General features: G+C 59.4%; 107 protein-coding genes, 2 tRNA genes and 1 other RNA gene (2 of these 110 cut by a window edge). 75 read left to right on the forward strand and 35 right to left on the reverse strand.

Going from position 1 to position 113,580, the window contains the following annotated elements:
• The 4 genes from POI8812_RS16265 to POI8812_RS16280 all read left to right on the forward strand — a co-directional run.
• A protein-coding gene (locus POI8812_RS16265) for an aspartate aminotransferase family protein (RefSeq protein ID WP_108783650.1) crosses the window boundary here: on the forward strand, nucleotides 1–783 show its 3' portion. 543 nt of this gene lie to the left of the window's left edge; the window shows 783 of its 1,326 coding nt (coding positions 544–1,326); the start codon falls outside the window, past its left edge; it ends in the stop codon at nucleotides 781–783.
• Between the two features lie 14 nt (nucleotides 784–797).
• Nucleotides 798–1,583 carry a beta-keto acid cleavage family enzyme gene (locus POI8812_RS16270; RefSeq protein WP_245895445.1) on the forward strand — a complete coding sequence of 262 codons (786 nt, stop codon included), beginning with the start codon at nucleotides 798–800 and terminating at the stop codon, nucleotides 1,581–1,583.
• Nucleotides 1,584–1,598: 15 nt separating this feature from the next.
• On the forward strand, nucleotides 1,599–2,546 hold the full coding sequence (locus tag POI8812_RS16275; protein WP_245895446.1) for an NAD(P)H-binding protein: 948 nt from the start codon (nucleotides 1,599–1,601) through the stop codon (nucleotides 2,544–2,546).
• Between the two features lie 227 nt (nucleotides 2,547–2,773).
• Entirely contained in the window at nucleotides 2,774–4,990 is a 2,217-nt protein-coding gene (locus POI8812_RS16280) for an NADP-dependent isocitrate dehydrogenase (protein ID WP_108783652.1), read from the forward strand.
• A 118-nt stretch (nucleotides 4,991–5,108) separates the two neighbouring features.
• On the opposite strand, the gene POI8812_RS16285 is transcribed toward POI8812_RS16280, so the two are convergent.
• Both POI8812_RS16285 and POI8812_RS16290 read right to left on the reverse strand, forming a co-directional pair.
• A tRNA-Ala gene (locus POI8812_RS16285) sits at nucleotides 5,109–5,184 on the reverse strand.
• A 72-nt stretch (nucleotides 5,185–5,256) separates the two neighbouring features.
• A complete protein-coding gene (locus POI8812_RS16290; RefSeq protein WP_108783796.1) occupies nucleotides 5,257–5,586 on the reverse strand; it encodes an FYDLN acid domain-containing protein in 330 nt (109 codons plus the stop codon).
• Nucleotides 5,587–5,765: 179 nt separating this feature from the next.
• On the opposite strand from POI8812_RS16290, the gene POI8812_RS16295 reads away from it, so the two are divergent.
• Together POI8812_RS16295 and POI8812_RS16300 are read left to right on the forward strand one after the other, a co-directional pair.
• A complete protein-coding gene (locus POI8812_RS16295; RefSeq protein ID WP_108783653.1) occupies nucleotides 5,766–7,007 on the forward strand; it encodes a polyhydroxyalkanoate depolymerase in 1,242 nt (413 codons plus the stop codon).
• Nucleotides 7,000–7,683 (forward strand): M48 family metallopeptidase, encoded by a 684-nt coding sequence (locus tag POI8812_RS16300; protein ID WP_162844988.1) that lies wholly within the window; start codon nucleotides 7,000–7,002, stop codon nucleotides 7,681–7,683. The genes POI8812_RS16295 and POI8812_RS16300 overlap by 8 nt, the downstream gene beginning before the upstream one ends.
• Here POI8812_RS16300 and POI8812_RS16305 read toward each other — a convergent pair.
• From POI8812_RS16305 to POI8812_RS16315, 3 genes are read right to left on the reverse strand one after another with little or no spacing between them, the layout of a single operon-like run.
• The gene (locus POI8812_RS16305; RefSeq protein WP_108783655.1) at nucleotides 7,680–8,519 is read right to left on the reverse strand and encodes a C40 family peptidase; all 840 of its coding nucleotides are present in this window, start codon (nucleotides 8,517–8,519) and stop codon (nucleotides 7,680–7,682) included. The genes POI8812_RS16300 and POI8812_RS16305 overlap by 4 nt on opposite strands.
• Nucleotides 8,516–9,874 (reverse strand): leucyl aminopeptidase family protein, encoded by a 1,359-nt coding sequence (locus POI8812_RS16310; RefSeq protein ID WP_108783656.1) that lies wholly within the window; start codon nucleotides 9,872–9,874, stop codon nucleotides 8,516–8,518. Before POI8812_RS16310 ends, POI8812_RS16305 begins: the two co-directional genes overlap by 4 nt.
• Before the next feature lie 60 nt (nucleotides 9,875–9,934).
• The gene (locus tag POI8812_RS16315) at nucleotides 9,935–10,318 is read right to left on the reverse strand and encodes a hypothetical protein (RefSeq protein ID WP_108783657.1); all 384 of its coding nucleotides are present in this window, start codon (nucleotides 10,316–10,318) and stop codon (nucleotides 9,935–9,937) included.
• A gap of 137 nt (nucleotides 10,319–10,455) precedes the next feature.
• Here POI8812_RS16315 and POI8812_RS16320 point away from each other — a divergent pair, with 137 nt between their 5' ends.
• Entirely contained in the window at nucleotides 10,456–11,109 is a 654-nt protein-coding gene (locus tag POI8812_RS16320) for a carbonic anhydrase (RefSeq protein ID WP_108783658.1), read from the forward strand.
• A 33-nt stretch (nucleotides 11,110–11,142) separates the two neighbouring features.
• Here the strand turns inward: POI8812_RS16320 and POI8812_RS16325 are convergent, their stop codons facing one another.
• The 3 genes from POI8812_RS16325 to POI8812_RS16335 all read right to left on the reverse strand — a co-directional run bounded on the left by POI8812_RS16325 (nucleotide 11,143) and on the right by POI8812_RS16335 (nucleotide 13,816).
• Nucleotides 11,143–12,024 (reverse strand): hypothetical protein, encoded by an 882-nt coding sequence (locus tag POI8812_RS16325; protein ID WP_146186187.1) that lies wholly within the window; start codon nucleotides 12,022–12,024, stop codon nucleotides 11,143–11,145.
• 79 nt (nucleotides 12,025–12,103) lie between these two features.
• Nucleotides 12,104–13,126 (reverse strand): aspartate-semialdehyde dehydrogenase, encoded by a 1,023-nt coding sequence (locus POI8812_RS16330; protein ID WP_108783660.1) that lies wholly within the window; start codon nucleotides 13,124–13,126, stop codon nucleotides 12,104–12,106.
• Between the two features lie 81 nt (nucleotides 13,127–13,207).
• Complete coding sequence (locus POI8812_RS16335) at nucleotides 13,208–13,816, reverse strand: GNAT family N-acetyltransferase (protein ID WP_108783661.1); 609 nt, start codon at nucleotides 13,814–13,816, stop codon at nucleotides 13,208–13,210.
• A 165-nt stretch (nucleotides 13,817–13,981) separates the two neighbouring features.
• Here POI8812_RS16335 and POI8812_RS16340 point away from each other — a divergent pair, with 165 nt between their 5' ends.
• Nucleotides 13,982–14,383, forward strand: a complete 402-nt coding sequence (locus POI8812_RS16340; protein ID WP_306438849.1) for a hypothetical protein — start codon at nucleotides 13,982–13,984, stop codon at nucleotides 14,381–14,383.
• Nucleotides 14,384–14,440: 57 nt separating this feature from the next.
• Nucleotides 14,441–15,163 (forward strand): Crp/Fnr family transcriptional regulator, encoded by a 723-nt coding sequence (locus POI8812_RS16345; protein ID WP_108783663.1) that lies wholly within the window; start codon nucleotides 14,441–14,443, stop codon nucleotides 15,161–15,163.
• On the opposite strand, the gene hemN is transcribed toward POI8812_RS16345, so the two are convergent.
• Together hemN and POI8812_RS16355 are read right to left on the reverse strand one after the other, a co-directional pair.
• A complete protein-coding gene (gene hemN, locus POI8812_RS16350; protein WP_108783664.1) occupies nucleotides 15,164–16,516 on the reverse strand; it encodes an oxygen-independent coproporphyrinogen III oxidase in 1,353 nt (450 codons plus the stop codon).
• Between the two features lies 1 nt (nucleotide 16,517).
• Nucleotides 16,518–16,970, reverse strand: a complete 453-nt coding sequence (locus tag POI8812_RS16355; protein WP_108783665.1) for a hemerythrin domain-containing protein — start codon at nucleotides 16,968–16,970, stop codon at nucleotides 16,518–16,520.
• Between the two features lie 137 nt (nucleotides 16,971–17,107).
• On the opposite strand from POI8812_RS16355, the gene ccoN reads away from it, so the two are divergent.
• The 8 genes from ccoN (at nucleotide 17,108) to ccoS (ending at nucleotide 25,197) form a co-directional block, all read left to right on the forward strand.
• The gene (gene ccoN, locus POI8812_RS16360) at nucleotides 17,108–18,727 is read left to right on the forward strand and encodes a cytochrome-c oxidase, cbb3-type subunit I (protein WP_108783666.1); all 1,620 of its coding nucleotides are present in this window, start codon (nucleotides 17,108–17,110) and stop codon (nucleotides 18,725–18,727) included.
• A gap of 13 nt (nucleotides 18,728–18,740) precedes the next feature.
• The gene (gene ccoO, locus POI8812_RS16365) at nucleotides 18,741–19,493 is read left to right on the forward strand and encodes a cytochrome-c oxidase, cbb3-type subunit II (RefSeq protein ID WP_108783667.1); all 753 of its coding nucleotides are present in this window, start codon (nucleotides 18,741–18,743) and stop codon (nucleotides 19,491–19,493) included.
• Nucleotides 19,494–19,504: 11 nt separating this feature from the next.
• Nucleotides 19,505–19,678 (forward strand): cbb3-type cytochrome c oxidase subunit 3, encoded by a 174-nt coding sequence (locus tag POI8812_RS16370; RefSeq protein WP_108783668.1) that lies wholly within the window; start codon nucleotides 19,505–19,507, stop codon nucleotides 19,676–19,678.
• A complete protein-coding gene (ccoP, locus tag POI8812_RS16375; protein WP_108783669.1) occupies nucleotides 19,671–20,546 on the forward strand; it encodes a cytochrome-c oxidase, cbb3-type subunit III in 876 nt (291 codons plus the stop codon). The genes POI8812_RS16370 and ccoP overlap by 8 nt, the downstream gene beginning before the upstream one ends.
• Nucleotides 20,547–20,722: 176 nt before the next feature.
• Nucleotides 20,723–22,288 (forward strand): cytochrome c oxidase accessory protein CcoG, encoded by a 1,566-nt coding sequence (gene ccoG, locus POI8812_RS16380; RefSeq protein ID WP_108783797.1) that lies wholly within the window; start codon nucleotides 20,723–20,725, stop codon nucleotides 22,286–22,288.
• 13 nt (nucleotides 22,289–22,301) lie between these two features.
• Nucleotides 22,302–22,790, forward strand: a complete 489-nt coding sequence (locus tag POI8812_RS16385; protein ID WP_108783670.1) for a FixH family protein — start codon at nucleotides 22,302–22,304, stop codon at nucleotides 22,788–22,790.
• 5 nt (nucleotides 22,791–22,795) lie between these two features.
• A complete protein-coding gene (locus tag POI8812_RS16390; RefSeq protein ID WP_162844989.1) occupies nucleotides 22,796–25,057 on the forward strand; it encodes a heavy metal translocating P-type ATPase in 2,262 nt (753 codons plus the stop codon).
• Complete coding sequence (ccoS, locus tag POI8812_RS16395) at nucleotides 25,054–25,197, forward strand: cbb3-type cytochrome oxidase assembly protein CcoS (RefSeq protein WP_108783672.1); 144 nt, start codon at nucleotides 25,054–25,056, stop codon at nucleotides 25,195–25,197. Before POI8812_RS16390 ends, ccoS begins: the two co-directional genes overlap by 4 nt.
• On the opposite strand, the gene POI8812_RS16400 is transcribed toward ccoS, so the two are convergent.
• Nucleotides 25,192–26,622 (reverse strand): aldehyde dehydrogenase family protein, encoded by a 1,431-nt coding sequence (locus POI8812_RS16400; RefSeq protein ID WP_108783673.1) that lies wholly within the window; start codon nucleotides 26,620–26,622, stop codon nucleotides 25,192–25,194. The genes ccoS and POI8812_RS16400 overlap by 6 nt on opposite strands.
• Before the next feature lie 128 nt (nucleotides 26,623–26,750).
• Here POI8812_RS16400 and POI8812_RS16405 point away from each other — a divergent pair, with 128 nt between their 5' ends.
• Nucleotides 26,751–28,391 carry a sulfatase-like hydrolase/transferase gene (locus POI8812_RS16405; protein ID WP_108783798.1) on the forward strand — a complete coding sequence of 547 codons (1,641 nt, stop codon included), beginning with the start codon at nucleotides 26,751–26,753 and terminating at the stop codon, nucleotides 28,389–28,391.
• A gap of 14 nt (nucleotides 28,392–28,405) precedes the next feature.
• Here POI8812_RS16405 and POI8812_RS16410 read toward each other — a convergent pair whose 3' ends face one another.
• Nucleotides 28,406–29,032 (reverse strand): class I SAM-dependent methyltransferase, encoded by a 627-nt coding sequence (locus POI8812_RS16410; RefSeq protein WP_108783674.1) that lies wholly within the window; start codon nucleotides 29,030–29,032, stop codon nucleotides 28,406–28,408.
• A 100-nt stretch (nucleotides 29,033–29,132) separates the two neighbouring features.
• On the opposite strand from POI8812_RS16410, the gene POI8812_RS16415 reads away from it, so the two are divergent.
• Nucleotides 29,133–30,047: a LysR family transcriptional regulator gene (locus POI8812_RS16415; RefSeq protein ID WP_108783675.1), complete on the forward strand. Its 915-nt coding sequence runs from the start codon at nucleotides 29,133–29,135 to the stop codon at nucleotides 30,045–30,047.
• A gap of 75 nt (nucleotides 30,048–30,122) precedes the next feature.
• The gene (locus tag POI8812_RS16420) at nucleotides 30,123–31,127 is read left to right on the forward strand and encodes a LacI family DNA-binding transcriptional regulator (RefSeq protein ID WP_108783676.1); all 1,005 of its coding nucleotides are present in this window, start codon (nucleotides 30,123–30,125) and stop codon (nucleotides 31,125–31,127) included.
• Between the two features lie 4 nt (nucleotides 31,128–31,131).
• Here the strand turns inward: POI8812_RS16420 and POI8812_RS16425 are convergent, their stop codons facing one another.
• From POI8812_RS16425 to POI8812_RS16435, 3 genes are all read right to left on the reverse strand, one after another.
• Entirely contained in the window at nucleotides 31,132–33,510 is a 2,379-nt protein-coding gene (locus POI8812_RS16425; protein ID WP_306438850.1) for a heavy metal translocating P-type ATPase, read from the reverse strand.
• 68 nt (nucleotides 33,511–33,578) lie between these two features.
• Nucleotides 33,579–34,667 carry a DUF2855 family protein gene (locus POI8812_RS16430; RefSeq protein WP_108783678.1) on the reverse strand — a complete coding sequence of 363 codons (1,089 nt, stop codon included), beginning with the start codon at nucleotides 34,665–34,667 and terminating at the stop codon, nucleotides 33,579–33,581.
• The gene (locus tag POI8812_RS16435) at nucleotides 34,660–36,078 is read right to left on the reverse strand and encodes an NAD(P)-binding protein (RefSeq protein WP_211310419.1); all 1,419 of its coding nucleotides are present in this window, start codon (nucleotides 36,076–36,078) and stop codon (nucleotides 34,660–34,662) included. The genes POI8812_RS16430 and POI8812_RS16435 overlap by 8 nt, the downstream gene beginning before the upstream one ends.
• 127 nt (nucleotides 36,079–36,205) lie before the next feature.
• Here POI8812_RS16435 and POI8812_RS16440 point away from each other — a divergent pair, with 127 nt between their 5' ends.
• The 12 genes from POI8812_RS16440 (at nucleotide 36,206) to POI8812_RS16495 (ending at nucleotide 51,344) form a co-directional block, all read left to right on the forward strand.
• A complete protein-coding gene (locus tag POI8812_RS16440) occupies nucleotides 36,206–37,771 on the forward strand; it encodes a cellulose biosynthesis cyclic di-GMP-binding regulatory protein BcsB (protein ID WP_108783679.1) in 1,566 nt (521 codons plus the stop codon).
• Nucleotides 37,772–37,774: 3 nt separating this feature from the next.
• Nucleotides 37,775–39,610: a glycosyltransferase family 2 protein gene (locus POI8812_RS16445; protein ID WP_108783680.1), complete on the forward strand. Its 1,836-nt coding sequence runs from the start codon at nucleotides 37,775–37,777 to the stop codon at nucleotides 39,608–39,610.
• 70 nt (nucleotides 39,611–39,680) lie between these two features.
• Nucleotides 39,681–40,052, forward strand: an RNA gene (gene rnpB, locus POI8812_RS16450) — RNase P RNA component class A.
• Between the two features lie 417 nt (nucleotides 40,053–40,469).
• On the forward strand, nucleotides 40,470–41,027 hold the full coding sequence (locus POI8812_RS16455) for a division/cell wall cluster transcriptional repressor MraZ (protein WP_108783681.1): 558 nt from the start codon (nucleotides 40,470–40,472) through the stop codon (nucleotides 41,025–41,027).
• Nucleotides 41,020–42,018 carry a 16S rRNA (cytosine(1402)-N(4))-methyltransferase RsmH gene (gene rsmH / locus POI8812_RS16460; RefSeq protein WP_108783682.1) on the forward strand — a complete coding sequence of 333 codons (999 nt, stop codon included), beginning with the start codon at nucleotides 41,020–41,022 and terminating at the stop codon, nucleotides 42,016–42,018. The genes POI8812_RS16455 and rsmH overlap by 8 nt, the downstream gene beginning before the upstream one ends.
• Nucleotides 42,018–42,410 (forward strand): cell division protein FtsL, encoded by a 393-nt coding sequence (ftsL, locus tag POI8812_RS16465; protein WP_108783683.1) that lies wholly within the window; start codon nucleotides 42,018–42,020, stop codon nucleotides 42,408–42,410. Before rsmH ends, ftsL begins: the two co-directional genes overlap by 1 nt.
• The gene (locus POI8812_RS16470; protein ID WP_108783684.1) at nucleotides 42,407–44,191 is read left to right on the forward strand and encodes a peptidoglycan D,D-transpeptidase FtsI family protein; all 1,785 of its coding nucleotides are present in this window, start codon (nucleotides 42,407–42,409) and stop codon (nucleotides 44,189–44,191) included. Before ftsL ends, POI8812_RS16470 begins: the two co-directional genes overlap by 4 nt.
• Nucleotides 44,192–44,232: 41 nt before the next feature.
• A complete protein-coding gene (locus POI8812_RS16475; protein WP_108783685.1) occupies nucleotides 44,233–45,738 on the forward strand; it encodes a UDP-N-acetylmuramoyl-L-alanyl-D-glutamate--2,6-diaminopimelate ligase in 1,506 nt (501 codons plus the stop codon).
• Nucleotides 45,735–47,198, forward strand: a complete 1,464-nt coding sequence (locus POI8812_RS16480; RefSeq protein WP_108783686.1) for a UDP-N-acetylmuramoyl-tripeptide--D-alanyl-D-alanine ligase — start codon at nucleotides 45,735–45,737, stop codon at nucleotides 47,196–47,198. The genes POI8812_RS16475 and POI8812_RS16480 overlap by 4 nt, the downstream gene beginning before the upstream one ends.
• On the forward strand, nucleotides 47,198–48,283 hold the full coding sequence (gene mraY / locus POI8812_RS16485) for a phospho-N-acetylmuramoyl-pentapeptide-transferase (RefSeq protein WP_108783687.1): 1,086 nt from the start codon (nucleotides 47,198–47,200) through the stop codon (nucleotides 48,281–48,283). The genes POI8812_RS16480 and mraY overlap by 1 nt, the downstream gene beginning before the upstream one ends.
• 49 nt (nucleotides 48,284–48,332) lie before the next feature.
• Entirely contained in the window at nucleotides 48,333–49,733 is a 1,401-nt protein-coding gene (gene murD / locus POI8812_RS16490) for a UDP-N-acetylmuramoyl-L-alanine--D-glutamate ligase (protein ID WP_108783688.1), read from the forward strand.
• 132 nt (nucleotides 49,734–49,865) lie between these two features.
• Complete coding sequence (locus POI8812_RS16495; RefSeq protein WP_108783689.1) at nucleotides 49,866–51,344, forward strand: Do family serine endopeptidase; 1,479 nt, start codon at nucleotides 49,866–49,868, stop codon at nucleotides 51,342–51,344.
• A gap of 55 nt (nucleotides 51,345–51,399) precedes the next feature.
• On the opposite strand, the gene POI8812_RS16500 is transcribed toward POI8812_RS16495, so the two are convergent.
• A complete protein-coding gene (locus POI8812_RS16500; RefSeq protein ID WP_108783690.1) occupies nucleotides 51,400–52,188 on the reverse strand; it encodes a calcium-binding protein in 789 nt (262 codons plus the stop codon).
• A 219-nt stretch (nucleotides 52,189–52,407) separates the two neighbouring features.
• On the opposite strand from POI8812_RS16500, the gene POI8812_RS16505 reads away from it, so the two are divergent.
• The gene (locus tag POI8812_RS16505) at nucleotides 52,408–52,731 is read left to right on the forward strand and encodes a 2Fe-2S iron-sulfur cluster-binding protein (RefSeq protein WP_108783691.1); all 324 of its coding nucleotides are present in this window, start codon (nucleotides 52,408–52,410) and stop codon (nucleotides 52,729–52,731) included.
• Nucleotides 52,731–53,426, forward strand: coding sequence for an FG-GAP repeat domain-containing protein (locus tag POI8812_RS16510; protein ID WP_108783692.1), 696 nt, complete (start codon nucleotides 52,731–52,733; stop codon nucleotides 53,424–53,426). The genes POI8812_RS16505 and POI8812_RS16510 overlap by 1 nt, the downstream gene beginning before the upstream one ends.
• Here POI8812_RS16510 and purD read toward each other — a convergent pair.
• Nucleotides 53,423–54,682 (reverse strand): phosphoribosylamine--glycine ligase, encoded by a 1,260-nt coding sequence (gene purD / locus POI8812_RS16515; RefSeq protein ID WP_108783693.1) that lies wholly within the window; start codon nucleotides 54,680–54,682, stop codon nucleotides 53,423–53,425. The genes POI8812_RS16510 and purD overlap by 4 nt on opposite strands.
• A gap of 194 nt (nucleotides 54,683–54,876) precedes the next feature.
• Here purD and gpmI point away from each other — a divergent pair, with 194 nt between their 5' ends.
• Genes gpmI through POI8812_RS16535 form a run of 4 tightly spaced genes read left to right on the forward strand, consistent with a single transcriptional unit; the run spans nucleotide 54,877 to nucleotide 59,381 of the window.
• Entirely contained in the window at nucleotides 54,877–56,397 is a 1,521-nt protein-coding gene (gpmI, locus tag POI8812_RS16520; RefSeq protein WP_108783694.1) for a 2,3-bisphosphoglycerate-independent phosphoglycerate mutase, read from the forward strand.
• Nucleotides 56,394–57,527, forward strand: coding sequence for a murein hydrolase activator EnvC family protein (locus POI8812_RS16525; RefSeq protein ID WP_108783695.1), 1,134 nt, complete (start codon nucleotides 56,394–56,396; stop codon nucleotides 57,525–57,527). Before gpmI ends, POI8812_RS16525 begins: the two co-directional genes overlap by 4 nt.
• A 37-nt stretch (nucleotides 57,528–57,564) precedes the next feature.
• A complete protein-coding gene (locus POI8812_RS16530) occupies nucleotides 57,565–58,884 on the forward strand; it encodes a S41 family peptidase (RefSeq protein ID WP_108783696.1) in 1,320 nt (439 codons plus the stop codon).
• Nucleotides 58,881–59,381, forward strand: coding sequence for an RNA pyrophosphohydrolase (locus POI8812_RS16535; RefSeq protein ID WP_281258580.1), 501 nt, complete (start codon nucleotides 58,881–58,883; stop codon nucleotides 59,379–59,381). Before POI8812_RS16530 ends, POI8812_RS16535 begins: the two co-directional genes overlap by 4 nt.
• Nucleotides 59,382–59,387: 6 nt before the next feature.
• Here POI8812_RS16535 and POI8812_RS16540 read toward each other — a convergent pair whose 3' ends face one another.
• Nucleotides 59,388–59,906 (reverse strand): hypothetical protein, encoded by a 519-nt coding sequence (locus POI8812_RS16540; RefSeq protein ID WP_146186188.1) that lies wholly within the window; start codon nucleotides 59,904–59,906, stop codon nucleotides 59,388–59,390.
• Nucleotides 59,903–60,481: a DUF1285 domain-containing protein gene (locus POI8812_RS16545; RefSeq protein WP_108783801.1), complete on the reverse strand. Its 579-nt coding sequence runs from the start codon at nucleotides 60,479–60,481 to the stop codon at nucleotides 59,903–59,905. The genes POI8812_RS16540 and POI8812_RS16545 overlap by 4 nt, the downstream gene beginning before the upstream one ends.
• Nucleotides 60,482–60,579: 98 nt before the next feature.
• Between POI8812_RS16545 and POI8812_RS16550 the strand changes: the two genes are divergently transcribed.
• From POI8812_RS16550 to POI8812_RS16565, 4 genes are read left to right on the forward strand one after another with little or no spacing between them, the layout of a single operon-like run.
• On the forward strand, nucleotides 60,580–61,590 hold the full coding sequence (locus tag POI8812_RS16550) for an AAA family ATPase (protein WP_108783698.1): 1,011 nt from the start codon (nucleotides 60,580–60,582) through the stop codon (nucleotides 61,588–61,590).
• Nucleotides 61,587–62,456: a DUF58 domain-containing protein gene (locus POI8812_RS16555; protein ID WP_108783699.1), complete on the forward strand. Its 870-nt coding sequence runs from the start codon at nucleotides 61,587–61,589 to the stop codon at nucleotides 62,454–62,456. The genes POI8812_RS16550 and POI8812_RS16555 overlap by 4 nt, the downstream gene beginning before the upstream one ends.
• Nucleotides 62,453–65,215, forward strand: a complete 2,763-nt coding sequence (locus tag POI8812_RS16560) for a DUF4159 domain-containing protein (RefSeq protein WP_108783700.1) — start codon at nucleotides 62,453–62,455, stop codon at nucleotides 65,213–65,215. Before POI8812_RS16555 ends, POI8812_RS16560 begins: the two co-directional genes overlap by 4 nt.
• A complete protein-coding gene (locus POI8812_RS16565; RefSeq protein WP_108783701.1) occupies nucleotides 65,212–67,311 on the forward strand; it encodes a hypothetical protein in 2,100 nt (699 codons plus the stop codon). The genes POI8812_RS16560 and POI8812_RS16565 overlap by 4 nt, the downstream gene beginning before the upstream one ends.
• A 3-nt stretch (nucleotides 67,312–67,314) precedes the next feature.
• On the opposite strand, the gene POI8812_RS16570 is transcribed toward POI8812_RS16565, so the two are convergent.
• A complete protein-coding gene (locus tag POI8812_RS16570) occupies nucleotides 67,315–68,013 on the reverse strand; it encodes a DUF599 domain-containing protein (protein WP_108783702.1) in 699 nt (232 codons plus the stop codon).
• Between the two features lie 137 nt (nucleotides 68,014–68,150).
• On the opposite strand from POI8812_RS16570, the gene POI8812_RS16575 reads away from it, so the two are divergent.
• The 5 genes from POI8812_RS16575 to POI8812_RS16595 all read left to right on the forward strand — a co-directional run bounded on the left by POI8812_RS16575 (nucleotide 68,151) and on the right by POI8812_RS16595 (nucleotide 73,593).
• A complete protein-coding gene (locus tag POI8812_RS16575) occupies nucleotides 68,151–69,581 on the forward strand; it encodes an FAD-linked oxidase C-terminal domain-containing protein (protein ID WP_108783703.1) in 1,431 nt (476 codons plus the stop codon).
• On the forward strand, nucleotides 69,578–70,726 hold the full coding sequence (gene glcE, locus POI8812_RS16580; protein WP_245895448.1) for a glycolate oxidase subunit GlcE: 1,149 nt from the start codon (nucleotides 69,578–69,580) through the stop codon (nucleotides 70,724–70,726). Before POI8812_RS16575 ends, glcE begins: the two co-directional genes overlap by 4 nt.
• Nucleotides 70,727–70,807: 81 nt before the next feature.
• Nucleotides 70,808–72,100, forward strand: a complete 1,293-nt coding sequence (glcF, locus tag POI8812_RS16585) for a glycolate oxidase subunit GlcF (RefSeq protein ID WP_108783704.1) — start codon at nucleotides 70,808–70,810, stop codon at nucleotides 72,098–72,100.
• Nucleotides 72,101–72,199: 99 nt separating this feature from the next.
• Nucleotides 72,200–72,985 carry a trypsin-like serine peptidase gene (locus POI8812_RS16590; protein ID WP_108783705.1) on the forward strand — a complete coding sequence of 262 codons (786 nt, stop codon included), beginning with the start codon at nucleotides 72,200–72,202 and terminating at the stop codon, nucleotides 72,983–72,985.
• Nucleotides 72,986–73,143: 158 nt separating this feature from the next.
• Nucleotides 73,144–73,593: an Hsp20 family protein gene (locus POI8812_RS16595; protein WP_108783706.1), complete on the forward strand. Its 450-nt coding sequence runs from the start codon at nucleotides 73,144–73,146 to the stop codon at nucleotides 73,591–73,593.
• A 68-nt stretch (nucleotides 73,594–73,661) separates the two neighbouring features.
• On the opposite strand, the gene POI8812_RS17740 is transcribed toward POI8812_RS16595, so the two are convergent.
• Nucleotides 73,662–73,832 (reverse strand): hypothetical protein, encoded by a 171-nt coding sequence (locus tag POI8812_RS17740; protein ID WP_162844990.1) that lies wholly within the window; start codon nucleotides 73,830–73,832, stop codon nucleotides 73,662–73,664.
• 218 nt (nucleotides 73,833–74,050) lie between these two features.
• Here POI8812_RS17740 and POI8812_RS16600 point away from each other — a divergent pair, with 218 nt between their 5' ends.
• The 13 genes from POI8812_RS16600 (at nucleotide 74,051) to POI8812_RS16660 (ending at nucleotide 87,095) form a co-directional block, all read left to right on the forward strand.
• Entirely contained in the window at nucleotides 74,051–76,021 is a 1,971-nt protein-coding gene (locus POI8812_RS16600; protein WP_370739588.1) for an AMP-binding protein, read from the forward strand.
• Nucleotides 76,018–76,248: a hypothetical protein gene (locus POI8812_RS16605; RefSeq protein WP_108783707.1), complete on the forward strand. Its 231-nt coding sequence runs from the start codon at nucleotides 76,018–76,020 to the stop codon at nucleotides 76,246–76,248. The genes POI8812_RS16600 and POI8812_RS16605 overlap by 4 nt, the downstream gene beginning before the upstream one ends.
• A 73-nt stretch (nucleotides 76,249–76,321) precedes the next feature.
• The gene (locus POI8812_RS16610; protein WP_108783708.1) at nucleotides 76,322–77,143 is read left to right on the forward strand and encodes an ABC transporter ATP-binding protein; all 822 of its coding nucleotides are present in this window, start codon (nucleotides 76,322–76,324) and stop codon (nucleotides 77,141–77,143) included.
• Nucleotides 77,136–77,633 carry a hypothetical protein gene (locus POI8812_RS16615; protein ID WP_108783709.1) on the forward strand — a complete coding sequence of 166 codons (498 nt, stop codon included), beginning with the start codon at nucleotides 77,136–77,138 and terminating at the stop codon, nucleotides 77,631–77,633. The genes POI8812_RS16610 and POI8812_RS16615 overlap by 8 nt, the downstream gene beginning before the upstream one ends.
• Nucleotides 77,633–78,637, forward strand: coding sequence for a branched-chain amino acid ABC transporter permease (locus tag POI8812_RS16620; RefSeq protein ID WP_108783710.1), 1,005 nt, complete (start codon nucleotides 77,633–77,635; stop codon nucleotides 78,635–78,637). The genes POI8812_RS16615 and POI8812_RS16620 overlap by 1 nt, the downstream gene beginning before the upstream one ends.
• Nucleotides 78,638–78,755: 118 nt before the next feature.
• The gene (locus POI8812_RS16625) at nucleotides 78,756–79,832 is read left to right on the forward strand and encodes a branched-chain amino acid ABC transporter permease (RefSeq protein ID WP_108783711.1); all 1,077 of its coding nucleotides are present in this window, start codon (nucleotides 78,756–78,758) and stop codon (nucleotides 79,830–79,832) included.
• A 96-nt stretch (nucleotides 79,833–79,928) separates the two neighbouring features.
• A complete protein-coding gene (locus tag POI8812_RS16630) occupies nucleotides 79,929–81,320 on the forward strand; it encodes an ABC transporter substrate-binding protein (protein ID WP_108783712.1) in 1,392 nt (463 codons plus the stop codon).
• Nucleotides 81,321–81,386: 66 nt separating this feature from the next.
• Nucleotides 81,387–82,205, forward strand: a complete 819-nt coding sequence (locus tag POI8812_RS16635) for an ABC transporter ATP-binding protein (RefSeq protein ID WP_108783713.1) — start codon at nucleotides 81,387–81,389, stop codon at nucleotides 82,203–82,205.
• Between the two features lie 75 nt (nucleotides 82,206–82,280).
• The gene (locus POI8812_RS16640) at nucleotides 82,281–83,564 is read left to right on the forward strand and encodes an ABC transporter substrate-binding protein (protein WP_108783714.1); all 1,284 of its coding nucleotides are present in this window, start codon (nucleotides 82,281–82,283) and stop codon (nucleotides 83,562–83,564) included.
• Nucleotides 83,564–83,890: a DUF6958 family protein gene (locus POI8812_RS16645; RefSeq protein WP_108783715.1), complete on the forward strand. Its 327-nt coding sequence runs from the start codon at nucleotides 83,564–83,566 to the stop codon at nucleotides 83,888–83,890. Before POI8812_RS16640 ends, POI8812_RS16645 begins: the two co-directional genes overlap by 1 nt.
• A 21-nt stretch (nucleotides 83,891–83,911) precedes the next feature.
• Complete coding sequence (locus POI8812_RS16650) at nucleotides 83,912–84,160, forward strand: hypothetical protein (RefSeq protein ID WP_108783716.1); 249 nt, start codon at nucleotides 83,912–83,914, stop codon at nucleotides 84,158–84,160.
• Nucleotides 84,161–84,228: 68 nt separating this feature from the next.
• Entirely contained in the window at nucleotides 84,229–85,449 is a 1,221-nt protein-coding gene (locus tag POI8812_RS16655) for a phenylacetate--CoA ligase family protein (RefSeq protein ID WP_108783717.1), read from the forward strand.
• A gap of 104 nt (nucleotides 85,450–85,553) precedes the next feature.
• A complete protein-coding gene (locus POI8812_RS16660; protein WP_108783718.1) occupies nucleotides 85,554–87,095 on the forward strand; it encodes a peptidoglycan-binding domain-containing protein in 1,542 nt (513 codons plus the stop codon).
• A 130-nt stretch (nucleotides 87,096–87,225) separates the two neighbouring features.
• Here the strand turns inward: POI8812_RS16660 and ykgO are convergent, their stop codons facing one another.
• Together ykgO and POI8812_RS16670 are read right to left on the reverse strand one after the other, a co-directional pair.
• A complete protein-coding gene (gene ykgO / locus POI8812_RS16665; protein WP_024810264.1) occupies nucleotides 87,226–87,351 on the reverse strand; it encodes a type B 50S ribosomal protein L36 in 126 nt (41 codons plus the stop codon).
• Nucleotides 87,352–87,433: 82 nt separating this feature from the next.
• Nucleotides 87,434–87,508: transfer RNA gene (locus POI8812_RS16670), tRNA-Val, on the reverse strand.
• 329 nt (nucleotides 87,509–87,837) lie between these two features.
• Between POI8812_RS16670 and POI8812_RS16675 the strand changes: the two genes are divergently transcribed.
• Nucleotides 87,838–89,268, forward strand: coding sequence for a Glu/Leu/Phe/Val family dehydrogenase (locus tag POI8812_RS16675; RefSeq protein WP_108783719.1), 1,431 nt, complete (start codon nucleotides 87,838–87,840; stop codon nucleotides 89,266–89,268).
• Between the two features lie 53 nt (nucleotides 89,269–89,321).
• Here the strand turns inward: POI8812_RS16675 and POI8812_RS16680 are convergent, their stop codons facing one another.
• Nucleotides 89,322–89,801: a hypothetical protein gene (locus POI8812_RS16680; RefSeq protein ID WP_146186189.1), complete on the reverse strand. Its 480-nt coding sequence runs from the start codon at nucleotides 89,799–89,801 to the stop codon at nucleotides 89,322–89,324.
• Nucleotides 89,802–89,932: 131 nt separating this feature from the next.
• Here POI8812_RS16680 and POI8812_RS16685 point away from each other — a divergent pair, with 131 nt between their 5' ends.
• Complete coding sequence (locus tag POI8812_RS16685) at nucleotides 89,933–90,514, forward strand: hypothetical protein (protein ID WP_108783721.1); 582 nt, start codon at nucleotides 89,933–89,935, stop codon at nucleotides 90,512–90,514.
• Between the two features lie 3 nt (nucleotides 90,515–90,517).
• Here the strand turns inward: POI8812_RS16685 and POI8812_RS16690 are convergent, their stop codons facing one another.
• The 3 genes from POI8812_RS16690 to POI8812_RS16700 all read right to left on the reverse strand — a co-directional run bounded on the left by POI8812_RS16690 (nucleotide 90,518) and on the right by POI8812_RS16700 (nucleotide 93,648).
• Complete coding sequence (locus POI8812_RS16690; RefSeq protein ID WP_108783722.1) at nucleotides 90,518–91,738, reverse strand: mandelate racemase/muconate lactonizing enzyme family protein; 1,221 nt, start codon at nucleotides 91,736–91,738, stop codon at nucleotides 90,518–90,520.
• Between the two features lie 223 nt (nucleotides 91,739–91,961).
• Complete coding sequence (locus POI8812_RS16695) at nucleotides 91,962–92,894, reverse strand: pirin family protein (protein ID WP_108783723.1); 933 nt, start codon at nucleotides 92,892–92,894, stop codon at nucleotides 91,962–91,964.
• 94 nt (nucleotides 92,895–92,988) lie between these two features.
• Nucleotides 92,989–93,648 carry an ArsR/SmtB family transcription factor gene (locus POI8812_RS16700; protein ID WP_108783804.1) on the reverse strand — a complete coding sequence of 220 codons (660 nt, stop codon included), beginning with the start codon at nucleotides 93,646–93,648 and terminating at the stop codon, nucleotides 92,989–92,991.
• Between the two features lie 110 nt (nucleotides 93,649–93,758).
• Here POI8812_RS16700 and POI8812_RS16705 point away from each other — a divergent pair, with 110 nt between their 5' ends.
• Complete coding sequence (locus tag POI8812_RS16705) at nucleotides 93,759–94,070, forward strand: NIPSNAP family protein (RefSeq protein WP_108783724.1); 312 nt, start codon at nucleotides 93,759–93,761, stop codon at nucleotides 94,068–94,070.
• Nucleotides 94,067–94,411: an antibiotic biosynthesis monooxygenase family protein gene (locus POI8812_RS16710; RefSeq protein WP_108783725.1), complete on the forward strand. Its 345-nt coding sequence runs from the start codon at nucleotides 94,067–94,069 to the stop codon at nucleotides 94,409–94,411. Before POI8812_RS16705 ends, POI8812_RS16710 begins: the two co-directional genes overlap by 4 nt.
• A 21-nt stretch (nucleotides 94,412–94,432) precedes the next feature.
• Here POI8812_RS16710 and POI8812_RS16715 read toward each other — a convergent pair whose 3' ends face one another.
• From POI8812_RS16715 to POI8812_RS16725, 3 genes are all read right to left on the reverse strand, one after another.
• Complete coding sequence (locus POI8812_RS16715) at nucleotides 94,433–95,503, reverse strand: agmatine deiminase family protein (protein WP_108783726.1); 1,071 nt, start codon at nucleotides 95,501–95,503, stop codon at nucleotides 94,433–94,435.
• Between the two features lie 122 nt (nucleotides 95,504–95,625).
• A complete protein-coding gene (gene yghU, locus POI8812_RS16720) occupies nucleotides 95,626–96,459 on the reverse strand; it encodes a glutathione-dependent disulfide-bond oxidoreductase (protein WP_108783727.1) in 834 nt (277 codons plus the stop codon).
• Nucleotides 96,460–96,530: 71 nt separating this feature from the next.
• The gene (locus POI8812_RS16725) at nucleotides 96,531–96,995 is read right to left on the reverse strand and encodes an Lrp/AsnC family transcriptional regulator (RefSeq protein WP_108783728.1); all 465 of its coding nucleotides are present in this window, start codon (nucleotides 96,993–96,995) and stop codon (nucleotides 96,531–96,533) included.
• Nucleotides 96,996–97,091: 96 nt separating this feature from the next.
• Here POI8812_RS16725 and phhA point away from each other — a divergent pair, with 96 nt between their 5' ends.
• The gene (phhA, locus tag POI8812_RS16730; RefSeq protein ID WP_108783729.1) at nucleotides 97,092–97,967 is read left to right on the forward strand and encodes a phenylalanine 4-monooxygenase; all 876 of its coding nucleotides are present in this window, start codon (nucleotides 97,092–97,094) and stop codon (nucleotides 97,965–97,967) included.
• Nucleotides 97,968–98,044: 77 nt separating this feature from the next.
• On the opposite strand, the gene POI8812_RS16735 is transcribed toward phhA, so the two are convergent.
• The 3 genes from POI8812_RS16735 to POI8812_RS16745 form a co-directional block, all read right to left on the reverse strand.
• Nucleotides 98,045–100,462 (reverse strand): GcvT family protein, encoded by a 2,418-nt coding sequence (locus tag POI8812_RS16735; protein WP_108783730.1) that lies wholly within the window; start codon nucleotides 100,460–100,462, stop codon nucleotides 98,045–98,047.
• A gap of 208 nt (nucleotides 100,463–100,670) precedes the next feature.
• Nucleotides 100,671–102,227 (reverse strand): trimethylamine methyltransferase family protein, encoded by a 1,557-nt coding sequence (locus POI8812_RS16740; RefSeq protein WP_108783731.1) that lies wholly within the window; start codon nucleotides 102,225–102,227, stop codon nucleotides 100,671–100,673.
• 108 nt (nucleotides 102,228–102,335) lie between these two features.
• Nucleotides 102,336–103,022: an HAD family hydrolase gene (locus tag POI8812_RS16745; protein ID WP_108783732.1), complete on the reverse strand. Its 687-nt coding sequence runs from the start codon at nucleotides 103,020–103,022 to the stop codon at nucleotides 102,336–102,338.
• 42 nt (nucleotides 103,023–103,064) lie between these two features.
• Between POI8812_RS16745 and POI8812_RS16750 the strand changes: the two genes are divergently transcribed.
• The 3 genes from POI8812_RS16750 to POI8812_RS16760 all read left to right on the forward strand — a co-directional run bounded on the left by POI8812_RS16750 (nucleotide 103,065) and on the right by POI8812_RS16760 (nucleotide 105,142).
• The gene (locus POI8812_RS16750; RefSeq protein ID WP_108783733.1) at nucleotides 103,065–103,496 is read left to right on the forward strand and encodes an acyl-CoA thioesterase; all 432 of its coding nucleotides are present in this window, start codon (nucleotides 103,065–103,067) and stop codon (nucleotides 103,494–103,496) included.
• A gap of 80 nt (nucleotides 103,497–103,576) precedes the next feature.
• Entirely contained in the window at nucleotides 103,577–104,029 is a 453-nt protein-coding gene (locus POI8812_RS16755) for a MarR family winged helix-turn-helix transcriptional regulator (protein ID WP_162844991.1), read from the forward strand.
• A gap of 60 nt (nucleotides 104,030–104,089) precedes the next feature.
• Nucleotides 104,090–105,142 (forward strand): T6SS phospholipase effector Tle1-like catalytic domain-containing protein, encoded by a 1,053-nt coding sequence (locus tag POI8812_RS16760; protein WP_108783735.1) that lies wholly within the window; start codon nucleotides 104,090–104,092, stop codon nucleotides 105,140–105,142.
• Between the two features lie 24 nt (nucleotides 105,143–105,166).
• Here POI8812_RS16760 and POI8812_RS16765 read toward each other — a convergent pair whose 3' ends face one another.
• Both POI8812_RS16765 and cobO read right to left on the reverse strand, forming a co-directional pair.
• Nucleotides 105,167–105,757 (reverse strand): cobalamin biosynthesis protein CobQ, encoded by a 591-nt coding sequence (locus POI8812_RS16765; RefSeq protein ID WP_108783736.1) that lies wholly within the window; start codon nucleotides 105,755–105,757, stop codon nucleotides 105,167–105,169.
• Complete coding sequence (gene cobO, locus POI8812_RS16770) at nucleotides 105,754–106,353, reverse strand: cob(I)yrinic acid a,c-diamide adenosyltransferase (RefSeq protein ID WP_108783737.1); 600 nt, start codon at nucleotides 106,351–106,353, stop codon at nucleotides 105,754–105,756. Before cobO ends, POI8812_RS16765 begins: the two co-directional genes overlap by 4 nt.
• A 42-nt stretch (nucleotides 106,354–106,395) precedes the next feature.
• On the opposite strand from cobO, the gene POI8812_RS16775 reads away from it, so the two are divergent.
• The 7 genes from POI8812_RS16775 to xseA all read left to right on the forward strand — a co-directional run.
• Nucleotides 106,396–107,838, forward strand: a complete 1,443-nt coding sequence (locus POI8812_RS16775) for a cobyric acid synthase (RefSeq protein WP_108783738.1) — start codon at nucleotides 106,396–106,398, stop codon at nucleotides 107,836–107,838.
• A 25-nt stretch (nucleotides 107,839–107,863) separates the two neighbouring features.
• Nucleotides 107,864–108,097, forward strand: a complete 234-nt coding sequence (locus POI8812_RS16780; RefSeq protein WP_108783739.1) for a WGR domain-containing protein — start codon at nucleotides 107,864–107,866, stop codon at nucleotides 108,095–108,097.
• Nucleotides 108,098–108,199: 102 nt separating this feature from the next.
• A complete protein-coding gene (rpiA, locus tag POI8812_RS16785) occupies nucleotides 108,200–108,985 on the forward strand; it encodes a ribose-5-phosphate isomerase RpiA (protein WP_108783740.1) in 786 nt (261 codons plus the stop codon).
• Nucleotides 108,986–109,077: 92 nt separating this feature from the next.
• Entirely contained in the window at nucleotides 109,078–110,430 is a 1,353-nt protein-coding gene (gor, locus tag POI8812_RS16790; RefSeq protein ID WP_108783741.1) for a glutathione-disulfide reductase, read from the forward strand.
• 70 nt (nucleotides 110,431–110,500) lie between these two features.
• The gene (gene hflK, locus POI8812_RS16795; protein ID WP_108783742.1) at nucleotides 110,501–111,694 is read left to right on the forward strand and encodes an FtsH protease activity modulator HflK; all 1,194 of its coding nucleotides are present in this window, start codon (nucleotides 110,501–110,503) and stop codon (nucleotides 111,692–111,694) included.
• Nucleotides 111,694–112,656, forward strand: a complete 963-nt coding sequence (gene hflC / locus POI8812_RS16800; protein ID WP_108783743.1) for a protease modulator HflC — start codon at nucleotides 111,694–111,696, stop codon at nucleotides 112,654–112,656. Before hflK ends, hflC begins: the two co-directional genes overlap by 1 nt.
• Nucleotides 112,657–112,776: 120 nt before the next feature.
• Nucleotides 112,777–113,580 carry the 5' portion of an exodeoxyribonuclease VII large subunit gene (gene xseA / locus POI8812_RS16805; protein ID WP_108783805.1) on the forward strand. The gene runs 753 nt beyond the window's last position, so 804 of the gene's 1,557 nt are visible here — the first part of the coding sequence; its start codon is at nucleotides 112,777–112,779; its stop codon lies beyond the right edge, outside the window.

Below are 113,580 nucleotides of genomic sequence, written 5' to 3' on the forward strand. Positions count from 1 at the left end.
CAGCGCGCGGCAAATGCACTGGAAGATGAAATCCAGCGCCTTGGGCCGGACAGCGTGATGGCCTTTATTGCCGAGCCGGTTGTTGGGGCGACGGCCGGGGCGGTTCCGGCGGTGGAAAGCTATTTCAAACGTATCCGCGAAATCTGCGACAAGTACGGCGTCCTTCTGATCCTTGATGAGGTCATGTGCGGTATGGGGCGCACGGGCACGCTCTTTGCGTGTGAGCAGGATGGGATATCGCCTGACATCGTCACGATCGCCAAGGGTCTTGGCGCGGGGTATATGCCAATTGGGGCGATGTTGTGCTCTGACACGATCTATGACGCAATCGCAAATGGCTCCGGCAGTTTTCAGCACGGTCATACCTATCATGGACATCCCCTTGCGGCGGCGGCGGGTGCTGCCGTGCTCAAAGCCATTCTGGACCGCGACCTGCTGACCCGTGTGAAGGCGCAAGGCGCACTGTTGGCAGAGATGCTGGACTCACGCTTTGGGCAGCATCCGCACATTGGCGATCTGCGGGGCCGTGGCCTGTTTCGCGGGATTGAACTGGTCGCGGATCGCGCAGACAAAACCTGCTTCGATCCCGCCCGCAAGATTCATCTGAAAGTAAAGGCGGCAGCCATGCAGGAGGGCCTGATCTGCTATCCGGCGGGTGGTACGGTCGATGGCAAGCATGGGGATCACGTCTTGCTCGCGCCTCCGTATATCATCAGCGACGATGAGCTTGAGATGCTTGTCACGCGTCTTGGCCGCGCCATCGACACGGCAATCGCGCAGTGACAGGTGGCCTTCAAATGCTGCCGCGGATCATGGTCGCCCCCAACGGCGCGCGACGGGGAAAGGCAGATCATCCGGCCTTGCCCATTAGTGTCAGTGAGACGGTGAATACGGCCGCGCGCTGTCATGCTGCCGGGGCGGATGCGTTGCATGCCCATGTGCGTGACGCGGATGGGGCGCATGTTCTGGATGCAGGGCTCTATCGCGAGTTGCTTGCCGAGATGGATCGCGCGGTGCCGTCGATGCCGGTCCAAATTACAACCGAGGCGGTGGGCCGATACTCACCGCAGCAACAGCGCAGGCTTGTCTGGGATGTCGAACCCGAAGGCGTGTCGGTCGCTCTGCGGGAAATGTGGCCAGAGGATGGGCGAGATGCCGAGGCTGCGACGTTTTACAATGATGCGTCGGTTGCCGGGATAGCCGTCCAGCATATCCTCTATTCGCCAGATGATGTCGCGCGATTGGCAGATTTCGTGTCGAGAGGCTGGATCGCCAAGCCTGCGCAACTGCTCTTTGTTTTGGGGCGCTACAATCCGCCGCGCTTGGGACATCCGAATGATCTTGGCGCTTTTCGGGCGGCGCTGGGCCCACTTGCCGATTGCCAGTGGGCTGTCTGCGCATTTGGGCGGAATGAGCAGGCCTGTCTGCTTGAGGCCGCCGGAAATGGTGGCTGCATGCGCATTGGCTTTGAGAATAATATCGAGTTGGGTGATGGCCGCCCTTCGATCTCGAATGATGATCAGGTTCGCCGACTTATGCGCGCATTGGAAGATTTGAAACCGGTGGCGTCCCTCCCATCCTAGGCTATGGTTCGCCTGATGAAGGCGCGCGACAAATCCATTCTGCTGCTAGGAGCAACCGGTACGATCGGCGCTGCTGTTCATGCGGCTTTGATTGACGAGGGCTATGTAGTCGTCGCCCCCACCCGAAGACCGGTCACGCTGGCCGGTGCGGTTCAAATCGATCATTCCCAGGCTGCATTTGAGCGACTGATGACTGAACATGATGTTGGCGCCGTCATCTCTTGCGTCGCGTCGCGCAACGGCTTGCCCAAAGATGCCTGGGCTATTGACTACGGTTTGAACAGCACGGCGTTGAAGGCAGCGGTTGCCTGCAACCTTTCCCAATTTGTGATGTTGTCAGCGATCTGCGTTCAGAAACCGGTTTTGGAGTTTCAGAAAGCGAAGTTGGCCTTCGAAGTGGAACTTCGGTTGGCCCCACTGATTTGGAGCATCATCCGCCCCACGGCCTTCTTTAAGTCATTGTCGGGCCAGATGAGGCGGTTGCAGAACGGCAAGCCATTTCTGCTGTTTGGCAATGGCGCTCTGACCAAGTGCAAGCCGATCAGTGACAGGGATCTGGCGCGCTTCATTGTACGGGCTCTCTCTGATCCTGAAATGAACAATCGAGTATTGCCGATCGGTGGGCCGGGGCCTGCAATATCGCCGCGGCAGCAAGGAGATTTGTTGTTCGAGGCGACTGGCGCGACGCCTCGGTTCAAGAGATTGCCAGTCGGCTTCCTGTCGACCATTATTGGTGTGCTCGGCATTTTGGGAATGGTCCTGCCGCGCCTGCGTGAGAAGGCCGAACTGGCGCGCATAGGTCGCTATTATGCGACAGAGTCGATGCTGCTCTGGGATGCAAAGGCGCAGCAATATGATGCTGATGCCACCGCTGAATTTGGGCAGGACACACTTGCGGAGCACTATGCCGCACTTGCCGCAGGTGAGCGCGAGGATGACCGTGGAGCACATGTGGTTTTCTGACGGAAACGGGCGAAACGCGCATATCGGTGGATAAATTCACAAACGGTACACCTTTGCATTCCGAAAGCCGGAATTGGACTCGACTAAATGCCCGACAGGTTTTATCGCCTATGGCATCCAAGACCTGCCCGGGTTTCGCATGGCTTAGTATCGGGCAGGCCGTAGGCACATTGATGTGGCTTATGTGAATCGAACCGGACCAGCGCAAACAAAGGCGAAGTGAGCTCATGAGCGATACGACCCAGCAGACCGTCATCTATACCGTCACCGATGAAGCGCCCCAATTGGCGGCTGCATCCCTTCTTCCGATCATCCGACGCTTTGCGCGCGAAATCGGCATCGATATGGCGGAGCGCGACATTTCGCTCGCCGGACGGATTCTGGCGGTCTTTCCTGAGTACCTGGACGCAGACAAGGTGCAGTCCGACGATCTGGCCCGCCTCGGTGAATTGGTGACGACGGCTGACGCGAACGTCATCAAGCTTCCCAACATCTCCGCCTCTGTGCCGCAGCTGGTCGCCGCAGTCCGTGAACTTCAGGACAACGGCTTTGCAATTCCGGACTACCCCGAAGCGCCTAGCTCGGACGAAGAGCGCGACATCCGTTCCCGCTATGACAGTGTGAAGGGATCGGCCGTGAACCCGGTGCTGCGCGAAGGCAATTCCGACCGCCGCGCGCCCGCTGCTGTAAAGGCCTATGCTCAGGCCAATCCGCATTCGATGGGTAAATGGACCGCTGACAGCAAGACGCGTGTTAGCACGATGTCGGGTGGTGACTTCCGCTCGAACGAGCGATCGGTCACGCTCGAAGCGGACGACACGCTTTCAATCATCCACGAAGGTGCGGGTGGCGCAACGACACTGAAGGACGGGCTTGCCCTGCCTGCGGGCACGATTGTCGATGCGACATTCATGTCCCGTAATGCGCTTCTGAGCTTTCTGAGCGATGCAATTGAAACGACAGCGCAGGATGGCACGCTATTTTCCCTTCACATGAAGGCGACGATGATGAAGGTCTCGGACCCCATCATCTTTGGTCATGCGGTCCGCGCCTATCTCGCACCGGTCTTTGAAGCGCATGGGCAGGCTCTTTCAGAGGCCGGTGTGAACCCGAATGCGGGTCTTGGCACGATGCTCGACCAGATTGCCGAGATGCCCAACGGCGATGCGATCCGATCGGAGATCGACGGGCTGCTGGCTGAGCGTCCGCCGCTTTACATGGTGAACTCTGATAAAGGTATCACCAACCTGCACGTTCCCTCAGATGTCATCATTGATGCGTCTATGCCCGCGGTTCTGCGCGCAGGCGGTAAGGGCTGGGGCCCCGATGGCAATGAAGCCGATACCAACTGCGTAATTCCGGACAGCTCCTACGCGCCGGTTTATGCAGAGGCGGTGAACTTCTTTAAGGAAAACGGTGCGCTCGACCCGACTACAGCCGGGACGGTTCAGAACATTGGCTTGATGGCGAAGAAGGCTGAGGAGTACGGCTCCCACCCGACTACATTCGAAATTCCCGCTGCGGGAACGGTGAAGGTTGTGGATGCGGCGGGCACTGTCCTGATCTCGCACGACGTTGAAGCGGGAGACATCTGGCGCATGGCGACCACGCGTCGCGAGGCTGTTGTGAACTGGGTTGAGCTGACGCTCGCACGGCAGGCACTGACCGGCTACAAGACGGTCTTCTGGTTGGACAAGACGCGCGCGCACGACGCGGAACTTCTCAAGATGATCACGCCGCAGCTTGAAGCCGCAGGTGCTCTTGAAAAGGTCTCGATCATGGCCCCGGCAGAGGCCACACGTGATGCGTTCAAGACGATCTTTGCGGGTGAGAACACCATTGCCGTCACCGGTAACGTTCTGCGCGATTACCTGACAGACCTCTATCCGATCCTTGAAGTCGGCACTTCGGCCAAGATGCTGTCCGTCGTAAAGCTGATGAATGGCGGCGGTCTGTTCGAAACCGGTGCGGGCGGGTCGGCGCCCAAGCATGTTCAGCAGTTGGTGGAGCAGAATCACCTCCGCTGGGACTCCCTGGGTGAGTTCTGCGCCCTGGCGGAAAGCCTGCGCTTTGTGGGTGAAACTCAAGGCGAGGCGAAGGCGCTGGTTCTGGGTAACACCGCGGACGCGGCGATCACCAAGCTCTTGGCCGAAGGCAAATCTCCGGGTCGCAAGGTGGGGCAGGACGACAATCGCGATAGCCACTTCCACTTTGCCCTCTATTGGGCGGAAGCACTTGCTGCTCAGACAGACTCCGCGGAGTTGGCAGAGGCATTCGCGCCCCTTGCATCTGATCTGGCCAGCAAGGCAGATACGATTCGTGCGGAGCTGAAGGCCGGGCGTGGAGAGGCTGTCGATCTTGGCGGCTACTACTTCACCGATTTCGGCAAAGTGGCCGCCGTGATGCGCCCATCCGCGACACTGAACGCTCTGATCGACGCTTGATCAGAGCCAACCCATTGCGAGAGGCCATCGACATTCGTCGGTGGCCTTTTTCGTTGCGCAGTGCAGGTGACCACGACGCATTCTCGGGCAAGCCCAAGCACTACAATCTAAGGGGAAATGGTGGAGCCTAGGGGAGTCGAACCCCTGACCTCTTGCATGCCATGCAAGCGCTCTCCCAACTGAGCTAAGGCCCCGGTGTCTTTCGAAGACAGCGGACGTTTAATCCGCCCGCTGCCAGTGTTCAAGCGCAAAAAGCGCAGAGACGATCAGCTGTCGTCTTTGTCGTCGTCAGAGGACGCATCTGCGATCTCTTCAATGTCGACGGTATCATCATCATCGTCATCCAGCACGTCATCGGCCAGATCATCATCATCGTCGAGCACGTCATCATCCGTGTCCACGGCTGCCGCCTCTGCCTCTTTTGCCTTCTTGGCTGCGGCATCGGTTCGCGCATTGCGCGCCTTGGTCAACGTGAAGACACTCAGCTCATGCTCTGCACCACATGCGGGGCAGGTCGTTGGGTCGTTGTCGAGGTCATAGAAACGCGTTGCGCAAGCTGGGCAAAGCCGCTTCGTGCCCCATTCCGGATTGGGCATTCTCAACCCCTTTGTAATGAAGTCAGAAAAGGTGTCGCCAAGTGCCATAGCACGGGCGCGATGTCAAAGGGCAGATCACGGTTTGGCCATATGGTCGCCATAACGGTGGGGTTTGTGTTGCGTTGCGGCGATTTTCCGCGCACTTTCGCACTCGCAACGAAAAATAACGGGGACAAAACATGCTGTATCACGCGTATGAGTTCACGCATGCGGCCATCGGGCCAATGCGTCAGGCGGCCCGTATGGGCCAGGATATGCTGACCTCTCCGTTCAATCCTGCGGCTGGAACCTATCAGGCGCGTGCCACCGCTGCCGCATTTGAAATGTTCATCAATGCGACTCGCCGCTATGGCAAGCCGTCCTTTGATCTGCCAACGACCGAGATTGATGGCGCGACCATCGCAATCGAGGAGGAGGTGGTTTGGTCGAAGCCGTTCTGTCAGCTTTTGCACTTCAAGAAGGTGGACGGACCCAAGGGGCAGCCGAAAGTTCTGATCGTGGCCCCGATGTCTGGGCATTTCGCGACGCTTCTGCGCGGGACGGTTAAGCAGATGTTGCCAGGGCACGACGTGTACATCACCGATTGGGTTGATGCGCGCGATGTGCCGCTCAGCGATGGCCGTTTCGATCTGGACGACTATTCTGACTATGTCGTCGAAATGTGTGAGCATCTTGCCCTGGATGGGGAGCGGCCTGCGGTTCTGGCGGTCTGCCAGCCCGGTGTGCCGGTACTGGTCGCGGCTTCACTGATGGCCGAAGACAACAACCCTGCGCGTCCGGCATCCATCACGCTCATGGGCTCACCGATTGATGTGTCCTGCAATCCCAAGCAGCCGAATGAGCTTGCAACAAACCGTCCGCTGAGCTGGTTCGAGAACAATGTCGTCGTCAGCGTGCCTTGGCCCAACAAGGGGTTCCTGCGGCGTGTCTATCCCGGCTTCCTGCAGCTATCCGGCTTCATGTCTATGAATCTGGATCGTCATGTCGATGCCCACGTCCGGCAGTTCCAGGATCTGATCAAAGGTGATGGAGACTCGGCCGAACAGCATCGGACCTTCTATGACGAATATCTCGCCGTGATGGACCTGACGAAAGAGTTCTATCTTCAGACCATTGAACGCGTCTTCCAAAAGCGTCTGCTGGCGATCGGGAAGTACATCTATCGTGATCGGCGTGTTGATCCCTCTAAGATTACTGACATTGCCTTGATGACAATCGAAGGTGAGAAGGACGACATTACCGGACTTGGCCAGACCGAGGCGGCCCATCGCCTGACACCGGCGTTGCCTGACGAGAAGCGCGTGCATTTCGTGCAGGAGAAGGTGGGTCACTACGGCGTCTTTAACGGTTCACGCTGGCGCAGTTCCATCCAGCCGCGCGTGGCTGAGTTCGTTGAAAAACACCGGGTGCGGGTTGGCTGATACTATCGCGATCGGCGATCCTCTGATTACGGTCAAGGTTCGTCGTACGCGCAATGCAAAGCGCCTCACATTACGCGTTCCGTCGATTGGAGGCGAACCCGTGCTGACCGCGCCTTTGCATGTGCGTGAGCATCTTTTGACGGACTTTCTGGAAGAGCGGACGGATTGGCTTCAGCAGGCCATGGAGCGCATTCCGCAGCCGCGCGGAATTCGTGATGGGATGGTGCTGCCGGTCGATGGCCAGGATATGAGGGTCGCGCTCACCCGCCGCCGCGGCATCCGCGTCGAGGGGCAATGCCTAGAACTGCCACAGTCGCGCCCTGGTCCTGCGGCGTTGGGGTGGCTTAAAACGGTTGCCCGTGATCGGATCATCACCTTGGCAGATCACTACGCCCGCAGGGTGGGCCGTCCGCATACCGGGCTCACCTTGCGGGATCCACGCTCTCGCTGGGGGAGTTGTTCCAGTGATGGGCGGCTAATGCTGAGCTGGAGGCTTATTCTCGCGCCGCCCGCCGTTTGCGACTATGTCGTGGCCCACGAAGCCGCGCATTTGATCGAGATGAACCACGGGCAGGATTTTTGGCGCCTGACAGAAGAACTCTGCCCGGACTGGCGCAGCCATCGGGATTGGTTGCGCACCAATGGCAGCGAATTGCACCAATGGCGGTTTGACTAGAGGCGTTTGATCGAGGTGATGGGACCGCCATCTTGGGCCATGATCCGATCCCGGGCCAGATCGAGCCTCTCAATCGTCACGGCCATGGCGAACGCGTTCGCATGCAACATGCGAACATCATCCAGCATGATCCCGACATGGCCTTTCCAGAAAATCAGATCGCCACGTTCTCTCGGGCTGGTTTGGTTAACTTCAACACCAAGCTCTGCTTCCTGCATATCGCTGTCGCGGGGACAGCGCTTTCGTGCGGCGTGTAATGCTGTCTGCACCAATGCAGAGCAGTCTAGACCGAGGCTTGATTTGCCGCCCCATAGGTATGGCACGCCGAGGAAGCGCTCCGCAGTCCCAACCCAGTCTGGTTCGTCCAAGTCCGGTTCGAGATGCCGCCCATATACAAATCCACCGCTTGCCAGCTCTAGCCACTTCCCCTCCTGTCCGGTCACCGCGACCTCCGCAAGAAAGGGAAGGGCGTCAAATGCACGGCATTTCAATTCGGGTTCCGGGTAGACATGCGTGAAATTGGCCTTCACGCGATGGGTCGCCTCCTCCGGTTTTTCAAGCGCGAAGCGCGGCGTCCAGCCGACATAGCCGTCCCGTTCAGCCTGTCCCCAGGCCAGTCCGGTCGCATCGTCCACATCGTAAACGGTGAAAATCTCACCCAACATCATCTGCGACGTAAGGGAGCCCTCAGGATCGGGTGTTCCGGTCACCGGAACCACGGATGTGCCAACCTGCATGCGGCGACCATCAACGAAACGGTCACTTTTCACGGTTCCCTCAAGATGGCGCGCCGCCAGATCGCGTCTGTAAGGGTGCAGGCGGGGATCAAGTGTCATGAATACCGCTCCTCAATGACGGCGAGCATCGCTCTGATCCCCTGATGCGCTCCACCTTTTGGGCGGGCTGGCTTCGCACTTGGGGTCCAGCCGTACAGATCGAAATGGGCAAAGCTTCCTGCGTCTTCCACGAACCGTCGTAGAAAAAGTGCAGCGGTGATTGCCCCGGCAAATCCGCCCTTGGGCGCATTGTCGAGGTCGGCAATACCCGGCTCAATCATCGCCTCATAGGGATCCCAGAATGGCATTCGCCAGAGGGGATCGGCCGACTGCGCACTCGCATGACCCAGCTGTGTCGCCAATTCCTCATCATCGGTAAAGAACGGGGGCAAGTCAGGCCCTAGGGCGACACGGGCCGCACCTGTCAGGGTCGCAAGGCAAAGCAGCAGATCGGGTGCTTCCTCATCAGCGAGGGCCAAGGCATCGGCCAGAACAAGCCGCCCTTCCGCATCTGTATTGTTGATTTCAACGCTTAGGCCCTTGCGGCTCGTCAGAATGTCCTGGGGGCGGAACGCATTGCCACTGACACTATTTTCGACCGCCGGGATCAAAAGCCTCAGCCGAACTGGCAGATTGAGTGCCATGATCATCTTAGCAAGGCCGATCGCGTTTGCCGCTCCGCCCATGTCTTTCTTCATCAGACCCATGGAGCCTGCGGGCTTTAAATTCAGGCCGCCTGTGTCGAAGCAGACACCCTTTCCAACCAACGTGACCTTTGCAGCGTCCTCGGCCCCCCATCGAAGATCAATCAGACGCGGAGCATCGTCAGACGCACGACCAACCGCATGGATCATGGGGTAATTTTCTGTGAGAAGTGCATCCCCGACAACCGTCGTGATCTCTGCACCGTGGTCCGCGGCAAGCTGCGTGACCGCTGCTTCCAATTGGCTCGGACCCATATCAGCGGCTGGGGTGTCGATCAGCGATTGTGTCAGCAGCGCGCCATCTACGATTGCAGAGAGACGGGGGGCGTTCTCAAGATCAACCAGTGTTGCAGTCGGCGCGCTTTGCGTGCGGTAGCGGTCAAAACGGTAGGCCGCCAAACCCCATCCGAGTATTTCCGTATCGTGGTCAAAATCTTCAGGGTGCAGGCCAATCGCGTAGTTCCCGTCTGGCAGAGCGCTGGAATGGGCTGCCAGATGAAATCGGCCACGCATCCGTGCGCTTCCAGTCCCCCAGCCAATCAAAACGCCGTTAATCTGGCCCGTATCGTCAGCCAGGATCAGTCTTTGGCCCAGTGCACCGGTGAACCCGTTTGCGCCGGCCCAAGACACATCACGCGCGACCGCAGCGTCACGCCACGCTTCGAAATCGTCGGGTTGCAAAATATGAAGCGGTATCGGCGTCTCTGTCATGGGGCCCTCGACTAGTGCATCGACGTGAACCTAGTGACTTGACCGATACATGTCACCCGGTCAGACGCCGTCGCCCCCAAGCCGTACAAGCGAGAACAGGGACTCTTCACCCAAGCGGATAAGGCGGGACCCCACGGCATGTGCTGCCGTCAAATCTTCTTGACCCAAAACCTCGATCAGATCAGAGGCGACCATACCCATGCGGATCAGCCCGATGCGGGCAGACAGGCCAATCAGAGAAACCGTGTAATCATGCGCAGACTTCAGGTCTTCGCGTCCCAATGCGCCTTCGAGCTTCGCCAACTTCTCGGTGATCTGGAAGATCGTCTCCTCTACGTACTCGCGACACCGCACGGTTCCAAGGCTGCGCTCCAGCCCCATGACCGCGGTTGTATCTACGAGCGCAGAGTTCCGCGCCGTAATCTGGATCGTTGGATCCGACATACCCATACTCCTAAACTGTCTTTGACCATACCCGATTGTGCGGCTTTTGTCAGCATGTTGTCGAAACGCGCATTCGGATTGAAAGGTTGCATGGCACCGGCTATTTCTGGCGACCAGAGTTAACGAATGGGGACAGGATGCACAGGGTTCGACCGCTTCCAACCTACCTTGCCAAACGTCTGGATCGCTGGCGTGCGACAACGTTTTCAGAGAACAAGGAATGGTTCTCTCACCTGGCTGCACATGGCCAGCATCCACGGGCGATGTTCATCTCGTGCTGTGACAGCCGAGTTGATCCGGTCGCGATGTTCGAAGGGGAGCCGGGGGACTTTTTCCTGGTGCGTAACGTCGCAAATCTTGTGCCTCGTTATGCCCCGGATGAGGAAATGCACGGGACATCCGCCGCGATTGAATATGCAGTCACGGTTCTGGGCGTCAGCCATATCGTCGTCATGGGCCATTCAGGTTGCGGCGGCGTTGCCGCGTGCCTCGACAAATGTGAGGGCAATGCCCCCGCGCTGACCGATCCGAAAAGCTTCATCGGACGCTGGATGGATGTTCTGAAACCCGGCTATGAGCGGATCAAGGATCAGGGCAAGACCCGTGAAGATCGGATCGACCTGCTTGAGAAAGAAGGGGTCAAGGTGTCGATTCAGAATCTGCTGAGCTTCCCCTTCGTCGCCGAAGCTGTCGAGGAAAAGCGGCTTAGCCTTCATGGGCTGTGGACGAATATTGGTTCGGGCGAGATGGTCATGTATGACGGAGATGGTCAGGCTTTCCGGGAAGTGTGAGATCCGGTCACCAGCCCGACCGTGGCAACCTGTCTATTCGTAGTTTGTGCCTGTCCAGCTTAGCACATGCGCACCGGCATTTGACCACGCTATCAAATCCCGCCACCCTGCTGTTTCGCTGGCGCCGACCTCCAGATTGCCTTGGGCCGTCGCCTCGCCAACCAGCAGGGCTTGGCCATCAGTTATCGTAAAGATCCAGGCCATGCACCCGGACCCGTCACATAGTTCGGGTGCGACGCCCTGAAGGACCACTTCCGGTACGTCATCTGCATTCAGGCTGGTCAGTGAGGCTTCGACCGCCGCGGGGGGCACGGCGCGAAGCTCTGACAGGGCCTGAAGCGCCAGCACTGCCTCGCCGTTCGGACCTGCGGATCCTGTTGCAAGCCCTACAAACCCGGATGCGTCAGGCTGCCAGCCGTCGGCGCTGGGCAATTCGAAGACTTCGCCGTAGATCAGTCCGTCAAGCGCATCACGCCACATGGTGCCGTCATATTTGTGGACGATTTCCGGCTGACCCGCTTCCCAGAAGATCAGGTCTGCACGACCCATCGATGTCGAGCCTGCAACGCGCATTTCGCCTGTGCCTGCCAAGACGACTTCCCAGAGTTGAGCGCGTTCTTCCAAACCCCATAGGCCACATTCCGCTTCGCAAAAGGGGGCACCCGTTGCCCGTATCAGGAGAGTGGGCTGTTCATCTTCATTCAGGCGACAACGGCCGAACCGGAAAGCGTCCCCGACGGTAAGTCCGGCATCGTTGAGGATGCGCAGCTCGTGTTGAAAAGCGGCCTCGAACCCTTGCAGCTCTTGCGTCATGAGTGCGTCTGGACCGAGCGAGGCCTCAAATGGCTGACCGTCGAGGCAGGCCAGCGCAGGCCCAGGCATGGCGAGGGCTGCTAGGGTTGCGATTAGGCGCATCATGCTCTCCTCAAAGAAAGGGCCCCGGATGCAGCATCCGAGGCCCCAAGTCTTCTCAAACTGAGAAAAAAAAGGCAACTTAGCCTTTCTTGAGCACACGCCGCCCCAGCAATTCCGCGATCTGCACGGCGTTGAGTGCGGCGCCTTTGCGCAAGTTGTCGCTGACGCACCAGAAGTTCAGGCCGTTCTCAATCGTCGAATCCTGACGAATGCGGCTGATGAACGTTGCGAAGTCGCCCACACACTCGATCGGAGTGATATAGCCGCCATCCTCACGCTTATCGACGACCATGATGCCCGGTGCCTCGCGCAGGATGTCGCGGGCCTCGTCCTCGTCGAGGAAGTCCTCGGTCTCGATATTGATCGACTCAGAGTGGCCGACGAAGACCGGGACGCGCACGCAGGTCGCGGTGACCTTGATGTCCTTGTCCACGATCTTCTTTGTCTCCGCGACCATCTTCCACTCTTCTTTGGTGGAGCCGTCCTCCATGAAGACATCGATGTGCGGAATCACGTTAAAGGCGATCTGCTTGGTATAGACCTCGGGCTCACGTTCCTGCCCCGGCACGTACATGCCCTTCGTCTGGAGCCAAAGTTCATCCATCGCCTCTTTGCCCGAGCCGGACACAGACTGGTAGGTCGAAACGACGACGCGCTTGATCTTTGCGCGGTCATGCAGCGGCTTCAGAGCGACAACCATCTGAGCGGTCGAACAGTTGGGGTTCGCGATAATATTCTTCTTCGCATAGCCTTCAATCGCGTCCGGATTCACCTCTGGCACGATCAGCGGCACATCCGGGTCATAGCGGTAGAGCGACGAATTATCGATCACCACACAGCCAGCCTTTGCAGCAATGGGTGCGTATTTCTTCGTCGCTTCCGAGCCGATGGCAAACAGCGCCATGTCCCAACCTGTGAAGTCGAATGTGTCGAGGTCCTGGGTTTTCAACGTTCGCTCACCAAACGCGGCCTCGGAACCAAGGCTCCGACGGCTTGCAAGGGCTGCAATCTCGTCCACGGGGAATTCCCGCTCTGCGAGGATGTTCAGCATTTCGCGGCCCACATTGCCTGTGGCACCAACGACGGCGATCCGATAACCCATCTCCCTTATCTCCTTAACAGGGGGTTCAACGGGGCGTCTGATAGACCATTGCATGCGGAAAGGAAACGGCCCGCGCGCAACCTATCGCCAAAGCGTGAACGTCAGGACACGCGAAACCCCCAGGACATACCTTGACGGGCCGATTTCACGTTCACGGGTCAGGGTGAAGCCGAGTGCACGATAGAACCTGATAGCGCCTTCGTTGCGGGCATCGACGTCTAAACGCAATCCGTTGAGGCCACGCCGGGCGACTTCGCCCATTGCCGCGTTGATTAGCGCGCGGCCGATACCGCCCCTCCGCATCGCCGGATCAACGGCGATACCATCGATCAACAGGACCGGATCGTACTCATGGGAATCCAGGCCGCTCATAGCCAGCCTTCGCCAACCCGTGCCGACTTGGCCGTATCGCGCGCGCAAGCCCGGTGAGATACCGTTGGTGAAAGATCCCTTTGCATGGCGCAGCCCCAGAATTCCGCAAGGCAGACCATTGTCTCGCGCAATCACTGCATTGCTCCAGTCGGCCACGGCCTCCAAAACGGCGATCCGATCATCGGACGTATTGAAGAGGCGATGAAAGCCTATGGGAAATGAGTGCTGAAAGATGCGCAGCACATCAGCGGCATCATGTGGCGCGGACAGGCCGGGGCCCTCAACCGATTGCTTTGTTCCTGTTTCGGAAACGGACATGTGCCGCGATCCCTCGACTTTTCGCGGTTTCGTGAATCCCCTGTAACACGAAATGCTGTATGGTGGGATCAGACACAGGAGGTCTTGTCATGATCCGCCATCGCTTCTCGATCACCCGATTTATCGAACTCTTTTTGAGCAGCAAGTGTTCCGAGCGTACTGGCTTTGACCGGATGGCATGCTTGTCCCACCACTGCCACTGTTCCTGAGATGCGGCTGATCGGCTGGGTTTGTGCGACGCTTTTAGGTAGCGCCGCGATCGCGCATGCGGATGGGCCTGTTGTACAGGCCGTTGAGGCGCGCGAGCAGGGGGGGGCGTGGCGGTTCTCGGTCACGCTATCGCACCCTGATACCGGCTGGGATCACTACGCAGATGGGTGGGAGGTTGTTGCACCGGACGGAACGCGTCTGGGCTATCGACCGCTTGCACATCCACATGTGAATGAGCAACCGTTCACACGCTCGCAATCGGGGATAGAGATTCCCAACGGCCTGGAAACGGTACTTGTTCGCGGTCGCGACAATGGTGGCGATTGGGGACCCAGTTTCGAGTTTGAGTTGCCCTGATCCATTGCGCGCTTGGGTTCGCTGCGCGATAGTCCTTCTCGGGAGTAGGAGGATCGGTTGCGCAAAGATATCCACAATTCGGAGATCCCGGTTGTTTGCCGGGCCTGCGAGGCACGACATCGCGGTGTTTGCGGCGCGTTGAATCCCGACCAACTTCTTGCGCTGTCAAAGCATACGACCAGAAAGCAGTATGCTGATCACGGTGAGTTGGTTGCGGCGGGTGAAGTGTCCAACCAATACTCGAACATTCTGCGTGGTGTCGTAAAGCTGACCAAGCTGATGCCCGACGGTCGCCAACAGATCGTCGGCTTGCAATTTGCCCCAGATTTCATGGGCCGCCCCTTCCGTGCGGACAGCGAATTGACAGCTGAGGCGAGTGGTGAGGTGCAACTCTGCTCGTTCCCGCGCGACATCCTCGACAAGCTCATCCAGCAAAGCCCGGAACTGGAACATGCGCTGCATGAGCAGAGCCTGAGGGAACTGGATGAAGCCCGCGATTGGATGATGACGCTTGGCCGCAAGACCGCGATCGAGAAAGTCGCGTCATTCCTGTTGCTCATTGCCGCTCATCTCGACCCGGAGCGGGAAGAAGCGGCTGCTGTGACCTTCGACATACCACTTACGCGCGCGGATATGGCGGATTTTCTGGGCCTCACCATCGAGACCGTCAGCCGCCAGATGACCCGATTGCGAAAGCTCGATCTGATCACCATCAAACAGAACCGGACGATCACGATCCCCGATGTCGATCGACTCGCCGAGATTGCAGACGGGATCTGATCATACGGCCTGCGAATATCGCGCGGGACCTTGATCAAGATACGCATCAAGACGAGCGGCCACGATCCGAGTAAATGCTCTTGCATCATCTGGGATTATGAAGCGGCCATCTGAGATTTCACATAGTCCGTCCTGCTCCCGCGCGGCAAGCTCGGCCAATTCCTCTGCCAGATCTGCGCCGGTGGAACCGAACCGTTCGCTGAGGTCCAGCATTGGAATAGCGAAGTCACACATCAGGCGCTCAATGGCCCAGCCGCGCAAATGATCGTCATCGTCGAGCTGACAGGATTTGGCAGCGGCCATGGCTCCGGCTTCGACGCGCGCCCGCCAGTTGGCGGTTGCTGGCTCATTCTGTACAAAGCAGGTCGGAAAACGGCTGATCGCGGACGCGCCCAACCCGATCAACGTTTCGCAAGGGTCCGTGGTGTAGCCTTGGAAGTTGCGGTGTAGCTGATCGGTACTTGCCGCAAGCGCCAGTTCTTCGTCCCATTTCGCAAAATGGTCGATACCGACCGGAACGTATCCTGCCCCGATCAATCGGTCAGAGGCCGCTTTTGACTGTTCATAGCGGGTGAGCGCGTCCGGAAGTGCCGCTTGCGGGATCATTTTCTGATGCGGTTTCATCCAAGGCACGTGTGCATAACCGAACAGCGCGATGCGGTTAGGAGCAAGGCTGACGACCTGATCCATTGTCGACTGCACCGTTTCGACAGTCTGGAAAGGCAAGCCGTACAATGCATCGAGATTGAGGGACCGGACTCCCAGCGACCGCAACTGCTGGATCACATCAGCGGTGTCTTCGTAGGACTGCGGACGGTTGATGGCCTGCTGCACCTTCGGCGCAAAATCCTGGACGCCGAGGCTTGCCCGGTTCATGCCGATAGAGCGATAGGCGCCCAGGGTTCCGCTTGGAATTGCCGCCGGATCCAGTTCCACACTGATTTCAGCATCGTATCGAATGCTGAACGCATGCTCCAACGCCTCCCCGATGCGCAAGACGTCCTCTGGCTGCAAAATCGACGGGGAGCCGCCCCCGAAATGGATCCGCGCAAGATCGGCTTTGTGCTGCATTTTTCCAGCAACCTGTTCAATCTCCAGCAAGAGCGTATCGACATAGGCACGCACGGGCGCATAGCGCAGCGTGTGCTTGGTATTGCAGCCGCAAAACCAGCAGAGCCGGTTGCAATACGGAATGTGCACGTAGAGTGAGACGGGCTGGCTGCCGACATTTCCCAGCGTATGTTCCATATCCCGCTGTGCGGTGCCGGGGCGAAACTGAGGCGCTGTCGGGTAGCTGGTATAGCGTGGAACCGGATGAGAGAATTTTGTCAGCAGGGCTTTGGCATCAACCATCTTAATGCGCCCTTTCGTGTTTCAACATTGGGATAAGATGTTCCTTTTCGAACGCGAGATGCCGTCGGAGCCCCTCGAAAAAGCCGCGCAGCATGTAGCCCAAGCGTTCGGCATCCCGCGCAACCTGACCGGTCGCAAAGCCGATCATCTCGTCGTAGAGTTCTTGGGCGAACCCCTCATCCTCAAGATGCTCGAAGTGCAAACGGTTCAGCGTCTCGGAGAGCGCTTCGGTGTCGGCCTCAGCTTGCTCAAGCGCAGGAAACAGAACCTGTTCTTCAAAGCGATGTGCGCTGTGGATCGTCGGGTGAATCGTGCGCGCCAGATGCAAAAGACGTTGCGCATTGGTTGTCTCAGGCAAGCCGTCGGCGATTTTTTCCAATGCATCGCAGAGCGCCGACTGCATCTCGATGTGTCGGGTCAGCTGACGTGTGATGGTGTCGTGATCCAAGGGCACGGCGGCCTCCCTGTCAAAGTGAACTGACAGGAAGATGGCCTGCGCGATCCGATGATGCGTTGATCTGGATCAAGGTTGCTTTGCCCGCGTCGTGTTCAGTCTGCCCCATCGAAAACCGTGAAAAGGGGACAGAACTCATGAGACACGGGAACACTGTTATCGCGCTGGCGGTCGCGACATTCCTCTCCATATTGGGGATCGCATTCGCTGCCGACCGTGCATTTGAGGCCCATATGTGGGTTCTGACCGGCGTGCTCGTGATCACGATGTTGATCATGATGGGCAAGACGCAGGTGGCCCCGGCCGGACGGCTGGCGGCAGAGGTCAAGCCAACCGGCTATAAGGATGATGTGATCCGCTGGGGCGTGATCGCGATCGTCTTTTGGGGCGTCATCGGCTTTCTGGTTGGCGTTGTCGCGGCTGCGCAGCTCGCATGGCCAGCGCTGAATATCGAACCGTGGTTCAACTTCGGTCGCGTTCGGCCCTTGCACACATCGGCGGTTGTTTTTGCCTTTGGCGGGAACGCGCTGCTCGCAACGTCTTTCTTCATCGTGCAGCGCACCTGCCGTGCCCGGTTGTGGGGCGGTGAGCTGGCAACGTTCGTCTTCTGGGGATACCAGCTCTTCATCGTCCTCGCCGCAACCGGCTACCTTCTGGGTATCACCGAAGGCCGCGAATATGCTGAGCCTGAGTGGTATGTCGATCTGTTCCTGACCGTCGTTTGGGTCGCCTATCTGGCGGTCTTTGTGGGCACAATCGTGAAGCGCTCCGAGCCGCACATCTATGTCGCGAACTGGTTCTTCCTCGCCTTCATCATCACAGTGGCAATGCTGCACGTGGTCAACAATCTGTCGCTGCCGGTCAGCCTGCTGGGCGCGAAATCCTACAGCCTGTTTGCCGGTGTGCAGGATGCGCTTACGCAGTGGTGGTATGGGCATAATGCGGTCGGCTTTTTCCTGACGGCAGGCTTCCTGGGCATGATGTACTATTTCATCCCAAAGCAAGCGGAACGTCCGGTCTACAGCTATCGCCTCTCGATCATCCACTTCTGGTCGCTGATCTTCCTCTACATCTGGGCGGGACCCCACCACCTGCATTACACAGCACTTCCCGACTGGGCGCAGACGCTTGGCATGGTGTTCTCGATCATGCTTTGGATGCCCAGCTGGGGTGGCATGATCAACGGCCTGATGACCCTATCGGGGGCATGGGACAAGCTGCGCACCGACCCGATCTTGCGGATGCTGGTGGTCAGTGTCGCCTTCTACGGCATGTCGACCTTCGAAGGTCCGATGATGTCAATCAAGACAGTCAACTCGCTCAGCCACTATACCGATTGGACGATTGGCCACGTGCATTCCGGTGCGCTGGGCTGGGTCGGCATGATCTCCTTCGGCGCGGTCTACTATCTTGTTCCCAAGCTTTGGCAGCGTGACAGGCTCTACAGTCTGCAATTGGTGAACTATCACTTCTGGCTCGCCACGCTTGGGATCGTGGTCTACGCCGCCGTCATGTGGGTGTCCGGGATCATGCAGGGCCTGATGTGGCGCGAGTATGATGCCGAGGGTTACCTCGTCTACTCCTTCGTGGAGAGTACGGCGGCCATGTATCCCTACTACGTAATGCGCGTCTTCGGTGGGCTGCTCTACCTCGCGGGTGGCGTGATCATGGCGTGGAACGTTTTCAAAACCATCAGGGGCGATCTGCGCTCGGAGGCATCCATGGACGGTGCCGCTGAACCGATCCCCGCGGAATAAGGAGGGCTGGCTGATGAGCACACCCAACGAGAACCCGGGCCTTTTGGCCAAGCATGGCGCAATTGAAAAGAACGTGACCCTGCTCCTGGCGCTAAGCTTCGTAACCGTCAGCATTGGTGGCATCGTGGAGATCGCACCGCTCTTCTACCTGGAGAACACCATTGAGGATGTGGAGGGCATGCGGCCCTACTCGCCGCTGGAGCTTGCGGGCCGCAACATCTACGTGCGCGAAGGCTGCTATGTCTGCCATTCGCAGATGATCCGCCCGTTCCGCGATGAGGTAGAGCGTTACGGCCACTACTCACTCGCGGCAGAAAGTCAGTATGACCACCCGTTCCAATGGGGGTCAAAGCGGACGGGGCCTGATCTGGCGCGTGTCGGGGGGCGCTACTCAAACGACTGGCATGTCCAGCACCTGATCGACCCGCAATCCGTCGTGCCTGAGAGCATCATGCCATCCTATGCCTTCCTCATGGAGGCACAGTTCGACATGGAGGATCCGGCCGCGCACCTTAATGCAAATCGGTTGGTCGGGGTGCCTTACACGGACGAGATGCTGGAGAACGCGGTGTTTGACCTGCGCGGTCAGGCCGATCCTGACGGCGACCACGACGGGATCCTCGAACGGTATCCCAATGCGGTTATTGGTGATTTCGACGGCAATCCCGATCGTCTGTCCGAGATGGACGCCTTGGTTGCCTATTTGCAGATGATGGGCACGCTGGTGGATTTCTCTGCCTACGAACCTCTTGAAAACATTCGCTAAAGGAGGGTGTGATGCATAGCGATTATCAAGTTTTGCGCACCTTTGCCGACAGTTGGGGTCTTGCCTACATGTTCGCGGTCTTTGTGATCGTGGTGTGCTGGACCCTGCGACCGGGTGGTAAGGTGCTGAGCAATGATGCCGCTCAGGTGCCCTTCCGTGAGAAGGAGGATATCACAGATGTCTGATGATCAGAGACGCGTCGATGAGATCAGTGGAACCGAAACGACGGGCCATAGCTGGGATGGGATTGAAGAGCTCAATACGCCATTGCCCCGCTGGTGGCTGTGGACCTTCTACGCCTGTATCGCGTTTTCAGCGGTTTATGTTGTGCTGTTTCCGGCTATCCCGCTGGTCAACGAGGCGACGCAGGGCGTGCTCGGCTGGTCGAGCCGTGGCAACCTGAGTGAAGAGTTGGATGAGGTCGCGGCCACGAACCTGGAACGGACCGAGCTGCTGCAAGCCGTATCGATTGAAGATGCCGCCGCTGATCCGTCGTTGCGCGCCTTCGCAATTGCAGGCGGCCGTGCGGCTTTTCAGGTAAACTGCGTGCAGTGTCACGGTTCAGGTGCCGCCGGCGGGGCCGGATATCCCAACCTCAATGACGATGACTGGTTGTGGGGAGGCTCACTTGCCCAGATCGAGGAGACGCTGCTCTATGGCATTCGCCATGATCAGTACGATTTCACGCGGTGGTCCGAGATGCCTGCCTTCGGTGCGGGTATCCTGACGCGGGCCGAAATCTCCGACGTCGCGTGGCACGTTTTGGACCTGGCTGGCTTGGACGTCGACGATGTGGAGGCAGCGGCGCGCGGCGCGACGCTCTACTACGATCAATGTGCGTCGTGCCATGGGGATATCGGCGAAGGGATGGATGATCTCGGCGCGCCGACGCTCAATGATGCGATCTGGCTGTTTGGCGATACCCACGCGGATATTGCAAAGCAAATCACGGCGCCGCGTCACGGTGTGATGCCCGGATGGCAAGATCGGCTAGGCGAAGCAACCGTACGGCAGCTTGCGATCTATGTTCACGGATTGGGCGGGGGCGAATAGCGCTTGCCCAACGGGAACCACGCACCGTCTGCCCCCTTGTTCGTTCCCCTCTAGACCGAGGCCTAACGGGCGCGTGGTTCCCATCTTTTCTCCAGAACGCCCTGAACTTTGACACGGATCAAGGTTCGGGGCGTTTCAGTCTGCCATGCAGAGGTCAGGTTCAAGGAATGACTTCGATGACGAACGATCCAAATCCACCCAGGCTCGATGTTGCTGCCGTGAATACCGGTGCGGCTGCCGAGGGGCCGGTCCAGCTCTACGCCGCACGCGAGAAGATCCACCCCAAGCGGGCAGAGGGGGACTTTCGCCGGTTCAAGTGGATCGTCATGTTTGTCACGTTGGGCATCTACTACGTCACGCCTTGGTTGCGATGGAATCGTGGCGAGTTCGCACCCGATCAGGCGGTCCTGATCGATATGGCGAACCGCCGGTTCTATTTCTTCTTCGTGGAAATCTGGCCGCAGGAATTTCCATATGTCGCAGGGCTGCTTGTCATGGCAGGCGTTGGGCTTTTCCTCGTAACATCCGTCGTCGGACGGGCGTGGTGTGGCTATACCTGCCCACAAACAGTCTGGACCGATCTCTTTCTGGTCGTGGAACGTGCAATCGAGGGCGATCGCAACGCCCGCATCCGACTTGATCGCGCGCCCCTGAGCGCGGGCAAGCTTACCAAACGGGTCTCAAAACACCTGATCTGGCTATTGATTGCGGTTGCGACCGGCGGGGCCTGGATCTTCTACTTTGCCGACGCACCAACCTTGTTTGGTCAATTCGTCACGGGCCAGGCTGCCTTCGTTGCTTATGCAACTGTCGCGGTGCTGACGGCCACGACCTACGTTTTCGGCGGACTGATGCGCGAACAGGTCTGCATCTATATGTGCCCTTGGCCACGCATTCAGGCCGCTATGACAGACGCCGACACCCTGATCGTAACCTATAATGACTGGCGCGGTGAGCCGCGCACCCGCGGCCGCAAGCGAGCCGCGGGCCTGACGGTCGCCGGGGATTGCATTGATTGCAATGCCTGCGTTGCGGTCTGCCCGACCGGTATTGATATCCGCGATGGGCAGCAGCTTGAATGCATTTCCTGCGCGCTGTGTATCGATGCCTGTGACGGGATGATGGACAAGGTGGGACGCCCGCGTGGCCTGATTTCTTACGCCACGCTCCGCGACTATAATCACAACATGGCCCTCGCGACGGATCCAGAAACCGGCGCGCTGAACCCCGATAGGGTGCGGGACGGCGCGGGCGGTTATATTCAGAAAATTCGCCACATTGGCGCCGGTATCCTGATACGTCCGCGCACCCTGATCTATTTCGGCATCTGGGCTGCGATTGGCGTGGGCATGGTCGTCGCCCTTGGTCTGCGTGACAGGCTTGAAATCAATGTTCAGCACGATCGCAATCCACTCTTCGTGGCGCTGTCGGATGGATCCATTCGAAACGGCTACACGGTGAAATTGCTCAACATGATCCCGGAGCCGCGCGTTGTCGAGTTGAGCGTGGACGGTCTGGCCGGTGCAGTGATGACCAGCCCGGATCTGGGGCTTTCCCCGGCGCCGCGCGTCGCAATCCAGCTTCAGCCGGACCAGGTGCGCAGCCTCCGGGTCTTTGTGCAGCAGCCGCCTTGGTTTCTGGCGCCGGGCAATGAAGACTTCCAATTGATCGTCCGAGATCCCGCATCGGGAGAGGTCGACATCTATGACGCCACCTTCAACCGCCGCGATGCCGGTCCCTGAATTGGAGAGACAGATGCTTGCACGTATTTTTGCCCCGAACCCCTTTACCGGTTGGCATATGGCCGGTGTCATTGGGCTGTTCTTTGGCACGATCATTACCGTCAATCTGATCATGGCCACCTTTGCCGCCAACAGTTGGACAGGGCTGGTTGTTCGCAACTCCTATGTTGCCAGTCAGGGCTTTGATGAGCGCACAGCGCGTCGCCGGGCGGAACAAGCTCAGGGCTGGCAGCTGACTGGCGATGTGGCTGCAACGGGTATTCATTTCGAACTTCGCGATGCAGATGGGGTTGCAATTGAGGATGCGGCCATTGTGGTGAGCATCGGGCGCCCTGCGCACGAACATGACGATCAGGTCCTGACAATGCGCCACGGCGGGGAGCCGGGGCTCTATCTGCTCGAAACACCCTTTGCCGCAGGTCTTTGGGCCGCCGAGGTGTCGGTTGCACGTGCGGACGGCAGCACATGGACCACCGCCCTGCGCCTGACGGTGACGGAGTAGATGGGATGAGTTGTTGTGCAAACCTTGTTGATACCACGGTTGCGGGATCAGCGGCGGACGCGCCGCGCAACAGTCATCTGGAAGATATCGCCCGGTCGGCACAGATCGACGCAGATGGCACAGCCCATCTGGTCGTAAGTGCCACGGCGATCAACTGCGGTGCTTGCGTGCGGACGTTGGAGCGTGGTTTGGCGGCGCTGGATGGTGTGCAGGCGGTGCGGGTCAATCTCACCCTGCGCCGGATAACACTGCAACTGGCCAATGCCGCGCAGATCGGTGCGGTTTTGGATGAGATGCAGCGACTTGGATATCCTGCCACTCTGGTCGATGACGCTGCACTGGGCCGGGAAGATGCGGAGGCCAAGACGCTCCTGCAGGCCCTCGCCGTATCGGGTTTTGCGGCGGGGAATGTCATGTTGTTGAGCGTCTCGGTCTGGGCCGGCGCCGAGGGTGCAACACGGGATTTGTTCCATATGCTCTCTGCGATGATTGCGGTGCCGATCGTCGGATGGGCCGGACAGACCTTTTTCCGCTCGGCGATCGCTGCCTTGCGCGCGGGTCGGCTCAATATGGATGTGCCCATCGCGCTTGCGTTGATCCTTTCTTTGACAATGAGTGTTGTTGAGACTGCGCGGGGCGGTGAAGAAGTCTATTTCGACGCCGCGCTGACGCTGACCTTCTTCCTTCTTGTCGGACGATATCTCGACCGTTTGATGCGGGCGCGGGCGCGGCGCGCAGTGGTAAGCCTTGGCCGATTGGCCGCGCGTGGGGCCTACCGCGTTGACCCGGAACACGGGCTTGAGTGGATCGCGGTCGAGGACATCCAACCTGGCATGGTTCTGCGTCTGGCCGTGGGGGATCGAGCGCCCGTCAACGGCGTGATTTGCAATGGGCGGACCACACTTGATCGGGCGCTCGTTTCAGGTGAAAGCGAGCCCGTCGCGGGCGAAATCGGTTCCGAAGTTGAAGCCGGTGTCTTGAACCTTTCCGGACCAATTGAACTGAGGGCGACAGCCCGTGCCGAGGATTCCTTCCTCGCCGACGTCATGAAGATGATGGATGTGGCAGAGCAGGGCCGGGCAGGGTGCCGGCGGATCGCGGACCGTGCGGCGGCATTATACGCACCCGTCGTTCATTTGCTGGCTCTGATCACGTTTGCAGGCTGGATGATTGCGGGAGCGGGCGCACATGAATCGCTCTTCATCGCGATATCGGTCCTGATCATCACCTGCCCATGTGCATTGGCACTGGCTGTGCCAGTGGTGCAGGTCATCGCGGCGGCCCGACTATTCGAGGCCGGTATTCTGCTGAAGGATGGCAGCGGGTTGGAACGGCTGGCGCAGGCAGACACAGTTGTGTTTGACAAAACTGGAACACTCACAACCGGAATACCGGGCATCCGGGCGCTGGGCACACTCACAATGCCAGACGTGGCCCTGACCCTCGCGCGGCATTCCAGCCATCCAGCGTCACGTGCGCTGGCGCGCGAACTTAACAGCGCCCGTGAAGTCGAGTTGGTCGACATATTCGAAGAGGCCGGGCAGGGGATCGAAGGGCGTCTTCCCGATGGTCGCGTTGCACGTTTGGGCAGACCCGAATGGGTTGCAAAGATCGCCTTGGACCTTCCCTCCGCGCAGGCCTCAACGGCCTTCGCCATTGCGGGTGAACGGGCGTGCGGTTTTGCGTTGGCCGAAGTCCTGCGCCCGGGCGCACATCAGACAATTTGGGAGCTTGTGGCGGATGTTGAGGGGGTTGCCCTGCTGTCTGGCGACGCGCCACATGCCGTGAACAAGGTCGCACGTCAGTTGGGGATTGAGGCGGCTCAGGCGCGGCTGACCCCGCAGGCCAAAGTGGCGCGCATCGCGGAACTGCAAGCTGATGGTGCACGTGTTGTCATGGTGGGGGACGGTTTGAATGATAGCCCGGCCCTCGCGGCGGCGCATGTGTCCATCGCTCCGTCGAGCGCATCGGATGTGGGTCGGATGGCGGCAGACTTTGTGTTCACACGTCCGTCCCTGCGGGCTGTTCCGCAGGCCATGGACATTGCCCGCCGTGCGGCACGTTTGGTGCGGCAGAACCTTGGCATCGCCGTAGTCTATAACTGCATTGCGATCCCGATCGCCGTGTCGGGCCATGTCACACCGCTCGTGGCCGCTCTGGCCATGTCGGGATCGTCAATCGTTGTCGTCGCCAATGCTCTGCGCCTTGCCGGAGTGAAAGAGGCGAAGACAGTGGGTGTGCAAACCATCCCGGAGCAACTGGTATGAGTGTGTTGATTTTTCTGATCCCGATTGCCCTTTTTCTGGGAGGGTTGGGGATCGTCGCCTTCCTATGGTCTCTGGGTGCCGGACAGTTCGATGATCTGACCGGTGCGGCAGAGCGGATCCTTGAGGATGAGCCGCTATGACCTGCGGGCGGCCCCGCTGATTGACTTGGTGTATTGAAACGCACGGATCCCGGCGAGGCCCGCTTCGCGTCCGTGGCCACTGGCATCAACTCCGCCAAATGGTGTGCCCGGCGCACGAGAGGTTCCATTGACCTGAACCATACCCGCGCGGAGGGCACGGCTGACCCTGTCGGCCCGATCCGGGTCCCCCGTCTGGACATAGGCGGCAAGCCCGTAAGGCGTCGAGTTTGCGAGTTTGATCGCCTCTGCTTCGGTGCCAAAGGGTGTGATTGTCAGGACGGGACCGAAGATCTCCTCCTGCAAGAGCGTTGTGCCCGGCCTTACATCGGCAAGGATTGTTGGCTTTGGAAAGAAACCTGCGGGCCGTGCAAGCCCTGGCCCACCGAAAATACAACGTGCGCCTTCGTCTAGACCCGTCTCGAGCAGACGCTGTATGCGCTCCATTTGCGTTGCGCTTATGACAGGCCCGATCTCCAGATCCCCGCCGGGCACGTAGCGAGCTGCTTCGCTTGCGGCCCGTTCTAACGTCTGGTCGTAGATGGACTGTTCGACCAGCATCCAGCTGGCGGCATTGCAGCTTTGCCCGCTATTCCGAAAACAGTGGGCCACACCCTGTGCAACCGCTGTTTCGAGATTGCAATCGGTGAAAAGCAAATTGGGCGACTTGCCGCCAAGCTCCAGGATCGTGGGGCGCAGACCGGCAGCTTGCTGCACGTCGCGCCCAGCACGCGTGGACCCAGTAAAGCTGACCACGGCGATCCGTGGATCACTCACGAGTATCTCGCCAATCGTGCCATCCCCCGGCACAATGTTGATCACGCCCGCTGGAATTCCGGCTTCCAAGCACAGATTTCCCAGATGCAGGGCCGTAAGCGGTGTCAATTCGGAGGGTTTCAATACGCTTGTGCAGCCAGCGGCCATCGCGGCACCAAGTTTCAGGATCACCTGATTGAGCGGCCAATTCCACGGCGTGATCAGGGCCGCAACACCGAAAGGTTCATAGCGTAGCCGATGTGCGGGGTCGGTTTGGGCATCGTCAAAGCTTGCAGTTTTCTGCGCAATGAAGGCGTCGAGATGAGCCAGAGCGCCACCCACCTGCTGCGCCCGCGCAAAGGGCAAGGGTGCCCCCATCTCGTGGGCGATGAGCTTGGCAAAGCACTCGGCATCCCGCGCGATCAAGTCCCGCAATGTCTCAAGATAGCTGAACCGTGTCTCGACAGGCAGCTGTGCCCAATCGTCTTGAACGCTGTCGGCAGCCGCAATCGCTGCAAGCATCTGCGAGGGCGACCCGACCTGCCTGTTCGCACGCGCTATCCCGGTAGAAGGGTCAACGCGCCGCACAGTGTCGCCCGCGCATGCTTTCCAATGGCCGTCGATCAAACACTGCCATGGCGCATTTTCGTATTGAGAGACGATGTCATCCATGATCCCATCGACCGTGCGCGCGCCCGGTTAGTCAAGCGATGCAAGCGCGTCGAATTGTAGCCGGAACAAGATCGTTGCGCCGCTGACAGGAGGTGCGGACGAAACACGCCGCGTCAAAGGAGGCCGCCATCAACATTCTCTTCATCATGTATGATCAGCTGCGCTTCGATTACCTCTCTTGCGCAGGCCATCCGCATATTCACACGCCGAACTTTGATCGGGTTGCTGCGATGGGGGTGAGGTTCACGAACGCATATTGCCAGTCTCCCATCTGTGGCGCGAGCCGCATGAGCTTCTACACCGGACGCTATGTCTCCTCTCACGGGTCGCAGTGGAATGGATATCCGCTGCGGGTTGGGGAGCAGACGATGGGTGACCATCTGCGCGCAGCGGGCATGGAAACCTGGCTGATCGGCAAGACCCATATGAAGGCGGATGCAGAGGGTATGGCCCGGCTTGGACTGTCCGCCGACAGCATCATCGGCGCGCGGCAAGCGGAATGTGGCTTCGATGTCTGGGTGCGCGATGATGGCCTATGGGGAGAGGGGCCAGACGGCTTCTATGATGAGAAGCGCTCTCCCTATAATGAGTATCTGAAGTCGCAGGGATACCAGGCATCCAATCCCTGGCAGGATTTTGCGAATGCTGGCATTGAGAACGGCCAGATAGCCTCGGGCTGGATGTTCGATAATGCAGACAAGCCCGCCAACGTTCTTGAAGAACATAGCGAGACTCCGTGGCTGACCACTAAGACACTGGAGTTCATGGCTCAGGCAAAGGGCCCATGGTGTGCTCATGTCAGCTACATCAAACCGCACTGGCCCTATATCGTGCCGGCGCCCTATCACGCGATGTACGGCCTCGAGCATATTCTGCCAGCGGTTCGGGATGAAGCGGAGCGGGAGGACCCACACCCAGTCTATGGAGCTTTCATGGGCAACCGCATTGCTGCGGCATTCCAGCAAGAGGACGTCCGGCAGAAGGTGATCCCGGCTTACATGGGGCTGATCAAGCAATGCGATGATCAGCTTGGCCGCATTCTGACCCATCTGGAAGAAACCGGCACGCTTGATCAAACCATGATCGTGCTGACGTCAGACCACGGTGACTATCTGGGGGACCATTGGCTGGGTGAGAAAGACCTGTTTCACGCCCCGTCGGTGAAGATCCCGATGATCATTTTCGACCCTCGGGCCGAAGCCGATGCCACGCGCGGCACCACATGTGACGCGCTTGTCGAGAGCATCGATTTGGCCCCCACATTCGTGGAGGCGGCTGGCGGTGCCGTTGCAGATCACATCCTCGAAGGGCGCAGCCTTTTGCCGTGGCTACGAGGAGAGGTACCGGAGTGGCGTGATGCTGCAATCAGTGAATACGATTACTCCTCAACGCCCATGCGAGACACTGTTGGCGTATCGATCCGTGATGCGCGGCTCTTCATGGTGTTTGACGGGCGCTACAAGCTGATTCATGCCGAGGGCGGTTTGCCGTCCATGTTGTTTGACACCCACAACGACCCGCACGAGTTCGTCGATCTCGGTACGTGCCCGGAACATGAGGCGGTGCGGACCACGCTCTACGATCATCTTGCCCGCTGGGGGCGCAGGATGTCGCAGCGCGTGACCCGTTCTGATGCTCAGATCGACGCAGCCCGTGGATCGTCGGCACGTCGCGGCATTTTGCCGTTTCTCAAGGACGGATCCGAAGTCCCGGAGGAATTGACGGCGAAGTTTCGCGGGCCAGCAGCGCGAGATTATACGCCCGAATAGTACGGGCACTGACTTCACGCGCGCTTTCTGGCGACTATGAAATGTGCAGGAGGCGCTTTGGGGAAATTGCCGGTTTCGAGGATGTCGAAACCCGCATCGCGAATATGCTGCGCCATCTCCTGAGTGCGTAAAAACCGAACATAGGGCGCCTTTCCAAATAGTCGCATGGTGCCAACCATTGGCATCAAAATGCGGTATCGACCGCCGAGACATGGCGTCTTGCTGATCAGCAAACCGCCCGGTCTGACCTTTTGCGCCACCAGCGCGAGGTCAGCCTCGAGATCGGGGATCAGGTGAAAGAGGTTGAACGCCAGCACGGCATCGAAGGTGCCGGGCGCAAGGTCCAGGTCTTGCAGCCCCGCAGCCACGAACTCTGCATTCATGATCATTTGATCGTCCGCCTTGCTGCGAGCAATCTCGACCATCTTGCCAGAGATATCTGTTCCCGTGATCTGGTGAACGCCATCAGCCAGATGGAGTGCGGTCGTGCCGGTTCCGCATCCGACCTCCAGCACATGATCGGTCTTGCTCAGATGCGCAGCCACGCGAGACAGGGTATGTTCATATGCTGGCACATCGCTGATCGGGGACTTGGCATATTTTGGGGCCACGTTGTCCCAAAATGCAGCTGGGGTCGCCATCGTTCTTTCCTCAATTTCTACTTTCCATTCACAAATGTGATAGCGCGCGACGTATGTGATGAATATTGCGTAAATTCGGAACCAAGGTATGCATATATGCATGAATTGGAATTCTATCGCCTTCGATTGGAATCAGGCTCGTGCCTTTCTGGCCACCGCCGAGACCGGCTCGCTGACCGCTGCGGCAAAAGTGCTGAACATGACGCAACCTACGCTCAGCCGTCAGGTCGCTGCACTAGAGGAAACTTTGGGTGTCACGCTTTTTGAGCGCTCCGGCCGTGCCATGACCTTGACCCAATCCGGAGCGGATCTTGTCGAGCATGTCCGCGACATGGGCCTGGCCGCAAGTCGTTTCTCGCTGGGCGCGAGCGGCCACGCACAAGATGTAACGGGCACGATCAGTTTGTCTGTAGTGGATGTGCTGGCGGCCTACGTTTTGCCAGACATCCTCGCCGACATTCGGAAAATCGCCCCAGGTGTCACGTTTGAGGTGATTGTCTCCAACGAGCTCAGCAATTTGGCACGCAGGGAGGCTGACATTGCGATCCGCCATCTGCCGCCCACACAGTCAGAGTTGATCGCACGCCGCCTGCCGGATTGTGAGGCCTATCTGTACGGACATCGCAGCTACGTTGGGCAACGCGGTGGGGCGGAGCAGCTTTACGAGAGCGGCAAGTTCGAGCTAGTGGGATTTGGCTTGCCCGATCAGTCAGAGCGTGTGCTCGCTGAACGGGGGATCCACATCCCTGCACAGTTGATCACCAGCTATTCCCAGAATGGCGTTGCGTCGTGGGAGATGGCCCGGCGAGGTCTGGGCCTATGCATCATGATGGCCGAGATTGCGGAGATCGAACCAGACATGGTGCGTGTGCACGGGGATTATCCAGCCATCGATGTGCCCACATGGTTGATAGCGCACCGCGAACTTCGGACCAGCATGCGCATGCGACTGGTGTTTGACGCATTGGCTGAGCGCTTGTCGGCCAGGCTTCGCGGGAAATCCGTTGCAAACTAACTGAAATCGGTTGCAAGATTTTGACGCATTCTGCAAAAGGCGTGCAGAATCTGTTGCAAAAAGGTGCGATGAACGATGAGGGCCACGCTAAAGGATGTTGCGGAGCGCGCGGGCGTCTCTCGTTCGGCGGTCTCGCGCACATTCACCGACGGCGCGTCGGTCTCTCCGAAAATGCGACGCAAGGTCGAAAAGGCTGCTGCCGAGCTTGGCTACAGCCCGAATGCGTTGGCCTCCAGCCTGACCACCGGGCGAACGAAGCTGATCGGGTTGGTGCTGAACAACTTTCGAAACCCCATCTTCCTGGAGGTATTCGATCTGTTCACCCGCGCATTGCAGGAAAAGGGGCTGCGACCGCTTCTCGTCAACCTGACCGATGAAACAGATCCCGCGGCGTCGGTTCGGATGCTGCGTCAATATTCCGTGGATGGGGTCGTGGTTGCGTCTTCGACATTGCCCGAGGCGTTCGCCAAGGCCTTCAAGGATGCAGGCGTTCCGGTTGTTCACAGTTTCGGACGTAATCTCAGTTCGCCGCAGGTCCATGTTGTGGGCATCGACAACGTAGAGTGCGGTCGGATGGCTGCGCGGGAATTGATGGCGCGCAATTATCGCAAGGTCGGCTTTCTTGGTGGACCAGAGGCGGCCACCTCGACGCAGGATCGCTATTCTGGCTTCATGTCTGAGTTGTCCAAGGATCCGGCGATTGCGGTGACCTATTCCTTTGCGGACGACTACACTTTCGACTCAGGCCGGCGGGAGATGCTGCGGCTCGCTAATGCGGGACCTGCGGAGGCTTATTTCTGCGGTGATGATGTGTTGTCGATCGGTGCAATCAGCGCGTTGAGGGATTCGGGATTCGCGGTGCCGGAGGATGTTGGTGTCATTGGTCTGAACGACATGGAGATCTCGGGCTGGTCCAATGTCGATCTCACGACCATCCGTCAGCCGGTGCGCCAAATCATCGGATCATCTGTCGAGTTGATGGTCGCCATGCTCGATGACCCGGACAGGTATCCAGAGGCTCGCTTGTTCCCCTGCACGGTTGTGGAGCGGGGCACCTTACGCCCAATGCCGGACGCGTAGAGGGTCATCCGGCCCGCCTCAGCCGCAGGGCGTTGCTCAAGACAAAGACGCTCGACAAGGCCATGGCCCCCGCTGCGAGCGCCGGGGAGAGCATTGGACCACCGAACGGAACCAGCCCTCCCGCGGCGACAGGAAGGAGGGCGACATTGTAGCCGAATGCCCAGAAGAGGTTCTGATAGATATTGCGCATCGTGGCGCGGCTCAGCCGAAGCGCTGCTGGAACGGAGTTCAGGTCGGGCCGCATCAGAACAACCTGAGCGGCTCCAATCGCCGCGTCCGTGCCTGAGCCTAGCGCGATCCCGACGTCCGACGCGGCCAGGACCGGCGCATCGTTGATGCCATCTCCAACAAATGCGGTTGGTTCGGGGAGATCTTTGAGGGAAGCAATCTTGCCGTCAGGCAATTGCTCGGCGTGCACTCTGGACAGACCGATCTGAGCAGCGACCGATTGTGCGGCCGCTTTGCGGTCTCCGCTGATCAAGGCCGTTTCTATGCCCGCCGCACTCAGCCACGTCACGGCGTCGGCTGCTTCGGGTCGGATCGTGTCAGAGATGTGAAGTGTTCCTGTCCAGGCACCATCGCGGGCAAGATGGACGAGCGTTTCCGACGAATTGTCCGGAACGCTGGGCTGCGCAATTCCCAACTCACGCATGAATTCCTGATTTCCCAATGCGATTTCAGCCCCATCAACACGCGCAGTGATCCCGAACCCGGGGCGTTCGACGAGATCTGTCGCGGTTGGCAATATGCCTGTACTCGCATCTAAAATTGCTTGTGCAAGCGGGTGGTTGGAGCCACGCTCCGCCGCGCCGGCAAGTTCGAGCACGGTTTGCTGCGAAATGCCGTCAGCTGCGGTTACGTTGCTCACAACTGGTGCGCCCTTTGTCAGAGTCCCAGTCTTATCAAATGCAACCGATCGGACCGTGGCCAGCCTTTGCAATGCGCTGCCATCCCGGAAGAGGATACCTTGCCGCGCAGCCCGTCCCATGCCGACCATGATAGAGACTGGCACCGCAAGGCCCATGGCGCACGGACATGCGACGATCAGAACACTCACGGACGCGACAAGCGCTTGGGTCACGTCACCTGTCAGCGCAATCCATATGATCGCCGTAACAACAGCAAGGGCGAGCACGACCGGCACGAACCAGGCCGCAATCCTGTTGACGAGATCCTGAACAGGAAGCTTTGTTGACTGTGCGGCACGCACCATCTCGATTATTCGGGCAAGTGCCGTGTCCGCGCCTACATGGGTTGCCGTCATGATGAGCCGCGCGGATCCATTGATCGTCCCAGCCTTCAATTCATCGTCTTTGGACTTGAGGACGGGCAGCGGCTCACCGGTGAGCATGCTTTCATCCACCGAACCGGTCCCCTGCGACACCATTCCGTCGACAGGAACCTTTGCGCCCGCACGCAGTTCCAGGATGTCACCGGGTTGAACGGCGGCAAGCGGCGTCTCTTCGAACGATCCATCTGCGTTTTGGCGCAGTGCGGTCGGCGGTTGCAGGTCCGACAGTGCGCGGATGGCGTCGCCGGTGCGAGCACGGGCCCGCGCCTCCAGCCACCGGCCGGTGAGGATCAGCGTGACGATCAGCGCTGCAGCCTCGAAGTAGACGGCCCGCGCTGTCTCGGGCAAAAGGACGGGCACAAAGGTCGCGATGGTCGAGTATGCAAAGGCCGCACCAGTTCCGACCGCGACCAACGCGTTCATATCCGGGGTGCCACGCAAAAGGCTTGGCCATCCCTTCAAATGAAACCGCGTGCCGGGTCCGGCCATGACGACAAGCGCCAATCCGAATTGAATCACCCACAGGGTGCGCATCCCAATCAACTCGTGCAGCCACATGTGGAATGCTGGGACGAGATGCCCACCCATCTCCAGCACAAAGAGCGGAAGGGTGAAGATGGCGGCGAGCAGCGTCGCACGTTTCAGCTCGGCTATTTCATCATTCGGTTCCGGGGCGTCCGGGGCACCGGTCTCATCCGCCGGATAACCAGCCTGCCGGAGGGCCGTGTGCAAGGTCGCGATTGCATCTGCATTGATAGCTTTGATCGTTAGGGATCGTTCAGCGAGATTCGCATTCGCATCCAGAATGCCGGAAACTGATCTTGCGGCGGCTTCAACACGCGATACGCAAGATCCGCAGCTAAGCCCCGGCACGGACAGTGTTCGTGATGTTGTCGTCGCTGGGTATCCTGCAGCATCAAGCCGTTTGAGGAGCTCATGCGGATCGTTGGCCTCGCTGACGACGCGCGCCGTTCTTTCCGCAAGATTTGCGCTGACACCGGAAACGCCCGGCGCATCAGCCAGCGCCCGCTCAACCCGCGAGACGCAGCCGCCGCATGACATTCCTTCGATGCTGAATGTCCAAGTCTTCACGTGCCGATCCTCTGCCATGCCCGTAGACCTAGATAGGTGCCCCAGCACGCGCTACACAAGTCTGCGCCTTAATCGGGCATGACCACCACGATGCCGCGATCTGCATCAAGTCTTCCTGACAAGATCTCCGGGTAAGTTCTTCTTAGGTCATCCAGCCCATCCAGGTGATGGATTTCCAGCCAAGCACCGATCCGCCGTGTCGTCTCGATTAGATAGTTTTGCGTCCGTTCCTGAAACCCAGCAGGTCCCCAATCACTCAGCCGTTTCTGGATGTGACCGGGCGCGAAGAAGAATTCGGAGCGTTCCACGATGAAGCCAGGCTGTTTGCCGATCTCCTCACGATGGGTAAGGCCAACGTTGATGGTTTGGCGCATCTGTGCGCCAAGCATTGTATGCAGCCGAGCCAGCAGATGACCGTTGCCTGACATGTCGATGATCAGAGTTGGAAGGGACGCGTCGATTGCGTCAACAGCTTCGTAGCTGAGCACATCGTCATAGAGATCGAGCTTTGCCACCTTCGCCAGATTGCGCGCTGACGTCAGGCCAATGACCTTTGGCGAAGTTGCATCGTCGGCCAGTGCGTAGGCGAGCCCGATGCTGGTCTTGCTCGATCCACTCAGAACAAGGATTTGCTCGGCGTCGAACCAATCCGCGGCCTGTGCAGCGTCCCAAAGGCAGAATGAAGTGATCAATAGCGGCCACAAGAGTGCGCGAAGGTCATCACCTTTCGGGTCATAGCCGACCTCGGCACGAACGCGCTGGTATCCGTTATATCCTGAAGGAAGCTCCGTACGATGCGCCGTCGCGTCGACAAAGCGGTTCTCGCTCACGCGTTCAGGCAGCATCACCAATGAGGTCGAAGGCGGGAAATACCCGTAAATGCGATCTCCGACCGGCACGTCGGGATGTGTGCTCTCCACAATATCGGCAAAGCCCCAGACCGGGATGATGCCCCAGTTGGTTTCATTATCCTGTGCGGCAGAAAAGAAGTCCCAATAGCGCATTTGATCACCAACTTGGCCGTAGGTGATATTGTTTGCGGTGAAGGAAAAGCGGTCAATCCGCGCCCTGACATGTCCTGTTTCGAGCAGCGTCTCGGGCGCCGGGGCGATCCGCGTTTGCGCGATGTCATTTTTCAGCACCTGAAACTCAGGCATGGCGTTCTCCCTTCGCTTTCAGTTCGGCGTTATATTGTTGAAGCTTGGCCATCGCTGGCATTGAGGCCGCCTTGATCCGTCCAATGATGGCGCGCTTCTCACTGTCTTCTTCAGGGATGCCGGACACGAGCTTGGCAAATCCGTCGAGACGACTTGCCTTCAGCCAGGCGCGCAATTCTGGATCTTGTCCCCAGTTGAATTGGTTCATCATGAATTGGATGGTCAGTGGAATGTAGTCGTCGGCCTTGTTGGGCAGGGGGATCACATTGCAGGTCCGGTTCTTGTCCTCCTCCGGTTTCGTTGCCTCGACATGCGCAATGAACGCGGCAGAGAAGACGGGCTGATATGGGCGCACGGTTTGCGGGGTAATGCGTTCTCCCTCAAAAACCGGCCGCATCTCCAAATTTGTGATCGCGCTCGCCGTGCAATCAATATGGAGCGTTTTGGGGGTCGTCGGGATCGTGCCGTGCTCGAGGGATATTTCGGTTGTCCCAACGGCCCTGACCCGTCCCATTCTGACCCGCTGCGTGATGCGCCGCAGTTCGTCAATTTCAGCTCGGCTGACGGTGGCCGCGTGGAACATCGTGGGGCGCGTATTGGGATCGATCCGCAAGAAATAGCCTGAGGCCTCTAACCGATCAAACATGTCTTCCCGCGACGTGGACGCGGCAATCGCCTCGAATTGCAAAGCTTGTGAGCCAATGGAGGATTTGAAAAAGGCCGGATCGGTCTGTGCATTCTCGCGATCTAGCAGCCAACCATCCCGGGGCTTAATCCAACGGATGTTGTCCGGTTCGATCCCCTGCGCCAACAGCCAGAGGCATGTGTCGATTGCCGTCTTTCCGGCCCCCATAACGACAAATCCGTCGGGCTTTTCGGAGATGTGCATCAAATCGTTGGGCGGCACCACGCGTGCCCCTTCGGCAATCTCGAAGGCGGGGGTGTGCATAGATGGTGTTGAGGTCTTCAGATAGGTGGCATCGACGAGTTTCCGGGTGATCTCGATCTCCCAGCGTTCGCCGGTCAGCCGGGATGTGAAGGCCTTGTCTCCATCAAAGTCACACATCGGAAAGTATCGAACCCGTCCAGATGGGAGGAACGTGTTCCGCATTACATCGTCGAAATAGGCGGCAACCTCTGCTCCGCTTGCCAGATCCCCCAGACCTGCGTTCAGGCCGGTCGCATCCTTCACACCGCGGCTCAACTCCTTGGAATTAACACCATAGAACGTTGAGGGTTGATGCAGCGTCACGAACGGATAGGCGACGTTCCAGTGGCCGCCTGGCTTTGCGTGGCGATCCACAATCGTGATCGTCGCATCCGTTTCGCTAAGCAGAGTATCAGCGAAAGCCATGCCGACAGCACCCGCTCCGGCGATCAGGTAGTCGGTCTTCAAACGGGTCGCTTGCACGGTTCCCTCCGTGATTACGTAACGAAGTGTTCACCATCTGGAACGAAATCGCGAAACAAAACCACCCGTTCGACCGTTCTTTAGCTGAGCGCCCTTACGTCACGCGCTTGAACGAATGGAGAATGAGATGAGGTTGATCGGTATTGCGCTGCTCGCGTTCCTATTGGCAGGTGTTGCTTTCCTGCTGACAGAGCGGCGTGCGGAAGTGCTTGCAGCTGTCCCGCTTCTGTCTGGGAGCGAACGGATCGTGCATCGTTTTGATCAATCCGGTGCGCCCAACCTCCAAGATGTGGACGAAAGTTTCGAGCGGGTGTGGATCGCGGCGGAGGGCACGGACCGATGGACCGCGCTGAGCGGTGTCCCCTCCTATGCGACGCTTCGCTTCAATCTGCCTCGCGACGTGGTGGGGCTGGCCGGGGAACTGACCCTCGATCTGCGCAGTGATATTGCTGAAGGAACAGAAGGGGAGTTTCGGATCAATGTGAACGGCATCCGCCGCGGCGTCCTGACCATTCGACCGGGTATGGACGACTATACGGTCAAATTGCCCTTGAGTGCTGATGATCTGATCCGCCGACAGCTCGTCGTGTCCATGGCCATGATCGGAGATACGCCAAGTGCAGTATGCTCCACGGACGAGGGCTATGGTGCCCTTTTGCATGTTGAGCCGACAAGCCGTTTGACGCTTGCGCTCGAAGAACCGATCACGACCTTCGCGGATCAGCTTTTGGTCGCAGGTGAACCAGCGGAACTGCTCTGGCCTGTTGCGGATCGCGACGCCCAGGCGCAGGCGCTTGCGACGGCCGTTAGTGCGCAGGTCACCGGGCATGCCGTCCGGTTTGTCCGCCCAGATCAGGCAACTGAAGCGACGATTGATCCGGCAGATTACGATGGCACGTTGCCCCCGTCTGCATCCGCGGTTTTGCCGCTTAACTGGCCGGTTCAGGCCGAGGAGGCAGGCGCGTCAACGGACGCGGTCACGTTTGAGCGCGGAGCAAACTGGACCTTTGCTTTGGCCCGTAGCGCCCTTCAAGATCGTACCTTGCCGAACCGGCTCGATCTGAATTTGCGTCTACAGCCTCTACCTGGCGAAGCCGCGTGGATGCTGAACGTCCAGCACGCAGGGTCCATCCTGTATCAGGAGCGTATTGCAGGCAGCCGCACAGACTACCGAGCAATTATCCCACTCGGGGAAGCGGACGACGCTGAGCTGCTTCGCTACGAGGTTAACCTACAGGCCGATTGGGAAGGTCGCGGCCCATGCTTGATCCGGCCGGAGTTGACGGCACAACTCCTGCCGTCAACCCAGATTTCCGGCGGGCAAGTCGCGCCCGCCAGTGCGATGGAACCTTTGCTCGCAGCGCTCGGCAGCACTCCGTCCATTGGCATCCAATTATGGACGGAGACAGATGTAACGACCGCAAATGCGATGATGGGGTTGGCGCAGGACCTGATTGTCGGAGCCGCGGGTGTTGAGGCGGAATCTGATCGCGATGTGATCTTAGCCATGGCCGAACCGAACGAAGCACTGGAATTCGCGCGCACCCGTCCCGGTCCGGCATGGGTGCGTGGCTATTTCACGCCCGGCGATGCGGCCGAAACTCTGCCGCTTGAGGGGACGATGCTTGACGTATTGGCCAGCAGCGATGCACCGCGTGCAGTGATGGTTATCGTTCTGGGCTCCGGAAGCTGATCCATGGCATCGGATGACCTGCGATCCCAGAATGAATACTGGTCCGTGGATTCGGCGCCCCGGCGTTTCTCCGGTCGGGTCGCACCCTGGCGCGCCTTTGCAGTGGTCGGAGCATTTCTGCTTCTCGGCACGTTCGGCTTGTGGGGCATCAATGAGCTGCACCTGCTAAACGCCATCTTTCCAAATGATGATCTGATCTTTTCGCCCTATAGCGGTGCTCACTCGATCCCAATGCGGATTTTCACACTGAGCTTTTTCATCGCGTTTGCATTGTTTTGCAACGGAACGGCGAAGGCCCGCTTTCTTTTCTGGTTCGATCTTACAGCGACCTACGTTGCGCTGTGCGGCTTGCTGGATGTTGCGAATATCGTGATCAGCTTCGCCCTGGGGATCACGTTCAGCCTCCACCTGATTGAGATTGAAAGCGGCCTGTTGGGGTTCGCGGTCTTTTCCTGGAAGCTCCTCGAACGTGGACGGATGCCCTCGCGTATTGATGTTGATACGGGACGGGGGCGGAGCATTCGGCCGCTTCTCAGGTTGATTGCGGTAACCATCTTCGCTGCGGCTGTTTCGATCTATGTCGCATCACTCGATCTGGCCGTGATCCACTACATGCGAGGCGTCGGACTGTTGGGTGGCATTGGGCCAGGCGTTTTCCTGTTTCTGCCCGTGTTCTTTGTGACCCTCTACGTCTTGGCGCGCCTGTCCTATCGGCGGGTGGCCGATGCGGATCACGCGCCTGCAATGACGGTGATCGTTCCTGCGCATAACGAGGAATATATCATCCAGCGCACGATTGCCGCGCTTGATCAGGCGGCGGCGCACTACGCGGGCGACGTGCATCTGCTCGTGCTCGACAACAATTCCGAGGATGCGACCGACCAGCTGGCTCGCGTCGCTCTTTCGCAGTGTGAAGCACTGACGGGTGAGGTTGTGTTCGTCGAACGTCCGGGCAAGGCCAACGCCTTGAATGCGGGCTTGCGCCTGACAAAGACGCCTCTTCTGGTGCGCGTTGATGCGGACACCCAAGTTTCCGAGGATGCATTCACATTGGCCGCTGCATATTTCGCTGAGCCGGACGTCGGCGTTGTTGGTGGCATCCCGTTGCCACCCGGTGGCGGGCCATTCGACAAGGCCCGATTGATGGAGGTGGTTACCAAGCACGGTTTCTATCAAATCGGTATGGCCAGCATTAACGCGGTCGTCGGCGTTCCGGGCATGTTTGCCGTCTACCGAACCGAACTTCCAAGGCGTCTCGGCGGCTTTGTCGGTGGCATGAATGGCGAAGATACCGATATCTCGCTACGGATTGGCGAGCTCGGCTATCGGCTGATCGTGGAACCGCGCATTCGCTATATCTCCGAGGTGCCGGTCACCCTCAGCCACATGCGGGAACAGCGGATGCGCTGGTTTCGTTCAATCTACCACATCTGTTCGCGCTGCCGCGACGTGATCTTTCGCCGTAAGTCGAGTACGCGGGGACGCATCATCCTGCCCTATATGCTGATCAACTCAGCCAGGCGCACGATGATGGTGCCCATGATTGTCTTCGGCGTGGTCGAGTACGTGACCCATTTCGATTCATCCTCCGATCTGGCCTGGCAGGCGATTTTTGCCGTGATTGTTGGAATGCCGACACTGGTTGCTATTTTTGCTGCATTGGTCAACGGCATGCCACGCGGGCTGCTCTACTTGCCGCAATACTTGCTGTTCCGCATGCTTCGCAGCTGGTTCACGCTGGAGTCCATGCTCTCGATCTCCATCGATGAAAAGGGGCGGCACATTTTCTCGAAAGAGGCGCTTTCCGAACCTCGGCCAGCTGACATACGGGTCGCCTAGATCGGTCCGCACCTTGTTTCACTATTTGAGGTTGTGAATTGTCATGATGGCACGCTATTCCAACCAATGTGCGGATGGCTGGATGATCGCGCCGGGAAATCGGTGAGGAAAGTCCGGACTCCTTGAAGCGACGGCGCCGGATAACGTCCGGCCAGGGCAACCTGAGGGAAAGCGCCACAGAAATCAGACCTCCCGGCGACGGGGAAGGGTGAAACGGTGGAGTAAGAGACCACCGCCGGGCTGGCAACAGACCGGGCACGGCAAGCCCCGCCGGGAGCAAGGCCAAATAGGGATCGCGCGCCTTTCGGGGCATGGCTGCTTCACCACAGCGATCCGGGTTGGCTGCGTGAGGCGTTGCGCAAGCAACGTCCCAGACGAATGGTCATCCATGGGATTCGATGGAATCCCGGGACAAAATCCGGCTTACAGGCCATCCGCACAGAGTTTTCGGAAATTTCCCCATAAATGAGCGTCTATATTTAGCGTTCAAAATTTGACGACCCTCAAATTGTGGCAAAAATGCGCACGAGGGCACAGAATGGCATAAAAAACCATTGCTAGGCATACGGTGTCGCTGCATAGTGATCCTCAAGAGAAAGAGAGCAGCGCAAATGAGGTCCACAAGGATCCGGGCGTAATCCGAGGCAGGTTTCTACAGGCTCTCCCTCTCGCAAAAGGGCGTTGGCAGTGGAGTAGGTAATCGGTGCGACGACAAACAGCACCGTAGCTTCATAGAACACGTTGGGACAGTTACGGCGGGTCGTGTGAGCATCACGCCCGCCGTTTCCAATTCAGCCCCCGCCCAGACAGGTGATCGGTCCAGCCAATTCGGCATGGACTGGAACAGAAAGATGGGGCGGTGGAGCAGAGCTTTCGCGGCGAGTTCGAGATGAAGGCAGATGCCAAGGGTCGTATGTCGATCCCGGCTGCCTTTCGCCGTGTCATAGAGGCTCAGATCCCCGGATGGTCCCAGGGGCAGCCCGTGAAGTGCGTCTTGATGCAGAATGCAGATCGTCGGCCTTGCCTACAGTTCTACGGGCAAGAGCGGTTCAAGACGCTTGAGAAATATGTCGACCGGCTTCCGCAATTCTCCAAAAAGCACAAGAAACTCGCCCGCAAGTTCGGCTCGGCACATGATCTGCTGATTGATGACAGTGGCCGGGTCGTCTTGAGCGAAAAGTTCCGCGCAAAAGTTGGGATTGCCGCAGGCGTTCCCCTGATCGGCGTGGGCATGGTTCGGTGGTTCGAGCTTTGGACGGCGGACAACTACGCTCTGGATGAGGATGATGAAGGCTGGTGGAACGATGATGAGGAAGATCCGACTGACGTCTACCGGCTGATTGAGGAGATCGAAGAGGAAGCCCGGCTTGATCGGGTCGCGCAGATGCGGTTGCAGTCGGAGCCCCGGCATGAGTGACGCGCCCCACATTCCCGTCCTGCTGAATGAGGTTCTGAGCGCCGCCACGCCCGTGGGCGGCGTTTGGCTTGATGGCACTCTGGGTGCAGGTGGATATACCCGCGCGCTGCTCGATCATGGGGCGGAGCATGTTTATGGGGTTGATCGCGATCCTCGTGCGGCTCGCGAGATGGCACGCTGGTCAGCCGACTATTCAGATCGCTTCACTTTCCTGCCGGGCACGTTTGGCCAACTCGATACACTGGCGCGCGAGGCCGGTGCGACGGCGCTTGACGGTATCGTGTTGGATATCGGTGTGTCGTCGATGCAGATTGATGAGGCGGATCGGGGGTTTTCGTTTCAGAAGGACGGCCCCCTGGACATGCGCATGAGCGACGCCGGACCATCCGCCGCAGATCTCGTAAATGGAGCGAGCGAAGCAGAACTTGCCGATATCCTGTTCCAATATGGTGAGGAACGGGCCTCTCGCCGGATTGCCCAGGCGATTGTTGCCGCTCGTCCGGTGGCAGATTCCACCCTGCGTCTGGCCGAGATTGTCAGTGGTGTTCTGCCACGCCAGAAGCCTGGCCAGCCGCATCCAGCCACGCGCAGTTTTCAGGCGCTACGCATCGCGGTGAATGAAGAACTGGCCGAGCTTGCCCGCGCGCTCTTGGCTGCGGAACAGATGTTGCGCCCCGGCGGCGTTCTGATCGTGGTCACATTCCACTCGCTGGAAGATCGCATCGTGAAGCGTTTTTTGGCGGATCGCTCCGGCAAGGGAGGCGGCGGAAACCGGTATGCGCCGCCAACGGATGTGACCCCTCCCAGCTTCGAATTGCTCAACCGTAAAGCGGTCACCGCCAGCAAGGACGAGTTGGAGCGCAATCCGCGGTCCCGATCCGCGAAGTTGCGCGCCGCGCGCCGCACAGATGCCGCCGCTCATCCGGCGGATGTGAAAGGTCTCGGCCTACCGAGGCTTGATTTGATTCAACTTGGCGCAGGGAGATCGTGATGCGCAGTCCAGCCTATCTTGTCGCCTTCGCCATGGTTCTGTCCTCAGCTGTTTGGGCGTACAGCGTCAACAGTGACACGAAAGACGGTTTGCGAGAGATCGAGCGCCTTCAAACGCGGATCGCGGCAGAGCGTGAGGCGCTGGATGTCCTGCGTGTGGAATGGGCCTTTCTCAACCGTCCGCAGCGGCTCGACCGCCTTGTTGCCATGCATTTCGACGAATTGGGTTTGATCCCGCTTGATCCGCAGCATTTTGGCGGCATGCAAATGGTCGCCTATCCGACCGAGGTGCCATCTGCGCTGCCGGATGTGCTGGCGCGGGCTGACAGAAATCAGTTCCAGTTGCCGATGACGGTGCAAGAAGTCGTCGCCTTCAACGGGTATGAGCCATGATCCGCGTCCCGCTCAGACCACTTGCCCGCGTCATTGCGGCGCGCAACCAGGGCATCGACCCGGATGTCGTCGATGCCGAGCGGCGCGCTGCTGCCTGCCGTCTGCGCAGGGCAGAGGAAACGCGGCGTGCGCAGCGCAGGCTGTGGTTGTTGAGCGCTGTCTTCGTGATGGGATTTGGCGCAGTGGCGGGAAAGATGGCCGTCATCTCGGCAAGTGATGTTCCACAGCAGGAGCAGAGCGCGACCGCCGATCCCCTGCGTGCGCACCGTGCTGATATCGTAGACGTGAATGGAGAGCTTCTGGCCACGAACATCGTGACCTCGGCCCTTTATGTGGAAACGCGCCGGATGGTTGATCCGGAAGGCGTTGCCATCGGTCTTGCCAACATCTTCCCGGATCTGGAAGCAGAGGCCTTGATGACGCTGTTTGCGCGTCCGGGCAACTTTCATTGGATTCAGAGCCAAGTGAGCCCTGAGCAGCTTCAGGCCGTCCACGATCTTGGTCAACCGGGCGTATTCTACGGGCCGCGTGAGACGCGGGTTTATCCGCAGGGACGGCGGCTGGGCCACATTCTTGGCGGCTCCCGCTTTGAACGTGAAGCTGCCCGCGCGGCAGAAACCGCGGGCACTGCTGGCGTTGAACTGATGTTCAATGAAAGGCTTGGGGATCCCGAGCGCATTGATGAGCCGCTACGCCTGTCGATTGATCTGCGGGCACAGAACGCGATGCGCGATGTGTTGGCCCAACAGATGGAGCGGTTTGACGCGATCGGAGCAACGGGAATTCTGATGCGGGCCGACAATGGAGAGATCGTCTCCATGGTCTCTCTGCCGGACTTTGATCCGAATGATCGGCCCGCGCCGCGTGGCCCGGATGCCGATCAGCTCTTCAGCCGTGCATCCCAAGGGGTCTACGAGCTTGGCTCGACCTTCAAGACACTGACCGTGGCGCAAAGCCTTGAGCTTGGGCTGGTCAATCCAGAGACGATGATCGACACGCGCGGTCCTTTGCAGTGGGGGCGATTCCGGATCCGGGATTTTCACAACTACGGACCCGAGCTGTCTGTCACCGAGGTTATGGAGCACAGCTCGAACATCGGGACGGCACGTATCGCACTCGATATCGGCATTGAACGTCATCAGGAGTTCCTGCGAGAGCTTGGGTTTTTCGACCCGGTTGAGGTCGAATTGCCCGAAAGCCGCTCTGCCCGCCCATTGCTTCCACCGCGTTGGTCCGATCTTTCCACGATGACAATCAGTTACGGCCACGGGCTTGCAGCCACCCCACTTCATCTGGCCAGCGCTTACGCGACGGTCGCGAATGGCGGCCTGCGGGTCACGCCGACACTATTGGCCGATGCGGCCATGCCGACCGAGGCGGATCGCGTGATCTCCGAACGGACGTCGGGCATGGTGAACCGCATGTTGCGCGCAGTTGTGTCTGACGGCACGGCTGGGTTCGCGGATGTTGAAGGATATGAAGTCGGCGGAAAGACCGGGACGGCTGATAAACCCTCCCAAGGCGGCTATGCCGAAGACCGGGTCATCGCAACTTTTGCCGCGGTCTTCCCAGCAAGCGATCCAGAATATGTTCTAGTCGTGACACTTGATGAACCCGAAGACAGATCCGGCCCGGTCGTACGCCGTACGGCAGGATGGACAGCGGCCCCGACGGCCGGGATGATCATTCGGCGCGTCGCCCCCGTTCTGGGCCTGCGCCCGCAATCGCGCCAGTCGGATCCGGAAATTCCGGGGATGGCCCTTGCAGGGGGGCGCGGCTAGATCATGTTGCTCTTCAGCATTTGAAATCAGCCGAGGTCACTATGCGCGCGCTGTTGCCAATATTGCCGGACACTCTCGACGCCGTCGTCAATCTTGCGGACGATCACCAGATAGCTGGACTGACCCCCGACAGTCGCGCGGTCGAGGCTGACTTTCTGTTTGCCGCACTGCCCGGCGTGAATGCACACGGCATCACATTTATAGGCAAAGCGCTCCAACAAGGCGCGAGTGTCGTGCTGACCGATGCAGAAGGGTTTGCGCGCGCGGCGCAGGACAATTTGCATTCGCGATGCGGCTGGTTGGTGTCGGATGACCCGCGCGCCGTACTCGCCCATATCGCTGCTGGCTTCTTTGGCGTGCAGCCTGAAACGGTTGTCGCTGTGACCGGCACCAACGGAAAGACCTCCGTCGCGACATTCACGCGCCAACTCTGGCGGGCCATGGGGTTGGCAGGTGTCAATTTCGGGACTGCAGGTGTTGAAGGACAAGTCAACGCCCCGCTCAGCCACACCACACCAGAGCCAGTGGAGCTGCACCGTTTGCTTGCCAGTCTGGCAGAGCAGGGTGTGACACATGCCGCGATGGAAGCGTCCAGCCACGGGCTGGCCCAACGTCGCCTGGATGGCGTAACGCTGGCTGCAGCAGGGTTCACCCACCTCACCCGCGATCACCTCGATTATCACGAAACGCCGGAGGCTTATGAGGCTGCAAAGGCGCTATTGTTTAATCGCGTGCTCACAATGGGCGCACCGGCAGTCGTCAATATCGACACCGAGGTGGGATGCCGCATGGCCGATGTCGCGCGCGGCGCGGGTCATCCTGTCTTCTCAGTCGGACAGAGCGAGGGCGCGGATCTGCGCATCCTTTCGGTTCGTTACGCCACAACTGGTCAGCGCGTGACGTTCCGCCATGAGGATCGGGAATACGGCGCGGAGCTGTCCTTGATTGGCGCTTTTCAGGTTGAAAACGCCATGCTTGCGGCCGGCTTGGCCGTTGCTGCTGGGGCTGAGCCAACACGTGTCTTTGCGGCATTGCCACAGCTTTCGCCCGTCTCTGGCCGGATGGAGCTTGCCGCCCAGCGGCGGCGCGGCGGCGAGATCTATGTGGACTATTCCCACACGCCTGACAGCATCGAGACTGCGCTGACCGCGATCCGTCCCCACGTTTCCGGAAAGTTGATCGCAATCGTGGGTGCAGGCGGAGATCGCGACAAGGGCAAGCGGCCTCTGATGGGGAAGGCTGCGAGGGAGGGTGCGGACGCAGTGATTGTGACGGATGACAATCCACGAAGCGAAGATCCCGCAACCATCCGAGCGGAAGTTCTGGCAGGTGCGCCGGACGCCCAGGAGATCGGCGACCGGGCCGAGGCGATCCGCGCTGGAGCCTCCATGCTGGGAAAGGGTGATGTCTTGCTGATCTGCGGCAAGGGTCACGAGACCGGACAGATGATTGTCGGAACGCTGCATCCTTTTGATGATCGGATAGAGGCGCGGAAGGCGGTTGAAGCGCTGGATGGCGAACCGGGCGACGTGGAGGTGGCGCAATGAGCGTTCTTTGGCACCTTGATGAGCTTATCGCGGCTACCGGCGGACGCTTTTCCGCCCAACCGTCCCGCGACATTACCGGTGTTTCGATTGACACAAGATCGATTGAGAAGGGGGATCTTTTTGTCGCCCTGAAGGACGTGCGGGATGGTCATGACTTTGTCGCGGCGGCGTTAGAGGCAGGTGCGGCTGCAGCGTTGGTCAGTCATCGGCCCGATGGGCTTGCCAAAGATGCACCGCTTCTTGTCGTGGATGATGTCCTCGATGCCCTCGAGGGAATGGCGCGAGCCGCCCGTGCCCGCATGGCTGGGCAGGTTGCGGCCGTCACGGGGTCCGTTGGAAAAACCGGCGTCAAAGAAATGTTGCGGCATGTCCTGCACCAATTTGGTCGCGTTCACGCGGCTGAGCGGAGCTTCAACAACCATTGGGGCGTTCCGCTGACCCTTGCGCGCATGCCGCGAGAGACAGATTTCGCGGTGATCGAGATTGGGATGAATGCGCCCGGTGAGATTGCGCCGCTCTCAAGATTTGCCCAACCGGATGTCGCCATCGTGACGACAGTGGCTGCTGTTCACGTTGCCGCGTTCGAGGATGTGTCGGGCATTGCCCGCGAAAAGGCAGAGATTGTGGCCGGTCTCGTGCCTGGTGGCACTGCGGTGCTCAACCGGGATATCGAAACCTTTCCGATCCTACAGCGAAGGGCGAAGGGCGTTGGAGCGAAGATTGTAACGTTTGGCTCGGCCGGACGCCCCGTTTTCCATCTGGAAAGTGCACAGATCAAAGGGGCGACGACGGTTTGCACAGCGCAAGTTCATGACCGCAAACTGTTCTTCAAGCTTGCCGCGCCCGGTCGTCACCTTGCCGAGAATGCAATGGCTGTTCTTGCCGCGGTTGAAGGCTTGGGACAGGACGTCGCGCATGCTGCGCTCGATCTGGCCCAGTGGGAGGCGCCCGACGGGCGCGGTGCGCGTTGGCGTGTCGATCTGGGCGAGGCCGGTATGGATGGGGCAATCCTGCTGATTGACGATGCATACAACGCCAACCCGACATCTATGGGAGCAGCGTTCGAGGTCCTGGCCGCAGCACAGCCCCGCGACGGGATCGGGCGGGTCGCGCGGGGGCGCCGTGTCCTATTCCTGACGGATATGCTGGAGCTGGGCGATATTGAACTCACCGCCCATGCGGACCTGGCCAGCCATCCGACCCTTTCCACCATTGACCGCGTCCACTCAGCCGGTCCGTTGATGGAGGCCCTGCACACCGCCATGCCGCAAGGCAAACGGGGCGAGTGGTACGACAGTGCGCCGAAGCTTGCCAAACGGGTTGCCGCATTGCTCGACGCAGGGGATGCGGTGTTGGTGAAAGGGTCCAAGGGTTCGCAAGCGGCCCTTATCGTTGACGCCATCAAGAAATTGGGCCATTGCGCCCCCGCTGCCAGTCTCGAAGACGAGGACGAGGTCTAATGCTCTATTACCTTACAGCGCTGTCGGATGGCGGCGATGTGTTCAATCTGTTTCGCTATATCTCGTTCCGGTCAGGTGGCGCGTTCCTGACAGCTTTGATCATCGGATTTGCCTTCGGGCGACCGCTGATTGACGAGTTGCGTCGGCGTCAAAAGACCGGTCAGCCGATCCGCGCTGACGGACCCGAGCGGCATATTATTGAGAAATCTGGAACCCCGACGATGGGGGGTGTGCTGATCCTCGCCGCTGTGCTGGTTTCAACGCTCGTCTGGGCGCGCTGGGACAATGGATATGTCTGGATGGTTCTCATGGTAACCATGGGGTTTGGCGCCATCGGGTTTGCGGATGACTACGCCAAAGTGTCCAAGGGCAATGTTGCGGGTGTCTCTGGCAAGGTGCGGCTCGGCCTTGGGTTTCTGCTGGCGGGCATTGCAGCGGTCATTGCGATGCAGATGCAGGATCCCGAACTCTCGGCCCATCTGGCATTCCCACTCTTTAAGGACCTGCTGCTGAACCTGTCCTTTGTGTTCATTCCGTTTGCGATGCTGGTGATTGTGGGTGCTGCGAATGCGGTCAACCTGACAGACGGTCTGGATGGATTGGCGATCATGCCTGTGATGATCGCGGCAGCCTCCTTCGGCATTATCGCCTATCTGGTCGGGCGCGTGGACTACACTGAGTATCTGGACGTCCATTACGTCGCCGGAACCGGTGAAGTGACGGTCTTTTGCGCTGCAGTCATCGGAGCCGGTCTTGGCTTTCTTTGGTATAATGCACCACCGGCTGCGGTGTTTATGGGGGACACTGGATCGCTTGCCATGGGCGGTGCGCTGGGTGCCATCGCCGTTGCAACCAAGCATGAGATCGTGCTTGCCATCATCGGCGGTCTTTTCGTTGTCGAGGCGCTGAGCGTCATCATTCAGGTTGCGGTGTTCAAGCGGACCGGAAAGCGGGTCTTCTTGATGGCCCCGATCCACCACCACTTTGAAAAAAAGGGCTGGGCGGAGAGCACGATCGTCATCCGGTTCTGGATCATTGCCTTGATTTTGGCGCTGATCGGGTTGGCAACGCTCAAGATCCGTTGATGCTGGCGATGCGATCCCTTCACGCCCCTCCCAATTAAGGAGCATTCCCATGATTCCTGTGCGCGGGTATGACGGAAAACGGGTTGGAGTGCTTGGACTGGGGCGATCGGGTCTGGCGACGGCCCGCGCCCTACGTGCTGGCGGTGCTGATCCGATTTGCTGGGATGACAACGTCGAGGCGCGGTCTGTGGCACAGGATGAGAGGTTTACTGTCGCGGATCTGACCAAAGAACGGACATATGAGGGTATTGCCGCTGTCATTACCTCCCCAGGTATCCCGCACCTCTATCCGTCCCCGCATCCTGCAATCGAGATGGCCCAACGTCAGGGGGCCGTGATCGACAACGACATCGGCCTGTTCTTCCGAAGTTTTGCGACAGAAGATTGGGAAGAATTTGAACGCGCGCCCCGCATCGTCTGCGTGACCGGATCGAACGGCAAATCGACCACAACCGCCCTGATTGTGCACATTCTTAAGCAGGCCGGGCATGATGTGCAGATGGGCGGCAATATTGGACGTGGTGTACTTGATCTCGATCCTGCCCGCGACGGTATGGTGGTCGTCTTGGAACTGTCGAGCTACCAGACAGAACTCGCCCGCGCCCTGTCTCCTGACATCGCCGTGTTTTTGAATTTGAGCCCGGACCATCTGGACCGCCATGGCGGGATGGGGGGCTACTTCGCAGCGAAGCGCCGACTGTTCTCGCAAGGCGGGCCAGAGCGCGCCATCATCGGAGTGGATGAAAGGGAAGGCCGTTATCTCGCTGCGCAATTGCGCGAAGAGGCGGAACAGGGCGACCCGGTCATTCGTATCTCGTCCGGTACGAAGTTGTCTGGCGACGGCTGGTCCGTTTTCGCCCGAAAGGGATTCCTGGCAGAGTGGCGCAAGGGGCGGCAGGTTGCCTCGGTAGATTTGCGCGAGGTGTCAGGCTTGCCTGGTGCACACAATCATCAGAACGCCTGCGCGGCCTGGGCAGCGGCCCGCGCGCTCAATCTGGGGCCGCGGCAGATCGAAGGGGGCTTAAGGTCATATCCTGGCTTGCGGCATCGGTGTCAGACCGTCGGTGAGGTCCGTGGTGTGCGCTTGGTCAACGACTCCAAGGCGACAAACGCAGATGCCGCAGAACAGGCGCTCAAGGCGTTCAAGCGCATCCGCTGGATTGCCGGCGGTGTTGCGAAAGAGGGGGGGATCGCTTCATTGCTGCCGCTGATGGATCGGGTCGAGAAGACATATCTTATCGGTGAAGCTGCACATGCTTTTTCAGAGCAGTTGGGCGAACACCCACATAAAGTGAGCGGCACGCTGGAGGCTGCATTTGCGGATGCGTTGGCGGATGCTGTGGACGGTGAGACGATCCTGCTCGCCCCGGCTTGTGCGAGTTTCGATCAGTTCCCCAGCTTCGAGGCGCGGGGTGAGGCGTTTGAACAGCTTGCTTCCAACGCCTCCTGACCCACTTAATGGTCACGCGCTCGTGATGGGTAGAGAGCGAGATAGTGTTGCATTTGCAACAGACAAGAAACACCTCTGGGCAGACGGTTCACGTTTTCGAGCCGATTTGTTTCGAGATCAGGAGGAATAGAGTTGATCCTTAGCAACCAGATCACCCCCCAAAAGGGGCGCGGTTTTGGACTGGTCCTGGCGCTGGTCGCCGGACTGGCGGTCGTCGTCCCCACTGTCGCCCCGGTTGAGGCGCAGACGCGCCCGGACAGCTTTGCAGATCTGGCCGAACGGCTAAGCCCATCGGTCGTGAATATTACGACATCGCAGATCATCACAGAGCAGGCGCAGGGTATGAACCCAATGATCCCGGAAGGATCGCCTTTCCAGGATTTCTTTGAAGATTTCATGGATCGTCAGCCAGGGGAACCGCGCTCGCGCCGGGCTTCCGCGCTGGGATCGGGCTTCGTCATTTCTGCTGACGGATACATTGTCACGAACAACCATGTGATCGAGCAGGCGGATGAAATTCTCATCGAGTTTTTCGAGAACGGCATGGAACTGCCGGCCGAGGTGATCGGCACGGATCCACGTACCGACATCGCATTGTTGAAGGTTGAACCGGAAGAGCCGCTTCCCTTCGTGGAATTCGGTGACAGCGATCTTGCCCGTGTAGGCGACTGGGTGTTGGCAATCGGTAATCCGCTGGGCCAAGGCTTTTCTGTATCGGCCGGTATTGTCTCCGCCCGCAATCGGGAGCTTTCAGGCTCTTACGATGACTTCATTCAGACTGACGCCGCAATCAACCGCGGTAACTCGGGCGGTCCGCTGTTCAATATGGATGGCGACGTCATCGGCGTGAACACGGCAATCCTCTCGCCTAATGGCGGATCCATCGGAATTGGTTTCTCGATGTCGTCCGCTGTCGTGACCGGTGTCGTCGATCAGTTGCGTGAGTTTGGAGAGACACGCCGTGGCTGGCTTGGGGTCCGCATTCAGCCCGTTGATGAAGGTGTCGCCGAGGCGCTGGGACTGGAAGAGGCACGTGGTGCTCTCGTCGCTGACGTACCGCCCGGCCCAGCTGCGGACGGTGGTATTGAGGCTGGCGACGTGATCCTGACCTTCAACGGTGAGGAAATCGGCGAGATGAGCGAGCTTCCGCGCGTTGTCGCGGACACAGCAGTTGGCTCTACGGTTCGCGTCGTTGTCTATCGTGATGGCCGGACCCGCACCCTGAATGTGACGCTCGGACGGCTTGAGGAGGCAGCGATCGCAGGCGGTGTGACGGTGCCGGAAGAGGACGGAAAGACCGACGGACCGGAGACTGCAACCGTCTCTGGCATGGATTTGATCGAACTAACCGAAGAGGTTCGCGCTGAGTACGATATTCGTGCCGACATCGACGGTGTGGTCGTGGTCAACGTAGACCAGTCAAGTGATGCGTTTGCGCGTGGCATGCGCTCTGGTCAGGTGATTTCGGAAGTGGGTCAGCGGGCCGTCTCCACGCCGACAGAAGTAGCAGATGCGTTTGCAGCTGCGGCGGATGCGGGTCGGAAATCCGTGCTCCTGCTCGTGCGGGATGCAGGCGAGCCACGGTTCGTCGCGCTCGACCCGACGCTCTGATTCAAATCAGCATATTTGTTTGGGAAAGGCGGCATTGTTGTGCCGCCTTTTTCATTTATCCGATCAGCAAATGATCCTCTGACAGATCGGCAGCCAAGACATTTTCCAACCGGACCGATGACGTTCCGAAATGCCATTCAATGACGGTGTCACCACCATCTTGCCGGATCGCAAGATCCTCAAGGTCAAAGAGGATCTCAGCGTCCCAATAGAGCGCATCTTTGTCGGCTTCGAAGTCCTCAATCCAGTTCTGGCCCTCACCCATTTGCGCAAAGACGAAAAGGTCAGGTCCAGCGCCGCCGGCAATGGTGTCAGCGCCCCGGAGCGCTGCGATGACATCATCCCCATCTGTGCCGCGTAAGGCCTCGGCGCGCCAAGTCCCGACCAGGTCAATGCCATCATTGCGATTGCCCAATGCTGCCTGAACCAAACGACCATCGGGCGTAACATCCTGACGACCGTCTGTCATCGGCGTGATGACCCATTCGGCATCCAACTTCTCCTCTGGCGGTGTGGGGTCTGACGGTTCGTCCGGCTCCGCGGCAGGACTGCCTTCATCCGGCTCGTCTGCGGCTTTTGCCAGTTCGGTTTCAGGCGCAAGCAGCGACATCTCAGCATCTGAGAAAGCGAATGCATCGGACGGCCCGCCCAGTTCTGCAACCAATGCGTCGAGTGCATCACGCAGAGCGGCATCCGCCTCCTCATCAACCTGTCCGACAGCGATCTCTACCCGCGGGGTCGAGCGGCTGGGCGTCGGTAAGTCAACTGGCTCGACCGATGACAAGGATACAATCCGCCCATCGTCATCATAGATCGTCGTATTCTCAGAAAGCTCACGGGCCATCCCAATTCACCACACATACTCGTTAACAACGCAATTCAGTGCAAATTAGCACTGAACTTGCCTAAAATCCTTCGCAACCTTTCAAATTGGTTAACGATCCCAAATGCCATGCTGCGACATGAATGCTCACGCGGTGTTGCACGAATACGGATTGTCGCGCCTGTGCCGGTCAGATTAACAAGGCATCAGCGGCAAAATCAGCCATCAAAGGACGAGACCATGGCCAAGATCACTTACATTGAGAACAACGGAACCGAACATGTCGTCGACGTCGCGACAGGTCTGACGGTGATGGAAGGTGCGCGGGACAACAACATTCCCGGTATCGAGGCTGATTGCGGCGGGGCGTGCGCCTGCTCCACCTGCCACGTCTACGTCGATGACAGCTGGGTTTCCAAGCTGCCGGCCAAAGATCCCATGGAAGAAGATATGCTCGATTTCGCCTGGCAGCCCGACGCGGAAAAATCCCGTCTGACCTGTCAGCTGAAGGTCACCGATGATCTGGATGGTCTGGTCGTTCGGATGCCCGAAAAGCAGATCTGATGCGAGCGCCCGGACTGGCATTGCTGTTCGCTTTGGCTTTGCCGGGCCTTGCACCTGCGCAGATCGTGTCCGCTGACTACGCCGATCCCACGAACCGTTATGGGCATGGTGCCTTGGGTGATGGGGGTGAGTATGGTCAGCTGCGTGTTGCGCTGGGTGATGGCACTGAACAGCGTTTCGATCTGCCATCAGACATCGTGTTTGAAGATACGGCGCCGCGGCTTGCCGATGTGACCGGGGACGGCGAGACGGATGTGGTCGTTGTGGAAAGCTTAGCGCGCCAAGGCGCACGAATAGCCGTCTACGGCGCGGATGGACGCAAGGCCGTGTCGCCAGCAATTGGAACGCGTTTTCGCTGGCTTGCCATCTCTGCCATCGCGGATTTTGACGGCGATGGGCGTGTGGAAATTGCGGCCGTCGACAGGCCGCATCTGGCAAAGACTCTGCGCTTTTGGAGAGTTGAGGATGGCGAGATTCAGGAAGTCGCCTGGTTTCCCGGTGTGACGAACCACAGATTTGGTGCAGCAGAGATCGAGGGCGGTTTGCGCGACTGCGGCCAGACGCCAGAGATCATCCTGGCGGATGCGCGCTGGCAGCGCATCCTCGCAGTCAGTGTCGCGAACAACATCATTACAAGTGACGACCGGGGCCCCTATACCGGTCCCGGCAGTCTGGAGGCTGCGCAGCGCTGTTAAAGCGCCCGCCAACCTATGTCGGTCCGGTGGAAGCTGTCAGACCAATCGACTTGATCCAAGATGCGGTACGCCCGCTCCTGTGCCTCGGCTAATGTCGCCCCGCGTGCCGTGACATTCAGGACGCGGCCACCATTGGCAACAAGTTGGCCATCCTTGATCGCGGTTCCCGCATGGAAGATCGCAGCGCGCGGGTTCTGGTCCATGTCTGGCAAGCTGATCGCCGTGCCCTTCGCGTAGCTGCCCGGATAACCCTTTGCAGCCATCACGACCGTCAGCGCATGGTCGTCTGCCCAGTTCACCGTTGCGCGATCCAGGGTCCCTTCTGCACAGGCCAGCAAGACATCTAGCGCTTGGGCACCCATTCGCATCATCAGGACCTGACATTCTGGATCGCCGAAGCGCGCGTTGTACTCCACCAAACGCGCCTTGCCGTCCTGCACCATCAATCCCGCATAGAGAACGCCTTGATACGGGGTGCCACGCTTGCGCAACTCCGCCAAACAGGGCGCGACGATTTCTGTCATTGCCTGATCGCGGATGGCAGCCGTCATGACCGGGGCAGGGGAATAGGCCCCCATTCCACCAGTGTTTGGCCCGGCATCCCCATCAAAGGCACGTTTGTGATCCTGAGCGGAAGCCAGCGGAAGCATGGCCTCACCATCGGTCAGGACGAAGAGGGAGACTTCCTCCCCTTCCATGAACTCTTCGAGCACGACCTCTGCGCCCGCTGCGCCGTAGACGCCGCCGAACATATCGTCGAGCGCTGCGAGGGCTGTTGCCTCGTCCATCGCGACAGTCACACCCTTGCCTGCAGCCAATCCGTCTGCCTTCACGACGATTGGTGCGCCATCGGTTTTGACATAGTCTTTCGCGGCATCAAGGTCGGTGAAATGGGCGTATCGCGCTGTCGGCGCACCGGCTGCGTCGCAAAGCTCCTTTGTGAAAGCCTTCGATGCCTCGACCTGCGCGGCCTCTTTCGAGGGGCCGAAGGTCAACACATTGGCGGCGCGCAGATCGTCTGCCACGCCGGCTGCCAGTGGCGCTTCTGGTCCGATGACGACGAAGTCAATCGCGTGGTCTTCGACAAATGCACAGACCGCTGCACCATCTTCGGGATCAAGCCGGACACATTCTGCAACATCGGCGATGCCGGCATTGCCGGGAGCGCAGAACAAACGATCACATTTCGGATTTTGCGAGATTGCCCATGCAAGCGCATGCTCGCGGCCTCCGCCCCCTAGGATCAGAATGTTCATGGCTCACCTCTTCGTCCGTCACGCGTCGCGCGCATCTATGCCGTGCGGAAGGCAAAGCGCAATATCCGTGCGCCCGTGCGGGTGATTTTGGGTCCAATGTGGCCGGTTTGCGACCTTGGAGGGGGTCAAGACTTGTGAGAGCCGACCCGATACCTCTATGTGTCACTAACCCGAGTTTTCCGAGGATTTCGCCCATGTCGACCCCCCGCCCTGTCATTCTTTGCATCCTCGATGGTTGGGGGTTGAGCGCGGAGGAGACGGGAAACGCCCCTCTATTGGCCGAAACTCCGAACATGGACAGGCTATTTGCAACTTGTCCGAATGCGACCCTTGTCACCCATGGATCCGATGTGGGGTTGCCGGATGGTCAGATGGGCAATTCCGAAGTTGGTCATACCAATATCGGGGCCGGACGGGTTGTCTGGATGGACCTGCCAAAAATCGACAATGCGATTGCGGATGGTTCCTTCGCGACCAACGCCGCATTACAACGACTGATTGCCAAGCTGCAAGAAACGGGTGGCACCGCCCATCTGGCCGGTCTCGTCTCGCCCGGCGGGGTGCACGCCCATATGCGCCATGTCGCGGAGGCCGCCCGTGTCATTGTGGAGGCTGGTGTTCCGGTGACCATTCATGCGTTCACTGATGGTCGCGATGTTGCGCCGAAATCGGCACGCGAGCAGCTCTACGATTTCGAAGAGATGCTGCCAGACGGCGCGCGTGTCGGTTCAATCGTTGGTCGTTTTTATGCGATGGACCGGGACAATCGCTGGGACCGTGTTGAAAGCGCCTACAATCTGATCCGGTCTGGAGTGGGTGAGGCATATGAGAATGCCGATACGGCGATTGCCGCGGCCTATGATCGAGGCGAAACGGATGAGTTCATCGCACCCTCCTGTCTGGATGGCTATGCCGGGATGTCAGACGGCGATGGGCTGCTCTTTCTGAACTTCCGGGCAGACCGGGCGCGGGAGATTTTGGCGGCGTTCCTCGACCCGGACTTTGACGGATTTGCGCGTGAGCCCGTCACTCTCGCCGCTGCTTGTGGTACTGTCGAGTATTCTGACCGGCACAATGCGTGGATGGATGTCATGTTCCCGTCCGAAGATATCCCCAATACACTCGGCGCTTGGGTTGCTGGGCAAGGAAAACAGCAATTTCGGATCGCTGAGACCGAAAAGTACCCACACGTCACCTTCTTTCTGAATGGCGGCGTGGAAACACCGAACGAAGGTGAAGCGCGGACGATGCCGAAGTCGCCCGATGTTCGAACCTATGACATGAAGCCTGAAATGAGCTCGGTTGAGGTAACGGACAAACTTGTCGACGCGATTTCGAGCGCACAGTACGACCTGATCGTGGTGAACTACGCCAATCCGGACATGGTTGGCCACACCGGTGATCTGGACGCGGCCATGGCGGCGTGCCATGCGGTTGATGCGGGTCTGGGGCGTGTGCTGAGCGCGTTGGAAGATGCCGGCGGTGCGATGATCGTGATTGCGGATCATGGCAACTGCGAGACGATGATCGACCCGGATTCTGGCGAACCACATACGGCGCATACGTTGAACCCGGTTCCGATCGTTTTGGTGGGCGGGCCTGAGAATGTGCGCCTCGCCCCCGGTCGTCTGGCCGATGTTGCGCCTACGATCTTGCAACTTATGGATCTGGCCCAGCCTGATGAGATGACAGGAAAGAGCTTGATCCTCTCGTGAGGCTGCGGTGGGCTATATTCGCTGCTGGCTGGTTGCTGACCGGCTTTCTGCCAGTTGCAGAGGTGCGGGCACAGGGTGCGTTGGCACAGGCCGAGCGCGCCAGTGATTTGCTCGACGCCGCCACGGCGCAGCTTGTCTCGACGCGCACGGATGAAACCCGGCTGGCGGCCCTGGGTCGGATCGTGCAGGCCTTTGAGCTGGGATTGAATGCGCAAAGGGAGGCGGAACGTTCCCTTGCCCTGCGCATGGATGTCGTAGAAGAGGCCTTGAACGAGGATCGACGCCGCTTGGCGCGTGTGATCGGCGGTCTGCAGCGTGTTGGGGCAGCCCCCACACCTCTGCTGCTTTTGCATCCTGATGGGCCGGAGGGCGCAGTGCGCGCGGGCCAGATGATGTCGCGTGTGATCCCTGAGCTGCATGCCGAGGCTGAGGCGCTGCGTGCGATGATGCTGGAATTGCGACTGCTTGAGACCGAGCAGGCCCGCGCAGAGGAACGGATGAGGGAGGGGCTTGCAGGAGTGGCAACGGCGCGCGCGGCATTGCAGGGCGCGCTTAACGGGCGCGCATCTGCTGACGGGGCCGTGGATGACGAGCTCATCGCCCGCTTGCGTGCGGACAGTGCGACCCTTCAGGCGTTTTCGCGCGCGTTGGCAAGGCAGTCGGCTGGCCTTTCAGACGCTGAGGGACGGCGCTTCGAGGAGGCGCGTGGTACGTTGGATCTGCCCGTACCCGGTCAGTTGATCCATCCCTATGGCAGCCGGGATGAGGGTGGGGCCGTCCGGCCCGGCATGGTTCTGGAGGTCGAGGGCATCAATCAGGTGCTTGCACCGTGGCCGGCGACCCTGCGCTATACGGGCGAGTTTCTGGACTATGGCCAGATCGTCGTTTTGGAGCCGCAGGCGGGGTGGTTGATGGTCCTCGCAGGCTTGTCAGAGGTCCAGCGACAGAGCGGAGAGATCGTACTCGCCGGTGAACCGCTGGGTCTGCTCACGGGATCGCGACGGGATGACACGGGCTTTTTGGTTGAACCTTCTGGTGAATCCGGCCCAAGTTTGACGCGAACGCTCTATGTCGAATTGCGGCGCGCCGGAACACCTGTTGATCCGGCGCCGTGGTTTCGCTTCGAGTGAAAGCAGGTTGAAGTGAATTGTTGAGAGAGCATTAGTTATGAACCGCATGTTTGCCGCTGGCTTTGCCGGCACCATTGCTGGCGTTGTCGCCACCACACAGCTTGTTGGCCCGCTTCTGGCGCAGAACAACGCTGCAAACGCGACCACCTATGAATATCTCGACCTGTTCGGCAGCATTTTTGAACGTGTGCGGGCCGACTATGTGGAGGAGGTAGATGATCGCGATCTGATTGAAGCGGCGATCAACGGAATGCTGACCTCTCTTGATCCGCATTCCAGTTACCTTCCTCCGCAGGATTACAGCGACATGCGCGAACAGACCCGAGGGGAGTTCGGTGGCCTGGGGATTGAGGTGACGCAGGAAGAGGGCTTCGTGAAGGTGGTGTCCCCCATCGACGGCACGCCCGCGGATGAGGCGGGCGTCATGGCCGGTGATTTTGTCACGCATGTCGACGGTGAGAGTGTTCTCGGCCTGACACTGAATGAAGCCGTGGAACTTATGCGCGGGCCGGTGGGTTCTGAGATCGTCATCACCATTGTGCGAGAGGGCGTGGAGCCGTTCGAGGTCACGATCATTCGCGATACGATCCAGATCCAGGCTGTGCGTGGTCGCACTGAAAGTGACGCTGTCGTTCTGCGGCTGACGACGTTCAATCAACAGACCTTCCCCAACCTGCTTGCCGAAATGGAAGAACAGCTGGAAGCGCTGGGCGGAATCGACAACGCGATGGGCGTTGTTCTGGATCTGCGCAACAACCCAGGTGGCTTGCTCGATCAGGCTGTTCAGGTCTCTGACGCGTTCTTGGAGCAGGGCGAAATTGTCTCAACGCGCGGCCGGCGGCCCGGCGATAGCGACCGCTACAACGCGGCTCCTGGCGATATTGCGGAGGGCTTGCCTATTGTCGTGTTGATCAACGGGGGCTCTGCTTCTGCTTCTGAGATTGTCGCAGGCGCGTTGCAGGACCATCGCCGTGCGATCATTGTGGGTGAGAAAAGCTTCGGCAAGGGATCGGTGCAGACAATCATGCCGTTGCAGGGCTCAGGCGCTATGCGTCTGACCACCGCGCGGTACTACACGCCATCAGGCCGCTCGATTCAGGCGCTTGGTATCGAGCCCGACGTGATCGTCGCCCCCCGCGCAAACGGAGAAGAGCTGGAAGATGGCGTCATCCCGCGCCGGTCCGAGGCTGATCTGCGTGGTGCCATCAGCAATGACAGCCTGACGGAGGATGAGCGTCGTCAACTGGAGGACGAGCGCGCGCGTCTCGAAGCGGATTCGCTTCTGCGCAATGACGATTTCCAGCTTGCCTATGCGCTCGACATTCTCCGCGGTCTGGCCGTGTATGGTGATCGGTGATCCTTACTGCGGGTCAAATTGAGGCTTTGCCCTATCGGCCTTGCGTCGGCATTCTGTTGATGAATGCCGACGGCATGCTTTTTGCAGGTGCGCGAAAGCATGGCGCGGTGGGCGCGTGGCAAGCGCCGCAGGGGGGTATCGACGACGGTGAGGATGCCCAGACTGCGGCACTGCGTGAGTTGGAAGAGGAAATCGGCGTTGGCGCTGATCACGTTGAGGTGGTGGCGCAGAGCGTGGATTGGCACCGCTACGATTTGCCCGCCGACATTGTTCCAACCCGATGGGGCGGGAGATTTCGCGGACAGGCACAACGGTGGTTCCTGTTTCGGCTGATCAGCACGGACGATGTGATCAATATCGCAACGGATGATCCCGAATTCATTGAATGGGAATGGTTAAATCCCGCAGAAATGCTTGAGCGGATCGTGCCCTTTAAACGTGATGTCTATCAGGATGTATTCGCCGAGTTTGCACCGAACTTTGGTGCTTCAGGTTGATGAACTCTATCTGAACACGCAGGAAATACCGGCCCACATGTTGGAAATCTCGCCTGCCTCGATCAAGCCATAGAACCCTTCGGCGTCAAATTCCCGCCCAAGCGAATCCATAACGATCTGCGTGGCGTAAGTGGCGGTGAGCTGCCCTTCACTGTCGCCAAGTCCGATCCCGTCGCGGGTTTCCAAGGTGGAACTTGGCGTAAGGGACCATCCCGCGAATTCTCCATCAAAGAAATGGAGTGAGATTTCTTCGTAATTTACGAAATCCAGCGGGCCTGCTCCGCACTCAGCATTGCTGGTGCGCCCGGAAGGTGTGCCAAGAGCACGTGTTGCCGCGAGAACCGTTTCACCCTCTAGTGCGCCGAATGCGACGAGGCCGTCTGTTCCTTCCCCCGGAACAATGAAACCCGATCGGGCGAGCGAGAATTCGATTTCCGTGGAAGGCGCCTGTGAGGTGTTTGTGTCCGCCGGTGCACACGCGGCCAACGGCATCAAGGCAATCACTCGAATTGATATACGTTTCATTGCAGCTCCGCCGCAGGGACAAAGGGAAAGAACTCACCGCTGGACCAGATCCCAAACCAGTCCGTTCCCTCAACGTCGTGGGTCTCGCCAAGTTCCACAAGGCGGTAGAAACTTTTGCGATCGATCAACGCCTCAAGATTGCGCCGGACCAGAATGTAAGGCGACGGCTCTCCTGTTTCGGGGTCACGCACAACCCTGATGGGGTGTTTCGCGCTTGCAATAACTTCGTCATCGACATGGGTTGTGAACGTCAGAACCTGCTGATCTGCCGCTTCATCAACGGAGAAGTCGATGGCAACAAAGGGCGCGTCATCCACCACTATGCCGACCTTCTCAACCGGTGTGACGAGGAAGTACTGATCACCCTCACGCTTTAGGATGGATGAGAACAATTTGACCAGCGGGCGGCGGCCTATCGGGGTGCCAAGATAGAACCACGTCCCGTCTCGGGCGATTCGCATGTCGAGATCGCCGCAGAAAGGTGGGTTCCATTTTTCCACTGGCGGCAACCCGCGAGGGGCCGCTCGCTTAACTGCGCTTGCGATTCCATCTGCGGTGGGGGCCTGTGCGGTCATGTCGCTCACCATTTCGTGCCTTTCGGTCAGGTTGGATTTCGCTTCTTGTGTCAGAGTGCTACTTAGCAGGGTAACGGCTCAAGACACGAGGTTTCGCAATGGTTGACCAAACTGACGCAGCGCTTGATGCGATTGAACAGGCTGGCGTGAAGCTTGGTGCGGCGCGCGCGATGGTGCAACGGGCCATTGTTGGTCAACGCGATGTGGTCGACCTGTCGCTCGCCGCGATCCTTTCTGGTGGTCATGGCCTGTTGGTTGGTGCTCCGGGTTTGGCCAAGACCCTGCTTGTTGAAACGCTGGGCACGGTTTTGGGTCTGAATGCCAACCGGATTCAGTTCACCCCCGATTTGATGCCTTCGGATATTCTGGGCGCTGAAGTGCTCGAAACGGCGTCGGATGGCACGCGAGCTTTCCGCTTCATCGAAGGTCCAATCTTTTGCCAATTGCTGATGGCAGACGAAATCAACCGTGCGGGGCCCCGTACGCAGTCCGCGCTGTTGCAGGCGATGCAGGAAAAACATGTGACCGTCGCGGGTGCGCGCCGTGATCTTTCTCCACCCTTCCACGTTCTAGCGACGCAGAACCCGATTGAGCAGGAAGGCACATACCCGCTCCCCGAGGCGCAGCTTGATCGCTTCCTCTTTCAGATCGATGTCGATTATCCCGACCGGGATGAGGAGCGGGCAATCCTTCTTGCGACGACTGGCAGTGCTAACGCGCATGTCGAGCCAGTGTTGAGTGGGGCTGAGCTGATTGCGATGCAGGCGCTGCTGCGCGAGATGCCGGTGGGGGAACAGGTCGTGGAGGCGATCCTCGACCTCGTGCGCTCTGCGCGTCCAGGCAGCGGTGAGGCTGGCGCGGAACTGAACGAGGCCGTCGCATGGGGGCCGGGGCCACGGGCGGCACAGGCTCTGATGCTTGGCGTGCGTGCGCGCGCGCTGCTGGATGGGCGACTTGCGCCGTCGATCGACGACGTAAGCGCCCTTGCAAAACCAGTGCTGGTCCATCGTATGGCGCTCAATTTCGGGGCCCGCGCGGAAGGCGCATCGCTTCCATCCATCATTGATGGGCTGGTTTCTCGACGTTTGGGCCAGCCGGTCGCCGCATGAGTGAGGCCGCGGCCCATCTGAGAGCCCGCGCCGAAGGCAGCGCGCGAAGTTTCCCCGCGCTCCTTGCGCGCGCGGACAGGCTCGCCATGACCATCGTGCCTGGTGCACATGGGCGGCGGCGTGCGGGGCCGGGTGAGGAGTTTTGGCAATACCGTCGGATGCAATCGGGCGAAAGCGCGGCCGGTATTGATTGGCGACGCTCGGCGCGATCAGACGCGACTTATCTGCGACAGACAGAATGGGAGGCGCCTCAGACTGTCTCAGTTTGGGCGGATCCGGGTGCCTCGATGGATTACCCTCAGGGATCTGAGACAAAGCGGGATCGCGCCCGCCTTCTCGCCATGGCGACGTGTATCCTTCTCGAGCGCGGGGGGGAGCGGTTCGAGGTCGCCGGGGCGGGGCTGCGCCCGTCATCTGGGCGCCGGCAGTTGGATGAAGTAGCCCTCGCGCTGGACGGACTGACCTCTGATCGGGAATTCGGGCTACCTGTTCCGCCGTCAACGCCAACGGCCGCGCAGGTTCTCATGTCCGATTTCCTGTCACCCGGCCCGGAGCTGGAGGAGGCTCTGGCACGCATTGGTGAAAGCGTCACGCCTGGTGTCCTGCTCCAGATCATCGACACGACGGAAGAGACGTTCCCATTTGATGGTCGAACAGAATTTCGCTCGGTTGGTGGTGGGCTGGTTTTCGAGACACAGCGGGCGCGCCAATTGAAAGCTGCGTATCAAGAGCGGCTGGAAGAGCGGCGTGCGATGCTGCTGGCCTTTTGCGCGCGCACGGGCTGGAGAATGGCCGTGCACAGGGTGCAAGAGCCATCGCGCAAGGCGCTCACGTGGCTTTATGCGGCGATCGGCGGTAGCGTATGATTGCGTTGGGATCACTCGCGTTCCTCGCGCCAGTGCTACTCTTGGCGCTGGTAGCTCTTCCAGTGTTGTGGCGGCTTTTGCGCGCCACCCCGCCTGCGCCGGTTCGCAGGCGTTTTCCCGGGATCGCATTGCTCCTCGGACTGAAAGACTCAGAGCGTGAGCCCGCTCGCACGCCTTGGTGGCTGATGCTGCTGCGGGTTGGGGCGCTGGCCCTCGCAATTCTGGGGCTCTCTCAGCCGGTGCTGAACCCTGATCAGGTCACTGCTGACCGCGACAGACCGCTCGTCATCGCGCTCGACGGTGGCTGGGGGAGCGCGCCGCATTGGTCCCGCATGACGGCAGAAGTGCGCACGGCGCTGGAGGGGGCCTCCCGCGCTGGCCAGCCTGTTCATCTAGTGAACCTCGCCGAAGAGAGGCCTGATCTTGGGCCACGCCCGGCCAATGACTGGTTGGGATACGTCGATGCGATGGAGCCAAGTGGCTGGCTGCCCGATCGGGAGGCCGCCGCTCAACATATCACGGCGCTTCCTGATGGCGTTTCGACTTTGTGGCTGAGCAGCGGTTTGGGCGGGCTCGGTGGGCTCGATGGTGCCTTCTCCGCATTGGGTCCGCTTACGGTCGTGCTGCCTGAGACGACGGCACTTGCAATCCGGCCGCCCCGCTCGGTCGATGGTGCACTTGTCGCCGATGTGGTGTCGGCACGTGCTGCCGAGCCGGATTTGTCGGCAGTTCGCGTAAATGCGATCGGCCGTGATGCATCGGGTATAGAGCGGATCCTCGACACGACAGAGGTGACGTTCGAGCCGGGAGCCTTCGTTGCAGAGGCACGTTTCGCGCTGCCCTTGGAGCTGCGAAACAGGGTGACACGTATCGCGCTTGCAGCGCCGTTTGCCAGCGCCGGCGGCACGTCTCTGACCGATGACGGCATCAAGCGGCGCCGAATTGCACTCGTCGCAGGGCAGCGTAGTGAGGAGGGGCGCAGGCTGGCCGATCCGCTTCACTATCTGCGAACAGCGCTTACGCCTGTGGCAGATTTGGTTGAACCCCAGCTTGCCGAAGTGTTGGAGGCGCGCCCCGACATTGTGATGTTGGTCGATGTCGGTCAGGTGCCGGCCAGCGTGGAAGCAGACCTACTGGAATTCATTGACGACGGCGGCATCCTTGTTCGGTTTGCCGGTCCCCGGCTTGCCGCAAGCGGGGCAGGGCAGACGATGCGCGACCCATTGTTGCCGGTCCGGCTGCGGGCTGGCGGGCGCAGTCTGGGAGGCACGATGAGTTGGGGCGATCCCCGGCGCCTGCGCCCGTTCGGCGCGAATACGCTCTTCGATGGGCTGCTTCCGCCGGACGAGGTTGAAGTCTCCGCGCAGGTTATGGCGCAGCCGGATCCCGATCTTGCAGAGCATACAGTTGCCGCGCTCGAAGATGGAACACCGCTCGTGACCGCGCGCAGCGTTGGAAATGGACAGATCATATTGTTCCACGTCACAGCGAATGCCAGCTGGTCTAGCTTGCCACTGTCCGGCCTGTTTCTCGACATGCTTGAACGCATCAGCCGATCGGTAGCTCGAACCCAGGACGAAGCGCCTCAGCTGGCCGGGGCGACGTGGGCGGCACAAGCGCTTCTGGACGGACGCGGAAATTTGCGGGATGTGGGCGATCGTCCCGGTATTGCTGGCGAGGTATTGGAACAGGAGGTGCCGTCCGCGGCGGCGCCCGCCGGGCTCTATACGGCTGGGGAGCGTAGTTTCGCGCACAATATCCTTCGTGCAGATACAGTTCTGGCACCGATGCAGCCGCCGAGTGCCGATCTTGTCCGCAGTTTCACCGCGCCCAGCCAGCGTGATTTGACGTCCCATTTTCTTACCGGAGCAATTGTTTTGCTGCTTATAGACATACTCGCAACACTCGCCCTGGGCGGTCGGCTTAAGCCAGGCGGGCGGGCGGCAATTGGCGCTCTGTTCGTTGCTGTTGCGTCGGGCTTTCCCGGCACAGGTGTTCAGGCTCAAGACGATGTGCGGGCGACCTATGCGACCTCGGAAACCGTACTGGCATATGTCGAGACGGGCGATGCCGAAGTCGATCGCATTTCACGCGCGGGGCTGACTGGGTTGTCGCTGGCGTTGACACGGCGCACGGCCATCGAGCCTGATCCGCCTGTCGCAGTGAACCTTGAACGGCATGAGCTTGCCTTCTACCCGCTGATCTACTGGCCGATCACGGATCGCCAGCAACCCCTTTCCGAGACTGCAGCTGCAAGGGTGGACGCCTATCTGCGCGGCGGCGGTATGATGCTGATCGATACCCGAGATGCGAACCTGACAACCGGGCGGGACGGGCCCAATTCGGGTCTGTTACAAAGATTGGCGGGCAATCTTGACTTGCCGCCATTGGAGCCGATCCCGGAAGATCATGTTTTGACGCGGGCATTCTATCTGCTCGATCAGTTTCCCGGGCGCTATATCGGGCCGCCGGTTTGGGCGGAGGCATCCCTTGCGCCAGAGACGGTGGATGGAATGCCATTCCGCACGCTCAATGATGGGGTCTCTCCGGTCATCATAGGGGCCAATGATTGGGCGGCTGCTTGGGCCGTTGATGAGACCGGCAATTTCATCCGACCTGTTGGACGTGGATTGACCGGGGAACGTCAGCGCGAGATCGCGCTGCGGTTCGGTGTGAACCTTGTCATGTATGTGATGACGGGGAACTACAAATCCGATCAGGTTCACGTGCCCGCATTGCTCGAAAGGCTGGGGCAATGATCGAAGGATCGGTGATCTTCTCACCACTTGTGGCGGGTTGGCTGTTGTTGGCACTGGGCGCCGCGACAGTCGTGCTCTGCGCTTATGCGGCGTGGATGCGGCTGGGCGGTTGGTTCCTGCGGGGGCTCGGTGCTGCGGTTCTGCTCATGGCACTTGCCGGACCTAGTCTGAAGGAAGAGGATCGCGAACCGCTGGCAGACATCGCCTATCTGATCATTGACCAGACCGGCAGCCAGTCGATTGCCCCACGACCAGAGCAGTTGGAGCGTGCGCGCCGCGCCATGTCAGAGCGGCTTGATCGCCTGCAAGCTGCGTCTGATGCTCCGTTGGAGTGGCGAGAACTCACTGTGACAGATCCACCCGCCGCGGACGAGGAACGGGGCACCCGGATCATGGCGGCCCTTGCCGAGGCTGCGAGCAGCGCGGGCGCTGACCGGATTGCGGGTGCAATCATCGTGACGGACGGCCAGGCGCATGATGTACCGGAAACCCCCGACTTTCCTGCCCCAGTACACGTCCTTCTCACTGGGCAGGAGGACGAATGGGATCGCCGCCTTGTGGTCGAAGCGGCCCCGGCATTCGGCATTGTTGGTGAAACTGTCGAAATGACAGTGATGATCGAGGAGCTGGGCGAGGTGCCTGCACCTGCGCGATCGTTGCCGCTCGCGATTTCGCTCGACGGGGAACGGGTCACCACGGTGCCCATTCCAGTTGGCGAAAGCCTGACATTTACCGTTCCGATTGATCGCGGCGGTCGCAATCTGCTTGAGCTTGATTTTGAAGCAGAAGGTGGTGAACTGACGGATCGTAACAATGGCGCGATTGTTGAGATCAACGGGGTGAGAGACCGCCTGCGTGTGCTTCTCGTTTCGGGGGAGCCGCATGCCGGAGGACGGACATGGCGCAACTTGCTGAAGTCGGACGCATCCGTCGATCTCGTTCATTTCACGATTTTGCGCCCCCCCTCCAAACAGGATGGCGTGCCTGTCTACGAGATGAGCTTGATCGCATTTCCGACGCGTGAATTGTTCATGGAGAAGATCGACGAATTTGATCTGATCATCTTTGATCGCTATCGCCGTCGGGGCGTCTTGCCGGTGCCCTATCTTGAGAACATAGCGCGCTATGTTGAGGACGGGGGCGCGGTCCTTGTTGCGTCCGGTCCTGCCTTTGCCGGGGTGGAAAGCCTTTGGCGCACGCCGCTTGCTTCCGTTCTTCCAGCTGATCCGACGGCACGCGTTCTTGATGACGGGTTCTATCCTACGATTTCCGATTTGGGACGGCGCCATCCTGTGACAGCCACGTTAGAGGATTTCGCTCCGGCTCCCGTCGCGGAGGATGGCACCCCGGGTTGGGGCCGATGGTTCCGATTGGTCGAGTTGGCACAGCGCTCTGGCAATACGGTAATGGAGGGAACTGATGGCCGTCCCCTCCTGATCCTCGACCGGGTTGGCGACGGACGCATCGCTATGCTGGCATCTGATCATGCGTGGCTTTGGTCGCGCGGGTTTGAGGGAGGCGGACCACAAGATGAATTGCTTCGCCGACTTGCGCACTGGCTAATGGCTGAACCAGAGCTGGAGGAAGAGGTGCTGCAGGGCAACGTGACCGCTCAGCAAGAACTACTGATCACCCGCCGGACCCTGCTGACCGAAACGCCGGACGTTGTCGTGACAAGGCCGGATGGTGAGATGGTGTCCGTTGAAATGACGGAGCAGGCGCCGGGTCAGTGGGAAGTGACCCTTCCAGCCGAGATAATGGGGGTTTACCGTCTCGTCGATGGTGATGTGCGCGGCGTTGTGCCTGTCGGGCCGAGTGCTCCGCGTGAATTCGAAAATGCCCTTTCGACAGCCGATGTTTTGGCGCCGTTGGTGGACCTGAACGATGGCGCAGTCTTACGTGTGGCCGATGGCCTGCCCGAGTTGCGGCGCGTTGCAGAGGGTCGCACGGCGGCAGGGCGCAACTGGATTGGACTGGCCGATCGCTCTGCCTACACTGTTACAGATGTGAGCCTGACCCCGCTCGCACCTGCATGGCTTGTCCTGCTGCTGGCAGCGGCGTTTATAATAGGTGCATGGCGGATTGAGAGCCGCTGAACGCTAGTCCGCCAAGAGCGCCGTGCGCGACATTGAGAAGAATTCCCGCCGGATATGCACGAGCGTGGTAAGCGTGCACGCGGCGATGAACCACGCCGGTCCCAACAGCCAAGCAATCGCTGCAATGGCAAAATAGAGTGCCCGCAGCCCACGATTGAAGCTGCGGGCGGCATAGGAGTTCAGCCGAGCCGCGCGGATCGCTGTGCGCTTGGCCTCGTGGGTCGTGCCGTCATTCGGCATCGCAGCCATCACAATCGCGCAATAGCTGAACAGGCGGTTGGACCAGACAAATTTCAGGAATGCGAACGCAACGATCCCAATCACGAGAAGGAGCTTCAGTTGGACGGCCTGTGCGGGGACATCCGGCAAAATACCGCGGCCTGCACCAATCAGCATATCCGGCTGTCCGATCACGGCAGCCAGTCCGCCGATCACGATCAGCGTTGTGGATCCGAAAAAGGCCGTGCTCTGCCGGATTCCATTGAGAATGGCGCTGTCGAAGATGCGCACATCGCGACCGGCCATCTCCTCCATCCAGCGATAGCGGAAGCGCTTCATGAGGACGTGAACGGAGGGATGGGACGTTTCATCCTTCTCAATGCGCCAGGTCAGAACGATCCAGATCGAAAACACCCAGACAAGTGCTACGCCATCCAGCCAGCCGAAAGTCGTAAGGATTTCAGTGATAAACGGATCACCCATGCTGTGCCATGCCCTCCATATGCTGTCAGCCTGACCCTATTGCGGGGGCGATTTCGTCGCAAGTTCTGCAAAGGGACTCGCCAATCGGCAAAATTGGTAATATAAACAAACCAATTTCGCAAATGAGGTGCCAGCCCATGCAGATGCCCGATCCCAACCAGATGATCCTCGATCGCAAGGCGCATATCGTTGCTCGTCTGCAGGACGTTCTTCCGGACGATGCGGTGATCCATTCTGACAACGAGGTGCGCGCCTATGAGTGTGATGCACTGACCGCCTATAAATGCCCTCCGCTCGCCGCAGTCCTGCCCGCCAACACGGCAGAGGTCGCAGCCGTCTTGCGCATTTGTCATGAAGAGCGGGTGCCGGTGGTCCCTCGCGGTTCGGGAACGTCTCTTGCGGGCGGCGCGCTTCCGACTGCGGATGCGATCATTTTGGGTGTGTCCAAGCTGGCGGATGTTCTTGAGACGGATTACGACAATCGCTTCATCCGGGTGCAGACCGGTCGGACCAATCTGAGCGTCACCGGCGCGGTCGAGCACGAGGGTTTTTTCTACGCTCCCGATCCCTCGAGCCAGCTGGCCTGTGCGATCGCAGGCAACGTTGCGATGAATTCGGGCGGTGCGCATTGCCTGAAATATGGTGTGACCACGAATAACCTGCTGGGCGTCACGATGGTGACGATGGAAGGTGAAGTTGTGGAAATTGGCGGGGCGCATCTGGATGCATCCGGCTATGATCTGCTTGGATTGATTTGTGGCTCTGAGGGACAGCTTGGCGTGGTTACGGAGGCAACGCTGCGCATTCTGGCCAAGCCCGAAGGGGCCCGGCCGATCCTTATGGCCTTTGACAGCAATGAAGTGGCAGGGGCCTGTGTGTCGGACATCATACGTGCAGGTGTTCTTCCCGTCGCCATCGAGTTCATGGACCGTCCCTGCATCGAAGCTTGCGAGGCCTTCGCAAAAGCGGGCTACCCGGATTGCGAGGCGCTGCTGATCGTTGAGGTTGAAGGATCCGAGGCGGAGATCACCGAACAGCTTGAGGCGATCAAGGCGATTGCGGTCACCCACAACCCAGTTGAGATGCGAGAGAGCAAGTCAGCCGCAGAAAGTGCTGCGATCTGGCTTGGGCGCAAATCGGCCTTTGGCGCGATGGGTCAGATCAACGACTACATGTGTCTGGACGGTACAATCCCTGTGAGTGAGCTGCCGCTTGTCCTGCGCCGCATCTCGGAATTGTCCGACGAGTTCGGCTTGAAGGTCGCAAACGTGTTCCATGCTGGCGACGGCAACATGCATCCACTGATCCTGTTTGATGCGAACAAGCCGGGAGATTTGGAAACCTGCGAGGCTTTTGGAGCGGAGATTCTGAAACTCTGCGTTGAGGTCGGCGGGTGCCTCACGGGTGAACATGGCGTTGGAATCGAAAAACGGGATCTGATGCATGTGCAGTTTGACCACGCCGATCTTGAGATGCAGTTGCGCGTGAAAGATGTGTTCGATCCGGGTTGGTTGCTGAATCCGGCCAAGGTCTTCCCGCTCGACGTGACAGAAGGGCGTCGGCAATGAGTGAGGTCCTTGAGCGCGTAGTGCGCCCCGCAGCCGAGGCGGAGCTGGCGTCCATCGTGAAGGAGGCTGTGACAAGCAAATCTAGCTTCCAGATCCGGGGGGGAGATACGCGCCCCATCGGCAATCCGCTGGCGGCGGCACAGGTACTGGAAACCGGCGGTCTGACCGGTATCACACTTTATGATCCAGGCGCGCTGACGCTTGTCGCAAGGGCGGGCACACCGCTCTCGGACATTGAGGCGGCGCTGGATGCAGAAGGCCAGATGCTTCCGTTCGAGCCAATGGACCACCGCGCATTGCTTGGGACAACGGGAACACCAACGATTGGGGGTGTCGTCGCGACCAATGCGTCCGGACCCCGCAGGCTGAAGGCGGGAAGCTGCCGTGACAGCCTGATCGGCGTGCGTTTTGTGACCGGTGAAGGCGAGGTGGTGAAGAATGGCGGGCGCGTGATGAAAAACGTGACCGGTTATGACCTCGTGAAACTCATGGCGGGCAGCTACGGCACACTGGGTGTCATGACGGAGGTCAGCTTTAAGGTGCTGCCAAAACCGCAGGCAACGGCGGTTTTGTTGTTTGAGGGGTTGGACACCGCCGAGGCAACTGCCTGTCTTGCCGATGCAATGCGGTCCCCGTTCGATGTCTCTGGAGCAGCCCATATCCCAGTTGGGGTGGATGGTGCGCCCGTGACGATGATCAGGATCGAAGGGTTGGAGCAAAGTGTAAGCTACCGCGCCGATGCGCTTGCCAAAGAGCTGCGCGCCCACGGCACCGCAGAGATCGAGACCGACCCGGTGCGAACCGAGGCGGGCTGGCGCTACGTCCGGGATGCAGAAGCGTTCAGCGGAAAGCCTGGCGACGTGTGGCGCGTGTCTGTCAAACCGTCGGATGGCCAGAGGGTGATCGCTGCGGCGGGGGCTGAGGACGCGTTTTTGGACTGGCAGGGCGGTCTTGTCTGGCTGCGCATGGCTGAGGGTGTGCCACTTCGGGATCGTATTGCAGATATTCCCGGCCATGCGACGTTGATCCGGGGGGCGGGCCAGCGGGCCTTCCAGCCTGAACCGATGGCGCTGTCTCGCCTTGCCCAAGGACTGCGTGCGAAATTCGATCCGCATAGCCTGTTCAATCCCGGCCGAATGATCTGAGCACCGCAACGCCCCGGCTCCATCGGGGGCCAATACCCTTCGAGATAAATCCGGATCAGTTTCGGGACAGGATAACGAGTTATGCAAACCACCTTTACGCCCGAGCAACTGACAAACCCTGGCACCCAGCGTGCGAATGAGATTTTGCGCACCTGCGTGCATTGCGGATTCTGCACGGCCACCTGTCCGACATATCAGGTCCTAGGGGATGAACTCGATAGCCCAAGAGGGCGCATCTACCTGATCAAGGACATGCTTGAGAATGAACGCAAGCCGGATGAGAAGACCGTCAAGCACATTGATCGGTGTTTGTCCTGTCTGGCGTGCATGACCACCTGTCCGTCCGGTGTGCACTACATGCATCTGGTCGACCACGCGCGCGAATATATCAACGAGCATTACGACCGCCCGCTGATGGACCGTCTGTTGCGGTGGACGCTTGCGCGCATTTTGCCTTACCCGAACCGGTTTCGTCTTGCTCTTGGGGCTGCAAAGCTGGGCCGACCGCTTAAGCGGTTCATGCCTGACCCGCGCTTGAAGGCGATGTTGGAGATGGCTCCGCGCGATATTCCTTCGCCCTCGCGCAACGACCGGCCACAGACATTTCCTGCGCAGGGGCAGAAAATTAAGCGTGTTGCCTTGATGACCGGATGCGCGCAGCGGGCGCTGAACACGGATATCAACGATGCCACAATCCGCATCTTGCGCCGGCACGGTGTCGAAGTCGTCGTTGCGAAGGGCGCTGGCTGTTGTGGTGCACTGACTCATCACATGGGCAAAACAGAAGAAAGCCACGGTTCGGCCGCCGCCAATATCCGCGCTTGGGTGAAGGAGATCGAGGGGGACGGCCTCGACGCCATCGTAATCAACACCTCCGGCTGCGGAACGACGGTAAAAGACTATGGTCATATGTTCCGCAATGATGCACTGGCAGAAGACGCTGCAAAAGTATCCGCGCTCGCGATGGACGTCTCGGAAGTGCTGGAACAGCTCGATCTGCAAGGCGAGGCTGAGCCGCTGCGCGTGGCCTATCATGCGGCCTGCTCGCTGCAACATGGACAACAGATCAAGGACACTCCTAAAGCGCTGCTGCGCAAGGCCGGGTTCAAGGTTGTCGAGCCGCAAAACGGACATCTGTGTTGTGGGTCAGCGGGCACCTACAACCTGATGCAACCGGAAATCTCTGGTGAGTTGAAAGCCCGCAAGGTCGAGACATTGGAGGCAACGCACCCGGACATCATTTCTGCCGGCAATATCGGTTGTATGATGCAGATCGGGTCTGCCACCGAGGTGCCCATCGTTCATACCGTTGAATTGCTCGACTGGGCCACGGGAGGCCCCAAACCGCGGGCGCTGGTTGCGGAGGACGCTTAGACTTCTTCATGTTCCGGCGGACCTGCCAGCTGTAGAACCCAGGTTGGCGATTGAACCCTGCATGTGCGCCTGTCATGCTGCGCCGGTGGGGAGAGCGCGATGAGACTACTTCTGTCAGCACTGGTATGTGGCCTGCTTTGGGGAGCGTCCGCAACGGCGCAAGATGGCCGGCGAATGTTGACCGCAGCAGAGGCCGAGGATTGGCAGGCCGTCGGTCGTGTCAATATTCAGGGCGACAAGTTTTGCACGGGCGCATTGATCGCGCCTGACAGGGTGCTGACAGCCGCGCATTGCGTTTTCAATGACGTGTCCAATCGTCTCGTCCAGGCCGACGAAATTCATTTCCTCGCGGGATATAGGCTAGGTGAATATCACGCCCACCGCCGCGTGCGACGCGTGATGGTCCATCGTGACTATGACCCGCTACTGCCATCGAGCGAGTCGCAGATCGTCGCTGATATTGCCGTATTGCAGTTAGAGGCGCCGATCAATTCTGTCCGTCCATTTGAACGAGAGTTGCGCCCGAGGGCGGGGGATTCCATCGCGATCGTGTCGTATGCGCGCGACCGGCCCGAAGCACCGTCGATCCAAAGACCATGCGAGACGCTGCGGGTGCAGGATCGGTTTGTGGTGATGGACTGTGACGTCACTTTTGGGGCGTCGGGAAGTCCGGTGTTCTCGTTCCGCAATGGTCGTCCGCGCATCACCTCGGTCGTTTCCTCGATCGGACGCCGCTTCGGATCCGACGTGCAGGAGGCTTACGGTGCCGCCCTCGATGACGGGGCGCTTGATTCCGTACTCTACGACATTGCACGCGGCGGCTCAGAGCGGGTCATTCGCAGACCAGGGGCAGGGTCAATCGCGTCACAGCTAGGGCGCGAGTAAGGCCTTCCGCTTTTTGCAGGTGGGGACTTGAACGGCTGAACCTGCCTTCCCAAATAGGGTGATGTGAGACGCCGACAGCCGGGTTTCACATTTTAAAACAAGGGCCTGTCCATGTGGAAGGTCCGCTGCAAACCGTATCGCTTGTGAAAGGATGCACCATGCGTACCTATGATTTTTCGCCGCTCTACCGTTCCACCGTTGGCTTTGACCGTCTGGCCCAGATGCTCGACAGTGTCACCACGGACAATGCACAGACCGGCTATCCTCCGTACAATATCGAGAAGACGGGCGATGATGCCTATCGCATCTCCATCGCCGTTGCTGGCTTTTCGGAAGATGAGATTACGGTTGAGGCCCGCGACGGGCAGCTCGTGATTTCCGGCAAGAAGGTTGAGGAGAAAGAGGAACGGAAGTTCCTGCATCGCGGTATCGCGACCCGCGCCTTCGAGAAGCGGTTCCAGCTCGCCGATCACGTCCGTGCCGAAACGGCGCTGACCGAGAATGGTCTGCTCCATGTCGATCTCGTGCGCGAGGTGCCTGAAGCGCTGAAACCACGCCGGATCGAAATTCAGAGCAACCGTGCCATCGAAGGCACTGTTGACGCCTGATAATTTCTCCGGACAGGGAAAGGGCCGCTCTTCGGAGCGGCCCTTTTTTTTGTACGAAAGTGGTTGAATCAGACGTCTGCCGGCGTGCCTGTTGACGATTTATCGGCGGCCATAGTGCTCTTGCGTGCGTTCGGATCGTCCATGCGGCTCTGCACGGCTTCCTTCGACCAGAGGGCCCAAGCGCATCCTGCAAGCAAGGTCATCATGGCCAGAAGCGGAACGAGAAATGCTGCGTCCATCTTGAAATCTCCTAAAGTTATGAATGGTATGGGCAGATAACGCAGGGCGTGGCCGGATGGTTCACCGGGGCCGAAAGATTAAACTGAACCTTTGTTCAATTTATTTCTTTACCTTGGGACAGCTCGTGCGTTAGCTTTCTTTCAAACAGATGCCGGTGTGGATAATAAAAGTCTCCCAGAGGGACGCATACCACCGGTTGGCGCTTGGGAGGGCTGCTATGGACGAGAGTGATCTCGTAGGCGTGCGCGACACGTTTCCGAAACTGATGGCGCTGAACGCACAGCGTTTCGGAGATCAATCCGCCTATCGCGTTAAGGAGTACGGGATCTGGCAGAGCTGGACCTGGTCTGAGGCCCATTCCGACATGCGTGCCATGGCGATCGGACTGATGTCACTGGGCTTGGAAATGGATGATCACGTCGCGGTCATCGGCACCAACCGCCCAGAACTTTACATCATGATGTCGGCCATTTCGGCGGCAGGTGGCGTGCCCGTGCCGATTTATCAGGACGGCGTCGCGGAAGAGATCGCATATGTGCTCGATCACTGCTCTGCGAAATTCGTGATTTGTGATGATCAGGAGCAAGTGGACAAGGTTCTCGACATCCAGGACCGCTTGCCTGATTTGCGGCAGATCGTCTACCGGGACCCGCGCGGGCTAAGAAAATACACCCAGGATGATCTGCACAGCCTCGATTCCGTGCTCAAACTGGGACGGGACGAGGCGGCCAGCCTTGGCGCGGCACTCGATGTGGCCATCAATGCCCGCGGTATCGATGACACCTGTGTCATGCTCTATACGTCCGGCACAACCGGACGCCCCAAGGGCGTCGTCCTGTCCAATCGCAACATCATTGTGACAGCTAAGAATTCTGCCGAGTTTGACGATCTGGTCCAAACTGACAGCGTGCTTGCTTATCTTCCGATGGCTTGGGTGGGCGATTTCATTTTCTCAATGGGTCAGGCGCAGTGGACGGGCTTTTGCGTGTGCTGTCCCGAGGCGGCCCACACCATGCAGACCGATCTGCGCGAGGTTGGCCCCAGCTACTTCTTCGCGCCGCCCCGCTTCTTTGAGGGATTGCTGACCAATGTCATGATCCGCATGGAAGATGCCTCGAAATGGAAGCAGAAGCTGTTCCACAAATATATGGCCGTGGCCAAGGAGGTAGGGCCCCGACTTCTGGATGGGGAAAGCGTCTCAACATCCCAGCGGCTCAGCTACGCAATCGGAAATGTGCTCGTCTACGGACCGCTGAAGAACACGCTTGGGATGAGCAAGGTCCGTGTGGGCTATACGGCTGGGGAGGCGATTGGCCCTGAAATCTTCGATTTCTACCGTTCGCTTGGCATCAATCTCAAACAGCTCTACGGCCAGACAGAGGCGTCGGTGTTCATCACGCAGCAACCTGACGGCCAAGTGCGCGCGGACACTGTCGGCGTTCCCTCACCAGAGGTTGAATTGAAGATCGCGGAGAATGGCGAGGTGTTCTACCGCTCCCCTGGCACGTTTGTTCGCTACTACAAGAACGAGGAGAGCACCGCAGATACCAAGGATGCTGAAGGTTGGGTTGCAACGGGTGACGCGGGGTTCATCGAGAAAGAGAGCGGGCACCTGCGCATCATCGATCGGGCCAAGGATGTGGGTCAGATGGCTGACGGATCGCTCTTCGCGCCGAAATATGTAGAGAACAAGCTGAAATTCTTCCCTAATATCCTAGAGGCTGTGGTGTTTGGCAATGGGCGGGACTACTGCACCGCCTTCCTGAACATTGATTTGGGATCGGTGGGCAACTGGGCGGAGCGCAACAACATTGCCTATGCGTCCTATCAGGAACTGGCCCAGCATCCGCAGGTGCAGGAAACACTGCAAAAGCATGTGGAAGAGGTGAACCTTTCAGTGGCCGAGGATGAGATGTTGGCGGGCTGCCAGATCCATCGCTTTTTGATCCTGCACAAGCAGCTCGACGCAGATGACGGTGAGCTGACGCGCACGCAGAAGGTCCGCCGTAGGATCATTGAAGAACGTTACGGCGATTTGATCACGGCACTCTACGACGGCTCGGCCACGGTCTTTGCTGATACCGAGGTAACTTATGAGGATGGCCGCAAGGGCCGCGTAAAGGGCATGCTCGATATTCGCGATGCAAAAACGGTGCCTGTTAGGACCAAACAGGTTGCCGCGGAATGACGCCTGCTCGCAAATTCGCCGGCCTTGCGTTGATCGTACTTGGGCCATTCTGGGCCAGTGCCGCAGCTTTCATGCTGGGCACATCGCTGCCCTATGTGTTCGGCGCGGCCTGCGCGGGCCTTGGCCTCGCGATCCTCGTGAGCCGCACGGGCACGCTCGGAAACTTGGTAGCAGCCGCCTTAGCAGGCATCCTGACCTATCTCGTTCTGGAATGGAGCGCGGCATGACCCTTTCACTTTCTCCAAATATCCCCGCCGGAGGCGCAGATCGCCGTCCCGCGACCCGTCTGGAGGTGACGCGATGAATGATATGAGCCCAGACAGCTACACAACAGCAGATGGCCGCACCATCGGTGGCAAGATCATGGAAGTGAAGAATATTACTCTTCGCTTCGGTGGCGTCGTGGCGATCAAGGACATTTCCTTTGATATCCGCGAAGGGGAGATCCGCGCGATCATCGGCCCGAACGGTGCGGGCAAGTCGTCAATGCTCAACGTGATCAATGGTTTCTACCATCCGCAGGAAGGCGAGATCCTGTTCAGGGGGGAAAAACGCGGGCCGATGAAGCCCTATCAGATTGCCCAACAGGGTATTGCGCGGACGTTCCAGAATATCGCGCTGTTCAAGGGAATGTCGACGCTCGACAACATCATGACGGGCCGCTTCACCCATATGAAGGCGCCGGTCTGGAAACAGGCAATCTGGCGGGGTGAAGCAGAAAGAGAGGAGATCGAGAACCGCGAAGTCGTGGAGAAGATCATCGACTTTCTTGAAATCCAGGCCATCCGCAAGACGCCTGTTGGTCGTTTGCCCTACGGCCTTCAAAAGCGCGTGGAACTTGGCCGTGCGCTCGCCGCGGAGCCGAAGCTCCTGCTGCTCGACGAACCGATGGCCGGAATGAACGTTGAGGAGAAGGAGGACATGTCCCGCTTCATCCTCGATGTGAACGACGAGTTCGGCACCACGATCGCCCTGATCGAACACGATATGGGCGTCGTCATGGACATTTCCGATCGGGTCGTGGTGCTTGACTACGGCAAGAAGATCGGGGACGGCACACCCGATGAGGTGCGCGCGAACCCCGAGGTGATCGACGCCTATCTGGGGGTGTCCCATGATTAAGCATCTTTTGGCGTTGGCTCTACTGGCCACCCCCGCAGCGGCAGAGGAGTTCTCTGACGCGCTCGACTTGATGGGTGAGCAATGCGTGGATGGCCTGATGCGGGATTTGCGTGCCGGTCCGGCTGGCATGTTCCCTGCCGATCCCCGTACGTCTGAGGTCGTATTGGGGGACAACCTGGGCCGCGCATGGCGTTCCGAGGCCGGAAATATCGTGGTCTACGATCTTGACCAGATGCCGGTCTGCGGTGTGCTGGCGGCAGACTTCAATGTGGGTCAGGCCCGCGCGGCACTGGCACCCTGGGCGCGTGGATGGCAATTGATCGAGGCGCCCGAAGAGGGCGGCACCCGTCGCTTTGTGCGGCGCTATTCCGATGCGGAAGTGCTGATGGTCTTCGTTGCCACATCCGACAATCCGCAACTGGTTGAAATGACGGGCCGCATTCTGCCCGCCAATGACTGGACCAACCGCATTCTGGCAGGGGGGAACTGATGCCCGTCGAGCTTCTTAATACGATCGAGGTCATCATCAATGGATTGATGACTGGCGTACTCTATTCGCTCGTGGCCCTTGGCTTCGTGCTGATTTTCAAATCATCTGGCGTATTCAACTATGCCCAAGGCGTCATGGCGCTGTTCGCGGCACAGACCCTTGTCGGGATCCAGACAGGACAGGTGCCATTCGCCCATTTGATCAATGCGGTCACGGGGATGCACGTGTCGAAATTCGGTTTCGACCTGCCTTCGATCATCGCAATCATACTCACGACTTTGGTGATGATCGGGTTCGCGTGGATCGTCGTGAAAGTCATCATGGTGCGGCTGGTCAATCAGGAGCCGATCATCCTGTTCATGGCGACAATTGGACTCGCCTATTTCATGGAGGGATTCGGCGATCTGATGTGGGGGGCGGAGCTTAAGACGCTCGACGTCGGGCTCCCCTCAGGCGGGTCGTTCTGGATTGAGGATGTTACGGCCCAATGGGCAGTTGAGGGTGAAAATTACTGGGGCATGTATGTTGATGTGCTCGACATCTGGGCCACGATCATTGCGGTCTTCCTCGTCGCTGCCCTCACCATATTCTCGCAATATACGAAGGCTGGCACGGCCATGCGGGCGGTTGCAGATGATCATCAGGCCGCCCTCTCCGTCGGTATTTCGCTGAACAAGATCTGGATCATGGTCTGGTCGATTGCGGGCTTTGTCGCGCTGGTGGCTGGTATCATGTGGGGGGCAAAGTCCGGCGTGCAGTTCTCGCTCTCGCTGATCGCTCTAAAGGCCTTGCCTGTTCTGATGTTGGGCGGCTTTACCTCGATCCCCGGTGCCATTGTCGGCGGACTGATCATCGGTGTGGGTGAAAAGCTCTTCGAATTCTGGATCGGTGTGCCGTTCCTGGGCGGTGCGACCGAAAACTGGTTTGCCTATGTGCTTGCCCTTCTGTTCCTCGTCTTCCGGCCGCAGGGCCTGTTCGGCGAGAAGATCATCGAGAGGGTGTGAGGATGCGGATCATGACATGCCCCGGATGTGAGCAGGCGGCGCTGAATGAACGGCGCTTTCTATCTTCAACGCGGGCCCGGATCGGGGTCAGGAACGCCGTACGCAAGGGAGGCCACTGATGTTTTATCGTGAGGCAGGCGACTACAAGACGTCCTATGTCGATGACAGCCAGACCTTCCCGATCGCGCTAGACCGCAGGATCTATATGGCCGCTGCCGTGCTGGCCTTTCTGGTCGTGCCCTTCGTGATGACAGACTACCTCGTCAACGCGATCATGATGCCCTTCCTGATCTTTGCCATCGCGGCATTGGGCCTGAACATCCTGACCGGCTATTGCGGGCAGGTCAGCCTCGGGACGGGTGGCTTCATGGCTGTGGGGGCGTATTCCACCTACAAGTTGATGACGGCTTTCCCGGATCTGAACATCTTTTTCATCGTCATCCTTTCGGGGATCATCACCGCTGGAGTGGGGGTGCTGTTCGGCTTGCCGTCGCTGCGGATCAAGGGGTTCTACCTTGCCGTGGCGACGCTTGCCGCCCAGTTCTTCCTCGTCTGGATGTTCAATAAGGTGGGCTGGTTCTACAACTACTCTGCGTCGGGTCAGATCTCTGCACCAGAGCGCACGGTTCTGGGGCAGGCTGTCACTGGGGCGAATGCTGCACCGTGGGTCAGCTACCTGTTCTGCCTGGTGTTCGTGTTTGCGTTGGCCTGGCTGACGCGCAACCTGACGCGCGGGCGCATCGGGCGCAGCTGGATGGCGATCCGCGACATGGACATCGCGGCAGAGATCATCGGCGTGAATCCGTTGCGCACGAAACTGTCTGCCTTCGCGATCTCATCATTCTATATTGGCATCTCTGGCTCACTTTTCTTCGCGGTCTACCTCGGAGCGGCTGAAGTGGGAGAGGCGTTCGGCATCCAGAAATCGTTCCTTGTGCTCTTCATGATCATCATCGGTGGGTTGGGTTCGATCTTTGGCAGTTTTGCGGGTGCGGCCTTCATGGTGCTGCTGCCTGTGATCCTGAAGCTCTTTTTCGCGGATTTCATCGGGTGGCCCACGGACCTTGTGGCGCACCTCAACTTCATCATCGTGGGCGGGCTGATCGTCTTCTTCCTGATCGTCGAGCCGCATGGGCTTGCCGCGCTGTGGCGCACGATCAAGGAGAAACTGCGTCTCTGGCCATTCCCGCACTGATGCTTGCGTGCGCGGCCTGTTCGCGCAACGCTTTGACGACCCTGTGACCTCCGGATCAACCGGGGCACGCTTCAAACGTCCAAGGGAGGACACAACATGAAACTCAAGACCCTCGTTATGGCGGCTTGCACCACGGCAATCGTGGCTGGCCCGGCGGCAGCGGACCTCGTGTTCCCGTCGCTTGACTACCGAACCGGCCCCTACGCGGCCAATGGCATTCCGTTCGCGGATGGCTATGCGGATTACTTCACGCTACTCAACCAGCGTGATGGCGGCATCGGTGGCGTGGAAGCACGCGTGCTTCAATGTGAGACGGGCTATAACACCGAGCGAGGCGTGGAATGCTACGAGTCCACGAAAGGCGAAGGCGCGCTGGTGTATCAGCCGCTGTCGACGGGCATCACCTATCAGCTGATCCCGAAGGCAACAGCGGACGATATTCCGATCCACTCCATGGGCTATGGTCGAACGTCTGCAGCAAATGGCGAAGTGTTCAGCCACGTCTTCAACTATCCTGCGAACTACTGGCAGGCCGCATCCGGGATCATCCTAGACATCCTCGACCGCAATGACGGTAATCTTGAGGGTAAGAAGATCGCGCTGGTCTACCACAACTCCGCCTATGGTCGTGAGCCGATCAGGACTCTGCAGGAGCTGGGCACTCAGCATGGTTTCGAGCTGATCGAACTTGCCGTCGACCATCCCGGACAGGAGCAACGCTCGCAGTGGCTTCAGGTGCGTCGTGATCGTCCTGACTACGTGATCATGTGGGGCTGGGGTGTGATGAACCAGGTCGCCATTCAGGAAGCGGTCAACATCCGCTATCCAATGGACAACTTCTACGGTGTCTGGTGGTCCGGTTCCGAGAATGACGTTTTGCCCGCTGGTGAAGGGGCAGATGGCTATCGCTCGGTGACGTTCCACTCGGTTGGTGACGACTACCCGATCTTTGACGACATTCAGGAGCATGTCGTCGACGCTGGCCTTGCATCCGGTGCAGGCGACCAGATCGGCACCGTTCTGTATAACCGTGGCATGTACGCCGCGATGCTGGCAGCCGAGGCCGCGCGCACCGCACAGGACATCCACGGCGTTGCCGAGATCACGCCCGCGATGATGCGTGACGGGATGGAAGCGCTTGAGATGACCGAGGAGCGCATGACCGAGCTTGGCCTGCCGGGCTTTGGTCCTGAATTCTCCGTCTCCTGTCAGAACCATGGCGGCCCCGGCGAAAGCGCGATTGCCGAGTGGGATTACGACACGCAGGCATGGTCCATCGTGACGGAATACCGCGCGCCTGACATGGGCGTGATCCAGCCGCTCATCGACGAGGATTCCGCAGCCTATGCCGCAGAGAACGACCTGCCGATGACGCGCTGCCCGGCTGAAGATGAGATGATGATGTCTGTCGAAGATATCCTCGCTGAAATGCGGACGATTGGCCTTCGGTTGGATGAACTCGCCGATATGCTGGAAGCTGCACAGTAAGCGCTTTCGTTGACCCAGCCCCCGGCGGTATGCCGCCGGGGGCCTTCCATTCTGCCGGAGGCCCCGATGCTCGACGCTGCCAAGACCGAAGAGACCTTGCTTGAGGTCAATAATATCGAGGTCATTTACAACCACGTCATCCTTGTCCTGAAAGGCGTCAGCCTTTCTGTGCCCAAGGGCGGCATCACGGCACTGCTGGGCGGAAACGGTGCGGGCAAGACAACGACGCTCAAGTCGATCTCTGGCCTACTGGCCTCGGAGCGCGGAGAAATCACAAAGGGATCGATCCAGTATCGCGGGAAGAGCATGCAGGATTTGTCCCCGAACGAGCTGGTCAAATCCGGCGTCATTCAGGTGATGGAGGGGCGTCATTGTTTCGAGCATCTGACGGTTGAGGAAAACCTGATGACCGGCGCCTACACGCGTTCCTCTGCTGAGGCCAAGCAGGGGCTAGACATGGTATACGAGTACTTTCCCCGCCTGAAGGAGCGCCGCAAGTCGCAAGCTGGCTACACATCCGGTGGCGAACAGCAGATGTGTGCCATAGGCCGCGCTCTCATGGCCCGGCCAGAGACAATTCTGCTTGATGAGCCGTCAATGGGCCTTGCGCCGCAGTTGGTCGAAGAGATTTTCGGCATTGTCAAAAGCCTCAACGAAAAGGAGGGCGTGTCCTTCCTGCTCGCAGAGCAGAATACCAATGTTGCCCTGCGCTATGCGCATTACGGCTACATCCTTGAATCCGGTCGCGTTGTTATGGACGGCCCTGCCGCCGACCTGCGCGAGAACCCGGACGTGAAGGAGTTCTATCTGGGCGTCAGTGAGGAAGGTCGCAAGTCTTTCCGCGATGTCCGCTCCTATCGCCGCCGCAAGCGGTGGCTCGCCTAACCGCCTGATCTCCCTAATCAGGTTCCTTTCAATCCAACCGTTTCGCCCCACACGGATCGCTGGAGATATCCACTTATGTTTCGCTTTATCGCGACTGCCTCCTTGGCAGCCTCTATTGCTGTACCTGCCTTTGCAGATTTGACGATGGTCAGCCTGACCTACCGCACCGGCCCTTATGCGGCGGGTGGCGTGCCCTTCTCGGATGGCTATGCCGACTATTTTACGATGCTGAACGAACGCGATGGCGGCATTGGGGGGGAGCGTGTCGAGCTTCTGGAATGTGAGTTCGGCTACAACACCGAACGCGGTGTGGCCTGCTACGAAGAGACCGTTGATCAGGGCGCGCTGGTCTATCAACCCCTGTCGACGGGCCTGACGCTCGAACTGATCGAGCGTGTACAGCAGGATGAGGTGGTGCTTCATACGATGGGCTATGGTCTGACGGCTGCGTCGGACGGTGCCACCTATCCTTATGTTTTCAACTTCCCCGCGCATTACTGGGACGGCGCGGTTGCCCAGATTGCCTATTTGAAAGAGCAAAATGGCGGGTCGCTCGCCGGCACACGCATTATGCACATGCACCACAATTCGGGCTATGGGCGGGAACCTTTGCCCACGCTGGAAGCATTGGCAGAGATCGAAGGGTTCGAATTGTTGTCCATGCCGATCGATCATCCGGGTGAAGATCAATCCGCAATCTGGCCCGTGGTCGAAGCAGAGAACCCCGATTTCATCCTGCTTTGGGGATGGGGCGTGATGAACCGTGTCGCGCTCGAAAGTGCTGTCGAGATCGGCTATCCGATGGATCAGATGATGGGGATTTGGTGGTCCGCCGCCGAGAGCGACCTGAAACCGATGCGAGATGCGGCGCACGGCTACACCTCTGTCACATTCCATGCTGTGGGCGACAATTTTGCGATCTTCAATGATCTCAATGAACTGGTCTATCAGCGTGATCTGGCCCGTGGCCGGATGAACAATATCGGCGAAGCGCTCTACAATCGTGGGGTCGCGGCGGCGATCTATGCTGCCGAGGCGATCCGTTTGGCTCAATCCATCCACAGTGTCAGCGACGTGACGCCTGCCATGGTCCGTGATGGATATGAACAACTCACCATGACCGCCGAGGATTTCGAAACGCTGGGCATGGAAGGCTTTACGCCCCCTATGGAGATTACCTGCACCGATCATGGTGGCGGAGGACTGGTTGCTGTGGCGCAATGGGACTCAACATTGCGCAAGTGGCAGCAGGTGACCGATTACTATGCGCCCAATGATGCATTGATCGAGCCACAGATCGAAAGCGCATCGGCCGCATTCGCGCAGAGCCGCGGCATAACCCCCGCCGGGTGCCCCTGATGGCGGAGCCGCGTGTCGCGTGTCGGACCCCGGCCAAAGGGCGGGATGGGGTGACGAACATCCCAGAGTGGAAGTTTGACGCGGTGCGCGGCGCGATCCTTGCTGGCCTCAGCCAAGGACCGGTTCTGTTCAAGGACCTCAATGCAGCCGTCGATGCCAGACTGACGGCTGACCAAAGGCGGGATCTGGGTTCGCTGGGTTGGCACGTAACGACAGTTAAGTTGGAACTGGAAGTGCGTGGAGAGATTGTCCGGGTACCCGGTTCAGGACCACAGCGTATCATGCTGGCCGCTGACGATGTGCAGACTAGGTCGAACCCTGACTGAACAGCCAGAAAGGATCAGGTCATGAGTTCCACGCAAGAGGCCCGAAAGGCGATCCGCGCCCGTATCCTGCAACTTCTTGAGAGCGGACCTGTCGCGCAAGCTGACTTGCCTGCCGCTGTCGCCGTCAGCCCAGAGGAGCGGCAGGAGGTCGCGCGGTGGAATGCCGAGGTGCAGGGCGTCACGGATATGCTTTGCGAGGAGGGCACCATTACGGCCACGACCCGCGAAGAGCGAACAACATATCATTTGACGGTTGCCCAACGCACCTAAGCTGCGCAGGTTTGAAGCTGTGCACTCGGCTGGCGCCGTCTGGATCATGACTGACGAAGGAAACGTGAATGTCGAACTTCTACGATGCCCTTGAGACGCGCTCGAACGACCAGCGCGATGCCGAGAATCTGGCCGCCTTGACGGAACTTGTGTCTCACGCGAAATCCAGCGCGCCGGGGATGGCAGCGCATCTGGAAGGTGTTGATGCGTCGGATATCACCGATCTTGCGATGCTTTCAAAACTGCCTGTCCTGCGAAAATCGCATCTGGGTGCAGCCCAAAAGGCGAGCCCGCCCTTTGGTGGTTTCGCGGCGAGCCGGACGCATCATGCATTCCAAAGCCCAGGGCCAATCTACGAGCCCGGTGGGATAACCCATGACTGGTTCCGCCTCGGCCGGTTCCTGCATGCGGCAGGATTGGGGGCTGATGATCTGGTTCAGAACTGTTTTTCCTATCACATGACGCCAGCCGGTATGATGTTTGAGAGTGGTGCGCGCGCAGTTGGTGCCCGCATCTTCCCCGCAGGCACCGGTCAGACGGAGTTGCAGGTTGAAGCGGCCGCTCAATTGGGTGTCACTGCCTATGCAGGCACGCCTGACTATCTGCGTATCATCCTCGACAAGGCTGATGAGATGGGTGTGTCGCTGGGGATCACAAAGGCTGCGGTCAGCGGTGGGGCGCTCTTCCCCAGTCTGCGCGCTGGCTACGCGGATCGCGGTATTTCCTGCCTGCAATGCTACGCCACCGCCGATCTGGGCAATATCGCCTATGAGAGCGCGGCAATGGAGGGGATGATCATTGATGAAGGCGTCATCGTTGAAATCGTCACCCCCGGCACCGGGGACCCCGTGACAGAGGGAGAGGTGGGGGAGGTCGTTGTGACGAGCTTCAACCGGGACTATCCGCTGATACGCTTTGCGACCGGTGATCTTTCCGCGGTGCTGCCAGGCGCAAGTCCGTGCGGCCGAACGAATATGCGCATAAAGGGTTGGATGGGTCGCGCGGACCAGACCGCAAAGATCAAGGGTATGTTTGTTCGCCCTGAGCAGGTCGCCGCCCTCGTCGCACGTCATGCAGAAATCGACCGTGCGCGCGTCACTGTCACGCGTGCAGACGACAAGGATGTGATGACCGTTCAGGTCGAAGGGGCGGGGATAGAGACGGCCTCTGTGGCTGAAACCGTCCGCGCAACCCTCAAACTGTCCGGACATGTCGAGGCGGTTGAGCCCGGCACGCTGCCCCGGGACGGCATCGTCATCGACGATCAACGCCAGTACGATCAAGGCTAGCCCGCTTTGAATGCGGGGTGGTCGCCCTGTCTGGAACGGCGCTGCGGTTCAGTGCGTTAAAGACAGTAACTTGCGTGTCGCGCCATAACAGGAAAGGCCCCATCATGTTCCGTATTTTCCGCCTCGCACTCTTGGCAAGCACGGTCAGCGCAGCGCCTCTTATGGCTGACCCTCTGGCGCTGGTCATCACGAATTCAGACTATGCGAATGGCCCTCAGGCAACGGTGCCGGATCATGCGGATCTTGTGCGCGCCTATGAAGAGGCGGGCTTCACTGTCGAAGGTGGTCAGGATCTGACACGCGCAGAGATGTTCACGCTGCTGACATCCTTTCAACGCGATGTGGCAGATGCGGAGCGGCTCGTAATTCATCTCAGCGGTCACACTGCGACAGCAGGTGGTGAAACATGGTTCCTGCCGGTCGATGCCCGCGACGACAGCGTCGTGCGCCTCGCCTTCACGATGCCAACGGTCGATTTGTTTCTCGACATGGCGGCAGAGCAGGAGGGGAGGTCCGTTGTCTTCCTTGGCACTGCAACGGATGCAGGGTTGGAAGGTGATGGTTTCGAACCTGGATTGGGACGGGTCTATGTCCCGACGGGCGCTCTGATGGTCAGCGGCCCGGCGCAAGCCGTGGCCGACATCGCCACGGATCGGGCTTTGTCGGAAGGGGCGTCATTCCGCAGCTTTGTCAGCGATCTGCCCGACGACATCAGCCGTCTGGGGTTCGCTTCGCCAGATGCAACACTTGTTCCGCTGCGCGAAGACCTGCCCGATGATCTAGGAGAAGCGCCTGCCGAACCGCAATCTGAGCCGGAACCCGATGAACAACAGGTGGATCCGGCGGAGGCGACGGAACAGGCGCTTGAGCTGGACCGCGATGACCGCGTCGCCATTCAGGAAAACCTTGTTGTCCTCGGCTATAACACACGCGGGATAGATGGGATTTTCGGACCGGGTACGCGCGGCGCGATTTCTGCATGGCAAGGCGAACAGGATTTTGAGGGGACGTCCTTCCTGACGGCCGGACAGTTGAGGCTCTTGGGCCTGCAAGCGGACAATCGCAGGGCGGAAATCGCGGCTGAGCAGGAGCGTCTGCGCCAGCAGCGCGAAGCGGAGGATCGCGCCTTCTGGCAGAGTTCCGGTTCTGATGGAAGCGAAGAGGGTCTGAGGGTCTACCTGCGCAACTACCCCAATGGTCTTTTCGCCGCGGAGGCACAGACACAGCTTGATGCCATCGAAGCGGAGCAGCGCGCCTTGGCGAGTGCTGAGGTGCAGGCCGCGTGGCAATCCGCGATGGAGACGAACACGATTGAAGGATACGAGCAATTCCTTGCGCAATATCCCGACAGTGAGTTCGCGACGACGGCTCGGGCGCGTATTGATCAGATCAACGAGCAGGAAAATCGTGTTGATGCCAATCTTCAGGCACAAGAGGATGCACTTGGCCTCAACACCGCGAACCGATTGCTTGTGCAGGTTCGCCTTGCCTCCCTCGGCTATGCGATTCCGTCTGTGAATGGACGTTTTGACGCCGCCACGCGTGAGGCGATTGCCCAGTTTCAGCGTGAATACGGGCAGGAGCCGACTGGCTATCTCAACCAGACGACAGTGCGCCAGCTCATCACGCTCGCACCCGCTGAGTGATATCTGTAGGGGCCATCCCGAAACGTGGGTGGCCCTTCGTCCTTTCTCAGATGCACATCACTCATCGGCACCTACGAAAAAGGCCGCTCTTTGCAGAGCGGCCTTTTGAAAACCTTGCGAAGCGGATGCTTCAGCCCTGACGGGCTTTGAACCGGGGCTGCGTCTTGTTGATGACGTAGACACGGCCCTTGCGGCGCACGACGCGGCAATCGCGGTGGCGCTGCTTGAGGGAGCGAAGCGAGTTCTTGACCTTCATGGTCTTCTCCTGTCTCAGCGGCGCGGCGAGCGCCTTGGGTTTCGGTGCCGGGGTGAGCGAACCTCACATCGGCAGAATTGGATGGTGGGCGTAACTGGGATTGAACCAGTGACCCCTTCGATGTCAACGAAGTGCTCTCCCGCTGAGCTATACGCCCATCCAGTCCGACAGTTGCCCGCCGGAAGTGAGGGGTAATTGCCACGAGTCGCAGGGGGCGTCAACCGGACTTTCACAACCGGTGCAGTCCTTTGCCGAGAAATTTCACATTGCCCGTCAAAAGATCCGATTGGGCGCGTGATGTACCCGACGACGTCCCGCGATTTGGCCTTCAAAACAGTGCTATGTCCTGCTTTGCCCGAAGCGATGTCGGGGACCATACGCGAGAGTTGATACGAGATATCACACGGCATGACTGGTTCCATCCGCAAAACCGGTTAGGGTGGTGACGCTGGGGAAACAAAAACAGGTTTGGAGGATACTGAACCGATGACGACAGCCACCAATGAGCCAAGCTTTCGCGAATCCGTAGATATGATGTTCAACAGGGCTGTGGCCCTGATGGATTTGCCGCCGGGCCTTGTGGAGAAGATCAGGGTTTGTAACGCGACCTATACTGTGCGCTTCGGCGTGCGCATGCGGGGTGATATCCACACCTTCACAGGCTATCGCGCCGTGCATTCTGAACATATGGAGCCGGTCAAAGGCGGCATCCGCTATGCGGGCAATGTGAACCAGAACGAGGTCGAGGCGCTGGCCGCCCTGATGACCTATAAATGCGCATTGGTCGAAACGCCTTTCGGCGGCTCCAAAGGTGGTCTGGCCATCGATCCTCGCGATTATAACGAGGAAGAGCTGGAGCGGATCACCCGCCGCTTCGCCTATGAACTGATCAAGCGTGACCTGATCCATCCGTCACAAAACGTGCCTGCCCCAGACATGGGCACTGGCGCGCGCGAGATGGCGTGGATCGCCGATCAATACAAGCGAATGAACACCACAGACATCAATGCGCGGGCCTGTGTCACGGGCAAACCGCTCAACGGTGGCGGTATCGCGGGGCGTGTCGAGGCGACGGGGCGCGGCGTTCAATATGCGCTCAAAGAGTTCTTCCGCTATAAAGAGGATGTCGCGAAGGCCGGTCTTTCGGGCAAGCTCGATGGCAAACGCGTCGTGGTGCAGGGCCTTGGCAATGTGGGCTATCACGCCGCCAAGTTCCTGTCTGAGGAAGATGGCTCCATCGTGACCTGCATCATCGAACGTGATGGGGCGATCATGAACGCGCAGGGCCTGAATGTAGAGGATGTCTCTGCGCATATCCGCGCCAATGGCGGCGTGAAGGGTTTCCCAGGCGCTGATTATGTCGAGGACGGCGCGAAGGGGCTGGAAGAGGAATGCGACATCCTGATCCCAGCCGCGCTCGAAGGCGTGATCAACATGGAGAACGCAGCGCGCATCAAGGCACCGCTGATCATCGAAGCCGCGAACGGTCCTGTGACTGCGGGTGCGGACGAAGTTCTGCGTGCCAAGGGCTGTGTGATCATTCCCGATATGTACGCGAATGCGGGCGGCGTGACCGTCTCTTATTTCGAGTGGGTAAAGAACCTGTCCCACATCCGGTTCGGCCGTATGGAGCGGCGTCAGGAAGAGGCGCGGCACGAGCTGCTGGTTGATGAGCTTGAAAAGATGTCAGCGCAGGGATCGAACATCACCCTCTCTGACACGTTCAAAAAGAAGTACCTGCATGGTGCAGGGGAGTTGGAGCTGGTCCGCTCTGGCCTCGATGACACGATGCGTGAAGCCTACCAGTCTATGCAGGCCATTTGGCATGAGCGCGATGACGTGAATGACCTGCGCACTGCCGCCTATCTCGTATCTATCGGCCGTGTGGCATCCAGCTATGTAAGCATGGGCCTCTAAATAGTATCGGGGGGCGGTTTGCCCCCCGTTTTCACGTCTCCCGAAGCGCCAGTTCAGGCGGCTTCGTCGCGAATGGCGATCATCGTCTGAATTGCATCCGCCATGTTTTTCGCGGTCTGTGCGTGTGCAGCGCCACCGACACCCAAACGGCGGCCCGACCGCCACCAAAGCCCGGGCACCGACTCGCGCTTCGCCCTCTCGTTCAGCACAAGCAGGAAGCCATTTGACGGCTTGAACGCGAAGAGCCCCCGCTCGATCCGCACGACATCTTCAAAACGGGCAAGGTCACGGCCAGATTCATCGGTGAGCCGGTCCTCATACATCAGGATAGCCCGGCTGGCAGCCGCATACATTCCCCACGCCTGCCGTCCTGCAACGACCAGAACAACGACGAGCAGCAGAATAGCCCATGGGGATTGCGGCGGCTGAAGTGCCAGAACCGCAGCAGCCATTGCCGCCAACCCACCTGTCATTGCCAGCCCGAACCAGCGTCGTGCGGGGGACAAGGTGAGCGTCAACATGGGATCAGACATCGCGGCCTCCTGACTTGACCATTGCATATGTCGGCCCGCCCGCCGGGTCACCTGCTTTTTTGCTCAGGGAGGCCATGGCGTGTATGCCAAAATTATCGTAAAACAATAATCGAATCGAAATGGAGATTATCATGCGCATCGCTTTCGCCGCGGCCCTATTGACCTGCCTGACAGGCTGCGCGGGCTTAACACCACAAGGCCTGTTGCAGGCTATGCGGTTCGATCCTTTGACAACTGATCCCACTGTTATCGAAGTGGCTGCGGCTTTGGATGAGGCGGTTGAACTGTCGGCGGATGGTCTGCAAATCGCAATCTCCTTCAACGCTGACGAAGATGGCGCGCTTCTGGTGTCCGAAGTGGTGGCATTAGAGGTTACCGAAACCCTCTCACTGCCCGGCGATATCCGTGCCGCGGAGGATCAACGGCTGTGGCGCGCACGTTTCCCGGACGAGGGCGCGGCACGCTTTTCCGCCGCTCAGGCAGCCATTCTGGAACTGCGTGAGGCTGACGTGCAGGGAACGGGGTCACTCTCAATCACCGTCGGCCAAGGATGTACCGGGGACCGGGTGCCCGACACTCTGTCATTTCGCAGCTGGCTCAGGATGGACGCCGGGGGCGCATTCATTCCCTTCTCGCGCAGCGATGATCTGTTCGCTCTGATGGACGAGGCTGAAGCAGAGGCATTGCGCAGGCAGCTCACTGCCAGCTGCTAGAGCTCACCCTCCAGCAAATCGTTCCTCACCATCATAGCGCAGCGGCCGGTCCTGCATCTCCAAATGCAACCGGTCGCCCTTATAGGGATGCGCCTTTAAGACGTCCTCGTTGATGTCGATACCCATGCCCGGTCCGCTGGGCGGAATGATATGTCCTCGCTCAACCCGGATGGGCTCAACCAGCAGATCGGCCTGGAATCCCAGTCCTTCTCCGATGGTCTCGGCGATCAGGAAGTTGGGGCAGGACAGCGCAAGCTGGATATTTGCAGCCCACTCGACCGGTCCTGCATAAAGGTGGGGCGCCAGTTGCGCGCCGAAGCCCTCGGCCATGGCCGCAATTTTCTTGGCTTCCCATAGACCGCCTACCCGGCCAAGGGCGGGCTGCAAGATGGAGGCCGCACCACTTCGCAGGACATGCGCGAATTCGTATTTGGTTGTCAGACGCTCACCTGTCGCGATCGGAACGCGCACGGCCTGCGCGACCTTGGCCAGATCACCGCTCATATCTGGCGGACAAGGCTCCTCAAACCAAAGCGGGTCATAAGCCTCCAGTCGACGCCCCATACGGATCGCCGCGTCCGGTGTGAACTGCCCATGTGTTCCGAACAGCAAATCCGCTCGCGCTCCGACGGCTTTGCGGATTTCCCGACAGAACGCCTCTGACCGGTCCAAATCGTATTGCGAGGGCTGATGTCCACCCATGATGGTGTAGGGGCCGGCAGGGTCGAATTTCAGCGCGGTAAAACCCCGCTCGATCCACTCGGACGCGGCTTGCGCAGACCGTTGTGGGGAGTTGTAGAAGCCAGCGGGGTCTTCACCCTCCATCGGATAGAGGTACGTGTAGGCGCGAACCCGCTCCTGCACCCGACCGCCCAGCAAGGCGTGAACCGGCTGGTTCAGCGCTTTCCCGCGAATATCCCAGCATGCCATTTCAAGTCCAGAGAAGGCCCCCATCACCGTGGGGTCAGGGCGTTGAGTGAACCCGGACGAATGCACCCGGCGGAACATCTTTTCTATCTCAGCGGGATCGCATCCGCGCATATGGCGATTGAAGACGTCCTCAATGACCGCGTGCATGGCTGTCGGCCCGACTGCCGCGGCATAACATTCGCCCCAACCGTGCAATCCGGTGTCGGTATGGACTTTCACCAGTAAGAAATACCGCCCGCCATAGCCCGGCGGCGGGTTTCCAACTGTGAAGATCTCAACGGCGTCTAGCTTCATCCGGGCTTGCTTTCGAATGGGTGTTCTTGTCAAAAAGCTGACATTCTTCAGTGACTGTGCTTTCGAACACCCTTCGCACACAAGGCTAAACTGCGCGCGGTTTTGCGACGTCTGGCCAAACAAAAGAGGGTGCCGGCACCTGCCGCCTGATAGATCCGGACAAAGGTTATCGTGCTGATCAATCGAGGGTGGCCCCCGGTATTTGCCGGAGGCCGTCTTCACATCAGGGCAGGGGGATGTGTTCCTGATCGTCGCCCGGTGGCAACTGGAATCGGCCGTGCCGCCAGTCGCCTGCGCGCCAGGCCTCTTTCGCGGCGTCGATCTTGTCTTGCGACGACGCAACGAAGTTCCACCAGATGTAACGCGGGCCGTTCAGCGTTTCGCCACCCAGCAGCATCAGGCGGCTATCGTGCTCCGCTGTGACAGTGATCGCGTCTCCGGGGCGGAAGACCATCATCCGGCCAGCCTCGTAAGTTTCGCCTGCAATCGTCACGGCACCGGATACGACATAGATCCCGCGATCTTCGTGATCGTCGGGCAAAGGCAGTTTTGCCCCGGCTGTTAGATGGGCATCGGCGTAGAACATTTCCGAGAACACATCGACCGGGGCGCGTTCTCCATACAGGTTGCCAAGGATCAGACGAACCTGCTTCCCCTCACCTTCCAAAAGCGGAAGCTCGCGCTTGGGCACATGTTGAAAGCCGGGTGCCCGCTCCTCTTCGTTCTCAGGCAGGGCAACCCAGGTTTGAATGCCAAACAGGCTCGAACCGTCCTTGTCACGCTCGCGCTGCGGTGTGCGCTCGGAGTGCGTGATACCGTTGCCAGCAATCATCCAGTTTACCGCGCCGGGTTCGATATCGAGCGATGAGCCAACGCTGTCGCGATGATGGATCGCACCTTGATAAAGGTACGTAACGGTCGCCAAACCAATATGCGGGTGTGGCCGCACATCGATGCCCTTGTCGGTCAGAAATTCAGCAGGTCCCATTTGATCAAAGAAGATGAATGGCCCGACCATCTGGCGTTTTGGCGCGGGCAGTGCGCGGCGTACTTCGAAGCCCCCCAGATCACGGGCACGGGGGACGATCAATGTGTCGATCAGGTCAATCTCGTCGCCCATTGGGCAAGAGGGATCGAGGGCAGGGTTCCAACTCATGGCACTCTCCTATATTTTCCTGATGCATAACTATCTCGTATCTATCGTGAGATAAGGTACATTTTTGGAAACAAAATGTGCCAACTGGGCCCGATTAGCGAAGCCACCTCTCAAATTCAGCCTCTCCAACACCGGCAAATCGCATGATGCGGCTGTCAGGCTCTCGCCGCATCCATCCAAGTGTTATCATCCGCTCCAACAAGGCCGCACCAAGGGCACCAGCGATGTGGTCGCGACGCTCCGACCAATCGAGGCAAGGCCGCACAAAAGGGCGCCTGAGCGCATGCAGCGCTGGCAGATCAATCCCGAACTTGCTGAGTGCGGCGTTCCCTTCGACAGACGGAACCATGAATGAATCAAGCCAGCCCTTGGCCTGCATCCGTTCGGCCATACGCACAGCCATTGGCCCGGCCAAGTGATCATAGCACACGCGCATCGCCCGCATGTCTGCGTTCCGCGGGCCAGTTCGTATGTGCTTCACCGGGCCAGAGAGCGCCATCAGGCGTTCGAGGATGTCCGCGACCTCGGCGCTTGCCAGCCGGAAATAGCGATGCTTCCCCTGGCTCGCGCCCTCCAGCAATCCGCCGTCGCGCAGCTGCGCTAGATGGGTTGAGGCGGTTTGTCGGGTGATCCCCGCAACTTCGGCAAGTTCGCCTGCGGTCAGCGCGCGGCCGTCCATCAGCGCGGCAAGCATCAGAGCGCGCGCAGGGTCACCGATCAATCTGGCCAAGTGGGCGATATTGGGTCCGGTCATGTTCATTTTGCCTTTTTGCCATCCAGGACGAACTCGACGGTTCGAGCGTGATCGAACCAACGCATATCGCCTTTTGCCATCCTGCGATGTGACCCAAGCAGGAGACAAACATGCTGACATGCATCATTCGTTACGAGATCGAACCCTATCAACGTGCGGATTTCGATCAATATGCCCGCATTTGGGGCCAGGCGATCCCGGAATGCGGCGCAAATCTCATAGGCTATTTTTCACCGCGCGAAGGCACGACGACAACGGCCTACGGGATCTACTCAATTCGTGATCTCGCAAGCTACGAAGCCTATCGCGCCCGCCTTGCCGATCACCCGCTGGGGCGGCAGAATTACGATTTCGCGCAGCAACGCCGCTTTATCCGGCGGGAAGATCGCGCATTTTATGTCAACGCATGTGAGGCCCCATGATCGCCGTCATTTTCGAAGTCTTTCCAAGAGAGGGAAAGCGAGACACATATCTCGATCACGCGGCGGGTATGCGCGATATGCTCGACGGTCTCGAGGGGTTCATCTCCGTCGAACGGTTCGAAAGCCTGACTCACCCCGGAAAATTGCTGTCGCTGAGCTTCTGGGAAGATGAGGCCGCCCTCGATCGCTGGCGCAACATGCCACGCCATCGCACCGCGCAAACCGCCGGACGCGGCGACTATTTCGCCGACTACCGCCTACGCATCGCGGGTGTCATGCGCGACTACGGAATGGAGGAAAGGACAGAGGCTCCGGCGGACAGCCGCGCGGCCAACGGATAGTCCACTCAGCAAAAGGCGCCGCTAGACGGCTGGCATCTGCTGGGTCGCGCAATGAATGCCACCGCCCAATTCGCCCAGCGGATCCACGTTGAGCGAGATGATCTCGCGACTGGGATAGTGTCGGGCCAATGCGTCCTGTGCGATCCGGTCGGTCTCCACGTCGCCAAACTGCGCCGCGATGACAGCGCCATTGCAAACATAGTAATTGGCATAGGACGCGACGAAATCGAAGGCGTCGATCCGACGAATGGTCGGTTCGGGGATCACTTCAACGTCCAGACCTGCCTCTACCAACCGGTCATGTGTATCGAGCGCGGCCAGATGGAACGGATCGGTCATGTCGGGATCATCGGGAAGGTTGATCAGAACCCGGCCGGGCCCGGTGAACCGGGCAAGGCTGTCGATATGGTAGTCGGTAATATCCTCACCCCACACGCCGTCGGACCATATGATCCGATCAGCGCCATAAGCTTCGAGCAGTCGCTGCGCTACCTCGTCGCGGTCCATGGCGGGATTGCGGCTCTCGGTGAGCCATGAACTTTCATGCGCGATCAGAAGGCCATGCCCGTCCTGATCCACACCCCCCGCCTCACCGTGCAGCCCTGTAGGCAAGAGTGGCAGGCTGAAATGCTCTGCCACGCGGCGGGCAACCTGACTGTCATGGTGGTGCACCTGCTTGCGTCCCCACCCATTGAACTGAATCTGCACGACGGCCCGCTGCCCGGTCTCGTTGATCGCAACTATCGGGCCGGCATCCCTGCACCAAAGGTCCTCGGTCGGCACGTCGAGCAGGTCGACAGAGGCAGAGAGCATTCGCCGCGCCATCGCATGATATTCCCGTGCGGCCAGCATCGTCACGGGCTCGAATTCCGAAATCGCATTGGCGACGTCGGCAATGGTCTGCTGGACCATCTGTAGAAATATTTGGTCGCGGTAGACGGCAGGGCTGACCGGCCATTGCATGAAGGTGCGCTCATGCAGGGCTTCCTCTGCCGGGACACGAAAACCCGTTGCAGCCGTCGCGCGGCTAAGACCTGAGGCGGCCAAGACACCATAAGCCCCACTGGCCAAGACCGCTCTGCGCTTGATCATTTGGCTCTCTCCGCGCGGTATCCACTGGTTAACTGGCTACAGTCATGGCCAGCGCGGGGGAAGAAAAAGCGTGTGGAGGCCTTCCCGCATGCATCCTTAGACGCATGCGGGAAAGGGCAGGGTCAATCCAAATCACTCGCGTCGTGGCGCTCGGCGATACCGTTATTCTCGTCGCCCCAGACCTTGTTCACGCGGCGGCCGCGTTGCACGGCGGGGCGCTCCGCGATCTCGTTGGTCCAGCGCATGACGTTCTCATATTCGTGGACGGACAGGAATTTGGCCGCGTCGTAGACGAGCCCCTTCACCAGCGCGCCATACCACGGCCAGGTCGCCATATCGGCGATGGAGTATTCATCACCGCCCAGGAAGCGTGCTTCACCAAGGCGTGTGTCGAGCACGTGCAACTGGCGCTTTGTCTCCATCGCGAAGCGGTTGATCGGATATTCAAATTTCTCTGGTGCATAGGCATAGAAATGGCCGAAGCCGCCGCCCAGATAGGGTGCCGAGCCTTGCAGCCAGAAGAGCCAGTTCAACGCCTCCGTCCGCGCCTTCGGATCGGTCGGTAGAAATGCGCCGAATTTTTCAGCGAGATAGAGCAGGATCGCACCGCTCTCAAATACACGGCTGCCCGTTTCGGTATCCAGCAGCGCCGGGATCTTCGAGTTCGGGTTCACGTCTACAAAGGCGGAAGAGAATTGATCCCCCTCCCCGATATTGACCAACCAGGCATCATATTCCGCGCCCGTGTGACCCGCCGCGAGCAACTCCTCCAGCATCACCGTCACCTTAACACCGTTCGGCGTTGCCAGAGAGTAAAGCTGCAAAGGGTGCTTGCCGATTTTCTGCTCTACCTCATGGGTCGCGCCGGAAATAGGCCTGTTGATATTGGCGAATTTGCCGCCGCTTTCACTGTCCCAGGTCCAGACTTCGGGCGGAGTGTAGGTGGTGTCGCTCATCGGCTTGTCCTCGCATTAACCTTTCCGATGAAGTGGGCGTGAAAGTCGCAGGTTCAAGCGGCGCTCACGGATTAGAGAGGCAGCGCCGTTTCATGCTTCACATGACGTAAAGAGAAGTGACTGGCCGCATTCGCCACGCTGTCATGGTCCAGAATGCGGTGCATCAGCAAAGCCTCGAAGTCCTCGACCGAACCTGTGCGAACGATCAGCGTATAGTCAAAGCTTCCAGTTACGGCGAAGCAATCCATGATCTCTGGCGTGCGTGCGACGAGTGCTTCAAACGCCTTGCGAATATCTGCGGAATGGCCGCGCAGGTTGATCTGAACGAACACACAAACCCCAATGCCAAGCTTTGCCGGGTCGAGTAGGGCAACACGCTTTCGGATCAGTTCGGCCTTCTCCAGGGCGGCAAGTCGCCGCCATATCGTCGATTGTGCTTGGCCCAACTGTTCTGCCAAAGCGCGAACAGAAAGCGTCGCGTCCCGCTGCAACGCGTGCAATATCGAACGATCTGTTTCGTCAAATTGATAAATCATTGGGCAATCATCTCTGTAATGGATGAAATATGCAAGAGATTGAACCGCCCCCTCCAGGCAGACGCTGCAAGATGATGGCAGCAATGGAGGACTGTTATGAACGTGATGAGCGAGATCCGGAACCGGTACGCCAACGCCGCCAAGAACCCGGATTACACAATTGATCAGGATTGGAGCAGCTATTCCGCAGATGAGGATGATCGCTGGAACCGTCTGTCCGCAAGGGTTGCAGAGATTTTGCCAGGGCGCGCAGACCCTGCCTTCATCAATGCAGTTGATCGCTTGGGGCTGGCGAGCGGCGGTGTCCCCGACATGGAGAAGCTGTCCAAAAAACTGCGCGCTCTGACAGGGTGGAGCGTCGTGCCTGTCAGCGATCTGGTGCCCGATGAGGTGTTTTTCGATCACCTTGCGAACCGCCGCTTTCCCGCCGGGGCCTTCATTCGGTCAGAGGCGGAGATGGACTATCTGGAGGAACCCGACATCTTTCACGATGTGTTTGGCCATGTTCCGCTTCTGGCCGATCCGATATATGCCGATTTCATGCAGGCCTATGGGGCAGGCGGACAGGCCGCCATGGCGCGTGGCCAGCTGCACAATCTGGCCCGGCTCTACTGGTACACCATCGAATTTGGTCTGATTGAAAGTGCGGACGGCCTGCGCATCTTCGGCGCGGGCATTCTGTCGAGCACGGGTGAAATCCGCTTCGCTCTAGAGGATGACAGTCCCAACCGCATCGGCTTCGATCTGGAGCGGGTCATGCGTACGGACTACCGCATTGACGATTTCCAACAGACCTATTTCGTAATCGAGAGTTTTGATGCGTTGCTCGCCAGTTGCCACCGCGATTTCACGCCAGTCTACGAGGCGATCAAAGGTCAGCCAGATCACGCCCCTGACGCGCTTGTCGAAAGCGATCGCGTGTTTCACCGCGGAACGCAGGCCTACTTTGCGGGCAAGAAGCAGGCGATTTGAGCACGTCCCGTCCATCGGTCCGGGGCCGTATCGCCTAAAGCGCGCGGCCCCGGATCACATCCGGGGCATTGCTATCCTCAGCTGCGCATGCGGCTTGCATTTGCGTCAAAGGCGGGTTGGGGCTGCAGGCGCATTGCGTGCTTTTCACCCAGAACCTCAACTTCCCAACCGTCAGTCTCGGCAGCGATTTCCTTGGGCACATAGCCCTGCGCCATAGAGGAGCATTGATTGTGCGCATACCCGCCTGACGTGATCCAGCCGCGTACCTCGCCGTTGAACCAGATCGGTTCGTCCCCGATCGGATCGCTATCTGCAGCATCAACCTTGAACGTCACCAACCGCAGTGTTCCCCCCGCGTCCTTTTCTGCAATCGCAGCGGCCTTGCCCACGAAATCCGCCGCTTTGTGATAGGCCACGAACCGATCCAGACCTGCTTCCAGCGCGCCATAGACAGGGCGGTATTCGCGCCCCCAGCTTGACCAGTTCTTTTCAAGTCGCAGGGAATTGAGGGCCCGCATACCGATAGGGGCGATCCCCATCTCCGCGCCTTCGGCCATCAGAAGATCCCAAACATAGCGTGCGTAATCGGTTTCCATCCAGATCTCATACCCCAGATCCCCGGTGTAGGAGACGCGTCCCACCATGCACATCGCATGGCCGATCAGCATTTCGCGCATTGCCATGAATTTGAAGTCGTCATGGGCAACACTGTCGAGCGCAACTTTCGCAAGAAGTTCTCTGGATTTCGGCCCGGCGATGGAGATGCCGCACACGGCCAGTCCCTTCGCTTCGACCTTCACGCGGTCGGGCTGGTACCGCTCAAAATGCCGCAGATAGTACTCCTCGGCGATGCCTGACCCCGCCAGCCACCAATAATCACCCATATTCGCGACGGACAAATCACCGATCAGCTTGCCATTTTCGTTCAGCATCGGCGCCAGCGTCATGCGGCCCTCGGCGGGCAACTTGCAGGCAAGTACCTTGTCGAGGAATGCGTGGGAGCCCTCGCCGGACACAGCAAATTTCGAGAAGCCGGAGATATCCATGATGCCCACGCCCTCACGGACGGTCGCGACCTCTTTGCCAACATGGACGTGATCGGTGGAGCGTCGCCATGAGAATTCTTCCTCGACACCCTCAGGTGCGTACCACAACGGCACTTCCATGCCATAACTCGCCCCCATCTGACCGCCGAGGGCCAGATGTTTGTCGTAGAGCGCGTTTGTGCGCAGGGGCCGCGCCGCAGGCAGCTCCTCATTGGGGAAACGGATGCGGAAGCGCCGCGAATAGTTCTCACGCACTTTTTCATTGGTGAAGCTCAACGTGGCCCAGTCACCAAAACGGGACACGTCCATGCCCCACACATCGAAGCCGGGATCGCCGTCGACGATCCAGTTGGACAGGGCAAGACCGACGCCGCCACCCTGACTGAACCCAGCCATCACCGCGCAGGCCGACCAATAGCCGGGCAGGCCACGGATCGGACCGACAAGCGGATTGCCGTCGGGCGCGAAGGTGAATGGTCCATTGATTGCCTGGCGAATGCCGACATTCTCCAGTGCCGGGAAGTGTTTGAACGCCACCTCCAGCGAGGGTGCGATCCGGTCGAAATCAGGCTCCAAAAGCTCGGCAGAGAAATTCCACGGCGTTTCACGCGGTTGCCAGGGTGTCGCCGCGCGCTCGTAAGTGCCGAGCAGAACGCCGTCCCGTTCCTGCCGCGTGTAGATCTCGCCCTCAAAGTCGATGATGTGGATTACCTCTTCGCCGTTTTTCTCTTTGTAGTCGGCAACCTCATCGACACGTTCCGTCAGCAGATAGTGGTGCTCCATGGCAAGAACGGGCAGCTCCAACCCGACCATACGGCCCACTTCACGGGCCCACAGGCCACCGGCATTGATGACATTGTCGGTAGTGAAAACACCTTGCGAGGTTGTCAGATGCCATGTCCCGAACTCATCGCGGCGAATGTCCTCAACCTTGGTCTTCTCATGCACTTTCGCGCCGTTCATCCGCGCGCATTTGGCATAGGCATGGGTGGTGCCGGAGGGGTCGAGATGGCCCTCAATCGGATCCCAAAGACCGCCGATGAATTCCTTGTCGTTGAGGATCGGGAACCGCTCCTTCGCCCATTCGGGCGTAACGATATCGAGTTCCATGCCCATATACCGCCCACGCGCCTGCGCCATATAGAGGCTTTCCATCCGCTCCTTGGTCTTGGCCAGCTGCACCCCGCCCGTCAAATGCAGACCGCAGGACTGTCCCGACATTTCCTCGATCTCTTTGTAGAGCTCGACGGTGTATTGCTGCAGCTTGGCGACATTCGGGTCGCCGTTCAGTGTGTGAAACCCACCTGCCGCATGCCAGGACGATCCGCAGGTCAGCACATCCCGTTCAAGCAGTGCCACATCGCTCCAGCCCTTTTTCGTGAGGTGATAGAGGACCGAGGCGCCGACAACGCCGCCTCCGATGACAATGGCGCGGTAGTGCTGGGTCATGGTGCATGTTCTCCTTGTTGATGATCATGCAAGCGGCCCGTGTCAGAGCTGCCAAGACGGAAAGAGACAAATGCTGGCTCGTTTGCGTCAAACTTGCCGGGTGACGGGTGATGAGGGGGATTTGGGTATTTGTGCCAATCCGAAAGAGTGTCCCTCGCCCGTTTCGGATTGGTTGAAATACCCAAGCCGCCGGCAGGCGGCCCCGTCGTCAGAAGTCGGTAGGCGCGCCGCCCTCTTCCTTGCGACGGGCCACAAATGCCTGCAGCTCCTCATCGATTGCGGGATCAATTGCTGGCGGCTGGTATTCGGCGAGGATTGCTTTCCATGTGCGGTTCGCACGCTCCGCCGTCCAGACGGCACCATCTTCCTGCCAGGCTTCATAGTTGCGCCAATCACTCAGGAACGGGGAATAGAACGCGGTTTCATAGCGATCCTGGGTATGTTGCGTGCCAAAGAAGTGTCCGGTCGGCCCGACTTCCTTGATCGCGTCATAGGCCAGATCACCTGCGGTGGTCGCCGTGATTTCGGGTGCCATATACCGTTGAAATTGCTGCAAAAGCTCGCAGTCCATGACGAATTTTTCGTAAGAGGCGATCAGGCCGCCTTCCAGCCAGCCCGCCGCATGATAAACGACGTTCACTCCCGAATTCACGGCCGCCCACAACGAGTTTGAACTTTCCCACATCGCCTGACCATCCGGCGCATTCGCCGCGCAGGCATTGGAGGCGCGCATTGGGAGACCATAAAAGCGCGCCATCTGACCCGTCATCTGGGTGGCGCGCACATATTCTGGCGTGCCGAAGGCGGGTGCGCCCGACTTCATATCAACATTCGAGGTGAACGATCCCATCACACAACCCACACCCGGACGGATGAATTGGAACAGTGCTATTGCGGCGAGCGCCTCGGCCACCGACTGCGCGACGGCACCGGGCATGGTAACAGGGGCCATGGCGCCAGCCAGCGTAAACGGTGTCACAATTACGGGTTGGCCACGTTTTGCAAACCGCATCGCACCGTCCAGCATCGGCCAATCATGCTTCAGCGGGCTGGACGAATTGATGTTGGTGTAAAGGCGCGCCTCGCTCTCGAAGTCTTCGTCGCTCAGGCCGGTTGCGATGCGTGCCATTTCGATCACATCGTCGACCCGCTCAGGTCCTAGCGAATAGGCGTGCACGACCTTGTCGGTCAGAGTGAGCTTTTCATAGAGACAGTCGAGATGCCGGATGCTGGCATGTATGTCGACCGGCTCTACCGGATAGCCGCCGGCGACATGGATGCAGTTGAAATACTGGGTCAGCTTCATGAAATCCTTGAAGCTTTCAAAGTCACCAATCCGGCGTCCCCGGTCTAGGTCCATTACATTTGGCGGGGATGAGACGTTGACGAAGGCCATGTTTCGGCCGCCAATTGTCAGCCGATGTTTCGGATTTCGGGGCGTAATCGTGAATTCGGTCGGCGCCTTTCCAACCATCTCCATGACCCAATCACGATCCATGCGAACATTCTCGCCCTCGATCGTGCATCCAGCATCTTTGAGGTATCGGCGCGCCTCGTCATTCAGGAACTCGATGCCGATTTCTTCGAGGATGCGCATGGCCGTCTCGTGGATGGCCTGAACCCCATCCTGTGAGAGAGGTTCCGTTGGTCGGTCGATATTCACCGGCTGCGACCAGGGCATCTGTTGGATCGCATGGGTGCTGCCGCGCCGTGCATTTCCGGCACGACCACCGCCACGGGTGCGCTTTCGTTCCTGAACCGTCATTGGATCCTCCGCTCATCCTTATGTTCAGGAGAAGCGGTGGCAGAGTTCGATTCTGTGCGCCTTGCGACGGCCCTATGTCGTATTTGACGGTAAAACCGACGCCATGGGTCAGCGCGCGGCCAGATACTCTGGCAACGCGCCAATATCGGAAAGCACCGCGGCCGCGCCCGCCGCGTAAAGATCATCTTCTGTTGCTGGGCCGGTGAGCACACCGACCGGCACAAACCCTGCGGCGCGCGCGGCATGCAGATCATGGCTACTGTCGCCAATCATGGCGATGTCGCCGGGCGCGAGGCCCGCCATCGCAGCAAAGGCGAGCAGCGGGTCGGGATCGGGCTTAGCCCCATAGCCGCTGTCAAAGCCGATGATCGCGTCGAAATATTCGGTGACACCACACCGGCTGAGCTGATCGTGGGCTGCCCGCTCCGCATCATTCGTCATGACGCCCAGCTTGTGATCCTGTGCCAGTTGTTCGAGCAGGGGTCGCAGCGGTACGGCCTCGACAGGCTCAACGGTTTCAGCGGCCCGGCTCAGGGCTTCGGTCAGTGTGGCTACGGTGTAGGTCTTGAGCAGCGGAGCGATCACGCGGGCGGCGTCTTCCGGCGTGCCCGCAATCACCGGGCTGGTCGGATCGAAGGCCTGTGTCTTGCGGTTAAATCCGGCGGCGACGGCCAGTGCATTGAGGTGGTCTTCATCACGTGACAACTCTTTGAGGATGCGCTCCGTCCACGGCCCCCAGGTTGCATCGAACCCAAAAAGGGTTCCATCCTTGTCGAAGAGGATCGCTTTCACCATGGTCCGCTCCCTGAAACTCTGACGATTGCAAGAGAAGACACAATGCCCCGCACGCCGCCTGCATCCCGTGACGCCTACCGGCACTTCACGCGTTTTGAAACCCGTTGGCGTGACAATGATGTCTACGGTCACATGAACAATGCCGTTTTCTACGAATATGTGGACAGCGCGGTGAATGGCTGGATTGTCGGCAGCGGAACACTCGACGTCCCCAAGGGAGCTGTGGTGGGGCTCGTCGTTGCGTCGGCGTGTGTTTTTCACGCCAGCCTTGGCTTTCCAGACCCAGTCGATGCAGGCGTGCGGGTCGATCACATCGGATCAAGTTCTGTGCGCTATGCGGTTGGCCTGTTCCGCGGAGATTCGGCGCTGGCCGCAGCGGATGCGCTTTTCACCCATGTCTATGTTGATGCGCAGACCCATCGACCAGTTCCGTTGCCAGAGGCATTTCGCAGGGCACTCCGTACAATTGATTGACCCAGGCAATCAGGCGTTGACCCGCCCGGAGCGTCATTGCACCTTTCTGCCAAGCTCGAAACAGGGCGATGGAGGGGGACATGACCCAACTGGATCTGGAAACCGCACTGATCCACCGGATTGGCGAGTTTTCCCGCCGCGCGGACAGGGCCGTTGAACGCGCAATCGCGCCAATGGGGCTGACACGGCTAAAGTGGCAACTGCTGTTTGTGATGGAGCGTGACGGCCTTGATCAGCCTTCACCTTTGGCTGAGGCAATTGGCCTTGATCGTGCGATCATCTCACGCCTGATTGCTTCACTGGAGAAAGGCGGCCTTATCACTGTTTTGCAGCTTGCATCAGATAAACGTCAGCGGCGCATCATGTTGACAGAGCAGGGCCGCCGCGCGCTCCACGAAGCTTCCGAGGCGATCACGCAAGTCACGGCAGAACAGTTCGCGCCGCTTCGCCCGCGCCAGCAGCTGCGCTTGCTTCAGTTTCTCGATGCCCTGACACCGCGTGACCTCGATGAGGTGCCGGCGAATGCGGAATGAGATGTCTTGCTCCCGCAGCCTTGATTTGAATGTGAACGGGCAAATACGCAGGTCTTAGATATGCCTGATCGTCCACCCAGAACCCACATCTGCCTGATCGACGGAACCTTCTCGCGCATCGTTGAAGGGCAGGAGACGAATGTCGGCCTGACCTACCGATTGCTTGAAGAGGTCGGACAGACGATGGGGCAATCGGTTTTCTATCATCCGGGCGTGCAAGGGCAGGGCTGGGGAAAGTGGCTCGCCGCCGCAGCCGGGATCGGGATCAACGAGGCGATGGCAGAGGCCTATGCCGTCTTGTGCTCACGTTACAGGCCCGGCGACCGGATCGTTCTGCTTGGGTATTCCCGTGGGGCATACGCCGTTCGTTCCCTTGCGGGGTGGATCGGTCAGGTCGGTTTGTTGAAGACCCGCCACGCAACGGCCCGGCGCATCGCCAGATCCTTCCGCTACTACCAACAGGTCCAGTTGAGCGACGCGGGCCGGCGCTTTGGCCAGATGTTCTGTCATCGCGACGTACAGATCGAGATGCTCGGGGTCTGGGACACGGTGCGCGCCCTCGGCTTGCCCTATCCGCTGCTCAGCCGTTTGGTCCCGATGGTGACCGATTTCCACAATGACGGGATCGGTGACAATGTGGCGCACGCGTTTCATGCCCTTGCGCTGGATGAGACGCGTGAGGCCTATGACCCGGTTTTATGGCTTCCGTCAAAGAGCTGGGCGGGGCGGATGGAGCAAGTTTGGTTCCCGGGCAATCATGGCGATGTCGGCGGGCATGTCTGGCGCAAGCCCGCCGCGCGCGGCTTGTCCAATATCCCATTGAACTGGATGCTTGAGCGGCTCGGCGCGTGCGGCGTCACCTTACCTGACAATTGGCGCAGTCGTTTTCCCGAAGACGTGGCTGCGCCCAGTGTGGGCAACTGGCGGGGGTCGGCCAAGCTGTTCCTTTTCCGCACCCCGCGGTTGGTTCAGCCCGGAGCCCACGAGACGATCCATGAGAGCGTCGCGGCACGCTCGGCTGCGTGGCCGCGCTATCGTCCAAAGGCTGAAATGTGCCCAACCGATCTTCGATGCGCGCTTAAGCAACGGGAAACCGGCGTTCAGCCTGCGTGAACCCTAAACCTCTAAAGCCGCGCTTCAGCCTGCGAACATGATCGCAAAGGCGACCGTCGGCGCAATCTGCGTCACGATCCCGAGACCGATGGCGATCCGCGCCCAGCGTCCCGCGAACCTTCGCCACAGCACCGCGAGCAAGGCAACGCACAGCAAAATCTCCACGGGGCCGAACAGATTGCCGTAGTGGGCAGGATCCCAGTAGCTGACAGGACTTTCGAACACCCAATCGGTCAGCGGCCAGAACTGGCGACGCGCATCGTCATGATGCAGCAGGAAATCCGACAGCAGGTGGACCAATGCACTTACGGTGAAAGCAATGGCCCACCGCGATCGCCAGATGAATGCTGCGGCCAGACCGATTCCCCAGAAGATGAAAGAATTATCGATGGAAAACAGACGCTGAAACGCGCTGGAGAAGTACATTTCCCCAAAGAAAGTATTGGGCGTCACGCCGCGCAGAAACACCGCGTAGATGAATGCGAAATAGAGCGTAAAGTCCGGCAGCAACCCGCCGGCAATCGCCATGCGGTTGATGCGCCGTTGCTCGGAGCCCGGTTCTGCCGACCGCGCAAAAAGCGCGGCCGAGACAATCAGATGCGCGGGTGTGTTCAATAGTCCACGCCGCGCTGGGCCTTGATACCTGCCTGGAAGGGGTGCTTCACCTCGGTCATTTCTGTGACCAGATCGGCATACTCCATCAGCAGCGGTTTCGCATCGCGCCCGGTCAGGATGACGGAGGTCTTCTCCGCCCGTGCCTCAAGCGCTTCTTTCACCGCCTGCGCGTCAAGATAGTCGTAGCGAAGGGCGATATTGATCTCGTCCAGCACAATCAGGTCATAGTCCCCGGAATTCATCATCGCGGCTGCTTGGGCAAAGGCCGCAACGGCAGCTTGCGTATCCTGCTCTTTGTCCTGTGTGTCCCAGGTGAAGCCGTCGCCCATCGTGTGCCAATCAATCTGCGGGATTTTCTGGAAGAATTCCCGCTCTCCGGTCTTCCACTTTCCCTTGATGAACTGGACGATGCCGACCTTGTGACCCCAACCCAGCGCACGCGCCACGACACCGAAGGCCGATGAACTTTTGCCCTTGCCTTTGCCCGTGTGGATCAGCACCAGACCGCGTTCCGCGCGGGTCTTGGTCGCCATCTTTTCGCGATGCTTGGTCTGCGCCTCTTGCATCGCCTGCTTGTGATCGTCATTGCTCGCCATGTGGGGTCTCCTTTGCCCCGGACACTCGCAGTGGAGCGCGCAATGGGCAAGGCCATCATGGTGCAGGGCACCGGGTCAAATGTCGGAAAATCGGTTCTCGTGGCCGGGCTCTGCCGCGCCGCCCTGAACCGGGGCCTCACGGTGCGCCCGTTCAAGCCCCAGAACATGAGCAACAATGCCGCCGTCACCCCCAAGGGCGGTGAAATTGGCCGCGCCCAGGCCCTTCAGGCGATCGCTTGCAAGGTTGAGGCCCATGTCGACATGAACCCGGTGCTGCTCAAACCGATGAGTGAGACCGGCAGCCAGGTCGTCGTGCAGGGGCAGGTGCGCACCGTTAGCAAGGGGCGCGACTATGCCAATTTGAAGGGTACGCTCGCTGATGCCGTCCATGAAAGCTTCAATCGCCTGAAAGCCGGGTGCGATCTTGTCGTGGTGGAGGGGGCAGGCTCGCCTGCGGAAACCAATCTGCGCACCAACGATATCGCCAATATGGGCTTTGCGCGTGCCGCTGATATTCCGGTCCTTTTGGTCGGGGACATCGACCGGGGCGGTGTGATTGCACAAATGGCAGGGCACAAAGCGGTGATGGAGCAGGGGGACGTTGACCAGGTTGTGGCCTGCGCCATCAACAAGTTTCGCGGTGATATCTCGCTCTTCGCGGAAGGGGAGCGGGACATAGAACGCTTCACCGGCTGGCCTGTCCTCGGAACGATTCCATGGTTTGTTGATGCGACCAGACTTCCCGCGGAGGATGCGCTTGAAATCCGCAGTGCAGGTGCAGGTGACTACAAAATCGCCGTGCCTCGCCTCGCGCGCATCGCGAATTTCGATGACCTCGACCCTCTGAAACTGGAGCCGGGCGTGACGATTGACATGGTAGAGCCTGGTCGCGCGCTGCCCGGCGATGCGGACCTAGTCATCCTGCCCGGCAGCAAGAGCACCGCTGGTGATCTCGCGTTCTTGCGCGCGCAGGGGTGGGACATCGACTTAGAGGCTCACCTCAGGCGCGGTGGTCACGTGCTGGGGATATGCGGTGGCTATCAGATGCTTGGTCAGACGATCAGCGATCCACAAGGCGTCGATGGCACGCCCGGAGAGGTCGCGGGCCTCGGACATCTCGACATACACACGGTTATGGCCCCGAAAAAAACGCTCGGCCTTAGTGAGGGACAGGCGGCGGACGGATCCCCGATCCGGGGGTATGAGATCCACATGGGTGAAAGCACGGGGCCTGACTGCGCACGGCCCTTCGCCCATCTTCCGACCGGACCTGAAGGTGCGGTTAACGTGTCGGGTACTGTCGCGGGCACCTATCTTCACGGTCTCTTTTCCTCGGACGCGTTCCGTAGGTCGTTCCTGCAACAGCGCGGGGTTGCGACAGCCAATCTTGACTATGATGTCGAGATTGATCGGATCCTCGACGATCTGGCCCGGCATCTCGAAGCGCATCTGGATCTGGACCGGCTTTTTGCACTGGCCCGTTAGCGCGGAAAGCGTTATTTTATTGTCTATGACAGCTTGCGTCCTCCTCTTGCCACCACGCCGCCGCGAACGCCCGCATATCTACCGGGTGGAGATTACGGCGAACTTGTTTGGCGAATTCTCGGTCGTGCGTGAATGGGGCCGCCGGGGGGGACGGATGCGTGAGCGGATTGAGCTGTTCACCGACCTGCTATCGGCGTCCAGAGCTGCCGACCGGCACCGGCGTGCCCGGCTGCGTCGCGGATATCAGCGGCTGACCTGATGCTGACTGTCGCGAAATACAAGCGCTGGCGGTGACGGTGCTTTCCACGACGTGCACGCGCGCCTATAAGGCAGGCAGCAGCCAAACCGACGGACCCATGCCATGCCTGATCGCCTGACCCCTCAGAACCGCGCGAAATATGCAGCCGCCCGTGGGGCGCTCAACTATGTCGAAAAGGACATGAAGCTTGGGCTTGGAACAGGCAGCACGGCGGAATGGTTCGTCCGCCTGCTTGCACCCCATGCTGAACAGCAGAACCTCAACCTGACCTGCACATCCACATCGGAGCGGACGGCAGATCTCGCCGCCCATCTCGGGTTGCGGGTTGTGACGCTGGATGAGGCAGGATGGCTGGACCTGACGATTGATGGCGCGGATGAGGTTGATCCCGATCTGAACCTGATCAAGGGGGGCGGGGCCGCGCATCTGCGTGAAAAGATCGTGGCGACCGCCTCGGACCGCATGGTGGTGATCACCGATGATAGCAAGCTTGTCGGCAAGCTCGGAAAATTTCCCCTGCCGGTCGAGGTGATCCCCTTCGGCTGGTCGGCGACCCGCAGCCTGATTGAGGAGGTGCTTGAAGAGTCGGATGTGGCCGGCACCCGCGTTGAAATTCGCATGAATGGCGAAATGCCGGTTCAGACGGATGAGGGCAATCTGGTGCTCGACCTGCATCTTGAGGCGATCAATGCGCCCGAAGAGCTTTCGTTGATGCTCAACCGTATTCCGGGCGTTGTGGAAAACGGCCTGTTTCTTGGCATGGCGGACGAGGTGTCGCTTGGCCTTACGGATGGAACCGCTCAGGCCGTTGTCGCAGGCGGGACGGGACGGGAACTGGCCTATGTGGATGAGCTGGACATTGCCAGCATCTTGGCCGCAGGCACCTGATTGTGAACGGAGCGGGCCGTGCATCTGCGCAGCCCTGCAATACATTGGCCAGACGGCGCAAAGACGGCACGGCAATTCAAAGGACTGACCCCATGAGCGACTATGACTACGACCTTTTCGTGATTGGCGGCGGGTCCGGTGGTGTGCGCGCGGCGCGCATCGCGGCAGAAGGCGGTGCGAAAGTCGCCATCGCAGAGGAATACCGCTATGGCGGCACCTGCGTGATCCGCGGCTGCGTGCCCAAGAAACTGATGGTCTACGCGTCGAAATTCTCTGAATCGTTTCACGACGCCGCCGGATATGGGTGGAGCGTGGGAGAGGCACCCACATTCGACTGGGCAACGCTGCAAAAGAACATCCACACCGAACTGGACCGGCTCGAAGGGATCTACCGCCGCAATCTGGCCAACGCCTCTGTCACTGTACTGGACGGACGGGCAGAGGTGACAGGTCCGCACGAGGTCGAGGTGAATGGGGAGCGTCTGTCCGCGCGCTACATCCTGGTGGCGACGGGTGGCAAGCCCTTCATCCCGGAAATCGAGGGCGGCGAGCACGTCCTGACCTCCAACGACATGTTCCTCATTCCTGAGCAGCCCAAACGCCTCGCCGTGGTTGGCGGCGGCTACATTGCCTGTGAGTTTGCGGGGATCATGAACGGCTTGGGGACGCAGGTGGAGCTGATCTACCGCTCCTCCCAGATCCTGCGTGGATTTGACAATGAAGTGCGCGACCACATCGCCGCAGAAATGACGAAGAAAGGTATCTCGATCCATACCGATTGTGACGTTGAACGGATCGAGAAAACCGATGCTGGCGTGACGCTGCATCTGGTCGGCGGTGGCACGATGGAGGTCGACGCCGTGCTCTATGCGACCGGACGTATCCCGCTCAGCTACGGCATGGGCCTTGAGGCGGTCGGGGTTGAACTCGGCAAGGGCGGGGCCGTCCGCGTTGACGATTACTCCAAGACTAATATCGACTCGATCTATGCGGTGGGCGACGTCACCAACCGTATCGCGCTGACCCCTGTGGCGATCCGGGAAGGGCAGGCCTTCGCCAAAACGGTCTTCCACAACGAGCCCACGACCGCCGATCATGATCTGGTCGCGTCAGCCGTCTTCACCCAGCCCGAAATGGGCACGATCGGCATGACTGAGGAGCAGGCCCGCAACCTTGGCGACATCGATGTTTACTGCACTTCGTTCCGCTCGATGGCGCATATCGTCGCGGATCGCGATGAACGGATGCTGATGAAGCTGATCGTCGAGAAGGCCACAGATAAGGTCGTCGGCTGCCACATCGTGGGTGAGAGTGCGGGCGAAATGATCCAATTGGCGGCGATCGCCATAAAAATGGGGGCGACCAAGGCCGACTTTGACCGCACGGTCGCCGTGCACCCGACTGCGGCAGAAGAGCTCGTAACACTCAAGAGCCCGGTTCGCTGACTTGAAATACCGCCCATGAACGAACAGTTTGTGGGACTGATGAGACCGGACACCAGCACAGGACACAAAGATGCCCTATAACGACAATTCCGGCGGCCCCTGGGGCGGCGGGAACAAAGGCGGGAACAAGGGAAGCGGCGATGGCGACCGCAACCCGTGGGGGGGCGGCAACCGCCCCAATAATGGCGGCGGCAATAATGGCCAGGGCCCCAACAATCCAGTTCCCGACTTCGACGAAATCGTGCGCAAGGGCGGTGAGCGCCTGAAAGTGCTCGTCGGCGGTGGCGGCGGGGGCGGCGGCATGGGCCGTGGTCCCGGCGGCGGCGATGGCGGCGGTGAGGTGCCGTTCAAGCTGATCGGCCTCGCGGCAGCGGCAGCAGCCTTTCTGTTCTGGGGGTTCAACTCCATCTACACCGTTCAGGAACAGGAACGTTCGGTTGAGCTTGTCCTGGGTGAATTCTCCAGCATTGGCGGACCGGGCCTGAACTTTGCCCCCTGGCCCATTGTGACGCATGAGATCGTGCCGACAACTCAGGAACGGACCGAGGAAATCGGCACGGGCGGTCGCTCTGGCCGCGGGGATGACGGTCTGATGCTGACTGGCGACGAGAATATCGTCGATATCGATTTCCAGGTCGTCTGGAACATTGCGAACCCGGCGGACTACCTGTTCAACTTGGCAAGCCCAGAGGAGACGATCAGCGCAGTTGCGGAATCCGCGATGCGCGAAGTTATCTCTCGCTCCGAACTGGCACCGATCCTGAACCGGGATCGCGCGATCATCTCGGCCGAGGTGCAGGATCTGATTCAGGCAACGCTCGACAGCTACGATTCCGGTGTGAACATCGTCCGTCTGAACTTTGACCGTGCGGATCCACCAAACGAGGTGATCGACGCCTTCCGCGACGTTCAGGCCGCCGAACAGGAACGAGCGACCGAACAGAACCGCGGCGATCTCTATGCGAACCGCACCCTCGCGGCCGCGCGTGGTGAAGCCGCACAGCTTCAGGAACAGGCAGAGGCGTATCGCTCCCGCGTTGTGAACGAAGCGCTCGGTGAAGCGTCTCGCTTCCTCGCTGTTCTCGAAGAGTATCGCGGCGCCGAAGAGGTGACCCGTCGCCGTCTCTATATCGAGACGATTGAACAGGTCCTCAGCGATGTTGATATGATCATTCTCGATCAGAACATGGGCGAAGGCGGTTCGGGGCAGGGTGTTGTTCCTTACCTTCCGCTGAATGAACTCCGTCGTGGAGGAAACAATTGATGAACCGTCTCGTTATTTTCGGCGTCGTTGTGGTCGCCGCACTCTATGCGCTGCTCTCATCCATCTACATTGTCGATGAACGTCAAAGGGCGCTCGTCCTTCAGTTCGGACAGATCAAGGACATTCGCGATGAGCCGGGCATCGGCTTCAAGATCCCGTTCTTCCAGAACGTGGCCTATTATGATGACCGTATCCTTAGCCTTGATACCGATCCGCTCGAAGTCACCCCGCTCGATGATCGGCGTTTGGAAGTTGATGCGTTCGCACGTTGGCGTATCGCCGATGTCCGCCAGTTCCGTGAGGCGACCGGCTCGGATGGTGACTTCGCCAGCACCGTGGGCGGTCAACGTCTTGAGCGCATCGTGAACGCAGCCGTTCGGGAAGTGCTCGGTGGTGTGACCTCCGATGCGATCCTCTCGGCAGACCGTGTCGCGCTGATGGCCGCGATCCGCGATGAAGCCATTGCAGAAAGCGCGGGCCTCGGCGTTGAGGTGGTCGATGTGCGGATCAAGCGCGCCGATCTGCCAGAGCAAAACCTCGAAGCGACCTTCGAGCGGATGCAGGCAGAGCGTCAGCGCGAGGCAGAGGATGAGCGCGCCCGCGGTCGCGAGGCACGCCTGCGTGTCGAATCCACCGCAGATCGTGAAGCGGTCGGTATTCTGTCGGAGGCTCAGCGTGAAAGTGAAATCATTCGCGGTGAAGCGGATGCAGAGCGGAACCGGATCTTTGCCGAAGCCTTTGGCCAAGACCCTGAATTCTTTGCCTTCTATCGCTCGTTGAACGCCTATGCGCTTGCGCTGCGCGGTGACAATGCGACCATGGTAATCACGCCGGATAGTGAGTTCTTCAGCTATTTCGACGGTGTGGGTGAATTCACCACGACTGACGCACCGGTGCAGCCCGTCACAATGCCGGACGAGGATGCCGGAACCGGGGAAGAGCCGGCCGCAACGGATCAATAAGCGGTCCAGACAAACAGCTTCAGCGCCCGGCCTTCGTGCCGGGCGTTTTCGTTTCGGATTGGCACAAATACCCAAACAGCTTGGCTTGCCCGTGGCGCGCCAGCACCTATGCTGCACGCTATGAGCGAACTTTTCGATGATGGCCCGGAGCCGGGCGACAATGCGCCCGCACTCAGCATTTCTGACCTCAGCCGCGCCGTTAAGCGCAGCATCGAGGATGGCTTTGGCCATGTCCGGGTGCGCGGCGAGGTCGGACGCGTCTCGCGGCCGCGCTCGGGCCATATCTATCTCGATCTCAAGGATGACAAGGCGGTCTTGAACGCCGTGATCTGGAAAGGCGTCGCTGCCCGCCTGCGCACCTTGCCCGAAGAAGGGATGGAGGTGATTGCCACCGGCAAGCTCACCACCTTTCCCGGCGGCTCTCGCTATCAGTTGATCATTGATGATATTGCCCCGGCGGGCGTTGGTGCCCTGATGGCGATGCTCGAAAAGCGGCGCGAAAAGCTCGCGGCTGAGGGGCTGTTCAATGCCGATCGCAAGCAGCCACTCCCTTTCTTGCCAGAGGTCATTGGCGTCGTGACCTCCCCATCTGGGGCGGTGATCCGGGACATTCTGCACCGCCTGCGCGACCGTTTTCCGCGCAAGGTGCTCGTCTGGCCCGTTGCGGTCCAGGGGGAGCGGTGCGCCCCCGAAGTAGCCAACGCAATACGAGGGTTCAATGCGCTGACACCTGGCGGCGCGCTGCCACGGCCGGATCTGCTGATCGTCGCCCGTGGCGGCGGCAGTCTGGAGGATTTGTGGGGCTTCAATGAAGAAGCCGTTGTGCGCGCAGCCGCTGAAAGTGCGATTCCGCTGATCTCGGCAGTAGGTCACGAAACCGACACAACGCTAATCGACCACGCTGCCGACCGCCGCGCACCCACA

Origin of the sequence: Pontivivens insulae (assembly GCF_900302495.1) — a bacterium.
Taxonomy (GTDB): domain Bacteria; phylum Pseudomonadota; class Alphaproteobacteria; order Rhodobacterales; family Rhodobacteraceae; genus Pontivivens; species Pontivivens insulae.

Coding starts and splice junctions, on each gene's coding strand:
- POI8812_RS16660 (WP_108783718.1), top strand. CDS start 85,554: ATGTTCCGTATTTTCCGCCTCGCACTCTTGGCAAGCACGGTCAGCGCA.
- POI8812_RS16370 (WP_108783668.1), top strand. CDS start 19,505: ATGCATAGCGATTATCAAGTTTTGCGCACCTTTGCCGACAGTTGGGGT.
- hemN (WP_108783664.1), bottom strand. CDS start 16,516: ATGGTTGATGCCAAAGCCCTGCTGACAAAATTCTCTCATCCGGTTCCA.
- POI8812_RS16475 (WP_108783685.1), top strand. CDS start 44,233: ATGCGCGCGCTGTTGCCAATATTGCCGGACACTCTCGACGCCGTCGTC.
- POI8812_RS16715 (WP_108783726.1), bottom strand. CDS start 95,503: ATGATCAAGCGCAGAGCGGTCTTGGCCAGTGGGGCTTATGGTGTCTTG.
- POI8812_RS16675 (WP_108783719.1), top strand. CDS start 87,838: ATGACGACAGCCACCAATGAGCCAAGCTTTCGCGAATCCGTAGATATG.
- POI8812_RS16695 (WP_108783723.1), bottom strand. CDS start 92,894: ATGAGTTGGAACCCTGCCCTCGATCCCTCTTGCCCAATGGGCGACGAG.
- POI8812_RS16305 (WP_108783655.1), bottom strand. CDS start 8,519: ATGACACTTGATCCCCGCCTGCACCCTTACAGACGCGATCTGGCGGCG.
- POI8812_RS16755 (WP_162844991.1), top strand. CDS start 103,577: ATGACCCAACTGGATCTGGAAACCGCACTGATCCACCGGATTGGCGAG.
- POI8812_RS16655 (WP_108783717.1), top strand. CDS start 84,229: ATGTCGAACTTCTACGATGCCCTTGAGACGCGCTCGAACGACCAGCGC.
- POI8812_RS16270 (WP_245895445.1), top strand. CDS start 798: ATGCTGCCGCGGATCATGGTCGCCCCCAACGGCGCGCGACGGGGAAAG.
- POI8812_RS16440 (WP_108783679.1), top strand. CDS start 36,206: ATGAGGTTGATCGGTATTGCGCTGCTCGCGTTCCTATTGGCAGGTGTT.
- POI8812_RS16420 (WP_108783676.1), top strand. CDS start 30,123: ATGAGGGCCACGCTAAAGGATGTTGCGGAGCGCGCGGGCGTCTCTCGT.
- POI8812_RS16445 (WP_108783680.1), top strand. CDS start 37,775: ATGGCATCGGATGACCTGCGATCCCAGAATGAATACTGGTCCGTGGAT.
- POI8812_RS16640 (WP_108783714.1), top strand. CDS start 82,281: ATGTTTCGCTTTATCGCGACTGCCTCCTTGGCAGCCTCTATTGCTGTA.
- POI8812_RS16505 (WP_108783691.1), top strand. CDS start 52,408: ATGGCCAAGATCACTTACATTGAGAACAACGGAACCGAACATGTCGTC.
- mraY (WP_108783687.1), top strand. CDS start 47,198: ATGCTCTATTACCTTACAGCGCTGTCGGATGGCGGCGATGTGTTCAAT.
- POI8812_RS16745 (WP_108783732.1), bottom strand. CDS start 103,022: ATGGTGAAAGCGATCCTCTTCGACAAGGATGGAACCCTTTTTGGGTTC.
- POI8812_RS16400 (WP_108783673.1), bottom strand. CDS start 26,622: ATGGATGACATCGTCTCTCAATACGAAAATGCGCCATGGCAGTGTTTG.
- gpmI (WP_108783694.1), top strand. CDS start 54,877: ATGTCGACCCCCCGCCCTGTCATTCTTTGCATCCTCGATGGTTGGGGG.
- POI8812_RS16415 (WP_108783675.1), top strand. CDS start 29,133: ATGAATTGGAATTCTATCGCCTTCGATTGGAATCAGGCTCGTGCCTTT.
- POI8812_RS16775 (WP_108783738.1), top strand. CDS start 106,396: ATGGGCAAGGCCATCATGGTGCAGGGCACCGGGTCAAATGTCGGAAAA.
- POI8812_RS16630 (WP_108783712.1), top strand. CDS start 79,929: ATGAAACTCAAGACCCTCGTTATGGCGGCTTGCACCACGGCAATCGTG.
- POI8812_RS16275 (WP_245895446.1), top strand. CDS start 1,599: ATGAAGGCGCGCGACAAATCCATTCTGCTGCTAGGAGCAACCGGTACG.
- POI8812_RS16480 (WP_108783686.1), top strand. CDS start 45,735: ATGAGCGTTCTTTGGCACCTTGATGAGCTTATCGCGGCTACCGGCGGA.
- POI8812_RS16560 (WP_108783700.1), top strand. CDS start 62,453: ATGATTGCGTTGGGATCACTCGCGTTCCTCGCGCCAGTGCTACTCTTG.
- POI8812_RS16635 (WP_108783713.1), top strand. CDS start 81,387: ATGCTCGACGCTGCCAAGACCGAAGAGACCTTGCTTGAGGTCAATAAT.
- POI8812_RS16390 (WP_162844989.1), top strand. CDS start 22,796: ATGAGTTGTTGTGCAAACCTTGTTGATACCACGGTTGCGGGATCAGCG.
- POI8812_RS16700 (WP_108783804.1), bottom strand. CDS start 93,648: ATGACCGGACCCAATATCGCCCACTTGGCCAGATTGATCGGTGACCCT.
- POI8812_RS16385 (WP_108783670.1), top strand. CDS start 22,302: ATGCTTGCACGTATTTTTGCCCCGAACCCCTTTACCGGTTGGCATATG.
- POI8812_RS16735 (WP_108783730.1), bottom strand. CDS start 100,462: ATGACCCAGCACTACCGCGCCATTGTCATCGGAGGCGGCGTTGTCGGC.
- hflK (WP_108783742.1), top strand. CDS start 110,501: ATGCCCTATAACGACAATTCCGGCGGCCCCTGGGGCGGCGGGAACAAA.
- POI8812_RS16540 (WP_146186188.1), bottom strand. CDS start 59,906: ATGAAACGTATATCAATTCGAGTGATTGCCTTGATGCCGTTGGCCGCG.
- POI8812_RS16705 (WP_108783724.1), top strand. CDS start 93,759: ATGCTGACATGCATCATTCGTTACGAGATCGAACCCTATCAACGTGCG.
- POI8812_RS16600 (WP_370739588.1), top strand. CDS start 74,051: ATGGACGAGAGTGATCTCGTAGGCGTGCGCGACACGTTTCCGAAACTG.
- POI8812_RS16310 (WP_108783656.1), bottom strand. CDS start 9,874: ATGACAGAGACGCCGATACCGCTTCATATTTTGCAACCCGACGATTTC.
- POI8812_RS16690 (WP_108783722.1), bottom strand. CDS start 91,738: ATGAAGCTAGACGCCGTTGAGATCTTCACAGTTGGAAACCCGCCGCCG.
- POI8812_RS16315 (WP_108783657.1), bottom strand. CDS start 10,318: ATGTCGGATCCAACGATCCAGATTACGGCGCGGAACTCTGCGCTCGTA.
- POI8812_RS16330 (WP_108783660.1), bottom strand. CDS start 13,126: ATGGGTTATCGGATCGCCGTCGTTGGTGCCACAGGCAATGTGGGCCGC.
- hflC (WP_108783743.1), top strand. CDS start 111,694: ATGAACCGTCTCGTTATTTTCGGCGTCGTTGTGGTCGCCGCACTCTAT.
- POI8812_RS16555 (WP_108783699.1), top strand. CDS start 61,587: ATGAGTGAGGCCGCGGCCCATCTGAGAGCCCGCGCCGAAGGCAGCGCG.
- POI8812_RS16610 (WP_108783708.1), top strand. CDS start 76,322: ATGAATGATATGAGCCCAGACAGCTACACAACAGCAGATGGCCGCACC.
- glcE (WP_245895448.1), top strand. CDS start 69,578: ATGAGTGAGGTCCTTGAGCGCGTAGTGCGCCCCGCAGCCGAGGCGGAG.
- POI8812_RS16680 (WP_146186189.1), bottom strand. CDS start 89,801: ATGTCTGATCCCATGTTGACGCTCACCTTGTCCCCCGCACGACGCTGG.
- POI8812_RS16470 (WP_108783684.1), top strand. CDS start 42,407: ATGATCCGCGTCCCGCTCAGACCACTTGCCCGCGTCATTGCGGCGCGC.
- POI8812_RS16725 (WP_108783728.1), bottom strand. CDS start 96,995: ATGATTTATCAATTTGACGAAACAGATCGTTCGATATTGCACGCGTTG.
- POI8812_RS16565 (WP_108783701.1), top strand. CDS start 65,212: ATGATCGAAGGATCGGTGATCTTCTCACCACTTGTGGCGGGTTGGCTG.
- POI8812_RS16325 (WP_146186187.1), bottom strand. CDS start 12,024: ATGCGCCTAATCGCAACCCTAGCAGCCCTCGCCATGCCTGGGCCTGCG.
- POI8812_RS16645 (WP_108783715.1), top strand. CDS start 83,564: ATGGCGGAGCCGCGTGTCGCGTGTCGGACCCCGGCCAAAGGGCGGGAT.
- cobO (WP_108783737.1), bottom strand. CDS start 106,353: ATGGCGAGCAATGACGATCACAAGCAGGCGATGCAAGAGGCGCAGACC.
- POI8812_RS16500 (WP_108783690.1), bottom strand. CDS start 52,188: ATGGCCCGTGAGCTTTCTGAGAATACGACGATCTATGATGACGATGGG.
- POI8812_RS16650 (WP_108783716.1), top strand. CDS start 83,912: ATGAGTTCCACGCAAGAGGCCCGAAAGGCGATCCGCGCCCGTATCCTG.
- POI8812_RS16290 (WP_108783796.1), bottom strand. CDS start 5,586: ATGCCCAATCCGGAATGGGGCACGAAGCGGCTTTGCCCAGCTTGCGCA.
- ccoN (WP_108783666.1), top strand. CDS start 17,108: ATGAGACACGGGAACACTGTTATCGCGCTGGCGGTCGCGACATTCCTC.
- POI8812_RS16530 (WP_108783696.1), top strand. CDS start 57,565: ATGAACCGCATGTTTGCCGCTGGCTTTGCCGGCACCATTGCTGGCGTT.
- POI8812_RS16710 (WP_108783725.1), top strand. CDS start 94,067: ATGATCGCCGTCATTTTCGAAGTCTTTCCAAGAGAGGGAAAGCGAGAC.
- POI8812_RS16750 (WP_108783733.1), top strand. CDS start 103,065: ATGCCCCGCACGCCGCCTGCATCCCGTGACGCCTACCGGCACTTCACG.
- ccoG (WP_108783797.1), top strand. CDS start 20,723: ATGACGAACGATCCAAATCCACCCAGGCTCGATGTTGCTGCCGTGAAT.
- POI8812_RS16685 (WP_108783721.1), top strand. CDS start 89,933: ATGCGCATCGCTTTCGCCGCGGCCCTATTGACCTGCCTGACAGGCTGC.
- POI8812_RS16590 (WP_108783705.1), top strand. CDS start 72,200: ATGAGACTACTTCTGTCAGCACTGGTATGTGGCCTGCTTTGGGGAGCG.
- POI8812_RS16615 (WP_108783709.1), top strand. CDS start 77,136: ATGATTAAGCATCTTTTGGCGTTGGCTCTACTGGCCACCCCCGCAGCG.
- POI8812_RS16760 (WP_108783735.1), top strand. CDS start 104,090: ATGCCTGATCGTCCACCCAGAACCCACATCTGCCTGATCGACGGAACC.
- POI8812_RS16780 (WP_108783739.1), top strand. CDS start 107,864: ATGACAGCTTGCGTCCTCCTCTTGCCACCACGCCGCCGCGAACGCCCG.
- POI8812_RS16410 (WP_108783674.1), bottom strand. CDS start 29,032: ATGGCGACCCCAGCTGCATTTTGGGACAACGTGGCCCCAAAATATGCC.
- POI8812_RS16545 (WP_108783801.1), bottom strand. CDS start 60,481: ATGACCGCACAGGCCCCCACCGCAGATGGAATCGCAAGCGCAGTTAAG.
- POI8812_RS16280 (WP_108783652.1), top strand. CDS start 2,774: ATGAGCGATACGACCCAGCAGACCGTCATCTATACCGTCACCGATGAA.
- POI8812_RS16605 (WP_108783707.1), top strand. CDS start 76,018: ATGACGCCTGCTCGCAAATTCGCCGGCCTTGCGTTGATCGTACTTGGG.
- murD (WP_108783688.1), top strand. CDS start 48,333: ATGATTCCTGTGCGCGGGTATGACGGAAAACGGGTTGGAGTGCTTGGA.
- ykgO (WP_024810264.1), bottom strand. CDS start 87,351: ATGAAGGTCAAGAACTCGCTTCGCTCCCTCAAGCAGCGCCACCGCGAT.
- POI8812_RS16625 (WP_108783711.1), top strand. CDS start 78,756: ATGTTTTATCGTGAGGCAGGCGACTACAAGACGTCCTATGTCGATGAC.
- POI8812_RS16550 (WP_108783698.1), top strand. CDS start 60,580: ATGGTTGACCAAACTGACGCAGCGCTTGATGCGATTGAACAGGCTGGC.
- ccoS (WP_108783672.1), top strand. CDS start 25,054: ATGAGTGTGTTGATTTTTCTGATCCCGATTGCCCTTTTTCTGGGAGGG.
- phhA (WP_108783729.1), top strand. CDS start 97,092: ATGAACGTGATGAGCGAGATCCGGAACCGGTACGCCAACGCCGCCAAG.
- POI8812_RS16575 (WP_108783703.1), top strand. CDS start 68,151: ATGCAGATGCCCGATCCCAACCAGATGATCCTCGATCGCAAGGCGCAT.
- ccoO (WP_108783667.1), top strand. CDS start 18,741: ATGAGCACACCCAACGAGAACCCGGGCCTTTTGGCCAAGCATGGCGCA.
- POI8812_RS17740 (WP_162844990.1), bottom strand. CDS start 73,832: ATGGACGCAGCATTTCTCGTTCCGCTTCTGGCCATGATGACCTTGCTT.
- POI8812_RS16620 (WP_108783710.1), top strand. CDS start 77,633: ATGCCCGTCGAGCTTCTTAATACGATCGAGGTCATCATCAATGGATTG.
- rsmH (WP_108783682.1), top strand. CDS start 41,020: ATGAGTGACGCGCCCCACATTCCCGTCCTGCTGAATGAGGTTCTGAGC.
- rpiA (WP_108783740.1), top strand. CDS start 108,200: ATGCCTGATCGCCTGACCCCTCAGAACCGCGCGAAATATGCAGCCGCC.
- POI8812_RS16510 (WP_108783692.1), top strand. CDS start 52,731: ATGCGAGCGCCCGGACTGGCATTGCTGTTCGCTTTGGCTTTGCCGGGC.
- POI8812_RS16295 (WP_108783653.1), top strand. CDS start 5,766: ATGCTGTATCACGCGTATGAGTTCACGCATGCGGCCATCGGGCCAATG.
- gor (WP_108783741.1), top strand. CDS start 109,078: ATGAGCGACTATGACTACGACCTTTTCGTGATTGGCGGCGGGTCCGGT.
- POI8812_RS16740 (WP_108783731.1), bottom strand. CDS start 102,227: ATGACGGTTCAGGAACGAAAGCGCACCCGTGGCGGTGGTCGTGCCGGA.
- POI8812_RS16570 (WP_108783702.1), bottom strand. CDS start 68,013: ATGGGTGATCCGTTTATCACTGAAATCCTTACGACTTTCGGCTGGCTG.
- purD (WP_108783693.1), bottom strand. CDS start 54,682: ATGAACATTCTGATCCTAGGGGGCGGAGGCCGCGAGCATGCGCTTGCA.
- ftsL (WP_108783683.1), top strand. CDS start 42,018: ATGCGCAGTCCAGCCTATCTTGTCGCCTTCGCCATGGTTCTGTCCTCA.
- yghU (WP_108783727.1), bottom strand. CDS start 96,459: ATGAGCGACACCACCTACACTCCGCCCGAAGTCTGGACCTGGGACAGT.
- glcF (WP_108783704.1), top strand. CDS start 70,808: ATGCAAACCACCTTTACGCCCGAGCAACTGACAAACCCTGGCACCCAG.
- POI8812_RS16595 (WP_108783706.1), top strand. CDS start 73,144: ATGCGTACCTATGATTTTTCGCCGCTCTACCGTTCCACCGTTGGCTTT.
- ccoP (WP_108783669.1), top strand. CDS start 19,671: ATGTCTGATGATCAGAGACGCGTCGATGAGATCAGTGGAACCGAAACG.
- POI8812_RS16335 (WP_108783661.1), bottom strand. CDS start 13,816: ATGTCCGTTTCCGAAACAGGAACAAAGCAATCGGTTGAGGGCCCCGGC.
- POI8812_RS16320 (WP_108783658.1), top strand. CDS start 10,456: ATGCACAGGGTTCGACCGCTTCCAACCTACCTTGCCAAACGTCTGGAT.
- POI8812_RS16430 (WP_108783678.1), bottom strand. CDS start 34,667: ATGCCTGAGTTTCAGGTGCTGAAAAATGACATCGCGCAAACGCGGATC.